A 114,087-nucleotide genomic window follows, 5' to 3' on the forward strand; every position below is an offset into this window, starting at 1 on the left:
GCCGGCGCGCGTATAGGTATTGTAAGGGGTGTCGGTTTCCAGGTCCTTCTTGCGGATCTTGCCCTCGTACTTCTCGCCCATGCCGTAGATGACGGTCGGATCGGTCTGCAGCAGCATGCCCATCTTGAGGCGGTTGACGAACACGCCGGCGATCATCGTGCGCTCGGACTTCTGGCCTGTTTCTTTCTCGACGATCGACGCCATCACCAGCGCCTGGTACGGCGACGCGTATGGCAAGCTCGGATCGCGCTTTTCCCACGCGGTGTTCAGGCGCGCCAGCATCGCCGAATGCGCCTGCTTATAGATATGCATGTCGGGCGAACCCTTGGCGAACAGATAGGTGTCCGGGAAGAACAGGCCTTCGGGCGCCTTGAATTCCGGGTCGATCTTCGCCATCAGCTCATGGTCCGACAGCTCGGCGGTCTCGTGCTTGAGGCCCTTGTTGGCGGCGATCGCCGCGCGCATCTGCTTGAAAGTCCAGCCCTCGATGATGGTCAGCGACTCCTGGGCGAACTCGCCGCGAACCAGTTGGTCGACCAGGCGCCGCGGCGTGGTGTTCGGCTTCAGCTCGTAACTGCCGGCCTTGATGCGCGAGGCCTTTTGCGTCACCCGCGCCAGCAGCGAGAACAGGAAGGGGTTGACCGGCACGCCGGCCGCCGCGATCTGCTGGGACGCCACGCCGACGCCGCTGCCTGGCAGCACCGTGAACGGAATCACCGACTCCCCTGTGGTGATCGGCTGCTTCGACCACCAGGTGAAGGCGCCGGCGGCCGCGACCGTAACGATGATGCCGGTGATGAAAGTTTTTTTAATGAAGCCCATGCTTGTTCTTTTGGTTTTTCGGGGAGTCCGGCGGGAATTTCTCGACATCTTTATAATGAACCCGTAATGATAATGCTTTAGACAGAAAGTATTTAAGGAATTTATGGATAACTGGAATGCCTATCTCGCGTCCCAAGGCGCGCGTTACAGCCCGGATGATACCCTGCAAGCGGCCGATTTTGGCCGCGCACTGAACGCGGCCGACCTGGCCGGCGGTTTCGTGGCCGTGATCAGCGACCTCGGCGTGATTTCGGTCAGCGGCGACGATGCGGCCAGTTTCCTGCACAACCAGCTGACCAACGACGTCGAGCATCTCGGCATCGGCGAAGCGCGGCTGGCCGGGTATTGCTCGCCGAAGGGGCGCCTGCAGGCCACCTTCCTCATGTGGCGCAACGCCGAATCCGTGTTCCTGCAGTTGCCGCGCGAAATCCAGCCGCCGCTGCAAAAGCGCCTGTCGATGTTCGTGCTGCGCGCCAAGGCCAAGCTGGCCGACGCCGGCGCCGGCCTGGTCACGCTCGGCCTGGGCGGCGCCGCGGCCGAAGCGGCGCTGCGCCAGCACGTCGACGTGCTGCCGGCCGCGCCGTACGGCAAGGTCGACCATGCGCTCGGCACCGTCATCCGCGTCGCCGACGCGTTCGAACTGCCGCGCTATGAATGGCTGATGACGCCGGACACCGCGACCGCGGTGCTGCCGGCGCTGCGCGCCTCGCTGGCGCTGGGCGGCAACCAGGCGTGGCAACTGTCGGCGATCCACGCCGGCATTCCGCAGATCACCGCCAAAACGCAGGAACAATTCGTCCCGCAAATGGTCAACTTCGAGCTGCTGGGTGGGGTCAACTTCAAGAAAGGCTGCTACCCGGGCCAGGAAATTGTCGCGCGCAGCCAGTATCTTGGCAAGCTGAAGCGGCGCACCGCGCTGGCATCGATCGACGTCGGCAGCGCCCAGGCGGGCGACGAAGTGTTCGCCGCGGCCGATCCCGGCCAGCCCTGCGGCATGCTGGTCAACGTCGCGCCGAACGGCGCCGGCGGCGTCGATGCGCTGGTCGAGATGAAGCTCGCGGCGCTCGGCGAAGGCGACATCCGCCTCGGCTCGGCCGGCGGCGAACCGCTGATCCTCAAGTCCATGCCCTACCTGCTCGACGCCCTCGACGTCTGATCCGGCATGAACGACCTGTACATCTACTACCAGGTGCGCGACAGCGATGCCGCGGCACTTGCGCCGCGCGTGCGCGCGATGCAGCAGCGCCTCGGCGCCGGTGCGGTCAAGCGCCGGCCGCAGGCCAGGGATGGCGTGCAAACCTGGATGGAAATCTACCCTGCCACCGGCGCCGGCTTCGAGCTCGCGCTGGCCGATGCGGTGCGCGACGCCGGCCTGGCCGAACTGATCGCCGGACCGCGCCATACCGAAATTTTCACGGATTTAGAACTATGTGCCTGATCGTTTTTGCATGGCAGGTGGTGCCGGGCGCGCCGCTGGTGGCCGCCGCCAACCGCGACGAATTCTATGACCGGCCCGCGGTGCCGGCCGGCCGCTGGCCCGAGCATCCGCAGGTGTACGCGGGCCGCGACTTGCGCGGCGGCGGCAGCTGGATGGGCATCACGGACGAATCGGCCGGCGGCAAGTTCGCCGCGCTGACCAACATCCGCAGCCCGCTGGACCGGCGCACGGATGCGCCCACGCGCGGCGCGCTGGTGGCCGATTACCTGCTTGGGAATCTGTCGGCGCCGGAGTACATCGCCAGCATCGCCCACACGGCGGGCGACTACAACGGCTTCAACCTGGTGCTGGGCGACCGCGAGTCGCTGTACTGGTTCTCGAACCGCGCAGACGGCGACGAACGCAATGGCAAGGCGCTGGCGCCTGGCATCTACGGCATCTCCAACGGCCTGCTCGATTCGCCGTGGCCGAAGGTGGTCAGGACCAAGGCGCAATTCGCCAGCCTGCTGTGCCAGGGCGCGCCGGAAGACGCCTACTTCGAGATGCTGGCCGACACCACGCGGGCGCCGGACATGCGGCTGCCCGATACCGGCATCGAGATTGGACTGGAGCGGGTGCTGTCGGCTGTCTGCATCGAGACCCCCGGGTATGGGACGCGCACGTCGACGGTGGTGAAGGTGTTTGCCGATGCGCCGGCCGAACTGCACGAGCGCGTGCTGCAGTAGAAAATACACGCGGCGTCGACAAAGGCGGGGTCAGGTCCGCCGGACCTGACCCCAGGTTTTAGGCCGCGGCCTTCGAATCACTTTGCCTGCATCTTCGCCTTTAGCGCATCACGCACATGCGGCGTCGCCGCGTACGGATCGCTCGGATTGCGCACCTTGACGATATCCTCCATTCGCGTCGCCACGCCTTCCAGCGCGCCCGGATGCGAGAAAATATAGAACTGCCCCGCCGCGATCGCATCGAACGTCATCTTCGCCACGTCGGCCGCCGACACCTTCCCCGACTCCACCGCCTTTTGCGTCATCGCCTGCGCCGCCTTCTGGCTGGCCGTCGGCGCGTCTTCCATCTTGACGTCCTCCGGCCGGTTGCGATGCGACTGGCTGATCCCGGTCGGCACGAAGTACGGGCACAGCACCGACACGCCGATCGGCGCGTCCACCAGCTGCAGGTCGTGATACAGCGTTTCCGTCAGCGACACCACCGCATGCTTGGACACGTTGTAGACGCCCATCGCCGGCGCATTCAACAGGCCCGCCATCGACGCCGTGTTGACGATATACCCTTCGTAAGCCGGATCGAGTTCAGCCTGTTTCAGCATCGGCGGAGTGAACATGCGTATGCCGTTGATCACGCCCCAGAGATTCACGCCGAGCACCCATTCCCAGTCCGCCTTCGAATTCTCCCAGATCAGCCCACCCGATCCGACTCCGGCGTTATTGAGTAGCAGATGGACCGCTTTGAAGTGAAGGATCGTTGCGACCACCAGCGCGCGCACCTCATCTTCGTCGCGCACGTCGCACGTCAGGGCGAGCACGTCGGCGCCCTGACTTTTCAGTTCGGCCGCGGCCTTGTCCAGCGCGTCCTTCTGAACGTCCGCCAGCACGATCCTCATGCCCAGCTCCGCGGCGCGATTGGCGAATTCGCGGCCAAGGCCGCTGGCGCCGCCGGTGATGACGGCCACTTTGCCTTTGAAGTCTTTCATGCCTGCCTCCTTAAACTGCGCTCACGCCGCCGTCGACCGCCAGCGTTTGCCCGGTGATGTGCTTGCCGGCGTCGGACGCGAACAGGATCGTCGCTCCCTTCAGGTCCTCGTCGTCGCCAATGCGGCCCAGCGGCGCGTCCTTGGCCAGCACCTCTTCGCCAAAAGTCGCCAGCACGCCCTTGGTCATTTTGGACGGGAAGAAGCCCGGCGCGATCGAATTGACCGTGATGCCGTAGCGGCCCCACTCGCCGGCCAGCGTGCGGGTGAAATTGACCACCGCGCCCTTGGACGTGTTGTAGGCGATCGTCTTCATCGTGCCCGGCGGGTTGCCGGCCAGGCCGGCGATCGACGAGATGTTGATGATGCGGCCGTATTGGCGCGGAATCATCGACGCCTTGCCGACCGCCTGCGTGACCAGGAAGATGCTGCGGATATTCAGGTTCATCACCTTGTCCCACGCCTCAACCGGATAGTCTTCGGCCGGCGCGCCCCAGCTTGCGCCGGCGTTATTGACCAGGATGTCGATGTGGCCGAGCCGCTTGATCGCTTCGTCGACGAAGGGCTGCACCTGCGCGTCCTCGGACAGGTCGGCTGCGATGGCGGAAGCATCGATGCCGCGCGCCGTCAGGTGCGCCACCGCCTCGTCGAGTTCATCCTGCTTGCGCGCCGACAGAACCACGCGCGCGCCCTGCTCGCCGAGCGCTTCGGCCATCTGCAGGCCGAGGCCGCGCGAGCCGCCGGTGACCAACGCCGTTTTGCCGGCGAGGGAAAACAGTTCCTGGGTTGTCCGCATATCAGGCCTCGTAGTCCATGCACTGGCGCTCGGAGCGCACCGCGCCGATGAACGGCTTGACCGCCTCGTGGGTCGGATGCGAGGCGTAGGCGTCGAGCGCCGCCTTGTTCTCGAACTCCGAGTACAGCACGATGTCGTAGGTCGCCTCCAGGCCCGGCTGCGCCAGCGCCACTTCGAATTTCAGGATGCCCGGCACGATGTTCGCGCAGGCGTCCAGCTTCTGCTTCATTGTCGCGGCGTTGGCGGCCTTGTCGGCGCCCTCGGCCGAGTCCTTCAGTTTCCACATGACGATGTGCTTGATCATTGCTGCTCCATTGTTGTTGTACTTAATCAGAACCACGCGTCCCGCATGTCCAGCGTGGTGGTGTCGATGCTGGCCAACAGGTCGAGCTGCGGCGCGACCTTCGGCAATTCCCACTTGAAGAAATAGCGGCAGGCTTGCAGCTTGCCGCTATAGAAATCCTGATCCAGGCCCGTTGCCCGCGCCGCGGCCATCGCCTGCTCGAGCCAGATCCACGCGACGATGGTATGGCCGACCGCTTCCAGGTACACGCTGGCATTGGCCAGTGTCTTGTTCATGTCGCCGGCAGCGTACAGCGCGGCCGTCACTTCCGCAATGCGCCGCCAGGTGCGGTCAAGCTGCGCTGCGTAGTCGGGGAATGGTTCCCGCGCCGCGGCGATGGTTGCTGCGACTTCGGCGCCGACCGCGCGGAACAGCGCGCCGTCCTGGATCGACACCTTGCGGCCCAGCAGGTCCAGGCCGTGAATGCCGTGCGTGCCTTCGTGGATGGCGTTGAGGCGGTTGTCGCGGTAGAACTGCTCGACGTTGTACTCGCGGGTGTAGCCGTAGCCTCCGTGCACCTGGATCGCCAGGCTGTTCGCCTCGACGCACCATTGCGATGGCCAGGACTTGGCGATCGGCGTCAGGAAATCGAGCAGCTGGCCGGCACGGCGGCGCTCCTCCCCGGCCTCGGCGCTGTGCTGCTCGTCGACCAGCCGCGCGCAATACAGCACCAGCGCGAGCGCGCCTTCGGTGTAGGCCTTCTGCGCCAGCAGCATGCGCCGCACGTCGGTGTGCTCGATGATCGGCAGCTGCGGTTTGGCGGGATCCTTCTCCGCCGGATGGCGCCCCTGCGGCCGGCTGCGCGCGTAGTCGAGCGAATGCAGGTAGCCCGTCACGCCGAGCGCCGCAGCCCCCAGGCCGACGCCGATGCGCGCCTCGTTCATCATGTGGAACATGCAGGCCAGGCCCTTGTGCGGCTCGCCGACCAGGTAGCCGATCGCGCCCGCCCTGCCCTGCGGCTTGAACTTGCCTTCGCCGAAATTGAGCAGGCAGTTGGTGGTGCCGCGGTTGCCCATCTTGTGATTCAGGCCGGCGAGCACCACGTCGTTGCGCTCGCCGTCGGGGAGGAATTTGGGCACGATGAACAGCGAAATGCCTTTGACGCCGGGGATCAGCTTTCCGTCCGGGCCGGGGATCTTGGCCAGCACCAGGTGGACGATGTTCCTGGCCAGGTCATGCTCGCCGGCGGAGATCCACATCTTGTTGCCGGTCAGCCGATACTGGCCCTCGCCATCCGACTCGGCGCGCGTGACGATGTCGGACAGGCTCGATCCCGCCTGCGGCTCGGACAGGCACATGGTGCCGAAGAATTCGCCGGCCATCATCGGCTTGACGAATTGCTCGACCTGTTCCGGCGTCGCGGTCTTGAGCAGCGTGTTGGCGTTGGCCATCGTCAGGAAGATATAGGCCGACGTGGACACGTTGGCGGCGGTGAACCATGCGATCGCGGCCTTTTCGACCACCGATGGCAGCTGCATGCCGCCCATGTCGTAGTCCTGGCCGGCGGCCAGCAGGCCCGCCGCGGCGAAGGCGTCGAGCGCCTTTTTCACTTCGGGGATGATGACGACGGCGTCGCCTTCGAGGTGCGGCTCGTTGGCGTCGCTTTTCTTGTTATGGGGCGCGAACAGGTCGGTGGCGATCTGTTCGGCGGTGTCGAGCACCGCGCCAAAGGTCTCGCGGCTGTGGTCGGCGAAGCGCGGGCGTGCCGTCAGCGACTCGGCATCGAGCCACTCGAACAGCAGAAAATCGAGATCGCGGCGGGATACTATTTTTGATTGCATGGTCGGGCGGCGGCGGCAAAGGCGGGGTCAGGTCCGGCGGACCTGACCCCATGTTTCAGATGACTTCGAACAGGCCGGCAGCGCCCTGCCCGCCGCCGATGCACATCGTGACGACCACGTACTTCACGCCGCGCCGCTTGCCTTCGATCAGCGCATGCCCCACCAGGCGCGCTCCCGACACGCCGTACGGGTGTCCCACCGCGATCGCGCCGCCGTTGACGTTCAGCCGGTCCATCGGGATGCCCAGCGTGTCGGCGCAATACAGCACCTGCACGGCGAACGCCTCATTCAGTTCCCACAGCCCGATGTCGGCAACCGTCAGCCCCGCCTTCTTCAGCAGCTTCGGCACCGCGAACACCGGTCCGATGCCCATTTCATCCGGCTCGCAGCCGGCCACCGCGAAGCCGCGGAAGATCCCCAGCGGCTGCAGCCCCTTGGCCTGCGCGACTTCCGCGCTCATCACGATGGCCACCGAGGCGCCGTCGGAGAACTGGCTGGCGTTGCCGGCGCTGATCACGCCGCCCGGCACCGCGCTGCGGATCTTGGATACCGCTTCGAGCGTGGTGTCGGCGCGGATGCCTTCGTCGGCCGATATGGTCACTTCGCGCGTCAGCAGCATGCCGCTGGGCTTGTCGGCCACGCCCATGGTGGTCGTCATCGGCACGATCTCCGCGTCGAACAGCCCGGCCGCCTGCGCCGCCGCGGCGCGCTGCTGGCTGCGCACGCCGTATTCGTCCTGCCGCTCGCGGCTGATGTTGTAGCGTTTGGCCACCGTTTCGGCGGTCTGCAGCATCGGCCAGTAGATCTCCGGCTTGTGCTCCTTCAGCCAGGTCTCGGCCAGCATGTGCCGGTTCATCTCCTGCTGCACGCAGGAGATCGATTCGACACCGCCGGCGGCATAGATCTCGCCTTCGCCGGCGATGATGCGCTGCGCCGCCAGCGCGATGGTCTGCAGGCCCGACGAGCAGAAACGGTTGACCGTCATGCCGGCCGTGGTGACCGGGCAGCCGCCGCGCAGCGCGATCTGGCGCGCGATGTTGGCGCCGGTCGCGCCTTCCGGATTGGCGCAGCCGATCAGCACGTCCTCGACCTCGCCGGATTCGATGCCGGCGCGCTGGATCGCCGCCTGCAGCACGTGCCCGCCCAAGGTCGCGCCGTGCGTCATGTTGAACGCGCCCTTCCACGATTTGGCCAAGGCGGTGCGGGCGGTCGATACGATGACGGCGTCTGACATACAGGTCTCCTGAGTTGGGGTGTGTTCGATACGAGAATAGCACAATATAGAACGGTCGTTCGCAAAAATATTGCGGCCGATTTTCTGTCAGTTTCGCGTAAGTTTGAAGCAAGCCTGTCGTAAGTTTAACGGTTCACACTGCGCCTAGCTGACGAAGTATCGGCTATTCCGATGAAACTAAAACTACACACGGAGACAAACATGGCAATCACACCCGGCATGACCGCGGGCGGACAAAACGCCGCACCGGCGTCCGCAGGCATCACCAAGGAGGAGCGCAAGGTCATTTTCGCGTCCTCCCTTGGAACCGTTTTCGAATGGTACGACTTCTACCTTTACGGTTCGCTCGCCGCGATCATCGGCAAGCAGTTCTTCCTGGGCGACCAGACCACTTCCTTCATCTTCGCGCTGATGACCTTCGCCGCCGGCTTCCTGGTGCGTCCGTTCGGCGCGCTGGTGTTCGGCCGCCTTGGCGACATGATCGGCCGGAAGTACACCTTCCTGATCACCATCCTGATCATGGGCGCGTCGACCTTCGTGGTCGGCCTGCTGCCTGGCTATGCCACCATCGGCATCGCCGCGCCGATCATCCTTGTGACCCTGCGCGTGCTGCAAGGCCTGGCGCTGGGCGGCGAGTACGGCGGCGCCGCAACCTATGTCGCGGAACACGCGCCCGAAGGCAAGCGCGGGTTCTTCACGTCCTGGATCCAGACCACCGCGACCCTGGGCCTGTTCCTGTCGCTGCTGGTCATCCTCGGCACCCGCACCGCGATCGGCGAGCCGGCGTTCCTCGAGTGGGGCTGGCGCGTGCCGTTCCTGGTTTCGGTGCTGCTGCTGGCCGTGTCGGTCTGGATTCGACTGTCGATGAACGAGTCGCCGGCATTCGCCAAAATGAAGGCCGAGGGCAAAACGTCGAAGTCGCCGTTGACCGAGTCCTTCCTGGTCGGCCGCAACGCCAAGATCGTGTTCCTGGCGCTGATTGGCCTGACCATGGGCCAGGCGGTGGTGTGGTACACCGGCCAGTTCTACGCGCTGTTCTTCCTGACCCAGACCCTGAAAGTGGACGGCCCCCTCGCCAACATCATGATCGCCGTTTCGCTGGCGCTGGCCACTCCGTTCTTCATCTTCTTCGGCAGCCTGTCGGACAGGATCGGCCGCAAGTACATCATCCTGGGCGGCTGCCTGATCGCGGCGCTGACCTACTTCCCGATCTTCGGCGCGATTACCCACTACGCCAATCCGGCGCTGGAAGCGGCGATCAAGAATTCGCCGGTGACGGTCGTCGCCGACCCGGCCACCTGCCACTTCCAGTTCAACGCAACCGGAACGAAGAAGTTCCCGTCGTCGTGCGATATCGCTACCGGCATGCTGACCGCCGCGTCGGTCAGCTACACCAAGGTTGACGCGGCTCCGGGCTCGGTGGCCGTGGTCAAGGTCGGCGACAAGGAGTTCAGCTCGTTCAATGCAAACATGGATGCCGCGGGCCTCGACTTCGATGCCGGCAGCAAGACCAAGGCGGCCGCGCTGAAGACGGAACTGGGCGGCGCGATCAAGGCGGCCGGTTACCCGGCCAAGGCCGATTCGGCGCAGATCAACAAGCCGATGGTTGTCGGCCTGCTGTTCATCCTGGTGCTGTACGTGACGATGGTGTATGGTCCGATCGCCGCGATGCTGGTCGAGATGTTCCCGACCCGGATCCGCTACACCTCGATGTCGCTGCCGTACCACATCGGTAACGGCTGGTTCGGCGGCTTCCTGCCGACCACCGCATTCGCGCTGGTCGCATGGAAAGGCGACATCTACTACGGCCTGTGGTACCCGATCGTCATCGCGCTGATCACCGTCGTCATCGGCACGCTGTTCGTCAAGGAGACCAAGGACAACGACATCTACGCGGAAGACTGATTGCAGCAGCCGCATCACCCCAAAAATGCCGCTAGCGATAGCGGCATTTTTCTTTGCGCTTCGTATATCATTGCCGCCACAATACCAACTACCCGGAGATCATCTTGCGCAAGTTCCCTTCCCTGCTGGTGGCCGGCGCCGTCTTCGCCACGCCAGTCGCCATGGCTGCCAGCAAGCCGACCGTGGCCGAGGCCGAGCGCTTCGTCGCCGACGCCGAAGCCAGGCTGGAAAAGATGAACATCAACGCCCAGCGCGCCGAATGGGTCGCGCAGAACTTCATCACCAGCGACACAGAAATCATCACCGCGCAGGCCAACGAGCAGTTCCTGACCGTGAACGGCGAAATGGCCCGCAAGGCGCGCCGCTTCAACGGCCTGAAACTGCCGGAAGCGACCGCGCGCAAGCTCAAGCTCTTGCAGCTGACGCTGTCCCTGTCCGACGCCGCCGACCGCGAGACCTACGCGCGCCTGGCCGCCGGCATGACCGGCTCCTACGGCAAGGCCAAGTACTGCCCCAAGCTGGCCGACGGCAGCACCGGCCCCTGCATGGCGCTGGGTGAAATGGAGAAGGTCCTGGCCGAGAGCCGCGATCCGGCGCGCCTGAAGGAGATGTGGCTGGGCTGGCACGCGCAGTCGCCGGCATATAAGCAGAACTACGCAGACTATGTCGCGATCTCCAACAAGGGCGCGCGCGAGATGGGCTTCGCGGACACCGGCGCGATGTGGCGCTCGCAGTACGACATGCCGCCGGAAGCGTTCGCCGCCGAGATGGAGCGGCTGTGGCAGCAGGTCAAGCCCCTGTACGACTCGCTGTACACCTACACCCGCTTCAAGCTGCGCCAGACCTACGGCTCGACGCTGGTGCCGGCCACCGGCCCGATTCCCGCCCACCTGTTCGGGAACATGTGGAGCCAGTCGTGGGACAACCTGTACCCGATTCTCAAGCCGCAGGTCGCCACCAGCAGCTATGACCTGGGCAAGGTGCTGGCCGAGCGCAAGACCGGCGCGCAGGACATGACGCGCTACGCCGAGCGCTTCTACACCTCGCTCGGCATGCAGCCGCTGCCGGCCACGTTCTGGGAGCGTTCGCTGCTGACCAAACCGAGGGACCGCGACGTGGTCTGCCACGCGTCGGCCTGGGACCTCGACAACCAGCTCGACGTACGCATCAAGATGTGCATCACGCCGACCGCCGAGGACTTCGCCACCATCCACCACGAGCTTGGCCACAATTACTACCAGATGGCCTACCGCAACCAGCCATACCTGTTCAAGAATGGCGCCAACGAAGGCTTCCACGAGGCGATCGGCGACACCGTGGCGCTGTCGATCACGCCGGATTACCTGATGAAGGTGTCGTTGATGACCGCGGCGCCGGATCCGGCGCAGGATCTCGGCCCGATGATGCATCGCGCGCTGGCGAAGGTCGCGTTCCTGCCGTTCGCCTTCCTGGTCGACCAGTGGCGCTGGAAGGTCTACGCCGGCGCGACCAAGCCGGCCGACTACGACAAATCGTGGTGGGAGCTGCGCGAGAAGTACCAGGGCGTGGCGCGCCCGGCGCCGATGGCCGACGGCGGCTTCGATGCCGGCGCCAAGTACCACGTCGCCAGCGACACCTCGTACTCGCGCTACTTCCTGGCCACGCTGCTGCAGTTCCAGTTCCACCGCGCGCTGTGCCGCGAGGCCGGCAATACCGAGCCGCTGAACCGCTGCTCGATCTACGGCAACAAGAAAGCCGGCGCGAGGTTCCAGGCGATGCTGGAAATGGGCGCGAGCAAGCCGTGGCCGGAGGCGCTGAAGGCCATCACCGGCGAAGACAAGATCGACGGCGGCGCGCTGATCGACTACTTCGCGCCGCTCAAGGCCTGGCTCGATGTCCAGAACAAGCAGCTGGCGCTGACAGACAAGGACGTCAAACCCTGAACGGTTCAGTGAACGAAAAATGCCGCTAGCGATAGCGGCATTTTTTATGCTTGTGTTAGACAATTAACGAGGGGTATCGAACCAGGCAGCCTCTGCGTAGAGGCATATGATTGAGCAAAGATTAACGCCTTGAACAAGGAGCTCATCATGATCGACAGTGAAAAACACAACCAGGAAAATTGCGCTGCGGCTTGCGAGGCCGCGATTGCGGCGTGCCAGACATGCGCGGCGGCGGACTTTCGAGCGGGCACAGAACTCTGCGCGCTGATTTGCCTCGATTGCGCGGACATCTGTACTGCGACAATGAACGCGCTGGCGCGCGGCTCGCCACACCATGGCGATTTCTGCGCCGTGTGCGCGCATATTTGCCGTGCCTGCGTCGCGGCTTGCGAGCCGCACGCCGCGATCCATGAACACTGCGCCATCTGCATGCGCGCATGCGAGCACTGCGCGTGGGAATGCACGAAGCACGCCAAGGAACGTCACTGCTAGCGTAAAGATGGGGTCAGGTCCGGCGGACCTGACCCCGCGGCACGATCAGTCGTTGAAGCGCTTGCCTTCCGCGGCCAGCTTGACCAGCAACGGCGCCGGCTTCCACGCATCGCCATGCCGCCCCTTGGCATACTTCTCGATCGCCATCATCACGTTGTACAGTCCCACCGAATCGGCATAGAACATCGGTCCGCCGCGGAACACCGGGAAGCCATACCCGGTCAGGTACACGATGTCGATGTCCGACGCACGCAATGCAATCCCCTCCTCCAGGATGCGCGCGCCTTCGTTCACCAGCGAATACACCAGCCGCTCGACGATTTCTTCGTCCGAGATCTTTCGGCGCGGGACGCCGATGTCGGCCGAATTCCTGACGATCATGTCGTTGACCTCCTGGCTCGGATACGCCTTGCGGTCGCCGGCCTTGTAGTCGTACCAGCCGGCGCCGGTCTTCTGGCCGAAGCGGCCCATCTCGCACAGCAGGTCGGCGGTCTTCGAGTACACGATGTCCGGCTGCTCCACGTAGCGGCGCTTGCGGATGTACCAGCCGATGTCGTTGCCGGCCAGGTCGCCCATGCGGAACGGTCCCATCGCGAAGCCGAACTTCTCGGCGGCCTTGTCGACCTGCTCCGGCAGGCAGCCTTCTTCCAGCAGGAAGCCGGCCTGGCGCACGTACTGCTCGACCATGCGGTTGCCGATGAAGCCGTCGCACACGCCCGACACCACGCCGGTCTTCTTCAGTTTCTTCGACAGCGCCAGCGTGGTCGCCAGCACGTCCTTGCCGGTCTCTTTGCCGCGCACGATCTCCAGCAGCTTCATCACGTTGGCCGGGCTGAAGAAGTGGGTGCCGACGACATCCTGCGGCCGGCTGGTGAAGGCGGCGATCTTGTCCACGTCCAGCGTCGAGGTGTTCGACGCCAGGATCGCGCCCGGCTTCATCACCGCGTCGAGCTGCTTGAACACCGACTCCTTCACGCCCATGTCCTCGAACACGGCCTCGATCACGATATCGGCCTGGGCGATGTCCTGGTAGGCCAGGGTGCCGGTGATCAGGCCGACCCGCTGGTCGAACTTCTCCTGCGTCAGCTTGCCCTTCTTCATGGTGTTCTCGTAGTTCTTGCGGATCGTCGCCAGGCCCTTGTCCAGCGCTTCCTGTTTGGTCTCGAGCAGGATCACCGGGATGCCGGCGTTCGCGAAGTTCATCGCGATGCCGCCGCCCATGGTGCCGGCGCCGACGATCGCCGCCTGGCGGATCTCGCGCACCGGCGTATCGGCCGGCACGTCCGGCACCTTGCTGGCGTTACGCTCGGCGAAGAAGGAGTGGCGCAGCGCCTTCGACTCCGGGGTCTGCGCCAGGTGCAGGAAGCGTTCGCGCTCGAACTTCAGGCCGTCCTCGAATTTGTGGGTGACCGACGCCGCCACCGTCTCGACGCATTCGATCGGCGCCGGGAACGGTCCCGACATGGCCTTTACCGTATTGCGGGTGAACTGCAGGAAGGCTTCGTGGTTCGGATAATCGACTTTGCGGTCGCGCACTTTCGGCAGCGGACGCACGTCGGCCACCTTGTTTGCGAAGGCGATGGCCGATTCGAGCAGGTTCGCATCCTTGGCGAACAGCTCGTCGAACAGCGCCGTGTCGGCCAGCTTTTCGGACGGGATGAAGGTGCCCGAGACGATCATGTTGACCGCCTTTTCCAGGCCGACCACGCGCGGCAGGCGCTGGGTGCCGCCGGCGCCAGGCAGCAGGCCAAGCTTCACTTCCGGCAGCGCGATCTGGGCGCCTGGCATCGCCACGCGGTAGTTGCAGCCGAGGGCCAGTTCCAGGCCGCCGCCCATGCAGATGGTGTGGATCGCCGCGACGGTCGGCTTCTCCGAATTTTCGACCACGCGGATCAGCGAGTGCAGCGTGGGTTCGGTCAGGGCCTTCGGCGAATTGAATTCCTTGATGTCGGCGCCGCCGGAAAAGGCCTTGCCGGCGCCGGTGATCACGATCGCCTTGACCGCGTCGTCGGCTTGCGCCTTGCGCAGGCCCTCGACGGCCGCGGTGCGAGTCGCGAGACCCAGCCCGTTCACCGGCGGATTGTTCAATGTGATGACGGCGACACTGCCATTGACCACGTAATCGGCGCTCATTTGTATTCCTTTTGTCAGTTGAACCAGCAATTCTTAACTATAACCGATAAAAGTACGGTCGTATTATTTTTGTAGGGTCGGCTGCAACTAAACCTGGGTCTGACCCTTACACCTCGAGCCATTCCTTGCGCACTGCGGCGTTTGCGCGCAGTTCGGCCGGGGTCCCCTCGAACACGATCGCGCCATGTCCCATCACGTACACGCGCTGCGAAATATCCAGCGCGATCGCCAGCTTCTGCTCCACCAGCAGCACGGCCACGCCCTTCTCTTTCAGCGCCAGCAGGTACTGCGCCACCAGCGCGACGATCATCGGCGCCAGCCCTTCGGTCGGCTCGTCGATCATGATCAGGTCGGGGTCGCCCATCAGCGTCCGGCACAATGTCAGCATCTGCTGCTCGCCGCCCGACAGCACGCCGGCGGCGACCGAACGCCGCTCCTCGAGCCGCGGGAACATGCGGTACATGTCCGCGATCGACCAGCGCCCGCCCGGCGTCGACTTCTTCTGGCCCAGCACCAGGTTCTGCTCCACCGTCAGCGTCGGGAAGATGTCGCGGTTTTCGGGCACGTAACCGACGCCCTTGTGCGCGATCTGGAACGCCTTCAAGCCCAATAGCTCGTCGCCACGAAAACGCACCGACCCGGTCGCGGACACCTGCCCCATCACCGCTTTCACCAGCGTCGAGCGCCCGACGCCATTGCGCCCCAACAGGCTGACGATCTCTCCTTCGCCGACCCGCAGGTCGACGCCGTGCAGGATGTGGCTCTTGCCGTAGAAGGCCTGCAAGCCATTGATGTCGAGGATGTCAGCCATGGCTCTCGCCCAGGTAAGCTGCCTGCACCGCGGCGTTGGCGCGAATGTTGGCCGGCGTGTCGCATGCGATCACCTCGCCGTACACCAGCACCGCGATCTTGTCGGCCAGCCCGAACACCACGCCCATGTCGTGCTCCACCATCACCAGGGTTTTTCCGGCCGTGACCTTGCGAATCAGTTCGACCGCAGCATCCGATTCGCCGCGGCTCATGCCGGCGGTCGGCTCGTCGAGCAGGATCACGTCGGCGCCGCCGGCGATGGTGATACCAATCTCCAGCGCGCGCTGCTCGGCGTACGACAGAACGGCAGCCGGCAGGTGCCGCTGGCGCTGCAGCCCGACCTCCTCGAGCACCTGCTCGGCGCGTTCGTGCGCATCGCGCAGGCTGTCGAGGCGCTGCCAGAACGAATACTTGTAGCCGAGCGACCAGAGCGCGGCGCAGCGCAGGTTCTCGTACACGCTCAGTTTGTCGAACAGGTTACTGATCTGGAAGCTGCGCGCCAGGCCGAGGCGATTGATCTCGTAAGGCTGCAGGCCGGCCACGCTGCGTCCGTTCAAACGAATGTCGCCGCTACTGATTCCGTAGCGCCCCGATACCAGGTTGAACAGCGTCGATTTGCCGGCGCCGTTCGGCCCGATGATCGCGCAGCGTTCGCCCTTGGCGACGGCGAGGCTGGCGCCGCGGATGATCTCGGATTTGCCGAAGCTCTTGCGCACGTCCTTCAGTTCGAGGGCGTTCACGCGGCGCCTCCTTTCAGCTTGTCGGCGATTTCCGAATTCACGTCGTTCCACGCCGCCATGTACCGGGGCTGGCTGCGCCGGTAGCCAAGCATAGACACCACCATCAGCGTCGCCGCGAAGACCCAGGGCCCTGGGGAGTGGGTGTCCGTTTGAAAGCCGAACAGCCGCATGCCGCTGCCGCCGGCCGACTCCAGCGTCAGGTGGTACAGCAGTTCGATGCCGATCACGAAGCCGATCACGCCGACCAGGGTGCTGTAAGAGACCGCCAGCAGCGGACGCCAGATGCGCCCAAACTTGCCGAATTTGGCCACGCGCAGCAGCAGCATCAGCAGGCTCGCGAGTCCGCCCGGCGCAAAGCGCACCACGGCGATGAAGAACAGCCCGAGGTACAACTGCCACGCGGAGGTGTACTCGGACAGCATCACGGTGAAGAAGACGCCGACCACCGCGCCGATCAGCGGCCCGAAGAAAAAGCCGATGCCGCCGATGAACACGAACAGCAGGATGCCGCCGGAGCGAATCGCGCTGACGTTTTCCGCGCTGACGATCTCGAAGTTGATGGCGCCCAGCGCGCCCGCGATCCCCGCGAAGAAGGCCGACAGGATCAAGGTCAGGTAGCGCACCCACTGCGCGTCGTAGCCGATGAAGCCCGCGCGCTCGGGATTGTCGCGCACGGCGTTGAGGATGCGTCCCAACGGGGTGCGGGTGAACGCGAACATTGCCGCGGCGCTGGCGAAAAGCCATGCCGCGATCAGGTAGTACACCTGGATCTGCGGCCCGTACGTGATGCCCAGGAAAGGCTGGCCGCTGGCGCGGTTGGTCGTCACGCCGCCTTCGCCGCCGAAGAACTCCGGGAACATCAGCGAGCCGGCGAACACCAGTTCGACCAGCCCGAGCGTGATCATCGCGAAGGTCGTGCCGGATTTGCGCGTGATGACGTAGCCGAACAGCATGCCGAAGAACATCCCGGCGACGCCGCCCACGAGGGGGATCAGCGTGGTCGGCACGTGCGTGCCGGTGGCGTTCATCGCGTGGATCGCGCAAAACGCGCCGAGGCCGGAATAGACCGCGTGGCCGAACGACAGCATGCCGCCCTGCCCCAGCAGCATGTTGTACGAGAGGCCGAAAATCATCACGGTGCCGATCTGGCACAGGATCGACAGCGCGGCGCCCTTGGTGAAGATCAGTGGAGCGACGAGCAGCAGCAGCGCGAAGCCGCTCCACAGCAGCCAGCGCCCGAGGTTGATCGGCTTGAACGTCATTCGCGCGTTCCCATCAAGCCCTTGGGGCGAAAGATCAGGATCAGCACCAGCAGCAGGAACGGCAGGATCGCCGCGCTCTGGGCGATGGTCACCTTGAACACGCTGTAGCCGGGTGTGGCGGCGTTGATGTTGGCGCCCGCCCAGTTCAACACGGACATCAGCGAGTAATCGAGCGCCACGGCGAAGGTTTGCAGCACGCCGATCAGGATCGATGCGACGAAGGCGCCGGCCAGCGATCCCATGCCGCCGACCACTACCACGACGAAGATGATGCTGCCGACGGTGGCCGCCATGCCCGGTTCGGTGACGAAAGCATTGCCGCCGATGACGCCAGCGAGGCCTGCCAGGGCGCAGCCGCCGCCGAACACCCACATGAACACGCGGGGCACGTTGTGACCGAGGGCCTCGACCGCGTCGGGATGCGTCAGCGCAGCCTGGATCACCAGGCCGACGCGGGTGCGCGTGAGCACCAGCCAGATCCCGGCCAGCATCGACAGCGCGACCAGCATCATGAAGCCGCGGTACATCGGGAAGCTGGTGGAAAACAGCGTGAACAGCGGGCGATCGAGTTCTTTCGGGATCGGATACGGCACGGCCGCGCGGCCCCACACCAGCTGCACCAGTTCGACCATCAGGTAGGAAAGGCCGAAGGTGAACAGCAGCTCGGGGATGTGGCCGAACTTGTGCAACGGGCGCAGGCCGTAGCGTTCGACCGCGGCGCCGGCCAGGCCGACGACCAGGGGCGCGATCATCAGCGCGGGCCAGAAACCGAGCCAGGCGCTGATGGTGTAGGCCATGTAGGCGCCCAGCATGTAGAAACTCGCGTGCGCAAAATTGAGCACGCCCATCATGCTGAAGATCAGCGTCAGGCCCGAGGACAGCATGAACAGCAGCAGGCCGTAGCTGACCCCGTTCAGCAGTGTGAACAGCGTAAATTCCATGATTTCTATTTCTCGCCGTCGTTCCTGCGCAGGCAGGAACCCATGCCGACGTAGCGTTCAGGCGCAGTATGGGTTCCAGCCTCCGCTGGAACGACAATCGATTAAACGCCCGGACGCTTCATCTGGCACGACGTCGGCTGCCCCGCCATGTACGCGTCGATCTTCTTCTCGACCTTCCAGCCGTAGCCGGTGTTCTCCTGGTCGAACTTGACGTCCTTGCCGTTTACTTTGGTCCAGGTGGCGATGTACAGCGGCTGCTGCAGCTGGTGGTCCGCCTTGTTCATCGTGACCTCGCCATTCAGGCTATTCAGCTTGGCGCCCTCCATCGCGAACGCCACCTTCACCGGATCGGTCGACCTGGCCGCTTTGATCGCCTGCGACAGCATGCCGATGCTGCTGTGCGTCTGCGCGGTGTAGAAGTCGTCGTTGTACTTCTTCTTGTAGCCGTCGACGATTTCCCTGCCCTTGAACGTTTCGTTGTTCGCCACCCAGTTGCCGACGATTTTCACGTGCTCGGCGCCGGCCGCGCCCATCGCCGTCGGCACTCCGGTCGTCGCGGCGTAGTAGGTGTAGAAGTTGGCCTTCAGGTCGGCGTCCTTTGCGGCGCGGATCAGCAGCGCCAGGTCGGCGCCCCAGTTGCCGGTAACGACCGTGTCGGCGCCCGATGCCTTGATCTTGGCGATGTACGGCGAAAAATCCTTCACCTGCGCGATTGGATGCAAATCGTCGCCGGCGATCTTGATGTCAGGCCGCTTGCGCTTCAAATACTCCTTGGCCGCGCGGCTGAGTGCCTGCCCGAACGCGTAATTCTGGCCAATGATATAGACGCTCTTGATGTCCTTGTTCGGCGCCATGTACGAGGTCAGGGCCTCCATCTTCATGTCCGAATTGGCGTCGAAGCGGAAATGCCAGAAGCTGCATTTGCTGTTGGTCATATCGGGATCGATCGCGGCGTAATTCAGGAACACCACCTCCTTGCCGGGATTGCGTTCGTTGTGCTTGTTGATCGCGTCCAGCAGCGCCAGGCCGACGCCCGAGCCGTTACCCTGGGTGATGTAGCGGTAGCCCTGGTCGATCACCGCCTTCAACTGGGTCAGCGACTCCTGCGGGCTGGCCTTGTTGTCGAAGCCGACCACCTCGATCTTGTGCTCGCCGGCCCACTTCTCCTTGTTGGCCAATTCGGCCATCGTCTGGAAGCTGTGCAGCTGGTTCTGCCCGACCGGCGCAAATGGCCCGGACAGCGGATCGATGAAGGCGATCTTCACGGTGTCCGCGTAGGCGAACGGCGCGACGAGCGCGAAGGTGATTGCGGCTGCGAGTTTATTCATGGTGTCTCCATCCCTCTTTGTTGTGGTTATAGATTCAGGTGTTCGGCAGCTTGTACTCGCGGAACTGCTCGCGCAGCTTGTTCTTCTGGATCTTGCCGGTCGCACCCATTGGCAGCGCCTCGATGAAGGCTACGTCGTCCGGCATCCAGAACCTGGCGATTTTCCCTTCGAAGAATTTCAGTATCTCCTCGCGCGTGACTTCCTCGCCCGGCCGCTTGACCACCAGCAGCAGCGGACGTTCGTCCCACTTCGGATGCGCGATCCCGATGCACGCCGCCTGCAGCACGGCCGGATGCGCCATCGCGATGTTCTCCAGGTCGATCGTGCCGATCCACTCGCCGCCGGACTTGATCACGTCCTTGCTGCGGTCGGTGATCTGCATGTAGCCGTCGGCGTCAATGGTCGCCACGTCGCCGGTCGGGAACCAGCCGTCCTGCAGCACGTCGCCGCCCTCGTTCTTGAAGTAGCTCGAGATGATCCACGGTCCCTTGACCAGCAGGTGGCCATAGGTGCTGCCGTCCCACGGCAGCTCGACGCCCTCGTCGTTGACGATCTTCATGTCGACGCCGTAGATCGCGTGTCCCTGCTTCTGCAGGATCTTGCGCTGCTCTTCTTTCGGCAGCGCCAGGTGCCTGGCCTGCAGGCCGCCCGCCGTGCCGAGCGGCGACATCTCGGTCATGCCCCAGGCGTGGATCACCTCCACGCCCAGCTTGTCGATCAACGTTTCCATCATCGCCGGCGGGCAGGCCGAGCCGCCGATCACCGTGCGGCGGAAGGTCGTGAACTTCAGATCGTTCTGCAGCACGTAATTGACGAGGCCGAGCCAGACCGTCGGCACGCCTGCGGAAAACGTCACGCGTTCGGATTCGAACAGCTCGTACAGCGACTTGCCGTCCAGCGCGGCGCCCGGGAACACCATCTTGGCGCCGGACAGCAGCACCGAATACGGCAGGCCCCACGCATTCACGTGGAACATCGGCACCACCGGCAGCACGGTGTCGGCGGCCGACACGTTCAGCGCGTTCGGCATCGCCGAACCGTACGAATGCAGCACGGTGGAACGATGCGAGTACAGCGCGCCTTTCGGATTGCCGGTCGTGCCGGAGGTGTAGCACAGCGACGCCGCCGAATTTTCATCGAACAGGGGCCACGCGTAATCGTCGGAACTGCTGGCGATCAGATCCTCGTAGCACAGCAGGTTCGGGATATTGGTTTCTAGCGGCATGCGGTCGCGGTCCGCCATCAGCACGAAGGCCTTGACCGTCTTGCAGTGCGCGGCGACCGCTTCGATCAGCGGCAGGAAGGTCAGGTCGAAAAACAGGTACTGGTCCTCGGCGTGGTTGGCGATGTAGGCGATCTGCTCCGGATGCAGGCGCGGATTCATCGTGTGCAGCACGGCGCCCATGCCCGACACCGCGTAATACAGCTCCATGTGGCGATAGCCGTTCCAGGCCAGCGTGGCGACCCGGTCGCCCATCTGAACGCCGAGCCCCGTCAGCGCGTGGGCGGCGCGGCGCGCGCGCTGGTGGCAGTCGCGATAGGTGTAGCGATGCAGGTCGCCCTCGACCCGGCGCGACACGATCTCGACGTGGCCGTAGTGGCGTGCGGCGAATTCGATGATGCTCGAGACGAGCAGCGGCTGGTCCATCATCTGGCCCATCACTGGGCTTTTTGGATATGACGTCATGCGACAGCTCCTGTGGATTTTTTTGCAACTGACCTTGAGTTTCGTTCCACCCTGCGAAGGCAGTCAATACTTTTCGATGCTGCAACGCAATAGCTAACGGCTCGATAGTTTTTACATATCGTTGAAATAAAAATAATGTCAATCGTGCGCGCCGCGCAGCCCTCTATACTTTTCAGACACTACGTGAAATCCCTGGAGATCCAAGACAATGCCCACCAAAAAATCGAACGGCGGCAAGAACGGCGCCAAGCCAGCCATCGCAAACACCCCTTCGGTAGCTTTCGGCAACGCCGGAGAACTACATCAGCAGGCGCAAGGCGCCATCCTCACCACCAACCAGGGCGTGCCGATTTCGGACAACCAGAACTCGCTGCGCGCCAACGCGCGCGGACCGACGCTGCTGGAAGACTTCATCCTGCGCGAGAAGATCACCCACTTCGACCATGAGCGCATCCCCGAGCGGATCGTTCACGCGCGCGGCACCGCCGTGCATGGCTTCTTCGAGCTGACCGAATCGCTGGCTGACTACACCACCGCCAAAATCCTCACCGAAGTGGGCGAGCAAACGGAAGTATTTACGCGCTTCTCGACCGTGGCCGGCGGCGCCGGTTCGATCGACACGCCGCGCGACGTGCGCGGTTTCGCCGTGAAGATGTACACCAAGGAAGGCAACTGGGACCTCGTGGGCAACAACATCCCCGTGTTCTTCATCCAGGATGCGATCAAGTTCCCGGACCTGGTCCATGCCGTCAAAATGGAGCCGGACCGCGGCTTTCCGCAGGCGGCGAGTGCCCACGACACCTTCTGGGACTTCATTTCGCTGACCCCGGAATCGCTGCACATGATCATGTGGGCGATGTCGGACCGCACCATCCCGCGCTCGCTGCGCATGATCGAAGGATTCGGCGTGCACACGTTCCGCCTCTTGAACGCCAAGGGCGATTCGACCTTCGTCAAGTTCCACTGGCGGCCGAAGCTGGGCCTGCAGTCGACGGTGTGGGACGAAGCGGTCAAGATCGCCGGCGCCGACCCCGACTACCACCGCCGCGACATGTTCGAGTCGGTCACCAGCGGCGCATTCCCCGAGTGGGACCTGGCCGTCCAGCTGTTTACCCAGGAACAGGCCGACGCGCTGCCGTTCGACCACCTCGACGCGACCAAGCTGATTCCGGAAGAACTGATTCCGCTCAAAGTCATCGGCCGCATGGTGCTGAACCGCTGGCCGAACAACTTCTTCGCCGAGACCGAGCAGGTCGCGTTCTGTCCGTCGCATATCCCGCCGGGCATCGACTTCTCCAACGATCCGCTGCTGCAGGGCCGGCTGTTCTCCTACCTGGACACCCAGCTCAAGCGCCTCGGTTCCCCGAACTTCCACCAGATTCCGGTGAACGCGCCGAAGTGCCCGTTCGTCAATAACCAGCGCGATGGCCATATGCAGATGGCGCAGCCGGTCGGCCGCGTCAACTACGAGCCGAACACGCTCGCGCCGGAAGGCCCGCGCGAAACGCCGACCGGTTTCCGCAGCTTCGTCAACGAGGAGACTGGCGCCAAGAGCCGCATCCGCGCCGAATCGTTCTCGGACCACTACAGCCAGGCGCGCCAGTTCTTCGTCAGCCAGACGGCGATCGAGCAGGCGCACATGGCGTCCGCGCTGGTGTTCGAGCTGTCGAAGGTCGAGCATCCGCATATCCGCGAAAACGTGGTCAGCCACCTGCGCCATGTCGACGAGGACCTGGCGCAGCGCGTCGCGACCGGGTTAGGCATGGACAAGGTGCCGGATGCGGCGCCAACCACCGTGGAGGCCAAGGACATGGAACCATCGCCCGCGTTGCAGATCATCGGCAAGATGAAGGACACGCTCGAAGGCCGCGCGGTCGGCGTGCTGGTCGACGACGGCTCCGACAAGGCCACGATCGACGGCATCACCGCCGCGGTCAAGAAGGCCGGCGCCTCTTTCAAGATCATCGCGCCGCACGTGGGCGAAGTGGTCCTGGCCGACAAGTCGCGCCTGAAGGTCGACGGGCAGCTGGCGGGCACGCCGTCGGTGCTGTTCGACGCGGTCGCGCTGGTGCTGAGCGCGGAGTCGGGCGCCAAGCTGGCCGCGGAAGCGTGCGCGGTCGATTTCGTGCGCGATGCGTTCGGTCACCTGAAAGCGATTGCGGCCGATGAAGGCGCGCGCGCCGTGCTGGACAAGGCCGGCATCGAAAAGGATGCCGGCGTGGTCGAGGCGTCGAACAGCAAAGCGTTCGTGGCTGCCGCCAAGACGCGCCAGTGGGACCGCGAGCCGAAGTTGCGCACGCTGGCGTAATGGGCCGACGCCGCGGACCAACACCTGGGGTCAGGTCCGGCGGACCTGACCCCGTGCTTGTCGCCGCCGCATGAACTGTGCGCCATTTCAGCCGGCACGGTAGAATTCCGGGGCCAGGTTCGACGAACCTGACCCCATTTTCATTTGATAGACTGGACCTGCCATTACTGCCGACGATCTCCCGCTGGGCAACTCCTTCGCCGCCTTGCCCCCTGCCTTCTACACCCGGCTGATGCCGACGCCCTTGCCGGCGCCGTATTTCGTCGCGGCCAGCGCCAGGGCGGCCGCCCTGGTCGGACTCGACCCGGCGCACTTGTCTCAAAGCGATTTCGTCGACCTGCTCACCGGCAACCGCGTCCCTGCCCGCTCGCAGCCGCTGTCGGCCGTCTACTCCGGCCACCAGTTCGGCGTATGGGCCGGCCAGCTGGGCGACGGCCGCGCGATCCTGCTTGGCGAGCTGAACGGCCCCGCCGGCCCGATGGAGCTGCAGCTCAAGGGCGCAGGCTTGACGCCGTACTCGCGCATGGGCGACGGCCGCGCCGTGCTGCGTTCGTCGATCCGCGAATTCCTGTGCTCCGAGGCGATGGCCGCGCTGCGCATCCCGACCACGCGCGCCCTCTGCATCACCGGCTCCGACAAGGGCGTGATGCGTGAAACGGTCGAGACCTCGGCGGTGGTCACGCGCATGGCGCCGAGCTTCGTGCGCTTCGGCTCCTTCGAGCACTGGTACTACCGCGACAAGCCGGAAGAACTGAAGGCGCTGGCCGACTACGTCCTCTACACCTTTTACCCCGAGCTGACGGCCGAGCCGAACCCGTACACCGCAATGCTGGCCGAAGTGACGCGCCGCACCGCGCGCATGATCGCGCAATGGCAGGCGGTCGGCTTCATGCACGGCGTGATGAACACCGATAACATGTCGATCCTCGGCCTGACGCTCGACTACGGCCCGTTCGGCTTCATGGAAGCGTTCGACCCGAACCACATCTGCAACCACACCGACCAGCAGGGCCGCTACTCATACGCCAACCAGCCACAGATCGGTCACTGGAACTGCTACGCGCTGGCGCAGGCGCTGATGCCATTGATCGGCGACGCCGACGACGCCCAGGAGGCGCTGGCCGTCTACCAGCCCGAGTTCAAGCGAACGCTCGAGCACCTGCTGCGCGCCAAGCTTGGCCTCAGCACCGAAAAGGAAGAAGACACCGCCCTGTTTGACGCCATGTTCAAGCTGATGGCGGCCGGCCGCGTCGACTTCACGCAGTTCTTTCGCAAGCTGGGCAACCTGCAACTGGACGACCCGTCCGCCGACGCCCCGCTGCGCGACATGTTCATCGAGCGCGAAAGCTTCGACGCCTGGGCCGCCCAATACCGCGCGCGCCTGCGCCAGGAATCGAGCGTCGACCGCGAACGCAAGAGCGCAATGGACGCGGCCAACCCGAAATACGTGCTGCGCAATTACCTGGCCCAAGTGGCGATCGAAAAGGCCCAGCAAAAGGATTACACCGAAATCGCCAGACTGCTGGCCATCCTCGAGCGGCCGTTCGACGAGCAGCCGGAAAACGAATCCTACGCCGCCTTGCCGCCCCACTGGGCCAGCCACCTCGAAGTCAGCTGTTCATCCTGAAAGGCTCATCATGACCGACAAAGTTAGCAAGAGCGACGCCGAATGGCGCGAGATGCTCGATCCGATGGAATACCAGGTGACGCGCCACGCGGCCACCGAGCGCGCCTTCACCGGCAAGTTCTGGGATCACCACGAGCACGGTATTTACACCTGCGTGTGCTGCAACACCCCACTGTTCGAATCGGACGCCAAGTTCGACTCCGGCTGCGGCTGGCCGAGCTACTTCAAGGCCATCGACCCGGCCAACGTGATCGAAAAGACCGACCGCACCCATGGTATGCTGCGCACCGAGATCATCTGTGCCGTCTGCGACGCCCACCTGGGACACGTGTTCCCTGACGGCCCGCCGCCGACAGGGTTGCGCTACTGCATCAATTCGGCGTCGCTGCGCTTCGAACCACTCTAATTACCGGACCACATGAAATTTCTGTTCGACCTGTTTCCCGTCATCCTGTTTTTTGCTGTATTCAAATGGGGTGAAGGCCACGAGCAAGCGGCCCACGGCATCGTCCTGCAATTCCTCGGCGGCCTGATGTCCGGCGGCGCCGTCGCATCCAAGGTCGCGCCCGTGATTCTGGCCACCGTCGTCGCCATCGTCGCGACCGCGGTGCAAATCGCCTACCTGAAGCTGCGCGGCAAGAAAGTCGACGGCATGCTGTGGGTCGCCGCGGCGGTCATCACGATCATGGGCGGCGCCACGATCTACCTGCACGACGAAACCTTCATCAAGTGGAAGCCGACCATCCTGTACTGGACCTTCGCGGCGATCCTGCTGTTCTATAAGGTCTTCATGGGCAAGAACCTGATGCGCAGTGTGCTGGGCGAGGCGTTCAAGCTGCCCGAGGAAGTCTGGCCGCGCGTCTGCTTCGCCTGGATCTGGTTCCTGTTCGCGCTCGGCCTGCTGAACCTGCTGATGGCTTTTGTCATCTTCAAGGGCAATACCAGTGCCTGGGTCAACTTCAAGGTATTTGGCGCCACCGGCATCTTCTTCGCTTTCACCGTCCTCCAGGCCTTCGTGCTGTCGAAGTACCTGATGGAGGAAGAAGCATGAGCGATCGCATGGAACGCATCCGCGCCGGGCTGGCCCGGCTCGAGCCCACCCTGGTCGAACTGACCGACGAGTCGCACCTGCATGCGGGCCACGCCGGCGCGGCGTCCGGCGGCGGCCATTACCGCCTCAAGATTGTGTCGCCCCGCTTCGAGGGCCAGAGGCTCGTCATGCGCCATCGTCTGGTGTATGATTCCGTGCACGATATGATGCACAAGGAGATCCATGCCCTTGCCATCACTGCGCTGGCCCCGTCCGAGCAGTGACCGGGCGCATGTTCAGGTCTTCTTAAGAAATCTGTTCGACAATCGCGACGTACAAAAAAATCGATTCATCTGTCCAAGAAACTTTTCCATCAGGAACAAATAATGACCTTTAAGCCTGCCCGTTTGCTGTTAGCCCTTCTTGCTGTAGCCGCCGCTCCGGCGTTCGCGCAAAACCTCGCCGTCGTCAACGGCAAACCGATTCCTTCCTCGCGCGCCGATGCCGTCGTCAAGCAAGTCATCGCCCAGGGCCAGCAGCCGGACTCGCCGCAGCTGCGCGAAGCGGTCAAGAAAGACCTGATCATCCGCGAAGTGATGATGCAGGAAGCCGTCAAGCAAGGCTTCGAGAAAGACGCAACCGTCAAGTCGCAGATGGAAACGGCGCGCCAGACCATCGTCATCAACGCCCTGGTGCGTGACTTCGTCACCAAGCACCCGGTCAAGGATGCCGACGTCAAGGCCGAATACGAGCGCTACAAGGCGCAGGCCGGCGACAAGGAATACCACGTGCGCCACATCCTGGTCGGCACCGAAGCCGAAGCGAACGCCATCATCGCCAAGCTGAAGGGCGGCGCCAAGTTCGAAGAGCTGGCCAAGCAGTCGAAAGACACCGGCACCGCCGGCAATGGCGGCGACCTCGACTGGGCTACCCCGTCGTCGTTCCCGAAAGTATTCAGCGACGCCTTCGTCGGCCTGCAGAAAGGCGCGATCGCCGACAAGCCGGTCCAGACCCCGAACGGCTTCCACATCGTCAAGCTGGACGACACCCGCGCCACCAAGCTGCCGGCGCTGGAAGAAGTCAAAGGCCAGATCGAAGAAGCGATCCAGCAGAAGCAACTGCAGGCATACCAGGAATCGATGCTTGCCAAAGCCAAGGTTCAGTAATTCATCACCACCCTGCCGGCGCCTTCGTGGCGCCGGCGCGCGTTGAAACTTGGCGCCTCCATCTCGGATTTTTATAGGAATCGAACATGATCTTCAAGCCAGCCACCCTGTTAGCCATGACCGCACTGGTCGCCGCCCCGGCATTCGCGCAGAACGTCGCGACCGTCAACGGCAAGGCGATCCCGTCGTCGAAAGTCGACCAGATCGTCAAGCAAGTTGTCGCCCAGGGCAAGCAAGCCGATTCTCCGCAACTGCGCGAGGCGATCAAGAAGGACCTGATCAACCGCGAAGTGCTGATCCAGGAAGCCGACAAGCAGGGCATCGCCACCCGTCCTGAAGTGAAGATGCAGCTGGAAAACGCGCGTCAGAGCATCATCATCAACGCGATGCTGGCCGAGTACATCAAGAAGAACCCGGTGAAGGACGCCGAAGCCAAGGCCGAGTACGACAAGTACAAGGCGCAGGTCGGCGACAAGGAATACCACGCCCGCCACATCCTGGTCGGCACCGAAGAAGAAGCCAAAGCCATCATCGCCAAGCTGAAAGCCGGCGGCAGGTTCGAAGAGCTGGCCAAGCAGTCGAAAGACGGCTCGGCGGCGAACGGCGGCGACCTGGACTGGGCGAGCTCCGCGGCCTACGTGCCGGAGTTCTCGCAGGCGATGGTCAAGCTGAACAAGGGCCAGGTCACCGAGACCCCGGTCAAGACCCAGTTCGGCTACCACGTGATCAAGCTGGAAGACACCCGCGCCGCCAAGATTCCTCCGTTCGAGGAAGTCAAGACGCAAGTGTCGGAATCGATCCAGCAGCGCAAGCTCGCCGCCTACCGCGACGAACTGGCCAAGAAAGCCAAGATCCAGTAATACCCTGCTCTCGCGAGAAAAAGGCGCTTCATTTTTGAGGCGCTTTTTTTTGCTTCTTTTTCCGGCATACAATAGCGACCAGATAATCATCTATCGACCGCCGGACGGCGGCCAGATCAGCTTCACTAGGGGAACTGCGTGAACCAACATTGGCCCGCCGGCTCAGCTTGGAAAATTGGTTTGTTATCGTTCGCGATGGCGCTGGCGATCGGCGCCGCATGCGGCCTGCTGAACTGGCAGCGTTCCAGCGCCGAGCATCTTGCGGGTACATTGGGAATCAGCAAGGGCGCACCCGATCATCATCTTCGGCGGCCGATCGTGGCCCTGGCCCCGGATTCGCCTTTGCGGACAATCGGGGCGCAGGTAGGAGACAGTTTCGAATTCGCGCACAGAAGCGATGCCTATCGGTCGCTCGGAACAGACGAGTCAGTGCCCTTGAACCTGTATCGCGGCGAACAGTCTCGCCAAGTGCTAGTCCGTGCGGTCGCTGTACCGCCATCGGCGGCGGCGACGCAAATCTGGATCAACTTCCTGATTAATGGACTCATGACGTTGATTTGCCTGGTGCTCGGCGTGATGGTCGGCATGCGCGGGGCCAATGACCGCGCCATGCGTATTTTGTCGCTGGTGCTGCTTATCCCGACGCTGGCGTTCTTGCGCACTAATCTGCCTGGCGGAGTGGTGAATGAAGTCGTAAGTTCCTTTTTGGTACCGTTAGGTGCATGGATCGGCTATTGCGCTTTTGTATTCTTTGCCCTGCAGTTTCCGGCGCACGCTCCTCTTCTGCGGTATCGGGGAGTACGGCGCGCCTGCTTCGTGCTGGTGATTGTGTTCGCGATCGAAACCGTGCTGCAAATCGTCCAGAGTTACAGCGGAACGACGTGGGTTCCGATTGCTCCGATGATGTTGTCGGCGTCGCGCAGCCTGCTGGTCCAGATCTGCGTGCTGGCGGCTATCCTCGCACTCGCTGTTGCGTGGCGCCGATCAGCCGGCGCCGAACGCCAGCGGCTTACCTGGGTAGGGGTCTGCATGGGAATGATCTTTGCCACCTTCGCCATTTACAGTAATCCCTCATTGCGGGCGCTCGTTCCGGGCCTTGCCGGCTCCAACGTCCTCGACGGAACGCAGTTGCTGGGATATTCGCTGCTCGGTTATGCGATGCTGCGTTACCGTCTGTTCGACATTGGATTCGCGATCAACCGTACCCTGGTGTTCAGCGCATCCAGCGCGATGCTGATTCTGGTGTTTTTCCTTACCGAACGGTTTGCCCATCAGTTTCTCCATTTCGACAGTGCGGAAAACAATGCACTGCTAAGTGGCGCGATCGCGTTCGGCCTGTTTTTCGCCTTCAACCGCCTGCACCATCGTGTCGACCATGTGGTGGAAAAGCTGCTGTTTCACAGCTGGCACGCGAACGCCGCGGCGCTCGACAGTTTCGTGCACAAGGCCAGCCATTACACCTCATCGGAGCACCTGCTCGCGGCGCTGGGCGATGAGCTCGACCGATTCACAGGCCATGCCGGCCATGCGCTGTACCGCGCGAACGCCGGCGCGCAAGCCGGATTTGACCTGGTCCGTGGCAATCTGCCAGGCGCGGCTGCTCGGATCGGCAACGACGACGACATGGCCGTCACCTTGCGCACCCGCCGCGGGCCCGCCGAGCTGCGCGCCACTTCGTCCGATTCGCCCGGCGAGCTGGCGCTGCCGATGATGCACGGCGCAAACCTGTACGGCATCGCAATCGTGGGAGCAAAACCCAACGGCAATCTGTACCGTCCCGACGAAGTCGACTCGCTGGCATTCGCCGTTTCCCAGGTCGGCCTCGACCTGTTCGCTCTGCGCGTGCAGCAGCTCGAAGCCGAACACAACGACATGGTCCGCCGCGCCGCCACCACGGAGGACCGGCTCGGCTCGGCGATGCGCGAAGTCGAATCGATCCGCCTTGCGCTGAGTGCTACGTCGATGCGCGTGCAGTAAAGACGCGGTTCTGCAACGAAAAGCGCTTCGGTCGGTTGCTTTCGTTTTCGCGCCGATTTTTCCGGCATACAATAGAAATTCAATCAATCGTATCAGTCGGTCAACATCGGGGAGACGCAATTGGATTCGAATCGTCGCAATGTACTGAGGGCCGGGGCCTCTGCCGCGGTAGGCGGAATGCTGCTGGGTGCGGGCGGGAGCGCCGCGGCGCAGGCCGGAAGCGCGCAATCGATCGCGGTGCCGCCGCTGTCGGGCAAGGTCGGCATGCGGCTGGCGAGCTGCATCGTCACGCACGGGGCCATGCCGACGCTGGTGCTGGTCCGCGACGATGGCAAGATGATCGACCTGCAGGCCGAGGCCAAGCGCCAGAAGGTGTCGCTGGGCTTCGACGCCAGCTCGATGCTGGCGCTGATCAAGGCCGGCAATGCCGGCTTCGAACAGGTACGGGTGCTGGCCGAGCGGGCCGTCGCGCGCAAGTCGCCGATGCTGCCGGTCGAAGGCGCCCAGTTCACCTCCCCTATTCCGCGCCCGGATCGCAACATCTATTGCGTCGGCTGGAACTACCAGGACCACTTCGAGGAAGGCAAGGCCGCCCGCGCCGACAAGGTGGTCGACAAGCTGCCGGATCATCCGGTGTTCTTCACCAAGGGCACGCACACGATGAACGGGCCGTTCGACACCATTCCGCAGGATCTGACGAACTCGAACAGCACCGACTGGGAGGCCGAGCTGGCGGTGATCATCGGCCAGCGCGGCCGAAATATATCGGAAGAGCGCGCGATGGATTACGTGTTCGGCTATTCGGCGTACAACGACACCACCGTGCGCGAAGTGCAGCAGAAGCGGCACGGCGGCCAGTGGTTCAAGGGGAAGAGCCTGGACGGGCACGGGCCGATGGGGCCGTGGATTGTGAGTGCGGCGGGCGTGAGCCTGGACGACGTGCGGGTGATCTGCCGCGTCAACGGCGTCGAAAAGCAGAACGCCAGCTACAAGCAGATGTACTTCAAGATCCCGCGCATCATCGCCGAGCTGTCGCGCGGGCTGACGCTGGAGCCGGGCGACATCATCGCCACCGGTACGCCCTCGGGCGTGGGCTTCGCGCGCAAGCCGCCGGAATTCCTGAAGGCGGGCGACGTGATGGAGACCGAGATCACCGGCGTGGGCATCATCCGCAATACCATCCGCGCCGAAGGCTAACGCCCTTCGTTCCTGCGAGGAACGACGGGCGATCATGGCGGGGGACTGGTCCTGCGGACCTGTTCCCACCCTCAGAATAGCCCTGGCGCTCTTCAATCTGCGCGTCGCGTAGAAAGTGCCCAACGGCTGTCGATCTGCCGCGCGAGGGCGTTTGCGGTAGCGTCCAGAAGTGTCAGGTCCGCGGGACCAGACACCATCACCGTCTGTTCAGTTTAGCCGACGAACTTGCGGGCGTTGCGGAACATGCGCATCCACGGCGAATCCTCGCCCCACGACGTCGGATGCCACGACTGCTGCGCCGACCGGAACACGCGCTCTGCGTGCGGCATCATGACGCTGAAGCGCCCATCGGCCGTCGTCACCGCGGTCAGCCCCTGCGGCGAGCCGTTCGGGTTGAACGGATACACTTCGGTCGCTTCGCCGCGGTTGTCGACATAGCGCAGCGCGCGGATCACCGCATCGGCGTCGCCGGTCTGCGAGAAGTCCGCGTAGCCTTCGCCGTGCGCGATGGCGATCGCGGTCCTGGTGCCGGCCATCCCGCTGAAGAAGATCGACGGGGACTCGAGCACTTCGACCATGCCGAAGCGCGCCTCGAACTGCTCCGACTTGTTGCGCGTGAACTTCGGCCACGCATGCGCGCCAGGGATGATCGATTTCAGGTTGCTCATCATCTGGCAGCCATTGCACACGCCCAGGCCAAACGTGTCGGTCCGGTTGAAGAAGCGCGCGAACTGGTCGGCCAGCAGATTGTTGAACAGGATCGTCTTGGCCCAGCCTTCGCCGGCGCCCAGCACGTCGCCGTACGAGAAGCCGCCCACCGCGATCACGCCCTGGAAGTCGTCCAGCTTGACGCGGCCCGCAATCAGGTCGCTCATGTGCACGTCGACCGCCGCGAAGCCCGCCTGGTGCATCACGTACGCCGTCTCGATGTGCGAGTTGACGCCCTGCTCGCGCAGGATCGCCACGCGCGGACGCGCTCCGCCGATGAATGGCGCCGCCACGTTCACGCTCGGGTCGAAGGTCAGCACAGGCGAGATGCCGGGATCCTTTTCGTCCAGCAGGCGGTCGTATTCCGAGTCCGCGCACGCCGGGTTGTCGCGCAGGCGCGCGATGCGCCAGCTGGTTTCGCTCCAAAGGCGGTGCAAGGCGCTGCGCTGTTCGCTGTAGACGGTCTTGGCGTCGCGCGTGAATTCGATAACCCCGCGGTCGTTCGGCTTGCCGATAATGTGGCTGCAGGCGCCCAGCTGATATTGGCGCAGCACGTTCATCACGGCCGACTTGTCGTCGGCGCGCACCTGGAGCACCGCGCCCAGTTCTTCCGCGAACAGCGCGCGCAGCGTCAATTCGTTGCGGCGTTCGGAGACCTGGCCCGCCCAGTTCTTGGCATCGCCCCAGTCCGCCGCGTGCTCGCCTTCCATCGCCAGGATGTCGAGGTTGATCGACAGGCCGCAGCGGCCGGCGAACGCCATCTCGCACAACGCCGCATACAGGCCGCCGTCCGAACGGTCGTGGTAGGCAAGCAGCTTGCCGTCGCTATTGAGCTGCTGCACAGCGTTGAAGAAGCCCTTCAGGTCGTCCGCGCTGTCGACGTCCGGCGTGTCGTTGCCAAGCTGCTGCGTCACCTGCGCCATCGCCGAGGCGCCCATGCGGTTCTTTCCGCGTCCCAGGTCGACCAGGATCAGCGCCGTCTCGCCGGCGTCCATGCGGATTTGCGGCGTCAGCGTGCGGCGGATATCGGTGACCGGCGCGAACGACGAGACGATCAGCGACACCGGCGACACCACGGCCTTGGCCGCGTCGCCATCGGTCCAGGTGGTACGCATCGACAGCGAATCCTTGCCAACCGGGATGCTGATCCCCAGCGCCGGACACAGCTCCATGCCGACCGCCTTGACGGTGTCGAACAGCGCCGCGTCCTGGCCAGGCTGGCCGCAAGCCGCCATCCAGTTGGCCGACAGCTTGATGTCGCCGATTTGCTTGATTGGCGCCGCGGCGATGTTGGTGATCGCCTCGCCCACGGCCATGCGGCCCGAAGCGGCGGCGTCGATCACGGCCAGCGGCGTGCGCTCGCCCATCGCCATCGCTTCGCCCAGGTAGCCGTCGAAGCTCATCGCGGTGACGGCGCAATCGGCCACCGGCACCTGCCACGGACCGACCATCTGGTCGCGCGCGGTCATGCCGCCCACGCTGCGGTCGCCGATCGTGATCAGGAAGGATTTGTCGCCGACGGTCGGCAGCAGCAGCACCTTGCGCGCCACGTCGGCCAGATCGAGGCCGGTCAGGTCGATTGGCGCGAAGTCGTTGGTCACGTGATGCACGTCGCGCTGCATCTTCGGCGGTTTGCCGAGCAGGACGTCCATCGGCATGTCGACCGGATTGTTGCCGTTCAGGCCGTCGACCACCTTGAGCTGGCGTTCTTCGGTCGCCACGCCGACGGCGGAGAACAGGCAGCGCTCGCGCTCGCACAGGGCGGCGAACAGCGGCAGGCTTTGCGGCGCGATCGCCAGCACGTAGCGTTCCTGCGACTCGTTGCACCAGATTTCTTTCGGCGCCATGCCGCTTTCTTCCAGAGGCACCTTGCGCAGGTCGAAGATCGCGCCGCGCTTGGCGTCGTTGGTGATTTCGGGGAAGGCGTTAGACAGGCCGCCGGCGCCCACGTCGTGGATCGAGATGATCGGATTGTCCGCGCCCATCTGCCAGCACGCATTGATCACTTCCTGCGCGCGCCGCTCCATTTCGGGATTGCCGCGCTGGACCGAGTCGAAGTCCAGGTCCGCGGTGTTGGCGCCGGTCGCCATCGACGACGCGGCGCTGCCGCCCATGCCGATGCGCATGCCCGGGCCGCCCAGCTGGATCAGCAGGCTGCCCACCGGGATGTCGTTCTTGAAGGTGTGCTGGTCGGCGATGGCGCCGATGCCGCCGGCGATCATGATCGGCTTGTGGTAGCCGTACACGGTGTCCGTCGCGCCGGCCGACAGGCGCCCGACGTTCTGTTCGTAGGTGCGGAAGTAGCCGCCCAGGACAGGGCGGCCGAATTCGTTCGAGAACGCGGCGCCGCCCAGCGGGCCGTCGATCATGATCTGCAGCGGCGAGGCGATGCGCTCAGGCTTGCCGTACACGGCGCCCGGCGCGCGCTGGGCAAACGGCGCGTTGACGCTGGCGGCGTTTTCCCATGGGCGCACGGCGCCGGGAATCATCAGGTTCGATACGGTGAAACCGGTCAGGCCGGCCTTCGGTTTGGCGCCGCGCCCGGTCGCGCCTTCGTCGCGGATTTCGCCGCCGGCGCCGGTCGAGGCGCCCTGGAACGGCGAAATCGCGGTCGGGTGGTTGTGCGTCTCGACCTTCATCAAGGTGTGCGTCAGTTCGGTCGCGGCCGAGTATTCATGGTTCTCGCCGCGCGGGTAGAAACGCGTGACGGCGGCGCCTTCGATGATCGACGAGTTGTCGCTGTACGCGACGATCGTGCCCTTCGGCGCGAGCTGGTGCGTATTCTTGATCATCTGGAACAGCGACTTGTCCTGCGCCTCGCCGTCGATGGTCCAGTCGGCGTTGAAGATCTTGTGGCGGCAATGCTCGCTGTTCGCCTGCGCGAACATCATCAGTTCGACGTCGGTCGGGTTGCGGCGCTCGCGCGTGAAGGCGTCCACCAGGTAGTCGATCTCGTCTTCCGACAGCGCCAGGCCAAGGTCGGTATTGGCCTGCTCCAGCGCGCCCCTGCCCTCGCCCAGCAGGTCGATCGATTCCAGCGGCTTCGCTTCGAGCTCGCGGAACAGGCCCGCCGCGTCGTCGGCGCTGCGCAGCACCGACTCGGTCATGCGGTCGTGCAGCAGGCCGGCCACGGCCGCCAGTTCGTCGTCGCTCAGCTTCTTCGGTGCGCCGATGCCGGTGCCCAGCAGGCCGCCCTTCAACTCCAGCGTGTAGGCCACGCCGCGCTCGATGCGGTGGATGTGCGCCATGCCGCAGTTGTGCGCGATGTCGGTGGCCTTCGACGCCCACGGCGAGATCGTGCCGAAACGCGGGATCACGAAGAACGCCTCGGTCGCGCCGCTCGCCTGGTTCGCGTGCGCCGGTTCGCCGTACGTCAGCATCGCTTCGAGGCGGCCGGTGTCCTCGCTCGAGAGCGGCGCGGGGGAGTCGATGAAGTGGACGAAGCGCGCCTGGACGGCGGCAATGTGGGGGGCGGCCGCTTGGAGCTGGCTCAGGAGGCGTTGGCTACGAAATGCGGAAAGGGCATTGGAACCCGGCAGAATCAACATGGTTGGACTTTGGTTGATGCAGCGTGGCTGCGGGTTAAGGGTCGAAGTGGCACTGATGACGAGTAGGCGTTTTTCCTTAGCCCGCTATTATACCGCTCCCTATGGCGAAGCATGCTTGCTCCCCTATTGCTTTCCATATCGACAATAGCGTATTGTCCAGTATCAAGACTTTCCGGTAGCCGCCGTTAATATAAGGAAAGCGACGAGACAACCCAACAAAGCCGAGCCGATGTCATCCAACAGCAATCTGTCCGTCCTCGTGGTCGATCCGAACCCCGGCATGCGCGGGAACCTGAAGAACATGCTGACCCAGTCCGGGATCAGCAAGATCGAGTTCGCGGTCAGTTCCGGCACGGCGATCAAACTGCTGTCCACGCGCAGTTTCGACATCATCCTGTGCGAATACGACTTGGGCAGCGGCGCCGGCGACGGCCAGGACGGCCAGCAGCTGCTCGAAGACCTGCGCCATCACAAGCTGATTGGCCTGCTCACCATTTTCATCATGATCACGTCGGAAGGCGTCTACAGCAAGGTGGTCAGCGCGGCCGAACTGACCCCGACCGATTACATTCTCAAGCCCTTCACGGTCGACGTGCTGGCCGGTCGCATCACCCGAGCGATCGAGCGCCGCGCCGCCTTCCTGCCCGCCTACCAGCAGATCGGCCAGGGCAACCTGCGCGAGGCGGTGCGCCTGTGCGCGTCCGGCGAAGCGGCCCATCCGCGCTACGCGGCCGACTTCACCCGCCTGCGCGCCGAGCTGCACGTGCGCCTGAATGAACTGCACGAGGCCGAAACCCTGTATTGCGGCGTGATGGAGGCGAAAGCCGTCGGCTGGGCCGCGCTGGGCCTGGCGCGCACGCTGTTCGCGCAGGAGCGTCATGCGGAAGCCGAATCGGTGCTGACCAAGCTGGTGGCTGCGAATCCGAAGCTGATGGCCGCCTACGACCTTCTGGCGCGCTGCCACGAAACCAGCGGCGCGCCGGACCGCGCCCAGAGCGTGCTGGAAGACGCGGTTGCAATTTCGCCGCACATCGTGCGGCGCCTGCGCAAGCTGGGCGAAGTGGCGCTCGACGCCGGCGACATGGCGGCGGCCGAGCGCTCGTTCCGCCAGGTCGTCGCCAAGGCGAAGTATTCGGAATTCCGCGATCCGGAGGACCACGTCAACCTGATCCGCGCGCTGATTCGCACAGGCGACCTGACGCAGGCTGGCGGCGTGATCCGCGACCTGGAGAAGTCCTTGCGCGGCAACCCGGCCACCGACATCTGCAAGGCGATTTCCAACGCGATGCTGCTCGAATCGTCGGGCAATGCCGCGGCGGCGGCCGGCGAACTGGCCACCGCGGTACAGGGTGTGCGCACCAGCACCGCGGTGTCGAGCAAACTGAAAATCGGCCTGGTGCGCAGCTGCCTGACCGCGCGCCTGGACCAGGAAGCGTCCGAAGTCATGCTGGCCGTGATGAACGATGTCCGCAGCGGCGTGTCGATGCAGCAGGCGATGGGAGTGTTCGTCAAGGCCGGGCGCCCCGACCTGGCCGAGGGCATCGGCTCGCAGCTCAAGGCCAAGGCTCGGGCGCTGCTCGATCTCGCGGCCCAGAAAGCGGACGCCGGCGATTACAAGGGCGCCGTGCAGTCGCTGCTGGAAGCGCGCCATATGTCGCCGGGGAACCTGCCGGTGATGATTTCGCTGGCGCGGGGCATCCTGCGACAGATCGACCAGATGGGCTGGGATCATCCGCTGGCCGAGCAGTACGCGGGCGTGATCGACACGATCCGCAAGCTCGATGCGGCGCACGCGGAGCTGGCGCCGCTGAACGAAGGCTATCTTGCGGCCAAGCGCAAGTACGGCATTTCTACCTGACCTTCACACCCCAGCCTCCACCGCCCGGCGTTTCGACAACGAACATATCTCCGGCGGCCATGTCGACTTTCCCGATGTGGCCAAGCTGCTCCACGCTGCCGTCGGCGCGCTGAACCCAGTTCTTCCCCACCGCGCCAGGCGCGCCGCCCGCCATCCCGAACGGCGGATAAATCCGGTTGTTCGACAATATCGCCGCCGTCATCGGCTCCAGGAAGCGCACCTTGCGCACGCCGCCATTCCCGCCGTGCCAGCGCCCCGCGCCGCCCGACCCGTGCCGGATCTCATAGCTCTCCAGCCGCACCGGAAAGCGAAACTCGAGAATCTCCGGATCGGTCAGCCGCGAATTGGTCATGTTGGTCTGCACCGCGTCGGTGCCGTCGAAGCCTTCGCCCGCGCCCGAGCCGCCCGAGATGGTCTCGTAGTACTGGTAGCGCGCATTCCCGAACGTGAAATTGTTCATCGTGCCCTGCGCCGCCGCCATGGCGCCCAGCGCGCCGTACAGGGCGTTGGTGATGCAGGTCGATGTCTCCACATTGCCCGACACGACCGACGCCGGATAACGCGGATTAAGCATCGAGCCTTCCGGAATGATGACGTGCAGCGGTTTGAGGCAGCCGGCGTTGAGCGGAATCTCGTCGTCCACCAGCGTGCGGAACACGTACAGCACCGCCGCCATGCACACCGCCGACGGCGCGTTGAAATTGTTGTCCACTTGAGCGGAGGTGCCGGTGAAATCGATCTGCGCGCTGCGCGCCTCGGCGTCGACCCGGATCGCCACCTGGATACGCGCGCCGTTGTCGAGTTCAAGGCAGTAGTGGCCGTCGTGCAGCGCCGCGATCACGCGCCGCACCGCTTCTTCGGCGTTGTCCTGCACGTGGCCCATGTAAGCGCGCACCACGTCGAGGCCGAAGTGGGCCACCATCTTGCGCAGTTCGTCGACGCCCTTCTGGTTCGCCGCCACCTGCGCGCGCAGGTCCGCCATGTTCTGGTCCGGATTGCGCGCCGGGTAGCGCGCGCCGGCCAGCAGCGCGCGCGTCTCGGCGTCGCGAATCAGGCCGGTGGCGCCGTCGACCAGCTTAAAATTGTCGATCAGGACGCCCTCTTCCTCGATCGTGCGCGAGTCAGGAGGCATCGAACCGGGCGTGGTGCCGCCGATGTCGGCGTGGTGGCCGCGCGAACCGACGTAGAACAGGATGCGCTCGCCGGCCTCGTCGAACACCGGGGATATCACCGTCACGTCGGGCAGGTGCGTGCCGCCATGGTACGGGTCGTTGAGCATGAAGACGTCGCCGTCGCGCATCGCGCCCGCATTGCGCTGCATGACCGTCTTGATGCTCTCGCCCATCGAGCCCAGATGAACCGGCATGTGCGGCGCATTGGCGATCAGGTTGCCGTCGCCGTCGAAAATCGCGCAGCTGAAATCGAGCCGCTCCTTGATATTGACCGAGTACGCGGTGTTCTGCAGCCGCAGCCCCATCTGCTCGGCGATCGACATGAACAGGTTGTTGAAGATTTCGAGCATGACCGGATCGGCGCTGGTGCCGATCGCGCGCCGCTCCGGCAGCGCCTCGACCCGCGTCATCACGATGTGGCCGTGGGGCGTCACGCGCGCCTGCCAGCCCCGCTCGACCACCGTGGTCGCGTTGTCCTCGGCGATGATCGCAGGTCCGTCGATGGCGTCGCCGGCGCGCAGGTCGGCGCGCACGTACAGGCCCGTTTCACGCCACGCGTCGTCGCCAAACGTGCGCACCATCTCGCGCGGCGCCAGCCGCTCCATGCGCGCCGTTTCGATCACCTCTTCTTCCGTCGGCGCGCCGGATGCGCCGATCGCCTCGACCGACACTGCCTCAACGACCAGCGCCTTTGCAGGCATCAGGAACGAGAATCTCTTCTTGTAAGCGGTTTCGAACTGGCGCTTCATGTCCGCCGCCTCCCCGAACAGCACGATGATGGCCGAGTCGGTGCCTTCGTAACGCAAGTGCACGCGCCTGACGATCGTGATGCGATCGGCCGCCACTCGCTGGGCCAACAGCTCCTTGCGCACGGCGTCGCCCAACGCGTCCAGCCGCTGCGCCAGGTCGCCCGCGGCGTCGAGCCGCAGCTCCACCGCCGATTCGCGCATCGCGGTCTGGTCGGCCAGTCCCATGCCGTAGGCGGACAGCACGCCGGCCAGCGAATGGACGAATACTGTCTTCATCCCCAGCGCGTCGGCCACCAGGCAGGCGTGCTGCCCGCCGGCGCCGCCGAAGCTGGTCAGCGCGTATTCAGTGACGTCGTGGCCGCGCTGCACGGAGATCTGCTTGATCGCGTTGGCCATGTTCCCGACCGCGATGCGGATGAAGCCTTCCGCAACCTGTTCAGGCGCCGGCGTGCTGCCGGTCGCCTCGCCGATCCGATACGCAATTTCGCTGAATTGCTCAAAAACCGTATCATAATCAAGGGCTTGCGCGCCGTCGTCGCCGAACAGGCGGGGGAAATACGCCGGCTGGATTTTGCCCAGCATGACGTTGCAGTCGGTGACCGCGAGCGGCCCGCCGCGCCGGTAGCTGGCCGGTCCCGGATTGGCGCCGGCGCTGTCCGGCCCGACCCGATAGCGGCTGCCGTCGAAATGCAGGATCGAGCCGCCGCCTGCCGCCACGGTGTGAATGCTCATCATCGGCGCGCGCATGCGAACGCCCGCGACCTGGGTTTCGAACACCCGTTCGAACTCGCCCGAAAAGTGCGACACGTCGGTAGAGGTGCCGCCCATGTCGAAGCCGATCACGCGGTCGAAGCCCGCCAGCTGGCTCGCGCGCACCATGCCGACGATGCCCCCCGCGGGACCGGACAGGATGCTGTCCTTGCCGTGGAAGGCGCGCGCGTCGGTCAGCCCGCCGTTCGATTGCATGAACTGCAGGTTCACGCCCGGCATCTGCGACGCCACCTGGTCGACGTAGCGACCGAGGATCGGCGACAGGTAGGCGTCGACGACGGTGGTGTCGCCGCGCGCCACCAGCTTCATCATCGGGCTGACCTGGTGCGATACCGACACCTGCGTGAAGCCGATTTCGCGCGCGATGCGCTCGGCCGCCGCTTCGTGCTGCGTGAAGCGATAGCCGTGCATGAACACGATCGCCAGCGAGCGCAGGCCCGTGTCGTAGACCGCCTGCAGCGCCGCGCGGGTTGCCGCTTCGTCGATCGGACGCAGCACGTCGCCGTGCGCGCCAATGCGCTCGTCGATCTCCACCACCTCGCGATACAGCAGTTCGGGCAGCACGATGTGGCGGTCGAACAGGCGCGGACGGTTCTGGTAGGCGATGCGCAGCGCATCCCGAAAGCCGCGCGTGATCGCCAGCGCGGCAGGCTCGCCTTTGCGCTCCAACAGCGCGTTGGTGGCGACCGTGGTGCCCATCTTGACGGCCTCGATGCGCGCGTGCGGTTCGGCGGCGAGCAGGTGGCGAATGCCGGCGACGGCGGCGTCGCGGTAGCGCGCCGGATCTTCGGACAGCAGCTTGTGCGTGACCAGTTTTCCATCGGGCCGGCGCCCGACGATGTCGGTAAACGTGCCGCCGCGGTCTATCCAGAACTGCCAGTCCATCCCTGCTCCTTTTGCGTTTCGCCTATTGTATTCGCCAAAAACCAAAAATTAGCGAAAATGCACTATACATAACGCTTATCCAGGACTCGAATGAAACCCTTGTACACCGTGGCGCAGCTTCGCGCGATCGAACAATCCGCAGCGGCGGCGCTCGAACCGGGCGCGTTGATGCAGCGGGCCGGCCACGCCGCGGCCAAGGTGGCGCTCGCGCTGCTGGCCGGCCAATACAACCGTTCGGTGCTGCTGCTGGCCGGTCCCGGCAACAATGGCGGCGACGCACTGGAAGCGGCGGCGAACCTGGCGCACACGAACGCCGGCGTCGAAGTATCGGTGCTCCACCTGCCTTCGGGGCAGCACGTGTCGGCCGAAACCGCGACGGCGCTGGAACGCGCCATGGCCAGCCAGGCGCGCTTCGTCGACGAACTCCCTGAGCGCGAACCGGGCCTGGTTGTGGACGGCCTGTTCGGCATCGGCCTCGGGCGAGCGCTGGACGGCCGCGCGCGCGACCTGGTCGAAGCGCTCAACGAAAAAGGTTGGCAGGTGCTGTCGCTGGACGTGCCGAGCGGGCTCGATGCCGACACTGGCGCCGTCGTCGGCGCTGACGGTGCGGCTATCCGCGCCAGCCGCACGCTGACCTTCATCGGCGACAAGCCCGGCCTGCACACCGGCGACGCGCGCGACTACACCGGCGAGGTCCAGGTCGAAGGCCTCGGCATCGAGGCGCAGCACATGATCGGTACGGATGCGGAGTTGAGCCAGCCGGCGCTGTTCGCCGCGCAGTTGAAGCCGCGCCGGCACAATTCGCACAAGGGCAGCTACGGCGACGTCGCCATTGTCGGCGGCGCGCATGGCATGGCCGGCGCCGCGATGCTGGCCGCGCGCGGCGCGCTGTTCGTCGGCGCCGGCCGCACCCTGGTCGCCGCGCTGCACGCCGGCCCGGCCTTCGACAGCGTCCAGCCCGAAATCATGTTCCGCGACGCCGCCTCGTATCCGCTGGACGCGGGCACCTTGGTGATCGGCCCCGGCATGGGCGACTCGGCGCAGGCGATCGCGCTGCTGGCCGCGGCGCTTGGCGGCGACGCCGCGCTGGTGCTCGACGCCGATGCGCTCAACCTGGTCTCCGAAAGCGTCGACCTGGAAGGCCGGCTGACGGCCCGCACGGCGCCAACCATCATGACCCCGCATCCGCTCGAAGCCGCGCGCCTGCTCGGCATCACCGCGGCCGAGGTTCAGCACGACCGTCCGGCTGCCGCGCGCAAGCTGGCCAGCCGTTTCAAGTCGGTTGTAGTGGTCAAAGGATCGGGCAGCGTGATTGCATCACCCGGCGGCTCGCTGGTCATCAACCCGACCGGCAATCCCGGCCTGGCGACGGCCGGTACCGGCGACATCCTGGCGGGAATCTGCGGCGGCTTGCTGGCGCAGGGCTGGCCGGCGCGCGAAGCGGCGGTGGGCGCGGTCTGGCTGCACGGTGCGGCCGCCGATCGATTGATGAAGCTGAACGTCGGCCCGATCGGCCTATGCGCCGGCGAATTGCCGGCGGCGGCCCGCGCCGAGCTGAACGAACTGGTGGCGCAGGCGGTCAGACCAGGCGGCCGGCCGCAATCGTGATGGTGCGCCCGCAGCGCGCCGCAATCGACGGATCGTGCGTGACCAGCACCAGGGTCGAGCCGCGCTCGCGATTGAGTTCGAACATCAGCTGGATCACCGCTTCCCCGGTGGCGGCATCGAGGCTGCCGGTCGGCTCGTCGGCGAACAGCAGCGGTGGTTCGGTGACGAAGGCGCGCGCCAGCGCCACGCGCTGCTGCTCGCCGCCGGACAAAAACTTCGGATAGTGCTTCAGGCGGCTCGACAGGCCGACGCGGCCCAGCATCGCGGTCGCCTTGGCGCGCGCATCGGCCTCGCCGCGCAGTTCCAGCGGCAGCATCACGTTTTCCAGCGCGTTCAGGTGCGCCAGCAGCTGGAACGACTGGAACACGAAGCCCAGCTTGTCCATGCGCAGCCTGGCGCGGCCGTCTTCGTCGAGCGCGAAGATATCGACGCCGTCCAGGATCACGGTGCCGCTCGACGGGCTGTCCAGCCCCGCCAGCAATCCCAGCAGGGTCGACTTGCCGGAGCCCGAGGCGCCGACGATGGCAAGCGTTTCGGCCGGTTGCACTGTAAAATCCACGCTGTGCAGGATGGTGAGCTCGCCGCTGGCGTCGGCCACCCGCTTGGACAGTTGGCGCACTTCGATCGCCGCCGGCGCCTTGGCCGGTTCGCCGGCCACTTTATTGGATGCTTCTGGGATGTCACGCATGCTTGCTTTTCTCACTCGATGGATGCTCGGCGCAGTACTGATGCTGGCCGCGGCGCTTGCCCATTCTGCACCAAAAACGGTGCTCGTGCTCGGCGACAGCCTGTCGGCCGAATACGGCCTGTCGCGCGGCAGCGGCTGGGTTGCGCTGCTCGAGCAGAAGCTCAAGGCCGAGAAGATCGACGCGGCCATCGTCAACGCCAGCATCAGCGGCGAGACCACCAGCGGCGGCCGCAGCCGGCTGCCGGCGCTGCTGGCGCAGCATCACCCCGCCATCGTCGTGATTGAGCTGGGCGCCAACGACGGCCTGCGCGGCCTGCCGGTGGCGGCCGCCGAAGCGAACATCCGGGCGATGATCGACCTGGCGCGCAAGAACAACGCCAAGGTGATGCTGGTCGGGATGCGCATGCCGCCCAACTACGGCCGCGATTACACCGAGCGTTTTTTCACCATGTACAAGACCGTCGCCAGGCAGCAGAAGGCGGCGCTGGTGCCGTTCATGCTTGAAGGCGTGGCCGAGAAGCCGGCGCTGTTCCAGTCCGACCGCCTGCATCCGACCGCCCAGGCGCATCCGACGATCCTGGCCAACATCTGGCCGACCTTCCTCCCCCTCCTGAAAGCACGATGAAATATCCGGCCCTCCTCAATTTCATGCACGTCCTGCCCATGCTCGACGAGTTCGACGCCATCATCGACGTGCGCAGCGAGTCGGAATACGCGCTGGACCACATCCCCGGCGCGATCAACTGCCCGGTGCTGGACGACGAGCAGCGCATCGAAGTCGGCACGAAGTACAAGCAGGTCAATTCGTTCGAGGCCAAAAAGATCGGCGCCGCCATGGTGTCGCACAACATCGCCCGCCACATCGAAACCCTGTGGCTCGACAAGCCGCGCGACTGGAAACCGTTGATCTACTGCTGGCGCGGCGGTAATCGCAGCGGCTCGATGGCGCACGTGCTTGCCAAGATCGGCTGGCCGGCGATCCAGCTCGATGGCGGCTACAAGGCGTATCGCGCCCACGTCAGCTCGGCCCTCGAACACCCGCCGCAGCTCAAGTTCCAGGTCATCTGCGGCACCACCGGCAGCGGCAAGAGCCGGCTGCTCGAAGTGCTCGACTCGATCGGCGCGCAGGTGCTCGACCTCGAACAGCTTGCGGCGCACCGCGGTTCGGTGCTCGGCCACCTGCCGACCCAGCCGCAGCCATCGCAAAAGAAGTTCGAAACCCTCATCTGGGACAAACTGCGCCGCCTCGATCCGTCGCGCCCCGTGTTCGTCGAATCCGAGAGCAAAAAGGTCGGCAACCTGCGCGTGCCGGACGCGGTGATGGAGCAGATGCGCCTGTCGCCATGCATCTCGCTGACCTTGTCGCGCCCTAACCGCGTGCGCCTGCTGATGGAGGACTATCAGCATTTCACCGCCGACCCGACGCTGCTCAACACCCAGCTCGACTGCCTGGTCAAGCTGCACGGACGCGAAAAGATCGACGCGTGGCACGCGCTCGCCAACACCGGCGCCATGCCGCGGCTGGTAGACGAACTGCTGGTCGACCACTACGATCCCGCATACCTGCGCTCGATCGATCGCAATTTCACTCTTTTCCCCCAGGCGGAAGTGCTGGAGCTGAGCGACATTGGCCCAGACGATTTTCTCGCTGCCGCAAAAGCGCTTCATGCACGTCACGATGCGGCGGGTGTGGAGCTACGATAGGAATGCATCGTGTCGCAAACCGATATTGCGGCGTTCCGATAGTTTCTATGCTCTCTCCTCAAGAGCCACATCGCATTAACCGACTCATTGAAGGGACCGAACAATGTTGAATTATCCAATTAACGTGGAACCCGACACCAATGGGAGTTTACTAATTCAATTTATTGATCTTCCGAATGTGAATTCGGATGCTGAAGACAGAGCGCAAATTCAAGCAGAAGCGCTCGATGCGCTTGAGACCGCACTTCAGGGCTACTTCGAACGACGCCTCGAGGTTCCCCTTCCCTCGCCGGCCGAACCAGAACAACTCGTTGTCACTTTGCCGGCACTTTCCGAAGCAAAGATCCTTCTTTGGAACGAGATGTTTGCGCAGCAGTTGAAGAAGGCTGATCTTGCCAGGCGACTTAACGTTCACAATCCGCAGATTGACAGACTCTTCGACCTTAGCCACGCCTCCAAGCTCGATTTTGTCGAACAGGCTGCGAAAGCCTTGGGAAAACGCCTTACCGTCTCAATTGGATGAGTCGAACTATGCAAGTATTAGAAACTGATACCCGCTAGCTCAATATTCCACAATCTTCCGTCAACGTTTGCATTCCGTCGCAAGTACCTTAAGATACGTTCGCTCAGGCAATATACCGACCGCAGCAACGATCCTAAGGCAACCACGATGAGACGGATAGAAATCGCCGGAACCGGCATGGCCCTGCCGGCGCAGGCAGTCAGCGGCGAACAGCTGGACGAGCGCCTCGGCCTGGCCCCCGGAACGAGCCTGCGGCAAACCGGGGTCCGCCGCCGTTTCCTGTGCACGACCGAAACCGCCGCCCAGCTCGCGGCACAAGCCTGCCGCGAGGCGACGGCGGACGCAGGCCTGGATTGGGGCGACATCGATTGTCTCGTCGCCGCTTCCGCCACGATGGACCAGGCCCTCCCCTACAACGCCGCGCTGATCCATGCGGAACTGGGCCTGTCGGACCTGCGCACGACCACACTCGACATCAACGCGAGCTGCCTGTCGTTCCTCGTCGCGCTCGACACCATGGCCTACCTCGTCGAAGCTGGCCGCTACAAGAACATCCTGCTGGTGTCCTGCGACATCGCGACCTTCGGCATCGACTGGACCAAGCTGCGCGAGTGCGGCATCTTTGGCGACGGCGCCGCGGCGGCCGTCATCCGGCGTACCGGCGACGGATCGCCTTCGGCCATCCTGTCGTCGAAGATCGACACCCTGTCGACCGGCGTCCACTATTGCCGCGTCCCGGCGGGCGGCACGCGCTACCACCCGCGCCGCGTGCCCGCCGAGTCCTTCGACGCGCTCGCGCTCTTCCACATGGAGGGCAAGGCCGTGTTCAAGCTAGCCGCTGAAGCGCTGCCGGGCTTCACCGACAAGCTGCTCGCCGACGCCGGCGTGCGGATGAAAGACCTGGCGGCCGTGGTTCCGCACCAGGCCAGCCAGCTCGCGCTGAGCCATCTTTCCGGTCGCCTGAACATCGCAAGCGAACAATTGGTCGACGTCTTCACCGACTACGGCAACCAGGTGGGCGCCTCGCTTCCCACCGCCCTGCACCTGGGACGTCAGAATGAACGCTTCCGGCGCGGCGACACGATCCTGATGCTCGGCACCGGCGCCGGCCTGACGATGGGCGGCATGGTGCTGACCGTATGAAGATCGTGGTCACGGGCGGTACCGGCTTTCTCGGCCGGCATACCGTGTGGCGCCTCGCCGGGCGCGGACACCGAGTCCTGTTCACCGGCAGGAACGCGCGTGAGGCGGCCGCAGTCAAGTCGCGCACCGGCGGCGAAGTCGACTTCGCGGCCCTCGATCACGGCGCCGGCGAATCGGGCGCAGCGCTTGCGGCCTGCTGCCGCGGCGCGGATGCAGTCGTGCACTGCGCGGCGCTCGCGTCCCCATGGGGACCGCGCCGATCCTTCGAGCGCAGCAACGTCGCCGCTGTCGAAGAGGTGCTCGCCGCCTGCGCCGAACAGGGCGTCGCACGGCTCGTGCACATATCGAGTCCCAGCATTTATTTCGAGTTTGCCGATCGACTGCAGGTTCGGGAAGACCGCCCATTGCCGCGGCCCGTGAACGACTACGCCCGCACCAAGCGGGCGGCGGAAGAACTGATCCTCGCAGCCGCGCTGCCGCATTCGATCATCCTGCGCCCGCGCGCCATATTCGGCCCCTGGGACAACGCCCTGCTGCCGCGCCTCCTCCGCCTGATCGAACTGAAACGCGTGCCCCTGCTGCGCGGCGGTCGCGCATTGATCGACATGACCTACGTCGACAACGTGGTGGATGCGATCGAAGCCGCGCTCGCGCTGGATGCCAATCCGCCCGGCATGTCACCGGCATTCAACATCTCGAATGGCGAACCGATCGAAGTGGGCGACCTGTTTGAGCGCATCTCGTCGGCATTCGGCATGCCGCTCGAGGCAAGGCCGCGGCCTTACGTCGTCGCCGACCTGGCCGCGCGGCTGCTCGAAGCGGGCGCGCGTTTGATGCCGGGTTGGGAGCCGCCGTTCACGCGCTACTCGCTCGGCGCCATCGCTTACTCGCAAACGCTCGACCTGTCGCGCGCCCAATCCGTGCTTGGATACCGGCCGGGCGTGAGCCTCGACGAAGGCATCCGCCGCACCGGCCGCTGGTGGCGTGAAACAAACCGGCAGGCGACATGACGCCGATCCGCTTCCACCTGCTGAAAGTCGGACACTGCTCGCACCCCGAATGCGTCGCAATGCGCGGCGGAAGCTGGTCCAGCCTGCGCTTTCCGGCGCTGTGCGGCGTGATCGAACACCCGCAGCGCGGGGTCATCCTGTTCGATACCGGCTACAGCCAGCACTTCTTCGATGCGACGCACCCCTTCCCCGAACGCGCATACCGCTGGATCACGCCGGTCACGCTCGCGCCGGAAGAGGCGCTCGTACGCCAGCTAGCGCGCCTGGGCATCGCCGCCGACGAAGTCCGGCACGTCATCATTTCGCACTACCACGGCGACCATATCGCGGGCCTGAAGGATTTTCCAATGGCGCGCTTCTGGTCGACCCGTGCCGACTTCGACGCAATGCGCAAACGCTCCCGCTTGAACAATTTGTTCCATGCCTGCCTGCCCGCCCTTTTGCCGGCAAACTTCCCGGCGCGCCTGGAATTCGTGGAGAACGCGAAGCGCATGGCGCTGCCGCGCGAATTCCACCCCTTCGAAAGCGGCTTCGACCTGTTCGGCGACGCCAGCGTGGCGGCCATCCCGCTGCCAGGCCACTCGGCGGGCCAGCTGGGTCTCGCGTTCTGCCGCGCCGACGGGCGGCCGGTGTTCCTGGTGGCGGACGCCTGCTGGACGCGCGACAGCATCGACGAGGATCGGCCTGCCACCTGGATCGCCAGCCGCATATTCGACAGCCGCGACCAGTACCATGCCACCTTCGGCAAGCTGCGCGCACTCGCCGCACGCGATACCGGCGTCGCCATCGTGCCATCGCATTGCGACCTTACCTGGAAGGCTTGGCCGAATGCGCTTACCTGATACGCTGCGCCTCGCCGCCAATCTCGCACGCACGCGCTGGCTTCTGCGCTTTCGCGACCGCGCCGCATTCGAGGCCTGGCAGAAGCGCGAGGTGCAGCGCTTCCTCGACATCCACCTGCCGCGCAGCCCGTTCTACCGGCGCTACGCCGGACAGCCGCTGTCGGCGCTACCCATCGTCGACAAGCCAGCCATGCTCGCCCATTTCGACGACATGAACACCGCCGGCATTTCCCTCGAAGACGCGACACGGGTGGGCCTGAGTGCGGAGGCGACGCGCGACTTCCTGCCGCTGCTGGGCGGCATGACGGTCGGCCTGTCGAGCGGAACGCAGGGTCCGCGCGGGGTGTTCCTGGTGTCGCCGGAGGAGCGATCGCGCTGGGCCGGCATCATGATGGCGCGCGCGCTGCCGAAGCGGCTGATGCGGCGCCTGCTGGCCGGTGTGCGGCCCGTGAAGGTCGCGTTTTTCCTGCGCGCCAACAGCAACCTGTACACGACGTTGAAGAGCCGCCGCGTGGACTTCCGCTTTCACGACCTGCTGGAGGGCGTGGACTGCCACTTGCCCGCGCTGATCGACCAGCAGCCTGACCTGCTGGTCGCCCCGGCCAGTATCCTTGGCCGGCTCGCGCAGCGTGCGCTGGAGGGCGCGCTGCCAATCCGTCCGCAGCGCGTAATCGCCGTTGCGGAAGTGCTGGAAGCCGACGACCGGGCCCGCATCGAACGAGCGTTCGGCATGCCGGTTCACCAGCTGTACCAATGCACGGAAGGGTTCCTCGGCTACACCTGCGACGCCGGCGTGATGCACCTGAACGAAGAATTCGTCCACGTCGAACCGGAATGGCTGGACGACGAGAAGACCCGTTTCGTCCCCGTCGTCACCGATTTTTCCCGCACCACGCAGCTGGTCGTGCGCTATCGGATGGGCGACGTGCTGCGCATGCGCGGTACGCCCTGCGGCTGCGGCGCCGCTGGCCGCGCAATCGAGGCGATCGAGGGCCGTTGCGACGACGTGCTGTGGCTTCCGGGCGCGCAAGGTGGCGATCCGGCGCCGCTCTACCCCGACATGGTGCGCCAGGCGGTAACCGCAACCCCCTTGGCCCTGCCGGACTATCGCATCGAGCAGCGCGGGATGGCGTGGCGCATCGCCGTCGCCGACGAGGCCGACGAATCCTTCGCCGCCCTCACGGCGTCGCTGCGGGTTCTGGCCGCCCGCCACGGCTTGATGGCGCCGCAGTTCGAGCGCATGGCGTTCGCCGGCACCGATGCCCACGTCAAGCGCCGGCGCATCCGCTGCGTCCAGCGGACTGTCCAATGATCCGGCCTGGCATGCGCGTGCGGCGGATCACGCCGACCGAGTGGTTCTACCTGTGCATGGAGCCCGAGCTGCCGCCCTTCGCGATCCAGCTGAAGATCGAGATGATGCGCTTGCCCTCTTCCGATGAACTGTCGCGCGCGCTGGCCGAGGCCGCGTCGGCCAATCCGGGCGCTCGTATGCAGGCGCGTGGCCGGTGGTGGTGGGACTACGGCGATGTGCCGCGCGTAATACCTGTCGGGACCGACCTGCCGTTTTCGCTGCACCATCCCGTGCTGCGACGCAGGCTGCCGATGGACCTGGGGCCCCCAATCGAGGTGCTGCGCTGGGAAGGAACCGGCCTGGTGCTGCGCTGCGCGCATGCCCTGATGGATGCGGCAGGCCTGATCTACTTCGCGCAAGAGCTGTTCCGGGCGCTGCGCGGCGAGGCTTTGCTCGGGTCGCGCGCCGACGTGAACGACTGGGGCGTCCTTGCGAAGTCGCCGCATCGACGTTCGATGCCAGCCTTCAAAGCTGACTGGCCGTCGCCCGTGGGGGCGCGGTTGGCCGGCACGGAGAGCGGGTTCGTGCACGAGGTGCGCCAGGTGCGCGGCCGGGTGGACTCGCCGACTGCGCGCATTGCCGCGGCGCTCGCCAACGCGAAAGACAGCGGTGGCGCGTGTCGCCTGATGATTCCAGTGGACCTGCGCCTGGCGGACGAGAACTTGCGTACGACGGCCAATATGAGCAACCCGCTGGTTCTCGCATTCGAGGGCGGCCTGGACTCGAATGCGTGTTGGCGCGAGGTGCTCGCTGCGCTCGGACGCCATGAGCAATTTGGCGTGGCGCAGGGCGCCGGTGCGCTGCGCTGGCTGCCGTCGCGCATGACGGGGCGGCTGCTGGGGGCGATGCACTCAAGGCAGTCGAAGCGTGGCCGCCACTTCTTCACGGCGCTCAGTTCCAACCTCGCGCGATTGCCGCTCGCATCATTCGCCCACGACGGATCGCTGCCCGAACGTGTGAGCTTCCTGCCTTTCGACACGCCCGGAGTCGGCCTGAATCTCTTGACGCTGCAGCACGACCACGCGCTGGAGCTGGCTGCGTCCTGCCCCGCGGCGAGCGGCGCGCAGGCTCGCCTGTCGCGACTGCTCGACGAAGTATGCGCGGAATTGGAACGCGGCGTGCCCGCGCGACGATCGGCGCCCTCTCCGGGCAGGGGCCGCATCGTCATCGCCGCCTCGTTCGTGGCCGAACCGATCGCCGGCGTCCTGAGCTACTGGATGCGCACGTTCGAGATGTCGCTGGAACCTGCGTTCTCCCCGTACGGCCAGGTATTCCAGGAGTTGATCGACCCGCGATCGGCGTTCGGCGCGAACCGGGATGGCGTCAACGTCGTGCTGCTGCGGCTCGAGGATGCGTGCCGATCCGCGCCGCGCGGCGACGATGACGCGCTTCGCCAACGGCTGACAAAATATGCGGACGATTTCCTGGCCGCGCTTGAACGGTGCGCCGCGCAATGTGAGGCGCCCATTATCGTCTGGCTCGCCCCGCTGTCGAAACGCGCATCCGAAGATGGCGTCCTTGAGTCACTGCAAGCCTTCGTTCAATCGGCGTTGACGGGCATGCAGGGTATCTGCATGCTCGACGACGAACGCGTGCGCCGATGGTATCCCGTCTCGAGCGAGGAAGCGCCGCTGGCCGACATGCTCGGGCATGTCCCCTTCAGCCGGGAACGTTACGCATCGGTGGCGAGTGCCCTGGCCCGCGCGATCGTCGATGCGGTTGCGCCGCCGTTGAAGGTCATCGTTGCCGATTGCGACAACACTTTGTGGCAAGGCATCTGCGCCGAGGTCGGGCCTGCGGGCGTCGAAGTGACCGAACACCATCGCGCGCTGCAGTCCTGGCTGATTCGCCAGGTTGATGCCGGGATGCTGGTTTGCCTGTGCAGCCGCAACGCGCCGGCCGACGTGGAGGCGGTCTTCGAACGGAACGACGCGATGGTGCTTGGCCTGGCACACATCGTTGCGCGCCGCATCAATTGGAAACCGAAGTCGGACAACCTTCGCTCGCTGGCCGCCGAACTGCGGCTCGGCCTGGATAGCTTCGTATTTTTGGACGACAGCCCCGTGGAATGCGCCGAAGTGCAGGCACATTGTCCGGGCGTCCAGGTTGTGCGCGTCCCGGCGAACGCGGCCGAGATCCCGGAGTTCCTCGATCATCTGTGGGGGCTGGATCGTCTCCCCAAACGCGGCGCGCCCCTGGCCCGTACCGAAATGTACCGGCAGGAAAGTCGCCGCGATGCCGTGCGCGCCGCCAGCGCGGATTTCCAGGATTTCCTCGAGTCGCTGCAACTGACCGTCAGTATCGTGCCGCTCATGCCCGATCAATACGAACGTGCGGCGGAGTTAAGTCGCCGCACCAGCCAGTTCAACCTTGCGCCGCGAGTTCTGGCCCCGGCGCACTTCCAGGGTTTGGCGCCCGATGCCCACTGCCTGGCCGTTGAGGTGACCGATCGTTTCGGCGCCTACGGCCTGACCGGCCTCGTGAGTTGGCACATTCAAGAAGGCGCGCTGTTCGTCACCGACTGGATGCTCAGCTGTCGCGTGCTCGGGCGCGGCGTCGAGCACCGCGTGCTCGCCATGCTTGGCGACATCGCGGCGCAGTCCGGCTGCGCGAGCATCGAGTTTCTCTTCGTGCACACCGCCAGGAACACCCCGGCGCGCCTGTTCCTGGAGTCGGTGTGCGAGCGCCTGCCGCCGCGAGACGGCGGGACTGGCGTGCGCTACCGCCTCCTCGCGCAGCGGGCGCGTGAAGCATCGCCGCTAGAGATCGTGTCCGGTGCGGCGGCAATGCAGGATTCAATCGACGACGCAGCGGGTGCAACCACGCGGCTGCCCGCAGGCGTACTCGACCTTGTCGCCAACACATGCCGCAATGTGGCGCAAATCCAGGCAGCCGCAGGTGACGTCGGCCTCGCCGCAGTCGCGGTGGCGCCTGACGACGTGCTGACCGGACTGATGGCGCTGGCTCGCTCGGTCACCACAAGCGGTCTGGCGGGGGCGACGCCGGATGAATCCCTGATCGAACTGGGCATGGATTCGCTTCAGATCGTCATGCTGCTCGGGGAGGCTGCACGCGTGTACTGCCCGAATAACAGTTCCTTCGACATCAGGCTGGACAACTTCCTTGCACGGCCTACCCTGCGCGAACTTGCGTCCACGTTGAGTCGATTAATCGCATGAGAATCACCACGGACAACGCTTCTCTGCGCTGGAGCGCCTACGGCCGCTGGGCCGGGATCAACCTCGTGGTCTTCGGAATCCTCTATCCGCTGGCCAACTGGCTGACCGGCCAACGAACGCTGAAGTTCAGCCTGTTTCTCGACAGTGAACGAGCCATCCCGTTTCTGCCTGGCTGGATCTGGCTATATCTTTCGATCAACCTGCTATTCATGGTGCCGCCGCTTTGCATTCGCGCATCCGAGATGCCGCTGCTCGGCAAGCGCATGCTGGCCGCAACCGTCTCGGGATGCGTGATCTTCCTGATGTTGCCCGCGCAGCTGGGTTTTCAGAGAGCGATTCCAGACGACACGCTCTATCGCACTGTCTTCAGTGTCCTGTTCAGGGCCGACGGCCCTCACAACCTGGTGCCGTCGCTGCATGTGACCTATGCGTCGTTGTGCATCCTCGGTTGCCAATCCGCCGCGCGTGGCTGGGCGCAGCGCGCGGTGTGGGGCCTGTGGCTCGCCGCGATCGTCGTGTCGACCATACTGGTGCACCAGCATCACCTGCTGGATATCGCGAGCGGCCTGCTCCTCGCAGTCGTCATCTGCCGGACCCTGCCGTCGGCGGACTGACATCGCGCAGCGCCGTCGGCGCCGCAGCGCTCAGCGCTTCGCCTTCTGCGCGGGTATCGACACCATCGATGGCTTGCTTGGGTCGGGCACATAACTCAGCTTCATGTCGTCGCCGCTACCCTGGTTGAATTCCATGATCACGTTGCCGTCCCCGGAGACGAACTTGTTCCTCGACACGGCTTTGAGCCGCATCGGCTTTTCGGCGTCGATGGTCGCATCGATATATTCAGGCTTGCCGCGCACCTCCAGTCGCCAGCCATTCGCCATGTCATAGGATCCCGCGATTTGCTTGACTTCGTCAGGCATGAGCCGGACTCGCTTGGCCGGGGCTGTCACCGTCACGCTCGAGACGGGGGCCGTATCGGGCAGTGGGTAAGGTTGCGTCTGTGCACCGGCGCCAATAGCAAGCATGAGCAGGGACGCGGGAATCAGGAGAGATAGTGGTCGCATGATCGTTCCTCCACAAAGCAGAAACCTTTGGACAGGCGTCACGCCGAAGCAGCCTCTTGGCGGGCGTCGGATGCCGCAAGGCCGGCATTACCCTTGCGGTACTTCAGTGTAGGTCAGCGTCCATCCAGAACAAGGGATGTGGGCGCGGCATCACGAAACTGTCTCGAAATGGGGGAAATCATATACTCGCGAAATGAGGCCGCCGCGCGCATCATCAAGATCACTCCGTGACGATCAACGCTTGACCCCATCACCGCCGACCTGTACAAGGTGGCCGAGTCCGGCGACGAAGGCGGCCCCGCGCGCCTGGTCGCGGTCCGGCGCCGTGTACGCGGCCAGCCGCGGCGTACGGAAAAGATCGAGACCTGGCCTGCGGAAATTGGGTCAAGTCCGCGGGACCGGGCCCCTGCATCCCGGCTCGTAGCGGCCGGGCGCAATGATCCCATCCGGGTCCAGCGCCCGCTTGATCCTGCCGACCGTCTTCCAGTACACGTCCCCATGCGGATCGAGCGCCGCCATCGACCCGATGCCGACCCGGTACGGAATGTACCCCGCCCTCATCACCGCATCGAACAGCGCGGCATGGCATTGCTGCGCGCGCTCCGCCTCGGCCTGGTCTTCCTTGTCGTACGCCACCGTCAGCACGCCGCCCAGCGCGCGTTCGTTGACCATGCTGAAAGTGGCAAACAGATCGAACCTGTGGTGCGCGAAGATCGGCGCGGCCAGCGCATGCAGCGCCAGCACGTCCGCGCCGCGCATTGGCAGCACCGGTGAAACCCACAGCAAGCCGCAGTTGTCCGCGGCGGGATCCGCCGCGGCCGGGAAGTCCATCGGCAGTCCCTCACGCCGGCGCCAGTAGGCCCCGGCCAGGAAGCGACCGTTTGGCACGCCGCGATTCATCGCGAACAAGGCATTGCCCAATGCGACCCGCGCGCGCAAACGCCCGCCACCGCCGAACGCGCCAAGCAGTCTGGCGATCCATGCGCCGTGCTTCAGCGTGCGCTCGGTCAAAAACGTCGAGGCCGCCGGCGTGCCGCGCAGCGCCTTCTTCAGGGCCGCGCGCGCCGCAGCTACCTGCAGATCGCTGCCATACAAGGCGCCGGACACCGTCCACGCGCCGGCGCCGGCGCGTGCGCGCATCGCGCTGCGCACGTCGGCCGGCAACATCGACAGGCCGGCGGCCTGCTCGCGCGGGAAGGTGCAGCCGCCCGACAGCACCCGCAGGTCGTTCCCGATATGGACGATGCTGCGCAGCGTCCCGTCCAGCCGCAGCGGCCGCAGCGCGTCGACCACTTCGGCGATGTCCTCGTGCGCCGGCACCGTGCAGATGAAATGGTTGATGCACTCGGCCTTCGGCATCAGCCAGATTCCGACCCGGGTGACCACGCCGAAGTTGGACTGAGTGAACAGTCCGTCGAGGAACGGGCCCACGCCGTACGGAAACAGGTGGGTCGCGCGCGCATTCGGATAGTGCCCGAATCCGGTGTCGAGCACCTCGCCGCTGGCCAGCACCACCTGCATGCCGGCGATGTGGGCGAGCCGGTTGCCGTAGGGCGAATGGCCGAAGCCGCGCTCGAGGATATTCCCGAGAAAGCTGGTGTCCGGGCCGGCGCCGGTGCAGTCGATCCACAGGCCGATGCCGCGCTCGCGCAGGAAATCCGCCAGCTGCCGCTGCGTCACGCCAGGCTCGATCACCGCGTAGGCGAGCTGCGGGTCGACCTGCACGATGCGGTTCATGCGCGCCAGTTCCAGCACCACCTGGCCGTCGGTCACCGCGCAGGCGTCGCCATAGCCCCAGTTCTTGCCGGTGCTGACCGGGTACAGCGGCGTGCGGTAGCGCCGCGCCAGGTCGACCAGCGCCACCACCTCCGCGCGCGAGCCTGGCCGCACCACCGCCAGCGGCACCGCGCCGCGTCCCGCGGTGCTGCGCGCGTAGCGGGCCAGCGTCGCGCCATCGTCAGCCACATGCGCCTCGCCGACCACCGCGCGCATCGCCCGCAGCAGCTGCGATGCCGCACTCTCCTTCCTCGGGTCCTGTTCAGCCATGCCACCCTCCCTAATTGAGGCCGGCGACCAGGCGGGCGGTGATGCCCTGCTCGTCGCACGGCGGGAAAAAATACGGGTAGAAGGAACGCTCGTCGCCGTGCTGCTCCATGCTGCCGCCCCAGCGCAGGATTTGCGCGCCCATCTCTTCGAGCGGCAGCCGCAGGAGCACGGCCGGCGCGCCGACACGGCTGCATTCGCGCGCCGCGCCGACCTCCCGGAAGCCGAGCATGCGCTGGTAGAACATCACGTGGCGTGGATTGACCTCGATGACGTAATCGGTGTAGCCATGGATGCCGCGCGCATAAATATAGGAGATGTGGATCAGCGAGGCGAACACGCGCTTGGTCACGCCCTTGTCGATGGCGAGGCGCGAAGGCTCGCACAGGCGCCGGCCTTGCGCGCGCAGCAGGTCGAGCCGGTCGCGGAAATTCTCGTCGGCCGGCAGCAGGATGGCGCTGTCGAGGCACAGGCTCATCGTCCCCACCACCACGCCGCCGGTCTCGGCGTACAAGGTGATCTTGTTGGTGTCGTGGAAGTGCGCCGCCTCGCATGCGTAGCCGCGCCAGCCGTACATTTTGCGAATCAGCAGGCTGGCCGCCGCGCGCCGGTGGGCCGAATCGGCCATCCGGATATGGAAGTGCTGCGCATCGCGCGCAGGCCCGCGCCGCACGTCGACGCCGCCGTCGCCGGCGCACAGCGCGTGCAAGCTGGCGGGAGCGGCGAAACTCGCGATCGCCATGTCGTCATGAATCATCTGGTCGTCCTCCTGTTGGTCCGCCGCGCACCCCGCGGCAATCGTTGTTGTCAGGTTCAGACAGAGTCATGCGTAGCCGAGTTCCGGACAGAAGCGGGGTCGTTTGCCTTGGAACAAATGCACATGTTCACTCTTGATGCGAATCAATGGCGTCCGATGTAAGCGTTTTCAGCGATTTTCCCGGGCCTATAATCGGCCGGTAGCGAAGCCAGCAGTGCGACGGCGGCGTAACATGACAGAGCGGAGCGGATCATGGCAGCGACAATCGAAGCACCCCGGCTGGTCGTGCACCTGGTGCACCAGCTCGATGTCGGCGGCCTGGAAACGGGCCTGATCAACCTGATCCGCCACATGCCGCCCGAGCGCTACCGCCACGCCATCGTCTGCCTCAAGGACTACAGCCAGTACCACGCCCACATCAGGGAGCGCGGGGTCGAGATCATCAGCCTGAACAAGCGCAGCGGCCGCGACCTGGCGCACTACATGCGCATGTATAAAACCTTGCGCGCGCTGCAGCCGGACCTGATCCACACCCGCAACCTGTCCGGCTTCCAGGGCCAGCTGGTGGCGGCGCTGGCCGGCGTCAAGCAGCGCGTGCACGGCGAGCACGGACGCGACATGGCCGACCTGTATGGCAGGCGCCTCAGGTACCAGCTGCTGCGGCGCATGCTGCGGCCCTTGATCGGCCACTTCATCGCCGTCAGCGCCGACCTCGAACACTGGCTGATCGACAGCGTTGGCGCCGAGCCGGAACGGGTGTCGCAGATCTCGAATGGCGTCGACAGCGTGCAGTTCCATCCGCGCCTCGGCCCGCCCGCGGCGGTCGGGCCGGCCGGCTTCATGCAGGACAACGTGTTCGTCATCGGCAGCGTCGGGCGCATGACGGAAGTGAAGAACTACCCGACCCTGGTCGACGCCTTCCTGCGCCTGATCGCGTCGCCGCACCCGGCGCACCAGCGCCTGCGCTTGATGATCGTCGGCGACGGCCCGGCGCGCGCCGAATGCCTCGACATGCTGACCCGCGCCGGCGCCTCGCACCGCGCCTGGCTGCCGGGCGCGCGCGCCGACATCCCGCAGCTGCTGCGCACCATGGACGTATTCGTGCTGCCCTCGCTGGCCGAAGGCAGTTCGAACACGATCCTCGAAGCGATGGCAAGCGGCTTGCCGGTGGTGGCGACCGCCGTCGGCGGCAACGCGGAACTGGTGCATCCGGGCTTCACCGGCATCCTGGTGCCGCCGCGCTCTCCCGACCTGATGGCCGCCGCGATCGCCGACTATTGCCGGATTCCCGAGATGGGCGCGCGCCACGGCATGCGCGCGCGCAGCCAGGTGATCGCGCGCCACAGCCTGCCGGCGATGGCGCGCGGCTATCTCGCCGTGTACGACTCCTTGCTCGGGCAAGGCCCCTGAAGCGCGCCGGCGCTGTTCAGCGCCTGGATCGTCGCGCGCACTTGCGCCTGCAGCCTGCCATCGTGCTGGAACAGCATCGGGTACAACCATATGCCAATTCCCATCGGGGTCTCCCAGCGCCGCGCTATTGGCGGCAGGTTTCCGGTTCGCGCAGCGACCTCCTGGCGTCCGGCATGCGCACCACCGCGCCGGGACGCTGGGCCAGCCACTGTTCCAGCATCGTCAGCAGCCAGACCATGCGCGCGTGGGGCTCGGGTTCGCCGGCGCCGCTGGTAGCCAACAGCGTGTCGATAAAGTCCGCGCGCACGATGTGGCGCCGTTTCAGGTCCGACAGGCTGTCGAATGCGAGCTGGCGGATGCGCGGCTCGGCCTGCAGCCATCGTGCAAGCGGGGGCGCGGCGGACGGCACGCGCGCCGCCGCGCGCCGGCGTGGCAGGATGTCGCGCAGGGCGTCGCGCAGCAACGGCGCGGTCCGGTTCCCCTCGAGCTTATGCCGCGGCGCCAGGCGCGCCGCGAAAGCGATCACGGCGTCGCCCAGGAAGGGAAACGCCGCCTCGACGCCCGCCAGCCGGCAGGCACGGATCGCGGCCGGCACCTGGCAGCCGGCCAGCGCATACTGCAGGTCGAGCGCTATCAGCTGGTTCAGCTGGCAGCAGCCGTCGGATTGCCACCAGCTTTCGCCCAGCGTGGCGGACGGTCCGGTCGGATCGACCGCGCCCAGGAAGCACGGCTCCAGCACTTGCGTGCTGCCGTAGCCATGCAAAAGATTGGACGCCTCCAGCCGCTGCGGCAGGCTCGCCAGCGCGTCTTCGATGTGGCTGCGGGCATGCCGCAGGGGAGCGGCGCGCACCCTGCCCGCGAGCCGGAACAGGAAGGGCTCGACCAGGGTGTGGCGCAACCCCGACGGGATCTTCTCGTACTGGCTCAGGCGCGCTTGCTGCGCATAATGCGTGCGCATGCCGAACAGGCTGGCGCCGCCATGCCCGCCAAGCAGCCGCCGCACGCCATCGGCATCCGCCATCCCGGCGCCGAGGAACATCGAGAGCAGCGCCGGATCGCCATGCGGCTGGTCGCAGCCGCCGGCGAGCCGGACCGCCGCATCGGCGGCGTCGCCGCCGCTCGCCACCATCTCGCGGTGGCGGGCGCCGAAATGGCGCGCCAGGGTCCGTGCCGGCGCGAGCGCCGCATCGCCATCGTACGCCACTGAATAGGTGCGAACTTGGCCCGCGCCCGACAGCAGCGCCGCGATCGCCGCGCTCGCGCGCCCGCCCGACAGCAGGACCGCGCCGCCGTCGGCGCCGTGCGCATCGACGCTGGCCGAGCGCACCGTATCGAGCAGCTCCTGCTGCAAGGCCGGTCCGCCGGCGCCGGCCGATTCGTCGAAGCCCAGCTTCCAGTAGCGGGTGCGGGTCATCCTCGCGCCGCACATGTGCAGCGATTCGCCCGGCATCAGCCGGCGCTGGCCCTTGTAAATCGAGGCCGGCGCCGGCACGCCGTGAAAGTACAGATAGTTATAGAGTGCCTGCGGATCGATCTCGCCGCCGGCGCCCGGATGGCGCGCCAGCGCATCGGCCGAAGTGGCAAACGCCAGCGTGCGTCCCAGCTGCTGGTAGTACAGCGGCCGCGCGCCGGTGCGGTCGACCGCCAGCAGCGCCTCGCCGCGCCGTTCGTCGACGATGGCGCAGGCGAAGCTGCCCGACAGCGCCGCGCACGCCTTGGCGCCGTGGCTGCGCCATAGCCGCGCGAGCGTGTCGGCGCGCTCGCCCCACATCGCCACCAGCAAACCGTCCTCGCGCAGCAGGCTGGCGCCGCCGGCGCCGCTCGCCACCGCCAGCGCGCCCGCACCATGCTCCGCCGTCACCAGTTCCTGCGCGCCGCCGCGGCACAGCAGCGCGCCCATCTCGCCAATCGGCAGCGCGCCGGGTTCAGGCGAAAACCATCCGCACAGCCCGCTCATGATGTTCTCCAATTCATTGCGTCAAGGAATCAATGATTCAGACAAACGGCCGTTCGCTCATTGACGCCACTCAGCTAACGGCTGAGTCCGCAGCTTGTGCGTCATCAACATCACGCAAATCCGGGGGTGTCTAATGGACTTGTCTGCTGGACAAAAACACCATGAACGTTTCCTTCCAATCACATCGCATGCGCTTGCACTGTCGGCAGCGTGGCCGAAATCGTGCAGGAGATGCTGAACCATGAATGCGCCGCTGATTGCCGTCCCCCATGTCGAACCGTTCTTCTTCGACGTCGACCCGGGCACCCGTTTCTGCCTGTACCACGCGCCCAATCCCCAGCTGGAGCCGCGCGGCACCATCCTGTACGTACATCCATTCGCCGAGGAGCTGAACAAGACGCGCCGCATGGCGTCGCTGCAGTCGCGCGCCTTCGCGGCGATGGGCTACGCGGTGCTGCAGGTCGACCTGTTCGGCTGTGGCGACAGCTGCGGCGACTTCCATTCCGGCCGCTGGGACCAGTGGAAGCGCGATCTCGCCGCAGCCGCCGACTGGCTGGACGCGCGCGCCAGCGGCCCGCTGCACCTGTGGGGCGTGCGCCTGGGCGGCCTGCTGGCGATTGACTTTGCCACCACCCGCAAGGTGGAAGCCATCCTCCTGTGGCAGCCCTTCCTCAATGGCCGCACCTGTATCAACCAGTTCCTGCGGCTGCGCCTTGCCGCCGGCATGGACGGCACCGGCCTGGGCGCGCCGCGCAGCACCGCCGCCTTGCGCGCCGCGCTCGCCGCGCACGGCCGCCTTGAAGTGGCGGGCTACGACCTGGAATGCGCGATGGTCGGCCCGATCGACGCCTGCGAGGCCATCCACCTGAAGCCCTTGCCGTGCACCGTGCACTGGTTCGCCAGCGGCACGCCGGGCGCGCGCCGCCTCGCCACCGGCGCCGCGCGCCTGGCCGAACGCTGGGCCCCGCTGGGCGTCGACCTGCATTTCCACCCGGTCGACGGCGTGCCGTTCTGGGCCACCAGCGACATTGCCGAATGCCCGGCGCTGCTGGCCGCGACGGCCAACGTGTTCGCCCGGGCCGCGCCATGAAATTCTCGCAGCGCGCCCTGCGCTTCGCCTGCAACGGCAACGGCCTGGTGGGCATCATCGACATCCCCGAGCGTCCCTTGCCGCGCGGCGTGCTGGTGGTGACCGGCGGCCCGCAATACCGGATCGGCAGCCATCGCCAGTCCACGATGCTTTCGCGCCAGCTGGCCGAACGCGGCATCCCGGCGATGCGCTTCGACCGGCGCGGCATGGGCGACAGCGAGGGCGAGCAGCGCGGCTTCGACCGCATCGACGACGACATCGGCGCCGCCATGCGCGAATTCTTCCTGCAAGTGCCCGACATGAACGAAGTCGTGATCTGGGGCCTGTGCGACGCCGCCAGCGCCGCTTCGTTCTACGCCGGCACCGACGCCAGGGTGCGCGGGCTCGTCCTGCTCAATCCCTGGGTGCGCACGCCGCAAGGCGCGGCGCGCGCGATGCTGCGCCACTACTACCTGGCGCGGCTTGGCGAAGTGGCGTTCTGGAAGAAGGTCGCCAGCGGCAAGCTCGATTTTGCCGCCAGCGCCGCCACGCTGGGCCAGAACATGAGAATGGCGGCCAGCGACCGCGGCCAGCCGCTGCCGCAGCGGGTGGTGGCCAGCCTGGCCGCCTTCGATGGCCAGGTGCTGGTGGTGCTCAGCGAGGACGACCTCGTCGCGCGCGAATTCGCCCGCCTGATGGCGCGCCATAACGTGCGCGCAAAGCGCATCGACGTCGGCGGCGCGAACCACACTTTCGCGTCCGGAAAATGGCGCACCCAAGTGGCCGAGGCGAGCGCGAACTGGATCATGTCCTGGTAGTCGCGGCGCGAACAGGACAAATCGTCTATAGTGATGCATCTGCATCTCTCATCGCGAACCCCATGAAATTTGACGTCGCAATCGTCGGCAGCGGCCTGGCCGGCCTGTCCGTCGCCCTCCACCTGGCGCAGACGCGCAAGGTCGCCATCGTATCGAAGCGCGAACTCCTCGACGGCGCCAGCAACTGGGCCCAGGGCGGCATCGCCGCGGTGCTCGATTCGGGCGACAGCTACGAAGAGCACATCAACGACACGCTGATCGCCGGCGCCGGCATGTGCGACGAAGCGGCCACCCGTTACATCGTCGAACACGGGCGCGAAGCGATCGAATGGCTGATCGAGCAAGGCGTGCCGTTCACGCGCGACCCGACCGCCGAACTGGGATTTCACCTGACGCGCGAAGGCGGCCATAGCCAGCGCCGCATCATCCACGCGGCCGATGCGACCGGCCACGCGGTGCAGCTCACGCTCGAACAGAAGGTGCGCGCGCATCCGAACATCTCGCTGTTCGAGCACCACTGCGCAATCGACGTGATCAGCACCGACAAACTTGGCGCCAAGGCGCCTGGCTCCACGCCGCGCTGCCTCGGCCTGTACGTACAGGACGAAAAATCCGGCGCCGTGCTCACCTTCGAGGCGGAGCACACCGTGCTGTGCACCGGCGGCGCCGGCAAGACCTACCTGTACACCACCAACCCCGACACCGCGACCGGCGACGGCATCGCGATGGCGTGGCGCGCCGGTTGCCGCGTGTCGAACATGGAGTTCATCCAGTTCCATCCGACCTGCCTGTACCACCCGTTCGCCAAGTCCTTCCTGATCACCGAGGCGATCCGCGGCGAAGGCGGCCGCCTGCTGCTGCCGCCGGAAGCCGGCGCCGCCGCCGGCACGCGCTTCATGCCGATGCACGACGAGCGCGGCGAACTGGCGCCGCGCGACGTGGTGGCGCGCGCGATCGACTTCGAAATGAAGAAGCGCGGTATCGACTACGTCAACCTCGACATCAGCCACCAGCCGCCGGAGTTCCTCAAGGAGCACTTCCCGACCATCTACGCGCGCTGCCTTGAGCTGGGCATCGACATCACGAAGCAGCCTATTCCGGTGGTGCCTGCAGTGCATTTCACCTGCGGCGGCGTGGTCACCGACCTGGCCGGGCGCACCGACCTCGAAGGCCTGTATGCGGTCGGCGAGACCGCCTGCACCGGACTGCACGGGGCCAACCGCCTGGCCAGCAACTCGCTGCTCGAATGCCTGGTGATTGGCCGCGCCTGCGCGCAGTTCGTCGCCGCGCAGCCGAAGCTGGACCAGCCGGCGCTGCCGCAGTGGGACGAAAGCCGCGTCACCGACGCCGACGAGGAAGTGGTCATCTCGCACAACTGGGACGAGCTGCGCCGCTTCATGTGGAACTACGTCGGCATCGTGCGCACCACCAAGCGGCTGGAACGGGCGCAGCACCGCATCGCGCTGCTCAAGGAAGAAATCGACGAGTACTACCGCAACTTCCGCATCACGCACGACCTGCTGGAACTGCGCAACCTGGTCGACGTGGCGGCGCTGATCGTCAACAGCGCGCTGTCGCGGCACGAAAGCCGAGGGCTGCACTTCAGCCGCGACTATCCGAACACGCTGCCGAAGGCGCTGCCAAGCGTCCTGACGCCGCCGCGTCGATAGCAAATGGGGTCAGGTCCGCCGGACCTGACCCCGATCTTGACGCCGCCGCATGAATCGCAAACTCACGCCTTCGACCGCCCTGCTCCTGACGGTGCCGCCCCTCCTTTGGGCCGGCAACGCCATCGTCGGCCGCCTGGTGCGCGACGCCGTGCCGCCGATGACCTTGAACCTGCTGCGCTGGTGCCTGGCGCTGCTGATCCTGCTCCCGCTCGGGCGCGCATTGCTGCGCCCCGGCAGTGGTCTTTGGCAGGACTGGCGCCGTTACAGCATGCTCGGCCTGTTCGGCGTGGGCCTCTACAACTCGCTCCAGTATCTCGCGCTACAAAGCTCGACGCCGATTAACGTCACGCTGGTGGCGGCCGGCATGCCGGTGTGGATGCTGCTGATTGGCGCGCTGTTCTTCAGGATGCCGGTCAAGCGCAAACAGGTGGCCGGCGCCGTGCTGTCGATCGCCGGCGTGGTGCTGGTGCTCTCGCGCGGCGAATGGCGCCAGCTGGTCGCGCTGCGGCTGGTGCCGGGCGACTTGTACATGATCCTCGCGACCATCGTGTGGTCGTTTTACAGCTGGATGCTGATGCAGCCGAAAGACCGGCCGGCGATCCGCGCCGACTGGGCCGCCTTCCTGCTCGCGCAAGTGATCTACGGCGCGCTGTGGTCGGGCGTGCTGGCCGGCGTGGAATGGTCGACGGGGCCGCGTCACATCGCATGGAGCTGGACCGTGATCGCGGTGCTGGCGTACGTGGCGGCCGGTCCCGCCGTGACGGCGTTTCGCTGCTGGGGCGCCGGCGTGCAGCGTGCCGGCCCCACGGTCGCCGCGTTTTTCAGCAACCTGACGCCGCTGTTCGCCGCGCTGATGTCGTCGGCCTTTCTCGGCGAGCCGCCGCACCTGTATCACCTGGCGGCGTTCGCGCTGATCGTCGGCGGCATCGCCTGGTCGTCGAAGGCCTGATTATTTCGGCGGCATGTGCATCGTCCACATCACGCTGACGATCTTCCATTTGTTATCGACCGCCTTGATCATCTGCCAGGTTTCGACGCCGTAGTTCTGCGTCTTGCCGGCCCGGACGAACTCGTAGTCGAACATCACCCAAGCGAGGTTGTCGTCCTGAGTGATCTTCACGTTGTAGAACTTCTCCTCGATCGACTCCTTTGCCGTGCCCAGGAAGCGCGCGAACTCGGTGTACCCGCCTGCGTGCAAGCCATCGAACGTCACGTCGTACTTGTCGCGGACATCGACGATGTCGTTCGGGTGATAGGGCGTATCGAACAGGATGTTCGCATTCAGCACCAGCGTCGAGAGCAGCTTGCGGTCCTTGGTTTTGACAGCCGTCTGGAAGTCTTCGATGACCTTGTTAATCGCCTGGGTGTCCGCGGCGGTGGTGATGCGCTGTCCGATATAGGCCGGCACGTCGGCCGCGGACGCCGTGCCGCAAAGCAGGATCGAAGCAACCGCGCAAGCGGAGAGGAAACGACGCATGGCAAACCTTTCTGATAGATTGGGAATTACCATTTAGTGATGATTTACTCGATTGCAACATATGCATGAAGAAAATAATTCCGCACGGTTAGCAGGTTTTCTCGATCGGCATCGCAGGGTGCTGGTGCTGACCGGCGCCGGTATCAGCACGGCGTCCGGCATTCCGGACTACCGCGGGCGGGACGGCGTCAGGCGCGGCAAGGCGCCCGTGCAGGGGCCGGAGTTTCGCAAGCTCGAAGCGGTACGCAAGCGCTACTGGGCACGAAGCATGATCGGCTACCCTACCCTCGCGCGCGCGACGCCGAACGCGGCGCACCACGCATTGGCCGACCTGCAGGCGGCCGGCCGGATCGCATCGGTGATGACCCAGAACGTCGACGGCCTGCACCAGCGCGCCGGCAGCAGCGACGTGCTCGAACTGCACGGGAATATTCATCAGGTGATCTGCCTCGATTGCGATGCCGATTTTGCGCGCGCCCATGTGCAGGAAATACTGACAGCGTTGAATCCCGGCGTCACTGGCGCGGTGGCCGCCGCGGCGCCCGATGGCGACGCCCACCTCGAACCGGAGTCACTCACGGATTTTCAGGTGCCGGAGTGCCTGCACTGCGGCGGCACGCTCAAGCCGGATGTGGTGTTCTTCGGAGATGGCGTTCACAGCGCGGTGACGCTGGAAGCGGTCGCGCGCGTTGAAGCGGCCGACGCATTGCTGGTGGTCGGGTCTTCGCTGATGGTGTTTTCGGGATTCCGGTTTGCGCGCATGGCGGCGGCGGCCGGCAAGCCGATTGCGGCGATCAATCTCGGGATAACGCGCGCGGACGATCTGCTGACGCTGAAAATCGATGCATCGGCCGAAGATGTTTTGCCGATGCTGAGGGTCTGACCCGCGGGGTCAGACCCTGGAGTGCGAGATACTTGACTAGTCAACTATCCGCAGGGAATAGTCGGTGGCCTTGACGTCCTTGGTCAGGCTGCCGACCGAGATGCGGTCGACGCCCGTTTCGGCGATCGCGCGCACGCTGTCGAGGCTCACGCCGCCCGACGCTTCGAGCAGCGCGCGGCCGGCGTTCAGCGCGACCGCTTCGCGCATCTTGCCGAGCTCGAAATTGTCCAGCAGGACCGAGACAGCGCCCGCTTCCAGCGCTTCCGTCAGCTGCGCCAGCGTCTCGACTTCGATCTGCACCGGCTTGCCGGAGTTGAGCGCCGCCGCAGCAGCCAGCGCCTTGCCCACGCCGCCTGCCGCCGCAATGTGGTTTTCCTTGATCAGGATGCCGTCGAACAGCGCCATGCGCTGATTCTGTCCACCGCCGACCCGCACCGCGTACTTCTGCGCCTGGCGCAGGCCCGGGACGGTCTTGCGCGTGTCGAGCACCGCGGCCTTGGTGCCGGCGACGACGTCGACAAACCGGCGCGTCGCGCTGGCCACGCCCGACATCAGCTGAAGGAAGTTCAGCGCGGCGCGTTCGGCCGTCAGCAGCGCGCGCGGCGCCGCTTCGATCGTGCACACCACGCTGCCCGCCTTCATCATGTCGCCTTCGGCGTAGTTCCAGGTGATCTCGGTGTCCTGGTCGAGCGCGAGCATCACGCCGTCGAACCAGGGCGCGCCGCACAGCACCGCGTCTTCGCGCACGATCACGCGCGCACGCACGCGGGTGTCGTTCGGCACCAGCAGGCCGGTCAGGTCGCCGCTGCCGACGTCTTCCAGCAGCGCGGCCAGGATGTTCGCTTCGAACGCCGACTGCAGCGCGGCGTCGAATTCGTTGAACGGATTCTTCAGATTACTCATGCAGGTCCAACTCCCGAAAACAGTGCGCCTTCTTTCGCCAGCTCGCCGGTCGGCAGGGCCTTGGCCTTTTTCGCCGCGGCGAAATCGAGCATGCGGTCGATCGCGCGCACCGCCTGCTTGCCGATCTCTGGATCGACGAACACCTCGTTGTTCATGTTTTCCAGCACCTCGGCCAGGTTGCGCAGGCCGTTCATCGCCATCCACGGGCAATGCGCGCAGCTCTTGCAGGTGGCGCTGTTGCCGGCGGTCGGCGCTTCGATGAAGTGCTTGCCCGGCGCCGCCATCCGCATCTTGTGCAGGATGCCGTTGTCGGTGGCGACGATGAAGGTCTTCGCGTCCATTTCGACCGCGGCGTTGATCAGCTGCGTGGTCGAGCCGACCACGTCGGCCAGTGCAACCACGTTGGCAGGCGACTCTGGATGCACCAGCACTTTCGCATCCGGGTGTTCGGCCTTCAGCAGATCGAGTTCGATGCCCTTGAATTCGTCGTGCACCAGGCAGGAGCCCTGCCACAGCAGCATGTCGGCGCCGGTCTTCTTCTGGATGTACGAACCCAGGTGGCGGTCGGGCGCCCACAGGATCTTCTTGCCCTGCGCGTGCAGGTGCGCGACGATGTCGAGTCCGATCGAGGACGTCACCATCCAGTCGGCGCGCGCCTTGACGGCCGCGCTGGTATTCGCGTACACCACCACCGTGCGATCCGGATGGGCGTCGCAGAAGGCGGCGAATTCGTCGGCCGGGCAGCCCAGGTCGAGCGAACAGGTCGCGTCCAGGTCCGGCATCAGGATGCGCTTCTCGGGGCTGAGGATCTTGGCCGTCTCGCCCATGAAGCGCACGCCCGCAACCACCAGCGTCTTGGCCGGATGGTCGCGGCCGAAGCGCGCCATCTCGAGCGAATCGGAGACGCAGCCGCCGGTTTCCTCGGCCAGGTCCTGCAAGTCGGCGTCGACATAATAGTGCGCGACCAGCACCGCTTCGCGCTCCTTGAGCAGGCGCCGGATCTTGTCCTTGAGCGCGGTGCGCTCGTCGGCCGTTGGCGTTTCCGGCGCGCGCGCCCAGGCCTGCGCGGTGCAGGACAGGCCGGCTTGCGGGTGGTCGTATTCGATGCGCGTGATAGGCATGACAGTCATGGCAGCTCCCGATTAATCGATACCCTGGCTCTTCAGGTAGTCTTCGTAATTGCCCTGGAAGTCGACGATGCCGTCTTCCTTGATTTCCAGGACGCGCGTGGCCAGCGACGAGACGAACTCGCGGTCGTGCGACACGAAAATCAGGGTGCCGGCGTATTTTTCAAGCGCGATGTTGAGCGACTCGATCGATTCCATGTCCATGTGGTTGGTCGGCTCGTCGAGCAGCATGACATTGTGACGGCCCAGCATCAGCTTACCGTACATCATGCGGCCCTTCTCGCCGCCGGACAGCACCTTGACCGACTTCTTGACGTCGTCGCCGCCGAACAGCAGGCGGCCCAGGATCGAGCGCACGGCCTGGTCGTCGTCGCCTTCCTTGGTCCACTGGCCCATCCAGTCGGCAAGCACTTCGCCGCCGGCGAATTCTTCGGTCGGATCCTGCGGCATGTAGCCGACGTTGGCGTTCTCGGCCCACTTGACGCGGCCGGTATCGGTCTGCATGCCGCACATCTCGCCGCAGATCGACCGCAGCAAGGTGGTCTTGCCGGCGCCGTTGGCGCCGATGATGGCGACGCGCTCGCCCGCCTCGATCATGATGCTGAAATTCTTGAACAGCTGCTTGTCGTACTTCTTCGAGATGCCTTCGACTTCCACCGCCAGGCGATGCAGCTTCTTCTCGCCTTCGAAGCGCACGAACGGATAGGCGCGCGAGGACGGCTTGATGTCGTCGACCTTGATCTTCTCGATCTGCTTGGCGCGCGAGGTGGCCTGGCGCGCCTTCGACTTGTTGGCGGCGAAGCGGCGCACGAATTCCTGCAGTTCCGCGACCTTGTCCTTGGCCTTGGCGTTGTTGGCCAGCTGCTGGTTGCGCGCCTGGGTCGAGGCGAACATGTACTCGTCGTAATTGCCCGGGTAGACCTTCAGCGTGCCGTAGTCCATGTCGGCGACGTGCGTGCAGACCTGGTTCAGGAAGTGGCGATCGTGCGAGATGATGATCATCGTCGAATTACGATCGTTCAGCACATCTTCCAGCCAGCGGATGGTGTTGATGTCCAGGTTGTTGGTCGGCTCGTCGAGCAGCAGGATGTCCGGATTCGAGAACAGCGCCTGCGCCAGCAGCACGCGCAGCTTCCAGCCGGGAGCGACGGCGCTCATCGGGCCCTGGTGCTGGTCGATCGACACGCCGGCGCCGAGCAGCAGTTCGCCCGCGCGCGCCTCGGCCGAGTAGCCGTCGTACTCGGCCACTTTGCTTTCCAGTTCAGCCGCGTGCATGTAGTCGTCGTCGGTCGCGTCCGGGTTCGCGTAGATCGCGTCGCGCTCGGAGATGGCGTTCCACAGTTCGGTGTGGCCCATCATCACCACGTCGAGCACGCGCATGTCTTCGAACGCGAACTGGTCCTGGCGCAGTTTGCCCAGGCGCTCGTTCGGGTCGAGCATGACGGTGCCGGCCGACGGCTCGAGGTCGCCGCCGAGGATTTTCATGAAGGTCGATTTGCCGCAGCCGTTGGCGCCGATCAGGCCGTAGCGGTTGCCGTCGCCGAACTTGACTGAAATATTCTCGAACAGCGGCTTGGCGCCGAATTGCATGGTGATGTTGGCAGTGGAGAGCACTTGGTAAAGCCTTTACTAGCGATTGATTTAACCGCGTATTTTACCATCGTGCAGGAAGGAATGGCGCCGCAGCCCATTTTTGCGGCCGCGGGGCCAGCCGCATCACCGCGCGGCTTGCGCGACCAACCCAGCGGGATATATAATTCATATACGTTTCATATAAAAGGTTACCAAATGGGCATCGTAAACATCGACGACGAACTGCACGGCCAGATCCGCAAAGCGAGTGCCGTTGGCTGCCGTTCGATTAATGGACAAGCCGCTTTCTGGATCAAGATCGGCATGCTGGCCGAAATGAATCCAACGCTGACGTTCAATGAGATCGTTGCGTGGGAGCTGCGCAGCGCGGGCGTCGAGGCTCCGCCCATGCGAGGAGCGTTCTCATGACGAAGAAACCCGAAGAAATCGCGCTGATGGCGGAATCGGGCAAACTGCTCGCCAGCGTCTTCGCCTATCTCGATCAATTGAACCTGGTCGGCATGTCGACCATGCAGGTCAACGACCTGGTCGACGCCTTCATCGTCAATGAGCTCGATGCGCGGCCGGCCAGCAAGGGCCAGTACGGATTTGCCTATTCGCTCAACTCCTCGCCGAACCACGTCGTTTGCCACGGCGTGCCGTCCCCGACCGATATCCTGAAGAGCGGCGATATCGTGAATTTCGACATCACGCTGGAAAAGAACGGCTTCATCGCCGATTCCAGCAAGACCTACCTGGTCGGCGACGTGTCGCCGGCCGCCAAACGGCTCGTGCAAGTGACCTACGAGGCCATGTGGAAAGGCATCAAGGCCGTCCGTCCAGGCGCCAGGCTCGGCGATATCGGCCATGCCATCGAGCGTCACGCCAGACAAAGCGGCTACTCGGTGGTCAGGGAGTACTGCGGGCACGGCATCGGTCGTGAAATGCACGAGCCTCCCCAGGTGCTGCATTGGGGCAAGCCCAACACCGGCATGATATTGCGCGAAGGCATGGTGTTCACCATCGAACCGATGATCAACCAGGGCCATCACGAGGTCGAGACCGAGGACGACGGCTGGACGGTCGTGACGACGGACGGCAAATTGTCCGCGCAGTTCGAGCACACGGTGGCCGTGACGCGCACTGGCGTACAAGTGCTGACTCTGCGCGCCGGGGAGCGAGCGTCGGCTTGAGCCACGGGGCCATGGAGCGCAGGACGGTTCGTGCCGGTGCGCCTCCTCCTGTCTTAATTCAGCCGGCCGCCGGACTTTTTCGACGGGTAGGCATGGCCACCGGACTCAGGTTCAGTCAAGCTTGATAAGCGTAAGGAGACGGCTACTTGACGCGATAAACCGCGCAGAGCTTGTTGCCGTCCGGATCACGGACATACGCGAGGTGCATTGCGCCCATCGCGCCTTCGCGCAGCCCTGGCGGGTCCTCGATCGACTGACCGCCAAACTCCACGGCCGTATCGTGAAATTTCTTCACTTGTTCTGGAGAGTCGCATTTGAAGCCGATCGTGCCGCCGTTCGCGAAGCTGGCCTCTTCGCCATTAATCGGTTCGCTGACGCCGAAACTGCCGCCGCCGTGCCGGTAGAACAGCCGATCCTGCCCGGTGGGAGCCTTGCCCCGGAACGGTGCGCCCGCCCCGAGAACACCCAGTACAGCGTCGTAAAACCGTTTGGACTTTTCGATGTCGTTCGTTCCAACCATTATGTGACTAAACATGCTCTCTCCTGTTTTTCGCTCAGTGTACGAGAAACTTTGCGGCCATGACAAGCTGGTTTTATTGGCGCAGGCGGTCGCGCAAGGCGTAGTACCAGTAACTCAGTTGCGCCGCCAGCAGGCCGGCCGAACCGCCGGTCGGCGGCAGCTTCCACGGCGCGAAGCGGGCCAGGCCGGCGCCGTCTCCGCACAGCGCCGCCGCCAGCACTTCGCCGCCCAGCGTGGTCGGTCCGACGCCATGGCCGCCGAAGCCCATGCCGTACCACAGGCCGTCCGGCAGGCGGCCCAGCTGGGGCATCTTGTGGCGGCCGTAGCTCATCAAACCGCTCCACGCGTGATCGACCTTGACGCCGGCCAGTTGCGGATACACGCGCAGCATGTCGCGGTACAGCAGCCGCGCCACGTCGCCGGCGGCGCGGTCGCGCACCGAAATGCGGCCGCCCCACAGCAGGCGCGTGTCGGCCAGCGGCCGGTAGTAGTCGAAGGCGAAGCGGGTGTCGTACACCGCGGCGCCGGTGCGCAGCGCGCCGGCCAGGCGCTCGCCGAGCGGCTCGGTGGCCATCACGTAGGTCGCGATCGGCAGCATGGCGCCGGCCAGCTTCGGCTGCAGGCGTTCGAGATAGCCGCCGCAGCACAGCACCACGTCGCGCGCCCTCACCTCGCCGTCGGCTGTCGTCACGCGCCAGTACGCGCCTTCGCGCGCGATGCCGAGGGCGCGGCTGCCTTCGTGCAGGCGCACGCCGCCGGCTTCGAGCGCGCGCGCCTGGCCTTGCGCATATTTGAGGGGATGAAAATGGAAGGCGCCCGATTCGAACAGCGCGCCGGAGTAGCGTTCGGTCAGCAGGCGGTCGGCCAGGTCGGCGCGGCCGACGCGCTGCCACTCGACGCCGAAATGATCGGCCATGAAGCGCTGCTGCCGGTCGAGGATGCGCTGGTCGGCGAACCAGTTGGCCAGGTACACGCCGTGTTCGGCAGCGTCGCAATCGATGCCGTACTGGCGGATGCGGCGCCGGATCGTGGCCAGCGCGTCGAGCGTGAGCCGGTACAGCTTGCGCGCTTCGGCCGCCCCAACTGAGGCGAGCAGGTCGCGCTCGCCCAGCGAAAAGCCGCCGAACACGAAGCCGCCGTTGCGCCCGGAGGCGCCGAAGCCGATCCGGTCCGCCTCGAGCAGCGCCACGCCTTGCTGGCCGCGCTCCATCAGCGACATCGCTGTCGCCAGGCCGGCGAAGCCGCCGCCGATAATGCAGATCGCATAATCTGCGCGGCCCTGGATGGATGGATAGTCGGCCGCGGCCGATGTCGCCCGGTAGTAGTGCTGACCGGGCGACGCGTCAGGCATGTCCGATCGTCGGGTAGTCGCTCATGGTCAGCTGGAAGCGCGAATGGTCGGACACCAGGCTGGCGGTGGCGCCGAACGGAATGGTCACGCGCCGCGGGATATGGCCGAACTGAAGGCCGGTGAGCACCGGCAGCGGCAGCGTCTCGCGCAGGTAGGCCAGCATGGCGTCGAAGTCGTAGCCGTTGTCGGCCGCGCTCAGGCGGTAGCCCGACACGTCGCCGATGATCAGCGCCTTCTGCTTTGCCAGCACGCCGGCCTGCATCAGCTGCAGCAGCATGCGCTCGATCCGGTACGGGTGTTCGTTCACGTCCTCGATGTACAGGATGCCGTCTTCGACGATCGGGAAGTACTCGGTGCCGAGCAGCGAGACCATCATCGCCAGGTTGCCGCCCCAGATGGTGCCGGTCAGGTTGACCGAGGGATTATTTTCAGCCAGCTCGGTGATGGTGTGGGTCGGCCCGGCCAGGCACTGCCAGAAGTTCTCCAGCGTGAAGTCGACCGTTTTGTCGATGCAGAAGTCGCCGGCCAGCATCGGCCCGGCGTAGCTCTTCGCGCCGGTCTTGGCCATCAGTCCCATGTGCAGCGCGGTCATGTCGGAGAAGCCGACGAATATCTTGCCGCTCCTGGCGATCGCGTCGAAATCGATTTTCGGCAGGATGCGCGTGATGCCGTACTGGCCGCGCAGCGCCATGACGACCTGCACGTCGGGATTGGCCACCGCTTGCTGGATCTGATGCAGCCGGCCGGCGTCGGTGCCGCCGAAGCGCTGGTGGACCAGCGAAGGTTCGTAGTAATTGTGGACGATGCAGCCGTGCTGTTCGAGGCGCTCGATGCCGCGCGGGAGCGCGGAGTCGTCGGGGGCGTTGCCGCCCGGAGCGATGATGGCAATACCGAGTTTTTTGGTCATTATTGTTTTTCGAAGAGGCGTGGTAGGGAGTCTGATGTCATCTTACCCCGCGCATGCACGTCGATCAAGGCGAGCACCCTTTCGATCAGCTGCGCCGGCAGGTCGTGGCCCATCCCTTCGATGATTTCGAGGCGCGCGCAGGGCACGATGCGCGCGGTGTCGATGCCGCAGGCCGGCGGCAGCATGGGATCGGCGGCGCCGTGAATGACCAGGGTCGGGCGCACGATCCGGCGCAGCAGCGCGGTGCGCGGCGGGCCGGCCATGATCGCCGTCATCTGGCGCGCGACGCCGGAACGGCACACGCTGCGCGCGATCGCCGCCTCGACCTGCTCGCGCAGGTGCTTGTCCGAGGTGGGATAGGCGGGGCTGCCGATCACGCGCCAGACGTTCATCATGTAGTCGACCAGTTCGCGGTGGTCGGACAGGTCGCGCACGCGCCGCAGCATCGCCTTGCGCACCGCGCGCGTGCTGCCGGGCAGGCCGCGCCGGCCGCTGCTGGACATGATGGAAGTCAGCGTCAGCACGCGCTCGGGATGGCGCGCCGCGAGGATCTGGCCGATCATGCCGCCCATCGACAGGCCGACCACGTGCGCCTTCTCAATGCCCAGCGCATCGAGCACGCCGAGCGCATCGCAGGCCATGTCGTCCAGGGTGTAGGCGGTGTGCACGCGCAGGCGGAACATCGCGCGCAGCCAGGCGATGGTCAGGTTGGGCGTGCCGGCTTTGGCGAATTTGGTGGACAGGCCGCAGTCGCGGTTGTCGAAGCGGATGACGTAGTAGCCAAGTTCCACCAGGCCGTCGATGAAGTCGCGCGGCCAGGAGGTGAGCTGCAGGCCCATGCCGGCGACCAGCAGGACCGGCATGCCGCCCGGGTCGCCGGCGGTTTCGCAGGCGATGGTGATTCCGTTGGCGGTCAGGTTCGGCATGGTGGCTCTCCAGAACCGAGCATACCATTATTGATTCGCGCCCCGCGCGCGCGTCAGTCCGTGGCGACTGCCCGCGCCGCGGCGCGCCGTTCGGCGAAAAAGCCGCGCAGCATGGCGCCGGCTTCGTCGGCCATCACGCCGCCCACCAGTTCGGTATGGTGGTTCAGCTTCTCCTGTTCGAACAGGTTCAGCACCGAGCCGCAGGCGCCGGTCTTCGGATCGCTGGCGCCGAACACCACCCGTGCCAGGCGCGCGTGCATCATCGCGCCCGAGCACATCACGCACGGTTCGAGCGTGACGAACAGTTCGCAGCCGGGCAGCCGGTAGTTGCCCAGCTTTTCGGCTGCCGCGCGCAAGGCCACGATCTCGGCGTGCGCGGTCGGATCGTGGCGCCCGATCGGCTGGTTGAAGCCGATCGACACCACTTCGCCGTCCTTGACCACGACGGCGCCGACCGGCACCTCGCCCAGGCTCCAGGCATGCTGCGCCTGGGCCAGCGCGAGCTGCATGAATTCGCTGTCAGGCATCGGTGATCTCGGCCCAGCAGTTCGGGGTTTCGTGCAGCATCAGCTTGTGCAGGTGCAGGCCGGTGCCGTAGCGGTCCTTGAACGCGGCCTTCAGGATGTCGAAAGCGACCCGCGCCAGGTTCTCGACGGTCGGGATGCGGTCGATCACCACCGTCTTGTGGCCCGGCAGGCTGGCGAGGAATTCGCGCACGGCGTCGTCCTTCTCGTACACCAGGAACGCGTGGTCCCAGACGTCGACCAGGTGCTCCTTGGCGATCGTCTTGATGTCGGAGAAGTCCATGATCATGCCGTTGTCGGAGCTGCCTTCGACGTCGATGACGGCGCCGGTCAGGGTGATTTCCAGCGTGTAGCGGTGGCCGTGCAGGTTGCGGCACTGGCTCTTGTGGTCGGGAATCCGGTGTCCGGCGTCGAATTCGAGCTTGCGGGTGATGGTGAGCATTGCTTAAGGGATCTGTAAAAGTTTATGGGTTTGCAAGCTCAGCTTCCACTTCGGGTGGCGCTTGCACGTCTCGATCGCCAGCCGCGTGTTGTGCTCGGCCAGCGGGCCGTCCATCGGCTGCACGAAGAAATTGTCGAAATCGAGCTGCTCGTAAGCGGCCAGGTTCTGGCCCGTCTGCGGAATCACCACCTTGATTTCATTGCCTTTTTCGACCACCAGCGTCGATCCCATCTTGGGGCTGACGCAGACCCAGTCGACCCCGGCCGGCACCGGCAGGGTGCCATTGGTTTCGATCGCGATCTCGAAGCCGGCGCGGTGCATCGCGTCGATCAGCGGGGCATCGAGCTGCAGCAGCGGTTCGCCGCCGGTGAAGACCACGTACTTGCTGGCCGGATAGCTTTCCGGCCACAGCGAGTCGATCTCGGCGGCCAGCGCTTCGGCCCGCGGGAACTTGCCGCCCCGTTCGCCGTCGGTGCCGACGAAGTCGGTGTCGCAAAAGGTGCAGGTGGCGGTGGCGCGGTCGCTCTCGCGGCCGGTCCACAGGTTGCAGCCGGCAAAGCGGCAGAACACCGCCGGGCGGCCGGCGTGCGCGCCTTCGCCCTGCAAGGTGTAGAAAATTTCTTTGATGCTGTAAGTCACGGTAAACCTCAATCGTCAACCGGTCATTATACCGCGCCGGCGGCCCTGCCGCTGGGGGCAGGCCTTCTGATAGATGCTGTGACGTAAGAGTTGACGTGAGATAAGACGCTCAGTTTGCCGCGGGGTAACCTCGGCCTCACGACTTGATCCATGTCGCAAAGGATGCCATGAATACCGCACCGCGCCGCCTTGCCGCAACCGCCCTCGCGCTATCCGCGCTGGGCGCGTCTGGCGCCGTGGCGTCCGGCGCATTGCCGCTGCAGCAGCCGGCGGTGCTGGTCGCGGGCCTCTGGCTGGCCGTGGTCGGCTGGGGTTTCCGCGCCCTGCTCTCACGCTATCTGCGCTTCAGGGATCGGCTTGCTTACTCGGAAGCCCAGCTCGGCATGGAGCGCCACGCGCGTGTGCAGGCCGAACGCTCGCTGGCCGACACCCATGCCGCGCTGTGCCGCCTGATCGGCCAGCAGGAACAGGTGCGCGAGAGCGAGCGCCGGCGCATCGCGCGCGACATCCACGACGACCTCGGCCAGCACCTGCTCGCACTGAAGATCGAGCTGTCGCTGATCCAGGCGCGCGCCTGCCGGACCGATCCGCGCATCCAGCAGAAGGTCGGCAGCCTGCTCGGCAACCTGGACCTGTCGATCGCGTCGCTGCGCACCATCATCAATAACCTGCGTCCGCCGGCGTTGGAACAAGGGTTGCAGGCGGCGATCGAAGCGCAGCTGGCCGACTTTTCGCGCGTGAGCGGCATCCGTCATCGCTTCGACGCCAGCGACGATGCGTTCGGCGCCGCGTCCGACCCTGCCATGGATGCGATGCTGTTCCGCATCCTGCAGGAGTCGCTCGCCAACGTGCTGCGGCATGCCCAGGCCACCGAAGTGACGGTCGCGCTGGACCAGCGAGCCGGCCGCCTGAGCCTGAAGGTGCAGGACAACGGCGTCGGCATGGCCGACGGTGAGGATCACCGCGGCTGCGGCCTGGCCGGCATCGCCGACCGCGTCACGGCCGCCGACGGCAAGTTCGCCATCGACAGCGCGCCCGGCAAGGGGACCCTGCTGTCGCTGTCGGTGCCGCTGCCGGTCGCGGCGAGTGTTGCAGGCAGTGAATCCTTGTTAAAGATCAATAGTTGCGTGAAGTCATCGTAGCAAAATTAGAACTTGTCGGCAGTCAATTATTTGCCCTCCAGACAATCAGAGGACCGCACATGCATACCACCACGCTACAGCGCAGCGCCGCTTCGGCGCTCCCCCTTCATCAGGACGCGTTCGCCGCCAGGCTGATGGAAATGCTGGCCATTCCCGCCTTCGTGCTCGATACCGGCTGCAAGGTGATGATCTGGAACCGCGCCTGCGAGCGGCTGACCGGGGTGCCCGGCTACGAAGTGATCGGCACCTCCGACCATTGGCGCAGCTTTCATGACGCGCCGCGCCCGAGCCTGGCCGACCTGGTGATTCAGAACCGCACCGACGAAATCCACCAGATTTATCCGCGCCAGGTCAAGCAGGCCGGCCCGGTCGGCAACCTGTGCGCCGAAAGCTGGTGCGAGATGCCGCGCGTGGGGACCCGCCGCTACCTGGCGTCCGACGCCAGCCCGATCCTCGACGACGACGGCGCGCTGGTGGCGGTGGTGCAGACGGTGCGCGACATGACCGACGAGAAGATCGCGCAGATTTCGCTCGAGCAGCTGGCTACCCGCGACGGCCTGACCGGGCTGGCGAACCGGCGCTGCTTCGACGAAACGCTGCATGCGGAATGGGCGCGCGCGCAGCGCCAGAAGCAGCCGCTCTCGCTGCTGATGGTCGACGTCGACAATTTCAAGGCGTACAACGACGCCAACGGCCACCTCGGCGGCGACGAATGCCTCAAGCGCATCGCCAGCGCGGTGGCGAGCGAGATGCGCGCCAACGACCTGGTGGCGCGCTACGGCGGCGAGGAGTTTGCGGTGATCCTGCCGAACCAGTCGCTCAAGGGTGCGGCCATCGTGGCCGAGCGGATCCGCTGCCGCGTCGAGCGGCTGATGGTGCCCAACACCGGCGCCGCGCCGGGCCACGTGACGGTCAGCATCGGCGCCGCGACGGCGCTGGCGTCGCCCGAAGCGAGCGCCAGCCAGCTGGTGGCCATCGCCGACGCGGCGCTGTACCGCGCCAAGCACATGGGGCGCAACCGCATCAGCCTGCCGTTGGGGATGTAGAGTTCTCGCCCCGAAGCCGCGTCAATGCAGGTGGGTGATGCGGTCCCAGCCGTGCCGCACCGCGGCCTTGAACTTGCCCCAGGCCGTCCCCGGATTGTCCGCTTCCCACTCGCTGCGCAGCGCCGGCTCGACATCCTTCCACAGCTGGCCCCGATAGGTCTCGTCCGACGCCATCTTCGAGCCGTAGCGGTAGGCCGGCGCATATTCGTCATACAGATTGCCGGCGCCGCTGCCGGCGTAATTCGCGTTGTAGTGGCTGCGATAGTACAGCTCGTCTTCCTCGGACAGATCCGACAGCGACGGCTCGGCCAGGTGCGAAAATACTTTCACGGGACTGCGCGCGGCCGGCGGCACCGCGCCCGGGCCTTCGGGGATGATGGCGCGCTGTTCCGAGCCGGAACCGCCGCCGCCCTGCATGCTGCCCTGCGCGCTCTGCTGCGACATTTGCGCCGACTGCTGCTGGCCGCCCATGCCCATGCGGATCGCCTCGCCGGTGACCGGCCCGCCGCTCCACTCGGCGACCTTCTCGTCGATGTCGACCGGCCCATATCGCTCGACGATGGCGGCGGCGCGCTCGACCTCGGGCTCATCGGCGGTGGTCATCGTGAGCACATGATGGCCGCGAGTGACGGCGTCGGAATACTTCTGCACATACACGCTGTTGTCGGTGCCGAAGATATTAGTGAGAAATGTACGGATGCTGTCGGTGATGCCGCTGCCGGTGCTGGCAGGCTCGGGCGTGGATGCGCCGGTGATCGGGCTGTCGCGCCCGGTCGGATCGCCTTCGCTCAGGCGGATGTCCTGGCGCGGAAAGCCGGACAGCACCAGCTCCTCGACGGCGTTCTGGGCGTCGCCGCGGTTGTCGAAAACGGCTATCAGTGTGCGTTTCATGATGGTTCCTCCGAGAGGTTTCGGGCCACCGGATCAGAGTACCGCAATCGGCCCGGAGGCCGCGCACCATTGCACAGGTTACGGCAGCAGCAGCGTGTGCTGGGTCGCCGTGTGAAAATCGCGCCAGACCCGGTTGATGTCGGTGTCGCCGCTGGCCGCGTACAGCCCGCAAAACGGATACAGCTCGTCGACCGCCTTGCGCGCCACCGCGACCCAGTCGAGCGAAGCGGCGTGCAGCGGCCCCGCATCTGGCGCGCGGCCGGCCAGCACCAGTTCCCATGCCGCGTCGAGCAGCCGGTAAAACGCCGCGCGCGCCGCCTGGAAACCGGCCTGCGCAGCGCCCACGCGCTCCGCCACGCCGGGCGCCTCCATCAGCGGAATGCCGGTAATCGGCTGCCTGCGCCGGGCGATGCAAGGCGCCGCCAGTTGCAGGAAATGGCCTGCCATGCCGGCCGCATTGGCCGCGAGCGTCACGTACGCCAGCGACAGGAAGGGAAAGCGGTACAGCGGCCCATCCGCCGTCGCGTGCGCGGCGTCGATCTGGAAGCCGTGATCGGCGTGGACCCAGCGCTGGTCGATGCGGTAGCTGTGCGACGCCGTCGCGCGCAGGCCGATGCTGCGCCAGGACGACACCACTTCGACCTCGCCGGCCGGCACGATGAAGGCGCGGATGCGCGGCGCGCCGGCGGCGTCGAGCAGCACCTGGCCATGCTCGCGCAGGATCGCGTTGAGCGTGAAGTGGGTGGCGAACGGCGCCCCGCTGGCGTAATCCCAGCGCCCGTCCAGCCGGAAACCGTCGCCGTCGACGTCGGCATAGCCGGTCGGCGCGCCGCTGCCGGCCACGCACACGCGTGGCGTGCCGACAATGTCGCGCGCCAGCGCCGGCGGCAGGAAGCCGGCGAACCAGCCGGCGCCGGCGCACAGCGTGACGGTCCAGCCAATGCTGCCGTCGGCCGCGGCCAGGCGCTCTTCCAGCCGCACCACCTGCGGCAGCGCCAGCTCGAGGCCACCGGCGGAACGCGGCGCCAGCATGCGCAGCCAGCCGCGCCGGTGCAACAGGGCCTGCTGCACCGGGCCCATGGCGCCGGCGCTGTCGGCATCGGCAGCGCGTGCAAGAATGCGGCGCAGGTCGCGTTCGCGAAGATCGAGTCGGTCCATCCGTGTCGCTTTCCAATTTTCAGTGGGGTGCAGCATATCAGGCGGGAGCGGCCATGCGCAGACCGGCGTGCTCGGCACGATCACCGCCGTGACCCAGGCCGCGGTGTACGGCCAGGCGTCGCGGCGCTCACCGCGGCACAGGCGTTTAGTTCCATCCGATAAATATTTTTTCCCGTTCGTTATTATTACCGCTACAATCTTTGCAGCTTTTTCGCTTGGCGGTTCGACAATCATGGAACGGGTATGAAAATAGCAGATGTGAAAATCGGGAATCGCCTGAACGTCAGTTTCGCGCTGACGATCGCGATGCTGGCCGTGGTCGTGGCGCTGGGGGCGAGCCGCCTCACCGCCATCAGCACTGGCGTCGACGCCGCGGTCAAAGAGCATTTCGCCGCCGTCGACGAAATCGGCCGCGCAAGATCCGCGCTGGACCAGCAGTCGCGCCATCTGCGCAATGCCTTGCTCACCAGCGACGGCGCGCGCGCGGCGACCGAACTGGACGCCGCCGACCGCGCCGGCGCGCAGGCCGAAGCGCTGCTGTCCCGGCGTGCCGATACGCCCGGCCGCACCGAGTTCACTCTTCAGCGCGAACGCGCCGCCCGCCTCGCCCGCTCCGGCCAGAAGGATCTGGCACTGACGCTGCTGCCGGCGCTGTCGGCGGCCGAGCAGGCGTATTTCGGTTCGCTCGACCAGCTTGGCGCCGCCCAGGCGGCCTTGCTGCGCGAGCGCACCGGTGCGGCGATCGACGGCGCCGCGTTCGCCAGCCTGGAGATGATCGTGCTTGGCGTAATCGGGGCCGCCCTGAGCATGTTTACCGCCTGGTACCTGACGCTGGGCATCGTGAAGCCGCTGCGCCACGCGGTGAAAGTGGCGCGCAGGGTGGCCTCCGGCAACCTGGCCAGCAGCATCGAGGTGCGCTCGCGCGACGAAGTCGGCCAGTTGTCCGCCGCGCTGAAAGAAATGAACGACAGCCTGGCGCGCATCGTCGGCCAGGTGCGCAGCGGCGCCGACAGCATCGCCAGCGCGTCCCAGGAAATTGCGAGCGGCAACCAGGAACTGTCGGCGCGCAGCGAGCAGCAAGCCTCCACGCTGGAGGAAACCGCGGCATCGATGGAGCAGCTGACCGGCACCGTGGGACACAATTCGGCCAACGCCAAGCAGGCGCGGGTGCTGGCGCAGTCGGCGTCGAGCCTGGCGGCGCAAGGCGGCGCCGTGGTCGACGAGGTGGCGAAGAAAATGGCGTCGATCCACGCCGGTTCGCGAAGGATGGCCGAAATTGTCGGCGTGATCGACTCCATCGCGTTCCAGACCAATATCCTGGCGTTGAACGCGGCGGTCGAGGCGGCGCGCGCAGGCGAACAGGGCCGCGGCTTCGCCGTCGTGGCCGGCGAAGTGCGCAACCTGGCGCAGCGCTCCGCCGCGGCGGCGCGCGACATCAAGCGCCTGATCGACGAATCCGGCGCCGAAATGGATGCTGGCGCGCGCCTGGCCGACGAGGCCGGCCGCAGCATGGAGCACATCGTCGCCGGCATTGGCCACGTCACCGCCTTCGTCAGCGACATCGCCGACGCCAGCGCCGAACAGCTGGCCGGCATCGTCCACGTGAATGCGGCGCTGGCCCAGATCGAGCAGGCAACCCAGCAGAATGCCGCGCTGGTCGAGGAAGCGGCGGCGGCGGCGGCATCGATGCGTTCGCAGGCGGCCGAGCTCGCGGCGGCCGTCGGCGTATTCGCGCTCGCCGCGCCTGAACGGCCCCGGCCCGGACTGGCGCCGGTCATTGCGCTGGCGCACGATTGCACACCGCAGCAATTGTCGGAATCGCATAAAATGCGCGCTTGATTCAATTCTGCCTGGAAATGCCGTGCCTGCGAGCGAGCAGCCTCTTATACCGGAAGACTTGCGCCGTTTCGTGCTGACCGGAATCCCGTCCGTGCCCTTCCTCGAAGCGCTGCTATTGCTGCGCGGCGATCCCGGCCGTACCTGGCAGGCGGCGGACGTCGCCCGGCGCCTGTACGTGCGCGAGCGCGATGCGCAGGCGCTGCTGGACCGCCTGTGCCTGTCCGGCATGGCGCGCCGCTGCGGCAGCGGCGACACCGCGATCTGCTACCACCCCGCTACCCCGGCACTCGCCGAACTGATCGACCGCCTGGCCGGGCTGTATGCGCGCCAGCTGGTGCAGGTGACCACCCTGATCCACTCGACGCTGGACCGCAAGGCGCAGCAGTTTGCCAACGCATTTACATGGCGCAAGGACTCCTGATATGGCAGAGACCATCTACACCCTTTGCATGCTCACTTCGCTGGCCTGCGCCTGGCTGCTGCTCGGCAGCTACCGGCGCACCGGCCACCGCCTGCTGTTCTGGAGCGGCCTGTGCTTCGTCGTCATGACGCTCAATAACGTCCTGCTACTGGTGGACAAGCTGTTCCTTCCCGATACCGACCTGCGCACCATGCGCCAGGCGACCGCGCTGGTGGCGCTGGTGCTGCTGCTGTACGGCCTGATCTACGAGAAGGAGTAATCGATGACCAACGAGATCCTCACCGGTGCGATCGCCATGGCCTCGGCCGCCCTGGCGCTGTTTTTCCTGCGCTTCTGGCGCGACTCGGGCGACCGTTTCTTCCTGTACTTCGCGCTGTCGTTCGCGATCGAGGGCGGGCACCGCCTGGTGTCGACCATCGTCCTCAGCACCCATGAGGATTCGCCGCTACACTATCTGATCCGCCTGCTGTCGTACGGCCTCATCCTGTGGGCGATCCTGGAAAAGAACCTGCCGCGCGCCAAGCCGCGCAAAGAAAGCGAATGATTCGATGACCAACGTGCGTCCCGCCTACTGCGTCCTGCTGGTCGGGCATGCGGCCGCGCCGACTGCGGGCATCGACGCCATCTGCGCGGAACTGGACGTGGTTCCGGTCCACGCGGTGTCGACAGCGGACGCGATCGAACGCGCGCGCGCGACCAACTTCCTGCTGGTGCTGGCCTCGGTGCCGGGGGAGGGCGCCGGCGCGCCGGAACTGGTCGCCGAACTGGCGCGGATCGGCGCTCCCGTCATCGTGCTTGCGCCGCAGGCCGGCACGGCCTTTCCGCTCGAGCGCTGCTACGAAGCCGGCGCCGCGGACGTGATTGCCGGCGAACTGACGCCGGTGATATTGAAAGCCAGGGCGCGCTTCCTCGGCCATGCCGCGCACGCGGCGCGCGAACGGCGCGACGCGGAGGCCGCGTTGCACGACACCCGGGTGCGGCTCCACACCACAGTGGCCCACGGCGACCTGGCGATGTGGAACTGGGACATGAAGAACGACCGCGTCACCGGCGACGCCGCCATGCAATTCCTGTTCAGCGTCACGCCTGAACAGGCCGCCGGCGGCCCGGTCAGCGCCTACTACGCGGCCATGCATCCCGACGATGCGGCCCAGGACGCAATCAATATCCAGCGCGCGATCGAGACCGGCGGCCCCTACGAGTCGCGCGCGCGGGTCAGGGCCATGGATGGCGAATACCACCTGGTGCTGTCGCGCGGCCAGGTGCTGTACGACGCCGAGGGAAGGCCGGAAACGCTGCGCGGCGTGGTGCGCGACATCACCAGCGAAACCAAGGCCCAGGCGGACCTGCGCGAAAGCGAAGAACGCTATCGCACGCTGTTCGAGGCGATCGACGAAGCGGTCTGCATCATCCAGATGATTTACGACGACGCCGGCGAGCCCGTGGACTACCTGTTCCTGGAAACGAACAAGGCGTTCGAGCAGCACACCGGCCTGGTCGACGCAGCCGGAAAACGGGTGCTCGAACTGGTGCCTGGCCACGACACCCACTGGATGAAGTTGTACGGCGACGTCGCCCGCACCGGCGTGCCGGTCCGGCACGAAAACGAGGTCGGCGTGATGAACCGCTGGTTCGACGTCTACGCAACGCGCATCGGCGTCGAGGGCAGCGACAAGGTGGCGGTGCTGTTCACCGACATCAGCGAACGCAAACGCGCCGAAATCGAGCTGCAGCGCCTGGCCGATGACTTGAAGGACGCCGACCGGCGCAAGACCGAATTCCTGGCCACGCTTGCTCACGAACTGCGCAACCCGCTGGCGCCGTTGCGCAGCGGCCTGCAGGTGCTGCGCCTGTCGCAGGGCGACCCGCAGGCGATCGCGCGCGTGTCCGAAGTGATGGAACGCCAGCTCGGGCACATGGTCGAACTGGTGGACGACTTGCTCGACGTGGCCCGCATCACACGCGGCCAGGTGGAGTTGAAGCAGGCTCACATCGACCTGAAGGACGTGCTGGACCTGGCGGTGGAAACCGCGCTGCCGGCCATCGAGGACCGTCGCCACCGGCTCGACCTGCGTCTCGCCGACGAGCCTTTGCCGCTGTTCGCCGACGCGACGCGCCTGACCCAGGTCGTCAACAACCTGCTCAACAACGCCGCCAAGTACACGCCCCACGGCGGCTTGGTGACGCTGGCGACCCGGCGCGAACAGGACGAGGCGGTGCTGACCGTGTCCGACAACGGCGTGGGCATCGCGGCGGAATCGCTGGAAGAAGTGTTCGGCATGTTCAACCAGGTGGGGCGCAGCCGCGATCGTACGCACGGCGGCCTCGGGATCGGGCTGTCGCTGGTGCGCAGCATGGTGGGCCTGCATGGCGGCAGCGTGTCGGCGGCGAGCGCCGGGCCGGGCCTGGGCAGCACCATTACCGTCCGCCTGCCGCTGGCGGCTGGCCGCGCCGATGCGGTGCCGTCCCAGCCGGCGCCGGTGGCGCCGGTGCACAAGGTGCGCGTACTTGTGGTGGACGACAACAGCGACGCGGCGGACACGCTGTCATCGCTGCTGGACCTGCTCGGACACAATGCGCAAGTGGCCAACGACGGCCGCGCCGCGCTCGAAGCGATGCAGGACTTCAGGCCGCAGGTGGTGTTCCTCGACATCGGCATGCCGGTGATGAACGGCTACGAAGTGGCCGAGTCGATCCGCAACGACCGGCGTTTCGACCAGCCCTTTCTGGTCGCGCTGACCGGCTGGGGCGGCGAGGACGACCGCCAGCGCACCAGCGCGGCCGGCTTCGACCTGCACCTGACCAAGCCGGTGGACCTCGACGCGATCGAGAAGATGCTGGCCGGGGTCTGACCCTACCACTCCAGCGCGAGCAGGCGCTGCGCCATTCGCGGCCAGCAAAGCTTGGCCAGCTGCGACCTTTCCGCCCACCGGTACGCATCCACCTCCGGCGTCTCGTCCCCGGTCTGGTGATGCGGGAAAAAGCTGGTGCACACCAAATGGTCCAGCGACGCCAGCTCGTCGCCGCTGCGCACCAGGTACAGGTGCAGGCGCTTGTCCGGCCGATAGTCGAACAGGCCCAGATCGCTGAACCGGTCGGCCGCAAACGCGATGCCCGCCTCCTCGCGCAATTCGCGCATCGCCGCTTCCAGCGTGGTCTCGCCTTCGTCCTGCATGCCTTTCGGAATATCCCACTTGGGCGTGTGCGTCACGTGGCACAGCAGCAGCTGGCCGGCCGGATTGACCACCAGCGTGCCGCACGAAATCGGCAAGTGCCCCTTCATCTCTTCCTCCCCGCGGCCGTGCGCAATGCGCGTTCCAGCGCATCGATGCTGACCGGCTTGGTCAGGTGCTGGTCGAAACCGGCGTCGCGCGAACGCTGCACGTCCTCGCTGGCGCCCCAGCCGGTCAACGCAACGAGCTCGATATTCTCCATGCCGGGCGTGGCGCGGATCGCGCGCGCCACTTCATGCCCGTTCATGCCCGGCATGCCGATGTCGAGGAAAATCAGGTCCGGCGCCAGGCGCTTGGCCAGTTCGAAGCCGCTGCGCCCGTCGAGCGCCACCTCGGCCTGGTGGCCCAGCATCGTCAGCAGCGCTGACAGGCTCTCGGCCGCGTCGGCATTGTCGTCCACGACCAGCACGCGCAAGCCGGCGCCCGGAGCCGCCGCATCCGCCACCGCGCCTGGGGCCGGACGGGCGCCTTCGCCGAGCGGCAGGCGCAACGTGAAGGTGCTGCCCTGGCCGCGCCCGGCGCTGGCGGCCGACACGCTGCCGCCATGCAGCTCGGCCAGCCGGCGCACCAGCGACAGGCCGATGCCCAGCCCGCCCTGGGCGCGGTCGATGCTGCCGCGCACCTGGGTGAACAGGTCGAACACCGTGGCCAGCGATTCGGCCGGGATGCCGATGCCGCTGTCACTGACCGCGACCACCGCCTGGCCGTCTTCGGTCCATGCGCGCACGTCGATGCGCCCGCCCGGCGGAGTGTACTTGGCGGCGTTATTCAACAGGTTGCTCAAGACCTGCACGATGCGTGTGGTGTCGGCATCGAGCATGATGGGGTCGGCCGGCAGGTCCACCGTCAGCGCATGGCCGCTGGCTTCGACCAGGGCGGCGCCAGTTTCGAGCGCCATCGCCACCAGCGACTTCAGCTCCGCCGGTTCCTTCTTCAGCGCGATCTTGCCGCGCGTGATGCGGGCGACGTCGAGCAGGTCGTTGACCAGGTGGATAAGGTGGCCGAGCTGGCGGTCCATCATGCCCAGCACGCGCGCCAGCGCGGCCGGTTCCGGCGGCGCCATGCGCAGCAGGTCCAGGCCGGTGCGGATCGGCGCAAGCGGATTGCGCAGCTCGTGCGCCAGGGTCGCCAGGAACTCGGACTTGCGGTGATCGGCCTCGGACAGGTCGGCGGCGACGCGGCGCAGCTCGTCCTCGGCGCGCTTTTGCTCGCTGATGTCGCGCGTGACGGTGGCCAGGCCGATGATCTCGCCGCGGTCGTCGCGCACCGCGAAGCCCTTGAAATACACCGGCGCCACCTCGCCCGTGGCCAGATGGGCGAAGCGCAGCTCGCCCTCCCAGCGCGCGGGCGCGCCGGTCAGGGCCGGCAGCACCTCGTCGATGACGAACTGGCGGCTCTCGGGCGCGAAGAAATCGGCCAGCGAATAATCCGAAATCGGCGCGTCCGCCGCGATGCCGGACAGGCGCCGCCCGGCCGGATTGAGGAACATGCCCATCGAGTCGGGCGTGGCGATGCCGATGAAGTCGGGCGACTGCTCGGCCACCGCGGCCAGCCGTCGGATCCCTTCCTCGGCCAGGCGCCGGTCCGTCTCGTCGCGGAAGTACAGCGCAATGCCGCCGCCGGGCGTCGGGCAGCTGTTGATCTCGAACCAGCGCCCGGACGGATCGTAATAAGCCTCGAACTTGACGTGGGTGCGCTCTTCCGCGCTGCGCCGCAGGCCCTGTTCGATCGCACCGCCGCGCAGTTCCGGAATCGCTTCCCAAAGCGCTGCGCCCACCAGGGCCTGGTTGCCTGCGCCGGTGATCTGTTCCGCCGCGTGGTTGGCATAGCGGATGCGCCAGTCGCTGTCGATCGACAGGAAGCCTTCGCTGATGCTCTCCAGGATGTTGAGCGAGCGCGCTTCGGCCGCCATCCGCTCCTGCGCCTCGTGGCGCTGGCCGATCACCAGCGAAGCGGTGTTGGCCAGCAGCGCCAGCGCTTCCTGCTGGTCTTCGCTGTGCTCGCGCAGGTCGCGGCAGTACCAGCAGAACACGCCCAGCACCGCGCCGGACGGCGCCAGGATCGGCAGCGAGCGGCAGGAGCGCAGGCCGTGCTTTCGCGCCAGCGCACGGAAGCCCGGCCAGCGCTGTTCGACATCGAGGTCGTCCACGGCCACCACCTCGCCGCTGGCCGCGCACAAGGCCTCCGGCCCGGCCTGCACGCCAGGCGGCAAATCGTCGAGCGCATCAAGGAATTCCTGCGGCAGCGTGGGGCCGGCCGCCTGGCGCAGGCGTCCGCGTTCGCCTTCGGCCAGGCGGATCGCCGCCATGCCGGAGCCGCCCGAGAAATCCTCGGCGGTGCTGGCCAGCACGTCGAGCACGTCGCCCAGCGGCGCATCGCTGACAGCCAGTTCGAGCGCGCTGCGCTGGCCCTCCGCCAGCAGCCCGGCCAGGGTGCGCTCGGTGACGTCGATGCCGTGCACCAGCACGCCCGAGATGGCGCCGTCGGCTTCGCGCAAGGCGATGCACACCGCGTCGACGAAGCGCGGTTCGAGCGCGTTGCCATCGCGCTGCAGCAGCATGCGCTGGTTGCGGTCCTCGATCGGCTGGCCGTCCCGGTAGACCGCGTCGTACTGCTCCAGCAGTCCCTGGCCTTCCAGCTCGGGCAGCGCCGCGCGCACTTCGAGGCCGAGCAGCGGGCGTTCGCCGACCAGCTGCATGAAGCGCTGGTTGGCGAATTCGAATTTATGCCGAGGGCCGCGCATCACGCACATGAAGGCCGGCGCGCGCTGGAAAATGTCGGCCAGGCGGTCGCCGGCCGCCTCCACCTGGCGGAACAGGCGTTCGCGCTCCGCCTCGATCGCGGCCAACTGTTCGGCCGCCAGCTTCTCGGTGGTGGCGTCGCGGAAGATGTGGGCGTAGCCGCGCAGCCTGCCGGCGTCGTCGCGCAGCGGCACCATCACGCCGTCGGCGAAGAAGCGCGAGCCGTCGCGCCGCACGTGCCAGCGCTGGTCCGACGCGCGCCCGGTTTCGAGCGCCAGCGCCATTTGGGCGCGCGGCACGCCGGCGGCGCGGTCCTCGTGCGTGAAGATCATCTCGGCGTTGCGCCCGCGCGCGCTCTCGACATCCCAGCCGAGGATGTCGGCGGCGCCGCCTTCCCATTCGGTGACCAGGCCCTCGGCGTCGGTGCCGATGAAGGCGTAATCGCGGGTGCTGTCGAGGATCAGGCGGATGCGCTCGTCGCGCGCGCGCAGCGCGGCCTGGTGGCGCTGCTCGTGCAGCAGCGCGATGGCGGCGGTCTTGCGGTAAAGGTCGATGAACACCGCCACCCGGGCGCGCAGCACCACCGGGTTGAACGGCTTGGTCAGGTAGTCCACCGCGCCCAGCGCGTAGGCGTCCTCGACCGGGAAGGCGTCCTGGCTGGCGGCGGTGAGGAAAATGATCGGCAGTTCCTGCGAGCGCGGATGGCGCCGCATCAGCGCCGCCGTCTCGAAGCCGTTCATGGTCGGCATCTGCACGTCGAGCAGCACCAGCGCGAACGAGTGGTCCAGCACCGCGCGCAGCGCCTGCTCGCCGGAGCCGACGCTGACCAGCTCTTCGTCGAGTTCTGCCAGCACCGATTCGAGCGCAGTCAGGTTGGCCGGCTGATCGTCCACCAGGAGGATCTTGACTCTCTTTTTATTCATTTGCTGGCGGCACGTTCGATTCCTTCGCATGCTGTGGACGTGCCAATGTAGGCTGCGCACAATTGGAAGTCAACGCCCTGCCAACCCCTGCGGTAATGTAATCCCACTCTTACAAAAGCGCGGGATGGCATCCTCTTTCATGAGTGCATCTTTTTTTGCATACTAATCAAGATTTTAGCCTGCCCGATAATGACGACGAGACCCGACATGCCCGAACCAGTAGCCGCCCTGCCCCGCGACCAATTCCGTGCGCCCGCGCGCGCCGCCGGAATGCGCCAGATGTACCTCGACCTGAGCGAACGCGAGATCGCGCCGGCGGCGCGCGATGCCGCGTCGCAGTGGCTGCGCGAACAGCTGGCCGCGGCGGCCCCGGCGCCGTCGCCGCTGCCGCGCGGCGCCGAGCAGTTCGCCGCCTGGACCGCCGCCAGCACCGCCGCCGTCGGCGAGCAGTACAAACAGTACCTGGCCGAGCGCAAGGCCGGCGCGCCGCGCCGCTACTTCGGCAGCAAGGCGCACGCGCTGTACTTCCTGAAGGGCGTGGCGCCGACCAAGCTGGTCGACGGCGCCTGGCTGTTCGGCCTGCTCAAGCACTGGGAAAATGGCGCGATGGCGCCGCTGATCACCACCTACCTCGAGGAGCTGGGCAACGGCGTGCCGGAGAAGAACCACGTCGTCATCTTCCAGCAGCTGATCGACGCCCACGGCAGCAACCAGTGGCAGGGCCTGCCGGAGGACCACTTCCTGCAAGGCCTGGTGCAACTGGCGCTGGCGCACAACGCCGACGAATTCCTGCCCGAGCTGATCGGCTACAACCTCGGCTACGAACAGCTGCCGCTGCACCTGCTGATCACCGCATACGAACTCAATGAACTGGGCATCGATCCCTATTACTTCACGCTGCACGTCACGGTCGACAACGCCGACACCGGCCACGCGCGCAAGGCCTGGGAAGCGCTGCAGAAGCTCACGCCGCAGGTGGGCGACGCCGAGGAATTCCTGCGCCGGGTCGATGCCGGCTACCGCCTCAACGAGCTGGGCGTGAGCACCGAAGCGGTGATCGGCGCGTTCGACCTGCACGCCGAGCTGGTGGGCATCATGCGCGCCAAGAGCGCAACGGGCAAGAACATGCACTCGGATTACTGCAAGGTCGGCGGGCGCACGCTCAACGACTGGCTGTCCGATCCCGACGACGTGCCCGAGCTGCTGGCGGCGCTCGAACAGCAAGGCTGGTTCACCCGCGGCGAGCCGCCCGAGGACAGCCGCTTCTGGGGCCTGATCCAGGGCGACCGCGCGCAGATGTTCGGCGTGTTCAGCCCCTACGAGCAGCAGGTGCTGCACGACTGGATCGCCACGCCGCCGCATCCGGTGGCCGCCGCGCCGGTGCCGCGCCTGGCCACGCACCGCGCCCTGCAGCGCGCCGCCTCCGCGCTCGACGGCCCGCCGCGCCGCATCCGCGAGAGCGCCGAGCGCGGCCTGATCCGCCACCGCTTCCCGGACGACGAGCATGCGTGGGAAGCGATCGCCTGCGAACTGCGCCTGCTCGAGGCCAAGCTTGCCGCATCGGAGAGCAAGGAAGAAGCGATCGCGATGCTGACCGCCCTGATGTCGCCGGCCAGCCATCACACGTCCGCCGGCCTGATGGCCACGCGCATCTTCTCCAAACTATTCGCCTGATGGACCGCGACGCCGCCCTGCTCGAACTCGGGCGGGCGCTCGCGCGTGCAAATTATCGACACGTCACCGTGACGCCGGCGACGCACCAGCGCGTGCTGCGGCGCGATCCGCGCCCGGCCGACAGCCTGGCCGATGTTTTCGGCTGGAGCCGCCGGTTCGGCGCCGGCGTCCTGCCGCCACGGATGCTGGAGCTGATGCTCGACGCCGGCGTGGCGCGCGCCGAGGGCGACGGCTGGCGCAGCAGCGTGCGCGTGTCGAGCCTTGGCGGCCAGCTGTATTTTCACTCGGCGTTTCCGACCAGCGCGGCCGACGCCGTGTTCTTCGGGCCCGACACCTACCGCTTCCTGCGCGCGCTGGAAGCGCAGCCGCAGCGGGCGGTCGCGCGCGCCGTCGACATCGGCTGCGGCAGCGGCGCGGCGGCGATCGCCATCGGGCTGCGCTGGCCCGAGGCCGAGGTGCTGGCGGTCGACATCAACGACGAGGCGCTGCGCCTGACGGCGGTGAACGCGGCGCTGGCTGGCGCCGCCAACGTGCGGACGCTGCACAGCGACCTCCTGTCCGGCGTCGACGGCAGCTTCGACCTCATCGTTGCCAATCCGCCCTACATGCTCGATCCCTGCGCGCGCGCCTATCGCCACGGCGGCGGCGAACTGGGCGCCGGCCTGTCGCTGGCGATCGTCGAGGCGGCGCTGGGGCGGCTGGCGCCGGGCGGACAGCTGCTGCTGTACACCGGCGCGGCCATCGTCGCCGGGCAGGACCCGTTTTTGGCGCGCGTCGCGCCGATGCTGGAGCGGGCCGGCGCCGCGTGGCGCTACGAAGAAATCGATCCGGACGTCTTCGGAGAAGAATTGGACGAAGCCGAGTACCGCCGCGTCGACCGGATCGCCGCGGTGTGGCTGCGGGTGGATTCAACCGTGCGCGCCAGCAAAGGCGAATCGGGCGCTTGAGGTATATTGGGGGACATTCCGGCGCATTGCATGCCGCCGGAATCGCCCCCCTGCCACAACAAGGTGCGAACATGTCAGACAGCCATCCCTCCCCGCCCGAAATTCCGTTTCGAACCCTGCTGTACCGCTTCATGTTCTTCGAATGGATGTTCGCGGACCTGAGCGCGGCGCGCGACCTGTACGAACGGCACGCGGCGCTGCAGCACAACCGCCACATGTGCCGCTACCTCCCGGTGTATTTGCGGCGCTGGTCGGTGCTGACGTTCTTCGACTTCGGCCTCGGCATGCTGTTCGAGCGCGCCTTGCAGGCCAGCCTGCTGTCGGCGTGGTTCTTCACCTGGTCGTGCGTCAGCCTGACCGCGATGGTGATCATTTCGATCGCCTGGATCTTCCTGTCGAACGCCAAGATGACCTAATCAGCCTGTGGTTCCTGCCTGCGCAGGAACGACAAACTTCAGGCGGCGCGCACGCCCACCGCCCGCCCATCGGCATCGAACTGGTCCGCCACCGACAGCGCCTGGATCCCCAGCGCGCGCAACGCATCGCACAACTCCGCCAGTTCCGCCTCGACGTCGCCCGCCAGGTCGAAGCGCTTTTCGGCCGACACCATCGGCCCGTCTTCACTGCCACGGTACAGGTTCACGCGCAGCATCAGCTCGTCCTCCGACGCCGCCGGCGCGACGATCGCGCTCAGCTCGGCCGGATCGACCGCGTGCGACGCGATCGCCTGGCCGACTTCGGAGATCACGCCCAGCATCGCCAGTTCGGCCATGCCCTGCTCCTTGGCGCCGTAAAACAGGTCCTGGTACAGGAAGTTGAGCGAGACCGCCGACGGATCGGCCGCCAGGCAGGCCTGCAGCAGCGGCGCCGCATCCAGCGACCACTGGCGATAGCGTTCCATGCGCGCGTCGAACCAGGCTTCGGCCGCCTCGCCGGACGGTTCGGCGTAGAACGGATCGTCGGCGCGCCGGCGCACGAAGCCGAGCAGGAAGCGCAGCTCCATCGCCTCGTCCTCCGGCGCGAAGCCGCCGCCCGTCCAGCCGGCGATGCTGGCCGACAGCGCCGGCGTCTCGACCATCTTCTTCTCGCCCATCGTCGCGGCGACTTCGCGCAGCATGTCGTTGAGCTGGCTGTAGCTGATACGGTCGATCTCGTCGACGTCGTAGGCGTGGCTGATCAAAACAACCGTGGCGTCGGCGCTTTCGAGTCCCGCCTGCTGGAAGCTGGCGCGCAGCAGTTCGAACGCGGCCACGTCCTGGAAGGTCTGCTCCTGCTTCAGGCCGCCCGTGCTGCTGACGAACACCGGCACCAGGAAGGCGTCGACCTCCTCGGCCGGCTTGCCTTCGCGCCGCAGCGTGATGGTCGCCGCGGCCTCCTCGACCTGGCTGCGCAGGTAGGCGAAGGCGGCGGGATCGGTGAAGCGCGTATGTTCGATCGCGCCGTACAGCACTTCGTCGTTCTTCTTGCGCAGCGCGTTGCGCACCAGGCGCGCCAGTTCGGCCTGCTTCTCGCGCAGGACGGCAATCGCGTCCTCCTCGGGATCGGCGATCTCCAGCGCGAGGTCGGCCAGGACCAGCGCCATCTGCTCGGTATCGTCGTCGGGCTTGGCGGCGGATTTGCGGGGAACGGGCGGCTTATTCTTGGGCATGGGAAATGGGGGCTGGATTTGTCAAAGCGTTATGGTAACAAACGTCGTCACATATGGTTACGCCTGACACAAAATGAAATCATGTGTGCGGCAGCTAACATTGAATCAATGACCCGCTTGCTACTGTGTTGTCCTGAACAACCACTTCAATCAACGAGACAGGACCTGGATCATGAAAAAAATGAAGAGCAAACATGTGGCGCTGACGACGCTGGTCTCGGCACTCATGCTGGCCGGCGCCTTCGGCCCGGCGCAGGCATCGAGCCACCGGGAAGCACCATTCCTCACGAACGCGCCCAAAGTCGACGGAACCGACTTCTACATGTTCCGCAGCTACGAACCTGGCCGCGATGCCTACGTGACCATGATCTCGGACTTCATTCCGTTCCAGGATCCGCAGGGCGGCCCGAATTTCTACCAGTTCGACGCCAACGCCCTGTATGAAATCCACATCGACAACAACGGCGACGGCAAGGAAGACATCACCTTCCAGTTCCGTTTCAAGAACACCTCCAAGCACACCCCGCTGACGGTCGGCGGCAAGCAGGTGATGATCCCGTTGATTAATTCGGGCACCATCTCCGGCGTGAATCCGGCATCGCTGAATGTGCGCGAGACCTACACCATCGACATGGTCAAGGGCGACCGCCGCAGCGGCACGCGCACCCGCCTGACCGCGGCCACCGGCGGCGCCACCGAGTTCGACAAACCGGTCGACAACATCGGCGACAAGACCTTCGGCGGCACGGGCGGCTACGAGACCTACGCCAACCAGCACATCTACAACGTGTCGTTCGGCACCTGCGGCACCGGCCGCGTATTCGTCGGCCAGCGCAAGGAGCCGTTCTACATCGCCGTCGGCAAGATCTTCGACCTGTTCAACCTGAATCCGCTCGGCGCGGAAAATGGCGGCAATCCGAACGACCTGGAGAAAAAGAACGTCAGCGCGATCTCCATCGAAGCGCCGATCGCCTGCCTGACCAGCGGCAGCGAACCGGTGATCGCCGCGTGGACCACGGCCAGCATGCGCCAGGGCCGCCTGCTCAATCCATCGCCCGCATCGGGCCTGAACAACGCCACCAAGGAAGGCGGCGCCTGGAGCCAGGTGTCGCGCCTCGGCATGCCGCTGGTGAACGAAGTCGTGATCGGCATGGACGACAAGGACCGCTTCAACACCTCCAAGCCGTCCGGCGACGCGCAGTTCGCGACCTACGTGACCAATCCGACCTTGCCGGCCCTGGTCGAGACCCTGTTCCCGACCGCCAAGGCGCCGACCAACTTCCCGCGTACCGACCTGGTGGCCGCGTTCCTGACCGGTATCGCCGGCGTGAACCAGTCGAAGGCGCAGGCCACGGTCGCCACGTATGAAGCGCTGCGCCTGAACACCTCGATCGCGCCGACTCCGATCGCTTCGCAGAACGTGCTGGGCGTGGCGGCGGGCGACAACGCCGGCTTCCCGAACGGCCGCCGTCCCGCCGACGATATCGTCGACGTGTCGCTGCGGGTCGCGATGGGCGCGCTGTGCGTGATCACCGGCGCGAACGACGCCCTCAAGGTCGGCTGCAAGCCGTCCGATGCACCTGCCGGCGCCGCGGCCCTGACCGACGGCGTGCGCAAGGCGCCGACCGACTTCAAGGCGGCCTTCCCTTACCTGAACACCCCGCTGCCGGGCAACCAATAAGGAGACACAATGGATAAATTCAAACTGCGCTCCATCGCCATTGTGGTGATTGCCGCGGCGGGCCTGGCGGCCTGCAGCAGCGGGTCGGAGACGAAAATCCTGCCGGCGCCCGATCCAACCGCGCCGTTGCTGATCGATACCTTCTTCGCAGCCGTTTCTGGTATCGTTTCTTCATCAACCGAGGACGCCGAGCCGAAGGACATCACGTCCATCGTCGCCACCGCGCCTGAAGACAAGGAGCCGGAGCCACTGAGTTAATCTCACGCACCGCTCGCACTGCCGCAGCTGGAACCGCAGTCCCGAAAGGGCCGGTTCCAGCTTTTTTGCAAGGGTCCCATGAACGTCTCATTCCTTTTTCGATGGATGTTTGCCGCGCTGCTGTCCGCGTCGTGCGGCGCCGCCGTTGCCACTCCCTACATTCCCAAAGACGGCAAGCAGGTGCTCGAACGTTTGCCCAGCCGCGCCGACCCGGTGCAGCGCGAGCTGATGCAGCTGCGCGCCGCCTTGTCGGCCACCCCGAACGACCTGCCGCGCGCAGCCGCGCTGGCGCAGCGCTACATCGAACAGGCGCGCACCGAAGGCGACCCGCGCTACCTGGGCTACGCGCAGGCGGCGCTGGCGCCGTGGTGGAAGCTGCCGCAGCCGCCGAACCAGGTGCTGGTGCTGCGCGCCACGCTGCGCCAGAGCACTCACCAGTTCCAGGCCGCGCTCGCCGATCTCGACACGGTGCTGAAACAGGACAGCGGTAACGTCCAGGCCTGGCTGACGCGCGCCACGGTGCAGCAGGTGATCGGCGACTACGCCGGCGCCAAGGCCAGCTGCGTGCGCCTGACCATGCGCGCGCCTTCGCTGGTCACGCAGACCTGCCTGGCCAACGTCGCCAGCGTCAACGGCGATGGCCGCGCCAGCTATGCGCGCCTGAAGGCCACGCTGGAACGCCAGCCGGACATCGATCCGAACCTGCGCAGCTGGGTCGAGACGCTGATGGCCGAAATGGCCGCGCGGCTAGGCGAGGACGCCGACGCCGAGGCGCTGTATCGCAAGGCGCTGGCCGCCGGCGAGCCAGACAGCTACCTGCTCGGCGCCTGGTCCGACTACCTGCTCGATCACGGCCGCGCCGCCGACGTGGTGAAACTCCTGAAGGACAAGGGGCGCGTCGACGCGCTGCTGCTGCGCTATGCGATCGCACTCAAGACGCTTGGCGCTCCCGAAGCGAAGGCGCAGTCCGATGCTTTGCGCGCCCGCTTCGACGCCGCCATGCTGCGCGGCGACACCGTGCATCAGCGCGAGCAGGCGCGCTTCGAACTGGCATTGCGCGGCGATCCGAAGGCCGCCGTCAAGCTGGCCATGCTCAACTGGGCGGTCCAGAAGGAGCCGGCCGACCTGCGCATCCTGGTTGATTCAGCCGTCGCCAGCGGCGACCCCGCTGCCTCCAAGGCCGCGCTGGACTGGATCGCGCAGACGCACATCGAAGACCGCGCCATCGCGGCCCGAGCGGCGAAGCTGAAGGCGGCGCCATGATGCGCCGCCTGGTCATCGCGCTGTTCGCGCTACTGGTCGCGGCGCCGGCCCTCGCCCATAAACCCAGCGACAGCTACCTCACTCTGAAGGTCGAAGGCAGGCAGGTCACCGGCCAATGGGACATTGCCTTGCGCGACCTCGACATGGCCGTCGGCCTGGATGCCGACGGCAACGGAGAACTGACATGGGACGAGGTGCGCGCAAAGCATGCCGACATCGCCGCCTACGCGATGTCGCGGCTGTCCATCGCCGTGCCGCAGGGAGGCGCCTGCCCGCTGGCCGTCACCGAGCACCTGATCGACGACCACAGCGACGGCGCCTACGCGGTGCTGCGGCTGCAGGCGGCGTGTCCGGCCGATGCGGCCGCGCTGGATGTCGATTACAAGCTGCTGTTCGACATCGACCCGCAGCACAAGGGCCTGCTGCGGCTCGAACACAAGGCGCTGACCTCGACCGCGATCTTCACGCCGGACAGCGCGCACCAGTCGCTGCAAGTGGAAGGCGCGGCGCGCTGGCGCCAGTTCGCCGACTACGTCAGGCACGGCGTTTGGCACATCTGGATCGGCTTCGACCACATCCTGTTCCTGCTGGCGCTGCTGCTGCCGGCGGTGCTGGTCTGGCGCGACGGCAAATGGGACGGAGGCGCCAGCTTCCGTGCGGCTTTCATCGACGTGCTGAAGATCGTCACCGCCTTCACGCTGGCGCACTCCATCACCCTCAGCCTGGCGGCGCTGGGCGTGCTGTCGATCCCGTCGCGGGCGGTCGAATCGGCGATTGCGCTGTCGGTGGCGCTGGCGGCGCTGAACAACATCTGGCCGCTGTTCCACGGGCGCCGGGCGACGGCGGCATTTTGCTTCGGCCTGATTCACGGCTTCGGCTTCGCCAGCGTGCTGCTCGACCTGGGCTTGCCGGCGTCGTCGCTGCTGCTGTCGCTGGTGGGATTCAACGTCGGCGTCGAACTGGGCCAGCTGACCATCGTCGCGATCTTCCTGCCGCTGGCGTTCATGGCGCGCCGCACTGGGTTCTACCGCAAGGCCGTGCTGGTGGGCGGATCGGCGCTGATCTTCGCGATCGCCGCCGTGTGGCTGGCCGAGCGCCTGCTGAACCTGAAGATCATCACGCCATGAGCGCCGGCCGTGCGCTGATGGCGGTGTTCTTCATCGTCGCCGGCGTGCTGCGCGTCGCGGTCAAAAATGGGGTCAGGTCCGGCGGACCTGACCCCGGGGTTGACGCCGCAGCTTGAGCTCCCTGTTGATCTATCGAGGCTTCGCGAGCAGGCGCAGGATCTGCGCCGGTTCGGCGGGCTTGGCCAGGTGCTCGTCGAACCCGGCCAGCCGCGCGTCTTCCTTGTCCTGCGCCTGGCCGTAGCCGGTCAGCGCGATCAGCGTCGCGTCCGCGAACTGCGGCATCGCGCGCAGGCTGCGCGCCAACTCATAGCCGGTCATGTCCGGCAAGCCGATATCGAGGATGAACGCGTCGGGCCGCTCGAACGCCGCCCATTCCAGGGCGCCCGCGCCGTCGTAATAGGTGCAAACGTGATGGCGTCCCGCCGCCTGCAGGAACAGCGACAGGCTGATCGCGCCATCGATGTTGTCGTCGACGATCATCACCCGCAGCGGTTCCTGCTGGCCGGCCGCGCGCTCCGGCGGCTGGCGCCGTTCGCCGGCTTGCAGTTCACCGCGCGGCAGCGTCACGCTGAAGATGCTGCCCTGCCCCGGCCCCGCGCTTGCCGCGTCCACCGTGCCGCCGTGCAGCAGCACCAGGCTCTTGACCAGCGCCAGGCCCAGTCCAAGGCCGCCCTGGGCGCGGTCCGGCGTGCGCTCGCCTTGCGTGAACAGGTCGAAGATGTGCGGCAGCAGTGCGGGCCCGATGCCTTCGCCGCTGTCCTGCACCGTCACTTGCAGCGCGTCGGGCCGCGCCAGCACCGCCAGCCGCATTTGGCCGTTCGGCGGCGTGTACTTGGCCGCGTTATTGAGCAGGTTGGCGAACACCTGGATCAGGCGCGTCGCATCGCCGCGCAGCGGCAATGGGCCGGGCGGCAGGTCGAGCGTCAGCTGGTGATGCTTGGCGTCGAACAGGCCCTGGGTCTGCTCCACCGCGCGGTCGAGCACCGCCTTCAGGTCGATCTGCTCCAGCGTCAGCGACACCAGCCCGCGCGTGACGCGCGAGACGTCGAGCATGTCGCCGAGCAGGCGGTTCATGTGCTCGACCTGGCGCGCGATCACTTCGCTGGCGTAGCGCACGCGGTTCTCGTCGACCGCGGGGAGCCTGAGCAGCTGCGCCGCGGTGCTGATCGGCGCCAGCGGATTGCGCAGCTCGTGGCCCAGCATCGCCAGGAACTGGTCCTTCGCGGTATTCTGCTGTTCGGCGGCGATGCGCGCCCGCTGCTCGCGCTCGAGCAGCGCCTGGCGTTCGCGCTCGCTGTTCTTGCGGTACATCTGCGCATGCGCCAGCTGCAGGCCGGCCGCGTGCAGCGCGGCGTGCAATTCGTTGACCTCGGCCACGCGCGAATGCTGCTGCGGCGGCGGGATGCCTTCGCCCAGTGCGGATGCCGCCCCCACCGCGCGCCGGATCGAACGCACGTGCAGGCGCCCGAAGAACCCGGCCAGGCCGCCGGCCAGCACCACCGCCGCCAGCAAACCCAGGGCCGCCAGCAGCGCCGCGTGGCGCGCCGAGCGTTCGACCAGGTCGACCGGCGCGGCCACCGCGACCAGCCAGCCCGACAGCGACGAGTGCGTGAACACGTCGTACGATTCGACGTTTTCCAGTGTCATGTGGCGGATGCGCCCCTGCGGCGCCGCGCGCGCGGCGGCCACCAGTTCGGGCCGCGCCGGCTTGCCCACCAGTTCGGCGGCCTTGCGGCTGCGCGCGATGAAATGGCCGGCATCGTCGACGATCGCGATCAGCCAGCCCTGCGGCGCGTTCGGCAGCGTGATCAGCTGGTTGAAATGCTCGGTGCTGAGCGCCGTCGCCAGCACGTAGCGCCGGCCGTCGGCCAGTTCGACCGGCACGTTGACGGTGGCGATCAGCCGCTTGCTGGCGGGCCCGTCGACCAGGTTCGACACCACGGTCTTGCGCGAGGCGAGCACGCGGCGCATCAGCTCCGGCTGGAATCGTTTCGGCAGCGCCGCGCCGAACGGCACGTAGGTGTTGATCAGCTCGTCGCCGTCGGGATCGGCCAGGAAGGTCCAGCTGGTGGCGCCGCGGCTGGCGGTTTTCGCCTCGCGGTAGAACGCCGCCATGTCGCCCCTGGCAAGCGACGGCGACGCCGCCAGCACGCGCAGCGCCGCCTCCGCGCTATACAGTTCACGGTCGACCAGCAGCGCGACGCCGCGCGCGGTCTCGTTCAGGCCGCGCAGAGCCGCATCCTTCTCGGCGCTTTGCAGCATGTTCAGCGCGAGACCGGAAAACACCACGACGGGAACGAGGATCCCGGCCGCCATCATGAAAAGGTATGCGCGAATTTGCATAATTTGGATCGCGCAGGGGACGCGGAATTCGGGATCTCAGTGGAAAAAGGTTGCCCATCATAACAGCGTTGGCCGGCGCGCCCCAAGCGCCGTTGCCAATATATACTGTCGAGCATCGCAGCCGTTCAGGAGAACACCGTGTCGCTGGAAACCTTCTTCAAACTCAGGGAAAACGGCACCGACGTGCGCACCGAACTGGTCGCGGGGCTGACCACCTTCCTGACTATGGCCTACATCATTTTCGTCAACCCGTCGATCCTGGGCGACGCCGGCATGCCCAAAGAAGCCGTGTTCGTCGCCACCTGCCTGGCCGCGGCGCTCGGCACGGCGATCATGGCGCTGTACGCCAACTACCCGATCGGGATGGCGCCCGGCATGGGCCTGAACGCCTACTTCGCCTACGCGGTGGTGCTCGGCATGGGCGTGCCGTGGCAGTCGGCGCTCGGCGCGGTGTTCATTTCCGGCTGCCTGTTCGTGCTGGTCAGCGTGCTGGGACTGCGCGAGATGATCGTCAACGGCATCCCGCGTTCGCTGCGCACCGCGATCACGGTCGGCATCGGCCTGTTCCTCGCGCTGATCGCGCTGAAAAGCGCGGGCCTGGTGGTGGCCAGCCCGGCCACCATGGTCACCGCCGGCGACCTGCATAAACCGACGGTGCTGATGGCGGTGTTCGGCTTCCTGCTGATCGTCACGCTCGACCGCCTGCGCGTGAAGGGTGCGATCCTGATCGGCATCATCGTCGTCACGGTCCTGAGCTTTTTCTTCGGCGGGAATACCTTCAAGGGCATCGTCTCGCTGCCGCCGTCGCTGGCGCCGACTTTCCTGCAGCTGAACGTCCAGGGCGGCCTGTCGATGGGCTTCCTCAACGTGGTGCTGGTGTTCTTCCTGGTCGAACTGTTCGACGCCACCGGCACGCTGATGGGCGTGGCCAACCGCGCCGGGCTTCTGGTCGAGGGCAAGATGCAGCGCCTGAACAAGGCCCTGCTGGCCGACAGCGTGGCGATCGTCGCCGGCTCGGCGCTGGGCACGTCCAGCACCACCGCCTACATCGAAAGCGCGGCCGGCGTGCAGGCCGGCGGACGAACCGGGCTGACCGCGCTGACCATCGCCGTGCTGTTCCTCGCCTGCCTGTTCATCGCGCCGCTGGCCGGCGTGGTGCCAGCCTACGCGACCGCGCCGGCGCTGCTGTTCGTCGCCTGCCTGATGCTCAAGGATCTGGGCGAGATCGAGTGGACCGACACCACCGAAAGCGTGCCGGCGGCGATCTGCGCGATGGTCATTCCGTTCACCTACTCGATCGCCGAGGGCATCGCGTTCGGCTTCATCACCTACGCGGTCCTGAAGTTGACCACCGGACAGGCGCGCATCGTCAAGCCGATTGTCTGGGTGATCGCGGCGGTGTTCGTGTTCCGCTTCGCCTGGCTGCGCTAAGACTTGCCGGAGGCGACCAGCACGCTGCAAGGAGCGCGCTCGAGCAGCGCCGCTTCTTCGGCTTCGCCCCACCATCGCTGCAGCCTGCTGCGATGGTGGTGGCCCACCACCACCAGGTCGCAGCCGAGCGCGCGCACGCAGGTGGCGATGTGGCCGACCGGGTCGCCGAACACCAGCTGGCCCTGGACGTCGAGATTGCGCGCCTGAAGCCACTCGACGCCTTCGCGCAGGATCCGCATCGCGGCCTGCTGGTGGTCGTCGGGAAGATGGGTGGCGCCGAGCGGTTCGGCCGCGACGTCGGCGCCGCGGCTGCGCAGGATGGCCAGCAGATGGGTGTGCGCCTTCATCGACAGCGCCACTTCGGCGCCCTCCTTCAGCGCGTTGCGGCCTTCTTCGCTACCGTCGTAGCACAGCAGGATGTTGCGGTACATTGTGAATCTCCCACCGGGAGATTGTAGCGCAAGCGCGCCAGGGTTTCAGCGCGGGCCGGTCTCTTGCAGGCGCAGCAGGGCTTCTTTGCTCCAGCGCTCCGAGCGGGAGCCCGATGAGTTCCTCCTGCACCAGGCGCGCAACTTCACCGACGCGGGCGGTCGATCGCGGGCGCCTCGGCGCCGTAGCGCACGAACACCAGCAGGCCGCCGGCCATGGCCAGGTTCTTCATGAAGTTAATCATCTGCATCTGGTCGCCGAAATTCATGTGGAAGATCAGCGCCGACAGCACCGAAAAGCCGGCCAGGGCGAGCGCCACCCAGCGCGTCTGGAAGCCGAACAGCAGGGCCAGGCCGCCGCCCAGTTCGGTCAGGATCACCAGCGGCAGCAAGGCGCCGGGCACGCCCATCTTGGCCATGTAGGCCTGGGTGCCCGCGTAGCCGGTGATCTTGCCGATGCCCGAGATGATGAAGATCTGCGACATCAGGATGCGCGCTACGAGATTGATCATGCTGTTCATCGTGTTCCCCCTGGTTGGATCGCAACTCAAGCATACGGGATGTTGAATTGGCATGCAATCAGGATAATGAACCATGCGCGCGCGCGCGGACGGGTCCTGCGGAACCGACCCCGGTCAGTCACGCGGCTGCGGCGAGCGCTTCGGCCACTTCGGCGCTGTCTGCCGGCCGCACCACGCGCGCCACTTCCTGGCCATCCTTGAGCACCACCACGGTGGGCCACAGTTTGACCTTGAACGAGCGTCCCAGCTTGCGTCCCGGGCCGTCTTCGACTTTGATGTGCTTCACGCCCGGCCGCGCGGCGAGCGCCTGCGCGATGTCGCCGGCGGCGCCTTTGCAAAAGCCGCACCAGTCGGTGCCGAATTCGAGCGCGACCGCGCCCGCCATCGCGTCGATCTCGGCGCGCTCGGGCTGCTTGGTGTCGTATGGTACAGGCATGAATATTCCCCGCTGTTGGCAAACCGCCAGCCTACCGCAAAACGGCGCGCCGCGTCATCCCCGTGCAACGGCGCCGGAGCCGGCGACCCGGTGCCCCTGCTGGCGCGACAGCACCCGCGCCGCCAGTTCGTCAGGAATCCCGCGGCTGGCGTAAAACTGCCGCGCAACGGTGTCGCCATGCGTCTTCTGGTAGGTCAGGCCGAGATCGATCAGCACTGTCAGGATATGGTTGGAGGCCAATCGGCGTTCGGTGGCTGGGCCCTGCGCTTGCATGAGACTGAGTCTGAAATCGTGTGTCATGTCGAGGACCGATCCGCACGTGCCGGCAGGCAGCAACTGCCTTGGTGCGCAAAGTTATGCAAGCTGCATATTTACTTCGATGGTGCGCCGAAACCCAAACGGTGTCAATTTTTTGTGACGACCGGCGGCACAGTGTGGTGGAGAGTTCAGCGCGCCGCGCGCTGCACCTTGTGGGCCACGGCGAGCAGGCGCGAACTGAGCTTCAGGTTGCTCTTCTCGGCCGCTTCCAGCGACACTTCGAAGCGCACCCGTTCGTCGATCACGCGGAAATTGATCACGCTGTCCTGGCGCAGGTTGCGCGCCGTTTCGGTGACTGTCAGGATCGGCAGATGACGCACCGGCGCCAGCGCCCGCTCAATGTCGGTGGCGTCGTCGTCGGCGATGAACAGCAGGTGCAGCTTGCCCGGCGCTTCGCCCTGGCGCAGCCTGCGCACGACGACGTGGCGCCCGTTCATGCCGCGTCCCGCGGTGATCCGGCCCAGCTCCTCGGCCACCGCGTCGTCGCCCATAACGCCGATTACCAGCGGCTCGCCGGCGGCCGGCGCGGCGTTCTCGGGGAAATCGACGTAGCCGAGGAACTTGACCAGGAACGCGGCCTTGACGCTGCGTTCGAGGTTGGCGATGTCGGCGCCGGACTGCGCGCCGACGGCGTTGAAGCAGACCAGGGCCAGCAGCATGGCGCCGGCGGCCAGCGCCGGCAGCCAGTGGCGCGGATGCGGCCAGCGCGGCGCGAACTGCGCGGCACGGGAGTTCAGGATGGCCATGGTCAGAACCGCTGGGTCAGTTTCAACAGGACGCTGCGCTCGAACACGCTGCGGTTCGCCGGGCCGCCGAATTCCACGTGCGAGCGGTGCAGCAGGTTCTGGCCGATCAGCGAAATCTCGGTGTCGCGGCGGAAGGCCCACGACCAGCGCGCGTCCATCTCGTAGTACGCCGGCACCGCGGGCTTGGGCAAGCTGCCGGAGTAGCGCAACGTGACGTCGAGCTGGCTGTTGTCGCTGATGTCCTTCGATGCGCGCAGCAGCCAATGGCGCCCCGGATCGTTGGTGGTCAGGCCGGTGGTGCCGGACGAATCCTGGCTGCCGGCGGAGAGCCCGGTGCGGATCGACTGCTGGACCACGCCGCCCGCCAGGTGCAGCGTCTCGGTCGGATGCCAGCGGCCCCACAGCTCGATGCCGCGCACGCGGCCTTCGCCGAAATTGCGGAACGCGACGCCGCCGCCGGCCAGCGGCTCGAGGGTGCGCAGGCGGTCGTAGTCGGCGTAGAACGCGGTGGCCGAATACGAGAACAGCGCGGACGGCTGCGAACGGAAGCCCAGTTCGAGCACGTTGGCGGTCTCGGAGATGAAGTCCGGGCCGCCGGCGATGGAGTAGCGCGGCACGCCATTGACGATGGCGGGCACCGCCGGCGAGTAGAAGTCGTGGTCGATGCGCGACGGCGCGCGCACCGTGCGCGAGAGGCTGCTCCACAGCAGCGACGACCCGGTGGGCGACCATCCGAGCCGCACATTGGGCAGGAATTCGGCGCCGGTGTAGTTATTGTGTTCGGCCTTCAGGCCGGCCGTCAGGCGCAGCGCGTCGGTCAGCGCGATCTCGTCCTGCGCAAACAGGTTCCCGGTATGCAGCGTCAGGCGATCGGGCAGGAAGGCGAAGCCGGCGCCGTTTTCGATCCGGTCCTTGGCGACCCGGTAACCGGCGCCGACCGACAGGCGATGCGCACCCGCCTGCAGGTTGTACTGGGCCTGGGCGTCGACGGTGTCGAGGTATTCGACGAAGGCGTTCGGCTGATTGCGCTCGGTGTGGTCGATCAGGACCTGGACGCGGTAATCCTGGCGCTCGCCGTGGTGGCCCGTCAGGCTGGCGTTCAGGTTGGCGCCGGCGATGCCGATGTCGCGCGTGCCGCTCTGGTGCAGCGAGCCCTGGTAGGCGTCGCCGGACAGGGTCGCGCCGCCGCCTTCGAGGTCCCAGTCGGCGCGGAAGCCCGCCTGGCGGCGCTGGTAGCCGGTATGCGTGCTGGCGCCGGCGGCGTTTTCGGTATCGTCGTTCTGGCGGTACTTCGCGTACAGCCGGTAGTTGGCATGGGCGCCCAGCGCGGCGCCGTAGCGCATGGTGCCGGCGCGTTCATCGGCGCCGGCGATGATCGCGGCGCGCCCGCCCGGCACGTCCTTGGCGGACTTGGTGATCACGTTGATGACGCCATTGACCGCGTTGGCGCCCCAGATCGTCGAACCGGGGCCGCTGATCACTTCGATGCGCTCGATATCGTCCATCACCAGGTCCTGGGCGTCCCAGAACACGCCGGAGAACAGCGGGCTGTAGACGCTGCGGCCGTCGACCAGCACCAGCAGCTTGTTCTCGAACGGGCTGTTGAAGCCGCGCGCGGTGATCGCGTAGTTGCGGGCGTCGACGCGCGCCACCTGCAGGTTCGGCGCCAGGCGCAGCGCTTCGGGAATCGACTGCGCGCCGCTGCGGCGAATGTCGCTGGCGCTGATGATGTAGATCGAGGCGGCGGCGCGCGCCAGCTTCTCCTCCTGGCGCGACACCGAGGTGACGACCACGTTGCTGAGCTGTTCGAGCGACAGGTCGGTCAGTTCGCTGGCGCCGGGCGCGGCCAGCGCGGTCGAGGCGATGAGCGCGGTGCAGGCGGCGGCGATCAGGACGCTCTTGTTATGTGGGCGCATTGGATAACTTTTAGTTAATCGTGATTGGACAGCGGTGATTAGTTTCCGCACGGAATGGGAATTATAGGGTATTTGCCGGCGCGGGTCGCGCACGATGCACGTGCGCAAATACCACAGGAGCCCGGTCAGGCTGCGTTGAAATCGTAGTCGCGTTCGACGCGGCAAATGCGGGTCTTGTAGGCGGCGTACCAGTTGTCGCGGCCAAGCTTCTGCGCGACCAGGTGGGCGACGTCCTGCTTCCAGGCGGAGATGGATTCGAGGCTGGCCCAGTAGGAGACCGTGATGCCGACTTCCTCGCGCGCCGATTCGACGCCGAGAAAGCCGGGCTGGCGCGCGGCGCTTTCCATCATGGCGTCGGCCATGGCGCCGTAACCGTCGTCGCTGTCGGTGCGAAGCGAGGTGAAGATGACGGCGTAATATGGCGCTGCGGGCGTGGCGGCAATCGGCATTGGGGGCTCCTTGGTGAGAACCCGCATAGTATAACGGGGCCTGGCACTGCGGACCTGGCCCCGGCTGCCGCTTGCGCTGCAAGCAGGCGCCGCGCGGGCGCGCGACGCTCTGGCGCATGGTCGAGGTCAATTCTTCGAGCGAGGACGCGGTCTCTTCCAGCGCGCCGGCCTGCTGGCATTACTGCGGTATGCACCAAAATGGTGCAATTTTGGTTTCAGCGCCGTTCGAGCATCAGCGTCCTGATGTCATTCAGCAGCATCGCCGGATGCAGGAAGGACGTGCTGTAAATCTCGCGCACACTGCCGCCTGCGTCGATGAGGTAGACCTTCAGCATGTGGCTCAGCACCGGCGCGCGCTGGTTCGGGGACTGGGCAAGCACGTCGACGTCCTGGCCGAAGCCATCGAGCAGGGGCGCGAGCTGGCGCGCCGAGCGGGTGGTCAGGAAGTACCAGCGCGGCCCCCGGACGTCGCCCGCATCGGCGCCGCCATAACTGCGCGTCGCTTCCGGCGTGTCGAAAGCGGGATCGATACTCATGCTGACCAGGCGCACCCGGTCGCGCAGCGCCGAATCGGCGGCTAGCGCACCCTTCAGCGTGCGCAGGGTCGCATAGGCCAGCGGGCAGCCGCGCGCGTCGGTGCAGTAGGCGCAGATGAACGAGAACAGCGTGATTTTACCGGTCGTGAAATCGCGCAGCCGGTGCGTGCTGCCGTCACTATCGAGCACGGTGCCGTCCGGTGCGCGCATGATGTGTTCGAGCCGATAGCTGCCGGGCGCTGGAGGCGCGAAACCCAGTTTCGCCGCTTCGAAATCATGTTGACCTGGGAGCCGGCGTGCTTCGCACAGGTCTCCTTCGGCGCCTCCGAATTGGACAAATCGAACGGACGCTTTCGCGACGACCGCGCAGATCGAGAGAAGCGCGAGCGCGAACGCCCGCTCGATTGAGCTCATACGCATTGCCGATCTTCGTAAAACATGGCAGATCAGGCAGGTTTGCATGGCGGACGCGCATACGCAAGCTGGCAGTTAAGCGAGGATGAAAATTGCCCGTTCATGTGCATTTGCCTTAGAATCGGTGACCATGAAAATCCTCGCCGACGACCTGACCCATCCCGCCATCCACGCCCTGCTCGAGGAGCACCTTCGCAGCATGCACGAGCAATCGCCGCGCGAAAGCGTGCACGCGCTCGACCTGGAGCGGCTGCGCGACCCGTCGATCACGTTCTGGTCGGCGTGGGACGGCGACGATTTGCTTGGCTGCGGCGCCCTGCGCGAACTCGATGTGGCACATGGCGAGATCAAGTCGATGCGCACCCCGAACGCGTTGCGCCGGCGCGGCGCGGGACGGGCGCTGCTGGACCACATCGTCAAGGTGGCGAAGGAACGCGGCTACCAGCGCCTTTACCTGGAGACCGGATCGCAGGATTCGTTCCGGCCGGCGCAGCGCCTGTACGAAAGCGCCGGCTTCACCGCTTGCGGACCGTTCGGCGATTACAAGGAAGACCGCCACAGCATGTTCATGACGCTGGCGTTAGGTGAAAGTGTCTGACGGGGACGCCTGGTCCTTGCGGGGTCAGGCCCGGGTGCCGCTATTTGCCGTGCCAGCTTAACTGGCGCTCCAGGTACAACCGCAACCAGTTCGCATTCTCGTCCAGCACTTCCTTGCCCAGCGCCGCCAGCAGTTCGGCGGCGTCGGCCCCGGCCTTCAGCTCCTGGTCCGCGCGCTGGTACACGCCGCGCAGGTGCGCCGCCTGGCGCAGCGTCTCGGCGTGCGCCATCTTGCCGTTGAAAGACAGCCACGCCGCGCCGGTATCGGTCAGCAGCTTCATGGCGACGATCAGCATCACCATCAGCAGCGAGGTCCGCATGCCGCCATGCGCCAGCACCGCCAGTCCGGCCAGCGCGCACACCAGCCCTCCCGCCAGCAGCCACTGTCCACGCGCCTCCGCGCGCCGCTGCGCCACGCGGCGCCGCTCGATGTTGGGCCCTTCCAGATAGGCCAGCTGGTCGTCGATCCATGCCCGCGCCACCGCCGCAGGCGCCGCGCTTTGCGCCGCCGGCCGCACCGTCAGCGCATCGAGCGCGCGCCTGACCCACCCCATGTCCTCGCGCTGTTTGAGCAGGTAATGGTCGCTGACCAGCGCGCTGCTGCCGGACGCCATCCAGTAGATCTGCACGCGCAGCCCTTCTGCCAGCGCGCGGCATGCCAGATAGGCGTTGCGTTGTCCCGAGCGCGCCACCCAGAAGTAGATCCCCACGGCGAGCACCGCGCCGGCGCCATAACTGGCCGTTTCAATCAGTTCGCCATGTTCGTCATCGAGAAGGCGCAGCAGCGACGACGAGGCGGCCAGCACCGCCGCCAGCGCGATCGCGATCCATCCGCGCCGCCAGGTGCGCTTGGCGTCCTCGGCCAGCACGTCGGCGATGCCGAAGGCGGCCGTCAGCGCGCCAGTGCCTGGGAACGCCTGGAACCCGGCGCGCGCGCGCTCGACCCGCGCCGCGTAATCGGCTACGCCGCCGGTCAGGGCCGCCCGATGGCGCCGGTTCAGCTTGTCGATGTCGGCGCCGGCCACGCGGAAGTCGCCGCCCAGCATCAGCAAAGGCGCGCCGGCCGGCGATTGGCCGGTCGTGTCGGAGCCGCGCCGCGACAGCACGTGCAGCACGCACCCTTTCTCCGGCTCGGCCAGGCGCGCCGCCGATGCGCCGTCGCTGCCGCGCCGGAAGCCGCGCGTGCGGGCGTTCACCAGGTCCAGCGTGCCGCCCGGCTTGACCGGCTCGTCGCGGCCATCCCATACCACCACCACCACGCCGGCATGGATGGCCAGGTAGCGCGCCAGCCGCGCATACGGCGCGTTGGCCGGCGTCAGCGCCGCTTCCGAGGCGGCGTCGAGCTCGATGTGGGGGATCACGAAGACATCGGCGGCCGCGTCGAGATACGGCGCGATGCGCGCCTCGAAGCCGGCGCGGTCCGCCCCGCCCTGCTCCGCGCAGTAGGCGTCGAGCGGCATCGGCAGCGGCACGAGCAGGCGAATGCGCTCCGGCGCCGGGCTGGCGGCGCGCAGGCGCAGCACCTGCGCAGCGAACAGCTGGTCGGCGCCGTCTGCCAGCGGCGTCAGGAATTCGAGCGCGCTATGCGGCAACGCTTCGGCGACCATCCGCAACGCGGCGAACACACGCTCGCCAACCTCCGGCACGTCGTCCGGGTGCAGGTCGCGGTGGCCGCTCACGGCAACCACGAACGGCACCGCGCAGGGAAAGTCGGGCATGCTCATGTCGCGGCGGTCTCCTAACCGAGGTGGTACATGCCTTTTTCGCCGAACAGGCGGTGCCAGTCCTGCACTTCGGCCATCATCAGGTCGACCAGTTCGCCCAGCCGTTCCTGCAGCTGCGCGACGTCGTCGAGGGCGCCGTCCTGGTCCAGCCAGCCCTGCAGCCGGTTGGCCATCGCGCTGTAGCTCGCGGCCAGGCGCTCGGATTCTTCCTGCGCCACGAAGCCATGCAGCGAGGCGGCAAAGGCCGGCACGCCGGTGCAGATGATGGTCAGCACCGCCGAATGCCACCAGAAATGCACGATCACGGCCAGGATGGTCATCACGAAGGCGCCGACCGACACCTGGTGCACGCGATGCACGATGGCCTGTTCCTGCTGCGCGCGCAGGCAATGGTAGCGCAGCTGCTGGCCGGCCAGCAAGCGGGCGTAAGCCATGGCCTGGGCCGCATATTCCGCCGGCTGGGCCACGAAGCGCGCATGCAGTTCCTCGTACAGGCGCGCGCGTTCGGCACGCTGTTCGGCGCCCTGCTCGACGATCGCCGGATCCTCCGCCTTGTCGTGGTGGCTGACCAGCGCGGCCAGGTGCGGTGCGGTGGGCGCCGGCGCGTCGACCAGGTCGTCGCGTCCTTCGCGCGCCTGGCGCGCGTGCAGCGAATCGGGGCGCATCGCGGCCAGCACCGGCAGGCAGCGCAGGAACTCGCCGTGGAAGCGCAAGGCCAGCCAGTGGCTGTGCCAGTTGACCCGGTGCGCATTGCGGAAGGTCACCACCAGGACGATCAGCATCGCCAGTTCGGCCAGCACCAGAAGGTTCAGCACCGTGTTGTTGTTGACGACGGCGACGCCGCCGACGGCAAACAGCACCGCCAGCCCGGCGCACAGGTACAGCACCGTGTAGGCGTCGCGCGCGCAGCCGCCGATGCGCGCGGCCAGCGTGTCGGCGCGGCGCAGCGCCTCGGTCACCGGCGCCAGCATCGCCGACCCGACCAGCTGCGCCAGCGCGCGGCCGGCTTGCGCTTCCGAGCATGCCGGCGGCAAGGCGCGCGGCGACCAGCGCGCCAGCAGGATGCGGTTGCGGATGAAACCGCGCAGCCGTCCCGCGCTGCGGCAGCGGATGACGGGAGCGGAACGGGCTGGTGCACTTGCTGACATCGGTATTCCTGTTGATGCGCCGCGCCCGCCCCTGGTGGAGCGGCGCCGCTGAACTAAATGAGTGGAGGCTTAGGCAAGCGCGGCGTTGCAGCGCGCGACGAACTGCTTGCGTTCGTTGCCATCGTCGATTTCCATCGACAGCGCCGCGATCAGGCTGTCGACGGTGGCGGCGCTCGCCGCGCGGCGCCGCACCAGATGCTTGGCAATCGGGCCGAGCACGAGGGCCAGCACGCTTTCGACCTGGTCGAGGATGTGCGGCGCGATCGACGGTTGTGGAGTCGCAGCGGCAGGCGGCGGTGGAGGCGCGACCAAGGGCGGCGGCGCCGGCTCGGCGATGCCGCTTTCAAGCAAAGTCGCGATGCATTCGTGCAGCTGGCTGAGGTGGAACTCGAGCCGCCCGTCGAGCGCATCGAGCCAGTGCTGGGTGCTGATGAAGTATTCGAGGCTCTTCGACAGCGGCACGTTCTCGATCCGGAACGGCAGCACGTGCAGGCCCTTGTTCACGGCGCGCTCGACTTCGCGCCGCACCTGCGGCGACGAATTCGAGTTCGACGAAAACACCAGCACCAGCACGCGGGCGTTGTCCATCGCGTTGATGATCGCCTCGGCCCAGTCTTCGCTGGGGCGGATGTCGCGCGGCGCTACCCAGCAGCGCACGCCGTTCGCTTCGAGCTTGTGGCAGATCGCGTCGGCGTACACCTTGTCGGCGTGAGAGTGGCTGAGGAAAACGTCGTGCGCCATCGTCGCTCCGGTCAGGCGAGCATCGCCATCGCCTTTTCGAGGCTGCGGCGCATGCGGTTGAAGGCGGTTCCGAGCATGGCGATTTCGTCGTTGCCGCGGATGTCGAACGGCGGCGCGTCGGCCTTGCCGGCGCTGAGCGCATCGGCGATGCGGGTAATGCGGCGCATCGGGCGCAGCACCATCGCGTACAGCACCAGGTTTACCAGCAGCAGGATGATGGCGAAGGTGACGATCATGCCGGTCATGATCACGCGCTGGGCGCGCGCGGCTTGCGCCAGCGGCACTTCCAGCGGCACCGAGACGATCTGGCTACCGATGATTTCATTGTGCTTCCAGCCGAAGCCGTTCGACTCGCCGTACAGCGCCTTCATGGTGGCCGGGGCCGCGGCCGGCGTGCTGTGGCAGGACAGGCACTGGGCGTCCTTGATCTGGATCGGGCGCGCCAGGAACAGCGACTGGCCCGACGGGGTCGCGCGCTCGCCGACCATCTCCTTCAGCTCCGGATGGTCGCGCAGGTTGCGCACCACGTCCGCCTCCCACTCCACCACGCGGTCGCGCGGATTGGTGGGATTGAGCGTGGCTTCCTTGTAGCTGTAGTCCTTGTAGATTTCGTGCAGCTTGGCGAAACTCTGGGTGGCCGCGTACGACGGCACCGACTGCGGCAGGAATTCCTTCTCCAGCTGCTTGGCCAGCAGCGGCTTGATTTCCTTGCTGGTGTAGCTGCGCGCGGCAAGGGCCGCTTCCATCATCAGGCTGGCGTGGCTGAGTACCTCGCGCTTGGCGTTTTCCTGCAATACTTGATTAGTCAAGTATCCGGTCGCACCGAGCCCCGCCGCAAAGGCCGTGACAAGCGCCAGGTTGACTCTGATCAGCAATTTCATCTGGTTGGGTTCTTCGCGCTGCTAAAACGACAATTTTAGCAGCAAGATTATTGCAAGGGAACTAATTTTTAGCCATGGAAATCATGTACAAAGGCAAACTTCAACTGTTCTTTATATTTAGTCAAAGTATATGCACTCCGCCTATGCGCGTCGCATAAAATTGCGATTTTGTTGCATCCACGCCAATAATCAGCGCGCCTGTTCGCCCAGGTCCAGTTCGATCCAGGTCGGCGCGTGGTCGCTCGGCTTTTCGCGGCCGCGCACGTGGCGGTCGACATTGGCCGCTTTCAGCAGCGGCGCCAGCGCGGGGCTGAGCAGCAGGTGGTCGATGCGCAGGCCGGCGTCGCGGCCGTAGGCGTTGCGGAAGTAATCCCAGAAGGTGTAGATGGTCTCGCCCGGATGCATGGTGCGCAGCGCGTCGGTCCAGCCCTGCGCGACGAGGCGGTGAAAGGCTTCGCGCGTCTCAGGGCGGAACAGCGCGTCGTCGACCCAGCGCTCGGGCTTGTAGACATCGAGCTCGGTCGGCATCACGTTGAAGTCGCCGCACAGCACCACCGGGGCGCCGCTGTCGAGCAGCTTCGCCGCGTGCACGATCAGGCGCTCGAACCATTTCAGCTTGTAGTCGAACTTGGGGCCGGGCGCCGGATTGCCGTTGGGGAGATACAGGCAGGCGATCAGGATCCCGTCGACGATCGCTTCTATATAGCGGCTTTGCTCGTCATCGGGGTCGCCCGGCAGCCCGCGCCCTACTTCCAGTGGCTCGCGCCCGCGCGCCAGGATCGCCACGCCGTTCCAGCTCTTCTGGCCGTGCCAGATCGGGCAGTAGCCGGCCTCGCGGATCGCGGCCTCGGGGAATTTCTCGTGCGGCGTCTTCAGCTCCTGCAGGCAGGCGACGTCGGGCTGGGTCTCGGCCAGCCATTCGAGCAGGGCCGGCAGGCGGGCGTTCATTCCGTTGATGTTGAAGGTGGCGA

At 66.2% G+C, this 114,087-nt stretch carries 100 protein-coding genes (2 of these 100 running past the window's edge); 50 read left to right on the forward strand and 50 right to left on the reverse strand.

Annotated elements, in window-relative coordinates; all coding sequences use genetic code 11:
* Positions 1-822: the 5' portion of an endolytic transglycosylase MltG gene (gene mltG / locus AC1D02_RS11600; protein ID WP_477316880.1), read on the reverse strand. The gene continues 165 nt to the left of window position 1, outside the view; the window shows 822 of its 987 coding nt (coding positions 1-822); it begins with the start codon at positions 820-822; its stop codon lies off the left edge, out of view.
* Positions 823-925: 103 nt separating this feature from the next.
* Here mltG and ygfZ point away from each other — a divergent pair, with 103 nt between their 5' ends.
* From ygfZ to AC1D02_RS11615, 3 genes are read left to right on the forward strand one after another with little or no spacing between them, the layout of a single operon-like run.
* Positions 926-1,978: a CAF17-like 4Fe-4S cluster assembly/insertion protein YgfZ gene (gene ygfZ, locus AC1D02_RS11605; protein ID WP_477316882.1), complete on the forward strand. Its 1,053-nt coding sequence runs from the start codon at positions 926-928 to the stop codon at positions 1,976-1,978.
* Between the two features lie 6 nt (positions 1,979-1,984).
* On the forward strand, positions 1,985-2,260 hold the full coding sequence (locus AC1D02_RS11610) for a DUF4936 family protein (RefSeq protein WP_477316883.1): 276 nt from the start codon (positions 1,985-1,987) through the stop codon (positions 2,258-2,260).
* Positions 2,251-2,985: an NRDE family protein gene (locus tag AC1D02_RS11615; RefSeq protein WP_477316885.1), complete on the forward strand. Its 735-nt coding sequence runs from the start codon at positions 2,251-2,253 to the stop codon at positions 2,983-2,985. Before AC1D02_RS11610 ends, AC1D02_RS11615 begins: the two co-directional genes overlap by 10 nt.
* Before the next feature lie 77 nt (positions 2,986-3,062).
* Here AC1D02_RS11615 and AC1D02_RS11620 read toward each other — a convergent pair whose 3' ends face one another.
* Genes AC1D02_RS11620 through AC1D02_RS11640 form a run of 5 tightly spaced genes read right to left on the reverse strand, consistent with a single transcriptional unit; the run spans position 3,063 to position 8,119 of the window.
* Entirely contained in the window at positions 3,063-3,968 is a 906-nt protein-coding gene (locus tag AC1D02_RS11620) for an SDR family oxidoreductase (RefSeq protein ID WP_477316887.1), read from the reverse strand.
* Positions 3,969-3,978: 10 nt separating this feature from the next.
* Positions 3,979-4,761: an SDR family oxidoreductase gene (locus AC1D02_RS11625; RefSeq protein ID WP_477316889.1), complete on the reverse strand. Its 783-nt coding sequence runs from the start codon at positions 4,759-4,761 to the stop codon at positions 3,979-3,981.
* Between the two features lies 1 nt (position 4,762).
* Positions 4,763-5,065: a Dabb family protein gene (locus tag AC1D02_RS11630; RefSeq protein WP_477316891.1), complete on the reverse strand. Its 303-nt coding sequence runs from the start codon at positions 5,063-5,065 to the stop codon at positions 4,763-4,765.
* A 26-nt stretch (positions 5,066-5,091) separates the two neighbouring features.
* A complete protein-coding gene (locus AC1D02_RS11635; RefSeq protein WP_477316893.1) occupies positions 5,092-6,885 on the reverse strand; it encodes an acyl-CoA dehydrogenase in 1,794 nt (597 codons plus the stop codon).
* Positions 6,886-6,940: 55 nt separating this feature from the next.
* Positions 6,941-8,119: an acetyl-CoA C-acyltransferase gene (locus AC1D02_RS11640; RefSeq protein WP_477316895.1), complete on the reverse strand. Its 1,179-nt coding sequence runs from the start codon at positions 8,117-8,119 to the stop codon at positions 6,941-6,943.
* A 201-nt stretch (positions 8,120-8,320) separates the two neighbouring features.
* On the opposite strand from AC1D02_RS11640, the gene AC1D02_RS11645 reads away from it, so the two are divergent.
* The 3 genes from AC1D02_RS11645 (at position 8,321) to AC1D02_RS11655 (ending at position 12,438) form a co-directional block, all read left to right on the forward strand.
* A complete protein-coding gene (locus tag AC1D02_RS11645; RefSeq protein ID WP_477316897.1) occupies positions 8,321-10,024 on the forward strand; it encodes an MFS transporter in 1,704 nt (567 codons plus the stop codon).
* A gap of 104 nt (positions 10,025-10,128) precedes the next feature.
* Positions 10,129-11,946 carry a M2 family metallopeptidase gene (locus tag AC1D02_RS11650; protein ID WP_477316899.1) on the forward strand — a complete coding sequence of 606 codons (1,818 nt, stop codon included), beginning with the start codon at positions 10,129-10,131 and terminating at the stop codon, positions 11,944-11,946.
* A gap of 147 nt (positions 11,947-12,093) precedes the next feature.
* The gene (locus AC1D02_RS11655) at positions 12,094-12,438 is read left to right on the forward strand and encodes a four-helix bundle copper-binding protein (protein WP_477316901.1); all 345 of its coding nucleotides are present in this window, start codon (positions 12,094-12,096) and stop codon (positions 12,436-12,438) included.
* Positions 12,439-12,483: 45 nt separating this feature from the next.
* Here AC1D02_RS11655 and AC1D02_RS11660 read toward each other — a convergent pair whose 3' ends face one another.
* The 7 genes from AC1D02_RS11660 to AC1D02_RS11690 all read right to left on the reverse strand — a co-directional run bounded on the left by AC1D02_RS11660 (position 12,484) and on the right by AC1D02_RS11690 (position 21,339).
* Entirely contained in the window at positions 12,484-14,571 is a 2,088-nt protein-coding gene (locus AC1D02_RS11660; RefSeq protein WP_477316903.1) for a 3-hydroxyacyl-CoA dehydrogenase NAD-binding domain-containing protein, read from the reverse strand.
* A 106-nt stretch (positions 14,572-14,677) separates the two neighbouring features.
* On the reverse strand, positions 14,678-15,382 hold the full coding sequence (locus tag AC1D02_RS11665) for an ABC transporter ATP-binding protein (RefSeq protein ID WP_477316905.1): 705 nt from the start codon (positions 15,380-15,382) through the stop codon (positions 14,678-14,680).
* On the reverse strand, positions 15,375-16,121 hold the full coding sequence (locus AC1D02_RS11670) for an ABC transporter ATP-binding protein (RefSeq protein ID WP_477316907.1): 747 nt from the start codon (positions 16,119-16,121) through the stop codon (positions 15,375-15,377). Before AC1D02_RS11670 ends, AC1D02_RS11665 begins: the two co-directional genes overlap by 8 nt.
* Entirely contained in the window at positions 16,118-17,383 is a 1,266-nt protein-coding gene (locus AC1D02_RS11675; RefSeq protein WP_477316909.1) for a branched-chain amino acid ABC transporter permease, read from the reverse strand. Before AC1D02_RS11675 ends, AC1D02_RS11670 begins: the two co-directional genes overlap by 4 nt.
* Positions 17,380-18,324 (reverse strand): branched-chain amino acid ABC transporter permease, encoded by a 945-nt coding sequence (locus tag AC1D02_RS11680; RefSeq protein WP_477316911.1) that lies wholly within the window; start codon positions 18,322-18,324, stop codon positions 17,380-17,382. The genes AC1D02_RS11675 and AC1D02_RS11680 overlap by 4 nt, the downstream gene beginning before the upstream one ends.
* A 101-nt stretch (positions 18,325-18,425) precedes the next feature.
* On the reverse strand, positions 18,426-19,652 hold the full coding sequence (locus AC1D02_RS11685; protein WP_477316913.1) for a branched-chain amino acid ABC transporter substrate-binding protein: 1,227 nt from the start codon (positions 19,650-19,652) through the stop codon (positions 18,426-18,428).
* Between the two features lie 34 nt (positions 19,653-19,686).
* Entirely contained in the window at positions 19,687-21,339 is a 1,653-nt protein-coding gene (locus AC1D02_RS11690) for a 3-(methylthio)propionyl-CoA ligase (RefSeq protein WP_477316915.1), read from the reverse strand.
* Between the two features lie 208 nt (positions 21,340-21,547).
* On the opposite strand from AC1D02_RS11690, the gene AC1D02_RS11695 reads away from it, so the two are divergent.
* From AC1D02_RS11695 to AC1D02_RS11735, 9 genes are all read left to right on the forward strand, one after another.
* Positions 21,548-23,647, forward strand: coding sequence for a catalase (locus AC1D02_RS11695; protein ID WP_477316917.1), 2,100 nt, complete (start codon positions 21,548-21,550; stop codon positions 23,645-23,647).
* Between the two features lie 163 nt (positions 23,648-23,810).
* Positions 23,811-25,274, forward strand: coding sequence for a protein adenylyltransferase SelO (locus tag AC1D02_RS11700; protein WP_477317161.1), 1,464 nt, complete (start codon positions 23,811-23,813; stop codon positions 25,272-25,274).
* A 10-nt stretch (positions 25,275-25,284) separates the two neighbouring features.
* Positions 25,285-25,680 (forward strand): peptide-methionine (R)-S-oxide reductase MsrB, encoded by a 396-nt coding sequence (msrB, locus tag AC1D02_RS11705; protein ID WP_477316919.1) that lies wholly within the window; start codon positions 25,285-25,287, stop codon positions 25,678-25,680.
* A gap of 12 nt (positions 25,681-25,692) precedes the next feature.
* The gene (locus AC1D02_RS11710) at positions 25,693-26,325 is read left to right on the forward strand and encodes a septation protein A (RefSeq protein ID WP_477316921.1); all 633 of its coding nucleotides are present in this window, start codon (positions 25,693-25,695) and stop codon (positions 26,323-26,325) included.
* Entirely contained in the window at positions 26,322-26,588 is a 267-nt protein-coding gene (locus tag AC1D02_RS11715) for a BolA family protein (RefSeq protein ID WP_477316923.1), read from the forward strand. Before AC1D02_RS11710 ends, AC1D02_RS11715 begins: the two co-directional genes overlap by 4 nt.
* 102 nt (positions 26,589-26,690) lie before the next feature.
* On the forward strand, positions 26,691-27,470 hold the full coding sequence (locus AC1D02_RS11720; protein ID WP_477316925.1) for a peptidylprolyl isomerase: 780 nt from the start codon (positions 26,691-26,693) through the stop codon (positions 27,468-27,470).
* An 86-nt stretch (positions 27,471-27,556) separates the two neighbouring features.
* Positions 27,557-28,330 (forward strand): peptidylprolyl isomerase, encoded by a 774-nt coding sequence (locus AC1D02_RS11725; protein WP_477316927.1) that lies wholly within the window; start codon positions 27,557-27,559, stop codon positions 28,328-28,330.
* 138 nt (positions 28,331-28,468) lie between these two features.
* Positions 28,469-30,307, forward strand: a complete 1,839-nt coding sequence (locus AC1D02_RS11730; RefSeq protein WP_477316929.1) for a hypothetical protein — start codon at positions 28,469-28,471, stop codon at positions 30,305-30,307.
* A 177-nt stretch (positions 30,308-30,484) separates the two neighbouring features.
* A complete protein-coding gene (locus AC1D02_RS11735) occupies positions 30,485-31,504 on the forward strand; it encodes a fumarylacetoacetate hydrolase family protein (protein WP_477316931.1) in 1,020 nt (339 codons plus the stop codon).
* Positions 31,505-31,716: 212 nt separating this feature from the next.
* On the opposite strand, the gene purL is transcribed toward AC1D02_RS11735, so the two are convergent.
* The gene (purL, locus tag AC1D02_RS11740) at positions 31,717-35,760 is read right to left on the reverse strand and encodes a phosphoribosylformylglycinamidine synthase (protein WP_477316933.1); all 4,044 of its coding nucleotides are present in this window, start codon (positions 35,758-35,760) and stop codon (positions 31,717-31,719) included.
* 229 nt (positions 35,761-35,989) lie between these two features.
* Between purL and AC1D02_RS11745 the strand changes: the two genes are divergently transcribed.
* The gene (locus AC1D02_RS11745; RefSeq protein ID WP_477316935.1) at positions 35,990-37,618 is read left to right on the forward strand and encodes a response regulator; all 1,629 of its coding nucleotides are present in this window, start codon (positions 35,990-35,992) and stop codon (positions 37,616-37,618) included.
* On the opposite strand, the gene AC1D02_RS11750 is transcribed toward AC1D02_RS11745, so the two are convergent.
* Entirely contained in the window at positions 37,611-41,195 is a 3,585-nt protein-coding gene (locus AC1D02_RS11750) for a hydantoinase B/oxoprolinase family protein (RefSeq protein WP_477316937.1), read from the reverse strand. The two genes, AC1D02_RS11745 and AC1D02_RS11750, sit on opposite strands and share 8 nt — an antisense overlap.
* Before the next feature lie 90 nt (positions 41,196-41,285).
* Between AC1D02_RS11750 and AC1D02_RS11755 the strand changes: the two genes are divergently transcribed.
* Complete coding sequence (locus AC1D02_RS11755; protein ID WP_477316939.1) at positions 41,286-42,803, forward strand: NAD(P)H-hydrate dehydratase; 1,518 nt, start codon at positions 41,286-41,288, stop codon at positions 42,801-42,803.
* Here the strand turns inward: AC1D02_RS11755 and AC1D02_RS11760 are convergent.
* On the reverse strand, positions 42,775-43,491 hold the full coding sequence (locus tag AC1D02_RS11760; protein WP_477316941.1) for an ABC transporter ATP-binding protein: 717 nt from the start codon (positions 43,489-43,491) through the stop codon (positions 42,775-42,777). The genes AC1D02_RS11755 and AC1D02_RS11760 overlap by 29 nt on opposite strands.
* Here AC1D02_RS11760 and AC1D02_RS11765 point away from each other — a divergent pair.
* The 9 genes from AC1D02_RS11765 to AC1D02_RS11805 all read left to right on the forward strand — a co-directional run bounded on the left by AC1D02_RS11765 (position 43,490) and on the right by AC1D02_RS11805 (position 53,857).
* Positions 43,490-44,116 (forward strand): arylesterase, encoded by a 627-nt coding sequence (locus tag AC1D02_RS11765; protein WP_477316943.1) that lies wholly within the window; start codon positions 43,490-43,492, stop codon positions 44,114-44,116. The two genes, AC1D02_RS11760 and AC1D02_RS11765, sit on opposite strands and share 2 nt — an antisense overlap.
* Positions 44,113-45,195, forward strand: coding sequence for a tRNA 2-selenouridine(34) synthase MnmH (gene mnmH, locus AC1D02_RS11770; protein ID WP_477316945.1), 1,083 nt, complete (start codon positions 44,113-44,115; stop codon positions 45,193-45,195). The genes AC1D02_RS11765 and mnmH overlap by 4 nt, the downstream gene beginning before the upstream one ends.
* A gap of 103 nt (positions 45,196-45,298) precedes the next feature.
* Positions 45,299-45,718, forward strand: a complete 420-nt coding sequence (locus tag AC1D02_RS11775; RefSeq protein WP_477316947.1) for a type II toxin-antitoxin system HicB family antitoxin — start codon at positions 45,299-45,301, stop codon at positions 45,716-45,718.
* 147 nt (positions 45,719-45,865) lie between these two features.
* Positions 45,866-46,861 carry a 3-oxoacyl-[acyl-carrier-protein] synthase III C-terminal domain-containing protein gene (locus tag AC1D02_RS11780; protein WP_477316949.1) on the forward strand — a complete coding sequence of 332 codons (996 nt, stop codon included), beginning with the start codon at positions 45,866-45,868 and terminating at the stop codon, positions 46,859-46,861.
* Entirely contained in the window at positions 46,858-47,871 is a 1,014-nt protein-coding gene (locus AC1D02_RS11785; RefSeq protein ID WP_477316951.1) for an NAD-dependent epimerase/dehydratase family protein, read from the forward strand. Before AC1D02_RS11780 ends, AC1D02_RS11785 begins: the two co-directional genes overlap by 4 nt.
* A complete protein-coding gene (locus AC1D02_RS11790; protein ID WP_477316953.1) occupies positions 47,868-48,713 on the forward strand; it encodes an MBL fold metallo-hydrolase in 846 nt (281 codons plus the stop codon). Before AC1D02_RS11785 ends, AC1D02_RS11790 begins: the two co-directional genes overlap by 4 nt.
* Positions 48,700-50,025 (forward strand): F390 synthetase-related protein, encoded by a 1,326-nt coding sequence (locus AC1D02_RS11795; protein WP_477316955.1) that lies wholly within the window; start codon positions 48,700-48,702, stop codon positions 50,023-50,025. The genes AC1D02_RS11790 and AC1D02_RS11795 overlap by 14 nt, the downstream gene beginning before the upstream one ends.
* Entirely contained in the window at positions 50,022-53,243 is a 3,222-nt protein-coding gene (locus AC1D02_RS11800; protein ID WP_477316957.1) for an HAD-IIIC family phosphatase, read from the forward strand. Before AC1D02_RS11795 ends, AC1D02_RS11800 begins: the two co-directional genes overlap by 4 nt.
* Complete coding sequence (locus tag AC1D02_RS11805; RefSeq protein WP_477316959.1) at positions 53,240-53,857, forward strand: phosphatase PAP2 family protein; 618 nt, start codon at positions 53,240-53,242, stop codon at positions 53,855-53,857. Before AC1D02_RS11800 ends, AC1D02_RS11805 begins: the two co-directional genes overlap by 4 nt.
* Positions 53,858-53,887: 30 nt before the next feature.
* Here AC1D02_RS11805 and AC1D02_RS11810 read toward each other — a convergent pair whose 3' ends face one another.
* The 3 genes from AC1D02_RS11810 to AC1D02_RS11820 form a co-directional block, all read right to left on the reverse strand.
* Positions 53,888-54,307 carry a hypothetical protein gene (locus AC1D02_RS11810; RefSeq protein WP_477316961.1) on the reverse strand — a complete coding sequence of 140 codons (420 nt, stop codon included), beginning with the start codon at positions 54,305-54,307 and terminating at the stop codon, positions 53,888-53,890.
* Between the two features lie 384 nt (positions 54,308-54,691).
* Positions 54,692-56,353 carry an FAD-binding oxidoreductase gene (locus AC1D02_RS11815; RefSeq protein ID WP_477316963.1) on the reverse strand — a complete coding sequence of 554 codons (1,662 nt, stop codon included), beginning with the start codon at positions 56,351-56,353 and terminating at the stop codon, positions 54,692-54,694.
* Between the two features lie 10 nt (positions 56,354-56,363).
* Positions 56,364-57,107, reverse strand: coding sequence for an N-acyl amino acid synthase FeeM domain-containing protein (locus AC1D02_RS11820; protein ID WP_477316965.1), 744 nt, complete (start codon positions 57,105-57,107; stop codon positions 56,364-56,366).
* A 252-nt stretch (positions 57,108-57,359) separates the two neighbouring features.
* Here AC1D02_RS11820 and AC1D02_RS11825 point away from each other — a divergent pair, with 252 nt between their 5' ends.
* Positions 57,360-58,517, forward strand: coding sequence for a TIGR03088 family PEP-CTERM/XrtA system glycosyltransferase (locus AC1D02_RS11825; protein WP_477316967.1), 1,158 nt, complete (start codon positions 57,360-57,362; stop codon positions 58,515-58,517).
* A 124-nt stretch (positions 58,518-58,641) separates the two neighbouring features.
* Here AC1D02_RS11825 and AC1D02_RS11830 read toward each other — a convergent pair whose 3' ends face one another.
* Positions 58,642-60,474 carry an asparagine synthase-related protein gene (locus AC1D02_RS11830; protein WP_477316969.1) on the reverse strand — a complete coding sequence of 611 codons (1,833 nt, stop codon included), beginning with the start codon at positions 60,472-60,474 and terminating at the stop codon, positions 58,642-58,644.
* Between the two features lie 241 nt (positions 60,475-60,715).
* Between AC1D02_RS11830 and AC1D02_RS11835 the strand changes: the two genes are divergently transcribed.
* The 4 genes from AC1D02_RS11835 to AC1D02_RS11850 all read left to right on the forward strand — a co-directional run bounded on the left by AC1D02_RS11835 (position 60,716) and on the right by AC1D02_RS11850 (position 64,980).
* Positions 60,716-61,564 (forward strand): hydrolase 2, exosortase A system-associated, encoded by an 849-nt coding sequence (locus AC1D02_RS11835; RefSeq protein ID WP_477316971.1) that lies wholly within the window; start codon positions 60,716-60,718, stop codon positions 61,562-61,564.
* Complete coding sequence (locus AC1D02_RS11840; protein WP_477316973.1) at positions 61,561-62,361, forward strand: hydrolase 1, exosortase A system-associated; 801 nt, start codon at positions 61,561-61,563, stop codon at positions 62,359-62,361. Before AC1D02_RS11835 ends, AC1D02_RS11840 begins: the two co-directional genes overlap by 4 nt.
* Before the next feature lie 62 nt (positions 62,362-62,423).
* Positions 62,424-64,031 (forward strand): L-aspartate oxidase, encoded by a 1,608-nt coding sequence (gene nadB / locus AC1D02_RS11845; RefSeq protein ID WP_477316975.1) that lies wholly within the window; start codon positions 62,424-62,426, stop codon positions 64,029-64,031.
* Between the two features lie 49 nt (positions 64,032-64,080).
* The gene (locus tag AC1D02_RS11850; protein WP_477316977.1) at positions 64,081-64,980 is read left to right on the forward strand and encodes a DMT family transporter; all 900 of its coding nucleotides are present in this window, start codon (positions 64,081-64,083) and stop codon (positions 64,978-64,980) included.
* On the opposite strand, the gene AC1D02_RS11855 is transcribed toward AC1D02_RS11850, so the two are convergent.
* Positions 64,981-65,508, reverse strand: coding sequence for a Cif family virulence factor (locus AC1D02_RS11855; RefSeq protein ID WP_477316979.1), 528 nt, complete (start codon positions 65,506-65,508; stop codon positions 64,981-64,983).
* A gap of 61 nt (positions 65,509-65,569) precedes the next feature.
* Between AC1D02_RS11855 and AC1D02_RS11860 the strand changes: the two genes are divergently transcribed.
* Positions 65,570-66,391, forward strand: coding sequence for an NAD-dependent protein deacetylase (locus AC1D02_RS11860; RefSeq protein WP_477316981.1), 822 nt, complete (start codon positions 65,570-65,572; stop codon positions 66,389-66,391).
* Positions 66,392-66,427: 36 nt separating this feature from the next.
* On the opposite strand, the gene nadC is transcribed toward AC1D02_RS11860, so the two are convergent.
* The 3 genes from nadC to AC1D02_RS11875 are packed head-to-tail and all read right to left on the reverse strand — an operon-like array spanning position 66,428 to position 70,035.
* Positions 66,428-67,294, reverse strand: a complete 867-nt coding sequence (gene nadC / locus AC1D02_RS11865) for a carboxylating nicotinate-nucleotide diphosphorylase (RefSeq protein WP_477316983.1) — start codon at positions 67,292-67,294, stop codon at positions 66,428-66,430.
* Positions 67,291-68,424 carry a quinolinate synthase NadA gene (gene nadA, locus AC1D02_RS11870; protein WP_477316985.1) on the reverse strand — a complete coding sequence of 378 codons (1,134 nt, stop codon included), beginning with the start codon at positions 68,422-68,424 and terminating at the stop codon, positions 67,291-67,293. Before nadA ends, nadC begins: the two co-directional genes overlap by 4 nt.
* Positions 68,425-68,436: 12 nt before the next feature.
* Positions 68,437-70,035 carry an ABC-F family ATPase gene (locus tag AC1D02_RS11875; protein ID WP_477316987.1) on the reverse strand — a complete coding sequence of 533 codons (1,599 nt, stop codon included), beginning with the start codon at positions 70,033-70,035 and terminating at the stop codon, positions 68,437-68,439.
* Between the two features lie 174 nt (positions 70,036-70,209).
* Between AC1D02_RS11875 and AC1D02_RS11880 the strand changes: the two genes are divergently transcribed.
* Together AC1D02_RS11880 and map are read left to right on the forward strand one after the other, a co-directional pair.
* Positions 70,210-70,422 (forward strand): ParD-like family protein, encoded by a 213-nt coding sequence (locus AC1D02_RS11880; RefSeq protein ID WP_477317163.1) that lies wholly within the window; start codon positions 70,210-70,212, stop codon positions 70,420-70,422.
* Positions 70,419-71,186 carry a type I methionyl aminopeptidase gene (gene map, locus AC1D02_RS11885; protein WP_477316989.1) on the forward strand — a complete coding sequence of 256 codons (768 nt, stop codon included), beginning with the start codon at positions 70,419-70,421 and terminating at the stop codon, positions 71,184-71,186. Before AC1D02_RS11880 ends, map begins: the two co-directional genes overlap by 4 nt.
* A gap of 142 nt (positions 71,187-71,328) precedes the next feature.
* On the opposite strand, the gene AC1D02_RS11890 is transcribed toward map, so the two are convergent.
* From AC1D02_RS11890 to queE, 7 genes are read right to left on the reverse strand one after another with little or no spacing between them, the layout of a single operon-like run.
* Entirely contained in the window at positions 71,329-71,721 is a 393-nt protein-coding gene (locus tag AC1D02_RS11890) for a VOC family protein (RefSeq protein WP_477316991.1), read from the reverse strand.
* Between the two features lie 58 nt (positions 71,722-71,779).
* Positions 71,780-73,057: an NAD(P)/FAD-dependent oxidoreductase gene (locus AC1D02_RS11895; RefSeq protein WP_477316993.1), complete on the reverse strand. Its 1,278-nt coding sequence runs from the start codon at positions 73,055-73,057 to the stop codon at positions 71,780-71,782.
* Positions 73,050-73,964 carry a muramoyltetrapeptide carboxypeptidase gene (gene ldcA / locus AC1D02_RS11900; RefSeq protein WP_477316995.1) on the reverse strand — a complete coding sequence of 305 codons (915 nt, stop codon included), beginning with the start codon at positions 73,962-73,964 and terminating at the stop codon, positions 73,050-73,052. Before ldcA ends, AC1D02_RS11895 begins: the two co-directional genes overlap by 8 nt.
* Positions 73,964-74,890 (reverse strand): alpha/beta fold hydrolase, encoded by a 927-nt coding sequence (locus AC1D02_RS11905; RefSeq protein WP_477316997.1) that lies wholly within the window; start codon positions 74,888-74,890, stop codon positions 73,964-73,966. The genes ldcA and AC1D02_RS11905 overlap by 1 nt, the downstream gene beginning before the upstream one ends.
* Positions 74,891-74,943: 53 nt before the next feature.
* Positions 74,944-75,417 carry a tRNA adenosine(34) deaminase TadA gene (gene tadA / locus AC1D02_RS11910; protein ID WP_477316999.1) on the reverse strand — a complete coding sequence of 158 codons (474 nt, stop codon included), beginning with the start codon at positions 75,415-75,417 and terminating at the stop codon, positions 74,944-74,946.
* On the reverse strand, positions 75,410-75,856 hold the full coding sequence (gene queD, locus AC1D02_RS11915) for a 6-carboxytetrahydropterin synthase QueD (RefSeq protein WP_305511255.1): 447 nt from the start codon (positions 75,854-75,856) through the stop codon (positions 75,410-75,412). The genes tadA and queD overlap by 8 nt, the downstream gene beginning before the upstream one ends.
* A 3-nt stretch (positions 75,857-75,859) precedes the next feature.
* A complete protein-coding gene (queE, locus tag AC1D02_RS11920) occupies positions 75,860-76,495 on the reverse strand; it encodes a 7-carboxy-7-deazaguanine synthase (RefSeq protein ID WP_477317001.1) in 636 nt (211 codons plus the stop codon).
* 167 nt (positions 76,496-76,662) lie between these two features.
* On the opposite strand from queE, the gene AC1D02_RS11925 reads away from it, so the two are divergent.
* Both AC1D02_RS11925 and AC1D02_RS11930 read left to right on the forward strand, forming a co-directional pair.
* Entirely contained in the window at positions 76,663-77,637 is a 975-nt protein-coding gene (locus tag AC1D02_RS11925; RefSeq protein WP_477317003.1) for a sensor histidine kinase, read from the forward strand.
* 59 nt (positions 77,638-77,696) lie between these two features.
* Positions 77,697-78,683, forward strand: coding sequence for a sensor domain-containing diguanylate cyclase (locus tag AC1D02_RS11930; RefSeq protein WP_477317005.1), 987 nt, complete (start codon positions 77,697-77,699; stop codon positions 78,681-78,683).
* A 21-nt stretch (positions 78,684-78,704) separates the two neighbouring features.
* Here AC1D02_RS11930 and AC1D02_RS11935 read toward each other — a convergent pair whose 3' ends face one another.
* Entirely contained in the window at positions 78,705-79,574 is an 870-nt protein-coding gene (locus AC1D02_RS11935; RefSeq protein ID WP_477317007.1) for a hypothetical protein, read from the reverse strand.
* A 78-nt stretch (positions 79,575-79,652) separates the two neighbouring features.
* A complete protein-coding gene (locus AC1D02_RS11940) occupies positions 79,653-80,732 on the reverse strand; it encodes an acyl-CoA dehydrogenase family protein (RefSeq protein WP_477317009.1) in 1,080 nt (359 codons plus the stop codon).
* 243 nt (positions 80,733-80,975) lie between these two features.
* Between AC1D02_RS11940 and AC1D02_RS11945 the strand changes: the two genes are divergently transcribed.
* Genes AC1D02_RS11945 through AC1D02_RS11965 form a run of 5 tightly spaced genes read left to right on the forward strand, consistent with a single transcriptional unit; the run spans position 80,976 to position 85,844 of the window.
* Positions 80,976-82,571 carry a methyl-accepting chemotaxis protein gene (locus AC1D02_RS11945; protein ID WP_477317011.1) on the forward strand — a complete coding sequence of 532 codons (1,596 nt, stop codon included), beginning with the start codon at positions 80,976-80,978 and terminating at the stop codon, positions 82,569-82,571.
* A gap of 58 nt (positions 82,572-82,629) precedes the next feature.
* The gene (locus AC1D02_RS11950) at positions 82,630-82,992 is read left to right on the forward strand and encodes a hypothetical protein (protein WP_477317013.1); all 363 of its coding nucleotides are present in this window, start codon (positions 82,630-82,632) and stop codon (positions 82,990-82,992) included.
* A gap of 1 nt (position 82,993) precedes the next feature.
* Positions 82,994-83,251 carry a DUF5985 family protein gene (locus tag AC1D02_RS11955; protein ID WP_477317015.1) on the forward strand — a complete coding sequence of 86 codons (258 nt, stop codon included), beginning with the start codon at positions 82,994-82,996 and terminating at the stop codon, positions 83,249-83,251.
* A gap of 3 nt (positions 83,252-83,254) precedes the next feature.
* Positions 83,255-83,536 carry a DUF5985 family protein gene (locus tag AC1D02_RS11960; protein WP_477317017.1) on the forward strand — a complete coding sequence of 94 codons (282 nt, stop codon included), beginning with the start codon at positions 83,255-83,257 and terminating at the stop codon, positions 83,534-83,536.
* A gap of 4 nt (positions 83,537-83,540) precedes the next feature.
* Complete coding sequence (locus tag AC1D02_RS11965; RefSeq protein ID WP_477317019.1) at positions 83,541-85,844, forward strand: hybrid sensor histidine kinase/response regulator; 2,304 nt, start codon at positions 83,541-83,543, stop codon at positions 85,842-85,844.
* Between the two features lie 2 nt (positions 85,845-85,846).
* Here AC1D02_RS11965 and AC1D02_RS11970 read toward each other — a convergent pair whose 3' ends face one another.
* Positions 85,847-86,275: an NUDIX hydrolase gene (locus AC1D02_RS11970; RefSeq protein ID WP_477317021.1), complete on the reverse strand. Its 429-nt coding sequence runs from the start codon at positions 86,273-86,275 to the stop codon at positions 85,847-85,849.
* Positions 86,272-89,889, reverse strand: a complete 3,618-nt coding sequence (locus AC1D02_RS11975; RefSeq protein ID WP_477317023.1) for a response regulator — start codon at positions 89,887-89,889, stop codon at positions 86,272-86,274. Before AC1D02_RS11975 ends, AC1D02_RS11970 begins: the two co-directional genes overlap by 4 nt.
* Before the next feature lie 207 nt (positions 89,890-90,096).
* Here AC1D02_RS11975 and AC1D02_RS11980 point away from each other — a divergent pair, with 207 nt between their 5' ends.
* From AC1D02_RS11980 to AC1D02_RS11990, 3 genes are all read left to right on the forward strand, one after another.
* Positions 90,097-91,563, forward strand: a complete 1,467-nt coding sequence (locus AC1D02_RS11980; protein ID WP_477317025.1) for an iron-containing redox enzyme family protein — start codon at positions 90,097-90,099, stop codon at positions 91,561-91,563.
* A complete protein-coding gene (locus AC1D02_RS11985) occupies positions 91,563-92,510 on the forward strand; it encodes a methyltransferase (protein WP_477317027.1) in 948 nt (315 codons plus the stop codon). The genes AC1D02_RS11980 and AC1D02_RS11985 overlap by 1 nt, the downstream gene beginning before the upstream one ends.
* Positions 92,511-92,581: 71 nt before the next feature.
* Entirely contained in the window at positions 92,582-92,926 is a 345-nt protein-coding gene (locus AC1D02_RS11990) for a hypothetical protein (RefSeq protein WP_477317029.1), read from the forward strand.
* A gap of 38 nt (positions 92,927-92,964) precedes the next feature.
* Here AC1D02_RS11990 and AC1D02_RS11995 read toward each other — a convergent pair whose 3' ends face one another.
* A complete protein-coding gene (locus tag AC1D02_RS11995) occupies positions 92,965-94,158 on the reverse strand; it encodes a DUF2863 family protein (RefSeq protein WP_477317031.1) in 1,194 nt (397 codons plus the stop codon).
* A gap of 172 nt (positions 94,159-94,330) precedes the next feature.
* On the opposite strand from AC1D02_RS11995, the gene AC1D02_RS12000 reads away from it, so the two are divergent.
* The 4 genes from AC1D02_RS12000 to AC1D02_RS12015 all read left to right on the forward strand — a co-directional run bounded on the left by AC1D02_RS12000 (position 94,331) and on the right by AC1D02_RS12015 (position 98,487).
* A complete protein-coding gene (locus AC1D02_RS12000; protein ID WP_477317033.1) occupies positions 94,331-95,839 on the forward strand; it encodes a DUF4331 domain-containing protein in 1,509 nt (502 codons plus the stop codon).
* Positions 95,840-95,848: 9 nt separating this feature from the next.
* Positions 95,849-96,097, forward strand: coding sequence for a hypothetical protein (locus AC1D02_RS12005; protein ID WP_477317035.1), 249 nt, complete (start codon positions 95,849-95,851; stop codon positions 96,095-96,097).
* 78 nt (positions 96,098-96,175) lie between these two features.
* On the forward strand, positions 96,176-97,360 hold the full coding sequence (locus AC1D02_RS12010; protein WP_477317037.1) for a tetratricopeptide repeat protein: 1,185 nt from the start codon (positions 96,176-96,178) through the stop codon (positions 97,358-97,360).
* Positions 97,357-98,487 carry a HupE/UreJ family protein gene (locus AC1D02_RS12015; RefSeq protein ID WP_477317039.1) on the forward strand — a complete coding sequence of 377 codons (1,131 nt, stop codon included), beginning with the start codon at positions 97,357-97,359 and terminating at the stop codon, positions 98,485-98,487. Before AC1D02_RS12010 ends, AC1D02_RS12015 begins: the two co-directional genes overlap by 4 nt.
* Positions 98,488-98,616: 129 nt before the next feature.
* Here the strand turns inward: AC1D02_RS12015 and AC1D02_RS12020 are convergent, their stop codons facing one another.
* Entirely contained in the window at positions 98,617-100,830 is a 2,214-nt protein-coding gene (locus AC1D02_RS12020; protein ID WP_477317041.1) for a hybrid sensor histidine kinase/response regulator, read from the reverse strand.
* A gap of 138 nt (positions 100,831-100,968) precedes the next feature.
* On the opposite strand from AC1D02_RS12020, the gene AC1D02_RS12025 reads away from it, so the two are divergent.
* Complete coding sequence (locus tag AC1D02_RS12025; RefSeq protein WP_477317043.1) at positions 100,969-102,261, forward strand: NCS2 family permease; 1,293 nt, start codon at positions 100,969-100,971, stop codon at positions 102,259-102,261.
* Here the strand turns inward: AC1D02_RS12025 and AC1D02_RS12030 are convergent.
* From AC1D02_RS12030 to AC1D02_RS12065, 8 genes are all read right to left on the reverse strand, one after another.
* Entirely contained in the window at positions 102,258-102,692 is a 435-nt protein-coding gene (locus AC1D02_RS12030; RefSeq protein WP_477317045.1) for a universal stress protein, read from the reverse strand. The two genes, AC1D02_RS12025 and AC1D02_RS12030, sit on opposite strands and share 4 nt — an antisense overlap.
* 143 nt (positions 102,693-102,835) lie before the next feature.
* The gene (locus AC1D02_RS12035; protein WP_477317047.1) at positions 102,836-103,201 is read right to left on the reverse strand and encodes a DoxX family protein; all 366 of its coding nucleotides are present in this window, start codon (positions 103,199-103,201) and stop codon (positions 102,836-102,838) included.
* A gap of 127 nt (positions 103,202-103,328) precedes the next feature.
* A complete protein-coding gene (locus AC1D02_RS12040) occupies positions 103,329-103,646 on the reverse strand; it encodes a thioredoxin family protein (protein ID WP_477317049.1) in 318 nt (105 codons plus the stop codon).
* A gap of 54 nt (positions 103,647-103,700) precedes the next feature.
* Positions 103,701-103,886, reverse strand: coding sequence for a hypothetical protein (locus tag AC1D02_RS12045; RefSeq protein ID WP_477317051.1), 186 nt, complete (start codon positions 103,884-103,886; stop codon positions 103,701-103,703).
* Between the two features lie 206 nt (positions 103,887-104,092).
* Entirely contained in the window at positions 104,093-104,710 is a 618-nt protein-coding gene (locus AC1D02_RS12050) for a TOL_0243 family YfiR-like periplasmic protein (RefSeq protein ID WP_477317053.1), read from the reverse strand.
* 2 nt (positions 104,711-104,712) lie between these two features.
* Positions 104,713-106,626: a TOL_0244 family TonB-dependent receptor gene (locus AC1D02_RS12055; RefSeq protein WP_477317055.1), complete on the reverse strand. Its 1,914-nt coding sequence runs from the start codon at positions 106,624-106,626 to the stop codon at positions 104,713-104,715.
* 125 nt (positions 106,627-106,751) lie between these two features.
* Positions 106,752-107,075, reverse strand: a complete 324-nt coding sequence (locus AC1D02_RS12060; RefSeq protein ID WP_477317057.1) for an antibiotic biosynthesis monooxygenase family protein — start codon at positions 107,073-107,075, stop codon at positions 106,752-106,754.
* A 215-nt stretch (positions 107,076-107,290) separates the two neighbouring features.
* Positions 107,291-107,821: an SCO family protein gene (locus AC1D02_RS12065; RefSeq protein ID WP_477317059.1), complete on the reverse strand. Its 531-nt coding sequence runs from the start codon at positions 107,819-107,821 to the stop codon at positions 107,291-107,293.
* Between the two features lie 334 nt (positions 107,822-108,155).
* Between AC1D02_RS12065 and AC1D02_RS12070 the strand changes: the two genes are divergently transcribed.
* On the forward strand, positions 108,156-108,623 hold the full coding sequence (locus AC1D02_RS12070) for a GNAT family N-acetyltransferase (protein WP_477317061.1): 468 nt from the start codon (positions 108,156-108,158) through the stop codon (positions 108,621-108,623).
* A gap of 40 nt (positions 108,624-108,663) precedes the next feature.
* Here AC1D02_RS12070 and AC1D02_RS12075 read toward each other — a convergent pair whose 3' ends face one another.
* The 5 genes from AC1D02_RS12075 to xth form a co-directional block, all read right to left on the reverse strand.
* Positions 108,664-110,346 (reverse strand): hypothetical protein, encoded by a 1,683-nt coding sequence (locus AC1D02_RS12075; RefSeq protein ID WP_477317063.1) that lies wholly within the window; start codon positions 110,344-110,346, stop codon positions 108,664-108,666.
* Positions 110,347-110,360: 14 nt separating this feature from the next.
* Positions 110,361-111,494 carry a hypothetical protein gene (locus tag AC1D02_RS12080; protein ID WP_477317065.1) on the reverse strand — a complete coding sequence of 378 codons (1,134 nt, stop codon included), beginning with the start codon at positions 111,492-111,494 and terminating at the stop codon, positions 110,361-110,363.
* Between the two features lie 69 nt (positions 111,495-111,563).
* The gene (locus AC1D02_RS12085; protein WP_477317067.1) at positions 111,564-112,235 is read right to left on the reverse strand and encodes a toll/interleukin-1 receptor domain-containing protein; all 672 of its coding nucleotides are present in this window, start codon (positions 112,233-112,235) and stop codon (positions 111,564-111,566) included.
* Between the two features lie 11 nt (positions 112,236-112,246).
* Positions 112,247-113,044 (reverse strand): c-type heme family protein, encoded by a 798-nt coding sequence (locus tag AC1D02_RS12090; RefSeq protein ID WP_477317069.1) that lies wholly within the window; start codon positions 113,042-113,044, stop codon positions 112,247-112,249.
* A gap of 261 nt (positions 113,045-113,305) precedes the next feature.
* On the reverse strand, positions 113,306-114,087 hold the 3' portion of the coding sequence (gene xth / locus AC1D02_RS12095) for an exodeoxyribonuclease III (protein WP_477317071.1). It continues 7 nt past the right edge of the window; 782 of the gene's 789 nt are visible here — the last part of the coding sequence; its start codon lies beyond the right edge, outside the window; it ends in the stop codon at positions 113,306-113,308.

It is taken from the genome of Massilia sp. P1_C10 (genome assembly GCF_056406475.1).

Coding starts and splice junctions, on each gene's coding strand:
- ygfZ (WP_477316882.1), top strand. CDS start 926: ATGGATAACTGGAATGCCTATCTCGCGTCCCAAGGCGCGCGTTACAGC.
- AC1D02_RS11610 (WP_477316883.1), top strand. CDS start 1,985: ATGAACGACCTGTACATCTACTACCAGGTGCGCGACAGCGATGCCGCG.
- AC1D02_RS11615 (WP_477316885.1), top strand. CDS start 2,251: ATGTGCCTGATCGTTTTTGCATGGCAGGTGGTGCCGGGCGCGCCGCTG.
- AC1D02_RS11620 (WP_477316887.1), bottom strand. CDS start 3,968: ATGAAAGACTTCAAAGGCAAAGTGGCCGTCATCACCGGCGGCGCCAGC.
- AC1D02_RS11625 (WP_477316889.1), bottom strand. CDS start 4,761: ATGCGGACAACCCAGGAACTGTTTTCCCTCGCCGGCAAAACGGCGTTG.
- AC1D02_RS11630 (WP_477316891.1), bottom strand. CDS start 5,065: ATGATCAAGCACATCGTCATGTGGAAACTGAAGGACTCGGCCGAGGGC.
- AC1D02_RS11635 (WP_477316893.1), bottom strand. CDS start 6,885: ATGCAATCAAAAATAGTATCCCGCCGCGATCTCGATTTTCTGCTGTTC.
- AC1D02_RS11640 (WP_477316895.1), bottom strand. CDS start 8,119: ATGTCAGACGCCGTCATCGTATCGACCGCCCGCACCGCCTTGGCCAAA.
- AC1D02_RS11645 (WP_477316897.1), top strand. CDS start 8,321: ATGGCAATCACACCCGGCATGACCGCGGGCGGACAAAACGCCGCACCG.
- AC1D02_RS11655 (WP_477316901.1), top strand. CDS start 12,094: ATGATCGACAGTGAAAAACACAACCAGGAAAATTGCGCTGCGGCTTGC.
- AC1D02_RS11660 (WP_477316903.1), bottom strand. CDS start 14,571: ATGAGCGCCGATTACGTGGTCAATGGCAGTGTCGCCGTCATCACATTG.
- AC1D02_RS11665 (WP_477316905.1), bottom strand. CDS start 15,382: ATGGCTGACATCCTCGACATCAATGGCTTGCAGGCCTTCTACGGCAAG.
- AC1D02_RS11675 (WP_477316909.1), bottom strand. CDS start 17,383: ATGACGTTCAAGCCGATCAACCTCGGGCGCTGGCTGCTGTGGAGCGGC.
- AC1D02_RS11680 (WP_477316911.1), bottom strand. CDS start 18,324: ATGGAATTTACGCTGTTCACACTGCTGAACGGGGTCAGCTACGGCCTG.
- AC1D02_RS11685 (WP_477316913.1), bottom strand. CDS start 19,652: ATGAATAAACTCGCAGCCGCAATCACCTTCGCGCTCGTCGCGCCGTTC.
- AC1D02_RS11690 (WP_477316915.1), bottom strand. CDS start 21,339: ATGACGTCATATCCAAAAAGCCCAGTGATGGGCCAGATGATGGACCAG.
- AC1D02_RS11695 (WP_477316917.1), top strand. CDS start 21,548: ATGCCCACCAAAAAATCGAACGGCGGCAAGAACGGCGCCAAGCCAGCC.
- msrB (WP_477316919.1), top strand. CDS start 25,285: ATGACCGACAAAGTTAGCAAGAGCGACGCCGAATGGCGCGAGATGCTC.
- AC1D02_RS11710 (WP_477316921.1), top strand. CDS start 25,693: ATGAAATTTCTGTTCGACCTGTTTCCCGTCATCCTGTTTTTTGCTGTA.
- AC1D02_RS11715 (WP_477316923.1), top strand. CDS start 26,322: ATGAGCGATCGCATGGAACGCATCCGCGCCGGGCTGGCCCGGCTCGAG.
- AC1D02_RS11720 (WP_477316925.1), top strand. CDS start 26,691: ATGACCTTTAAGCCTGCCCGTTTGCTGTTAGCCCTTCTTGCTGTAGCC.
- AC1D02_RS11725 (WP_477316927.1), top strand. CDS start 27,557: ATGATCTTCAAGCCAGCCACCCTGTTAGCCATGACCGCACTGGTCGCC.
- AC1D02_RS11735 (WP_477316931.1), top strand. CDS start 30,485: ATGCTGCTGGGTGCGGGCGGGAGCGCCGCGGCGCAGGCCGGAAGCGCG.
- purL (WP_477316933.1), bottom strand. CDS start 35,760: ATGTTGATTCTGCCGGGTTCCAATGCCCTTTCCGCATTTCGTAGCCAA.
- AC1D02_RS11745 (WP_477316935.1), top strand. CDS start 35,990: ATGTCATCCAACAGCAATCTGTCCGTCCTCGTGGTCGATCCGAACCCC.
- AC1D02_RS11750 (WP_477316937.1), bottom strand. CDS start 41,195: ATGGACTGGCAGTTCTGGATAGACCGCGGCGGCACGTTTACCGACATC.
- AC1D02_RS11755 (WP_477316939.1), top strand. CDS start 41,286: ATGAAACCCTTGTACACCGTGGCGCAGCTTCGCGCGATCGAACAATCC.
- AC1D02_RS11765 (WP_477316943.1), top strand. CDS start 43,490: ATGCTTGCTTTTCTCACTCGATGGATGCTCGGCGCAGTACTGATGCTG.
- AC1D02_RS11760 (WP_477316941.1), bottom strand. CDS start 43,491: ATGCGTGACATCCCAGAAGCATCCAATAAAGTGGCCGGCGAACCGGCC.
- mnmH (WP_477316945.1), top strand. CDS start 44,113: ATGAAATATCCGGCCCTCCTCAATTTCATGCACGTCCTGCCCATGCTC.
- AC1D02_RS11775 (WP_477316947.1), top strand. CDS start 45,299: ATGTTGAATTATCCAATTAACGTGGAACCCGACACCAATGGGAGTTTA.
- AC1D02_RS11780 (WP_477316949.1), top strand. CDS start 45,866: ATGAGACGGATAGAAATCGCCGGAACCGGCATGGCCCTGCCGGCGCAG.
- AC1D02_RS11785 (WP_477316951.1), top strand. CDS start 46,858: ATGAAGATCGTGGTCACGGGCGGTACCGGCTTTCTCGGCCGGCATACC.
- AC1D02_RS11790 (WP_477316953.1), top strand. CDS start 47,868: ATGACGCCGATCCGCTTCCACCTGCTGAAAGTCGGACACTGCTCGCAC.
- AC1D02_RS11795 (WP_477316955.1), top strand. CDS start 48,700: ATGCGCTTACCTGATACGCTGCGCCTCGCCGCCAATCTCGCACGCACG.
- AC1D02_RS11800 (WP_477316957.1), top strand. CDS start 50,022: ATGATCCGGCCTGGCATGCGCGTGCGGCGGATCACGCCGACCGAGTGG.
- AC1D02_RS11805 (WP_477316959.1), top strand. CDS start 53,240: ATGAGAATCACCACGGACAACGCTTCTCTGCGCTGGAGCGCCTACGGC.
- AC1D02_RS11810 (WP_477316961.1), bottom strand. CDS start 54,307: ATGCGACCACTATCTCTCCTGATTCCCGCGTCCCTGCTCATGCTTGCT.
- AC1D02_RS11815 (WP_477316963.1), bottom strand. CDS start 56,353: ATGGCTGAACAGGACCCGAGGAAGGAGAGTGCGGCATCGCAGCTGCTG.
- AC1D02_RS11820 (WP_477316965.1), bottom strand. CDS start 57,107: ATGATTCATGACGACATGGCGATCGCGAGTTTCGCCGCTCCCGCCAGC.
- AC1D02_RS11825 (WP_477316967.1), top strand. CDS start 57,360: ATGGCAGCGACAATCGAAGCACCCCGGCTGGTCGTGCACCTGGTGCAC.
- AC1D02_RS11830 (WP_477316969.1), bottom strand. CDS start 60,474: ATGAGCGGGCTGTGCGGATGGTTTTCGCCTGAACCCGGCGCGCTGCCG.
- AC1D02_RS11835 (WP_477316971.1), top strand. CDS start 60,716: ATGAATGCGCCGCTGATTGCCGTCCCCCATGTCGAACCGTTCTTCTTC.
- AC1D02_RS11840 (WP_477316973.1), top strand. CDS start 61,561: ATGAAATTCTCGCAGCGCGCCCTGCGCTTCGCCTGCAACGGCAACGGC.
- nadB (WP_477316975.1), top strand. CDS start 62,424: ATGAAATTTGACGTCGCAATCGTCGGCAGCGGCCTGGCCGGCCTGTCC.
- AC1D02_RS11850 (WP_477316977.1), top strand. CDS start 64,081: ATGAATCGCAAACTCACGCCTTCGACCGCCCTGCTCCTGACGGTGCCG.
- AC1D02_RS11855 (WP_477316979.1), bottom strand. CDS start 65,508: ATGCGTCGTTTCCTCTCCGCTTGCGCGGTTGCTTCGATCCTGCTTTGC.
- AC1D02_RS11860 (WP_477316981.1), top strand. CDS start 65,570: ATGCATGAAGAAAATAATTCCGCACGGTTAGCAGGTTTTCTCGATCGG.
- nadC (WP_477316983.1), bottom strand. CDS start 67,294: ATGAGTAATCTGAAGAATCCGTTCAACGAATTCGACGCCGCGCTGCAG.
- nadA (WP_477316985.1), bottom strand. CDS start 68,424: ATGACTGTCATGCCTATCACGCGCATCGAATACGACCACCCGCAAGCC.
- AC1D02_RS11880 (WP_477317163.1), top strand. CDS start 70,210: ATGGGCATCGTAAACATCGACGACGAACTGCACGGCCAGATCCGCAAA.
- map (WP_477316989.1), top strand. CDS start 70,419: ATGACGAAGAAACCCGAAGAAATCGCGCTGATGGCGGAATCGGGCAAA.
- AC1D02_RS11890 (WP_477316991.1), bottom strand. CDS start 71,721: ATGTTTAGTCACATAATGGTTGGAACGAACGACATCGAAAAGTCCAAA.
- AC1D02_RS11895 (WP_477316993.1), bottom strand. CDS start 73,057: ATGCCTGACGCGTCGCCCGGTCAGCACTACTACCGGGCGACATCGGCC.
- ldcA (WP_477316995.1), bottom strand. CDS start 73,964: ATGACCAAAAAACTCGGTATTGCCATCATCGCTCCGGGCGGCAACGCC.
- AC1D02_RS11905 (WP_477316997.1), bottom strand. CDS start 74,890: ATGCCGAACCTGACCGCCAACGGAATCACCATCGCCTGCGAAACCGCC.
- tadA (WP_477316999.1), bottom strand. CDS start 75,417: ATGCCTGACAGCGAATTCATGCAGCTCGCGCTGGCCCAGGCGCAGCAT.
- queD (WP_305511255.1), bottom strand. CDS start 75,856: ATGCTCACCATCACCCGCAAGCTCGAATTCGACGCCGGACACCGGATT.
- AC1D02_RS11925 (WP_477317003.1), top strand. CDS start 76,663: ATGAATACCGCACCGCGCCGCCTTGCCGCAACCGCCCTCGCGCTATCC.
- AC1D02_RS11930 (WP_477317005.1), top strand. CDS start 77,697: ATGCATACCACCACGCTACAGCGCAGCGCCGCTTCGGCGCTCCCCCTT.
- AC1D02_RS11935 (WP_477317007.1), bottom strand. CDS start 79,574: ATGAAACGCACACTGATAGCCGTTTTCGACAACCGCGGCGACGCCCAG.
- AC1D02_RS11940 (WP_477317009.1), bottom strand. CDS start 80,732: ATGGACCGACTCGATCTTCGCGAACGCGACCTGCGCCGCATTCTTGCA.
- AC1D02_RS11945 (WP_477317011.1), top strand. CDS start 80,976: ATGAAAATAGCAGATGTGAAAATCGGGAATCGCCTGAACGTCAGTTTC.
- AC1D02_RS11955 (WP_477317015.1), top strand. CDS start 82,994: ATGGCAGAGACCATCTACACCCTTTGCATGCTCACTTCGCTGGCCTGC.
- AC1D02_RS11960 (WP_477317017.1), top strand. CDS start 83,255: ATGACCAACGAGATCCTCACCGGTGCGATCGCCATGGCCTCGGCCGCC.
- AC1D02_RS11965 (WP_477317019.1), top strand. CDS start 83,541: ATGACCAACGTGCGTCCCGCCTACTGCGTCCTGCTGGTCGGGCATGCG.
- AC1D02_RS11970 (WP_477317021.1), bottom strand. CDS start 86,275: ATGAAGGGGCACTTGCCGATTTCGTGCGGCACGCTGGTGGTCAATCCG.
- AC1D02_RS11975 (WP_477317023.1), bottom strand. CDS start 89,889: ATGAATAAAAAGAGAGTCAAGATCCTCCTGGTGGACGATCAGCCGGCC.
- AC1D02_RS11980 (WP_477317025.1), top strand. CDS start 90,097: ATGCCCGAACCAGTAGCCGCCCTGCCCCGCGACCAATTCCGTGCGCCC.
- AC1D02_RS11985 (WP_477317027.1), top strand. CDS start 91,563: ATGGACCGCGACGCCGCCCTGCTCGAACTCGGGCGGGCGCTCGCGCGT.
- AC1D02_RS11990 (WP_477317029.1), top strand. CDS start 92,582: ATGTCAGACAGCCATCCCTCCCCGCCCGAAATTCCGTTTCGAACCCTG.
- AC1D02_RS11995 (WP_477317031.1), bottom strand. CDS start 94,158: ATGCCCAAGAATAAGCCGCCCGTTCCCCGCAAATCCGCCGCCAAGCCC.
- AC1D02_RS12000 (WP_477317033.1), top strand. CDS start 94,331: ATGAAAAAAATGAAGAGCAAACATGTGGCGCTGACGACGCTGGTCTCG.
- AC1D02_RS12005 (WP_477317035.1), top strand. CDS start 95,849: ATGGATAAATTCAAACTGCGCTCCATCGCCATTGTGGTGATTGCCGCG.
- AC1D02_RS12010 (WP_477317037.1), top strand. CDS start 96,176: ATGAACGTCTCATTCCTTTTTCGATGGATGTTTGCCGCGCTGCTGTCC.
- AC1D02_RS12015 (WP_477317039.1), top strand. CDS start 97,357: ATGATGCGCCGCCTGGTCATCGCGCTGTTCGCGCTACTGGTCGCGGCG.
- AC1D02_RS12020 (WP_477317041.1), bottom strand. CDS start 100,830: ATGCAAATTCGCGCATACCTTTTCATGATGGCGGCCGGGATCCTCGTT.
- AC1D02_RS12030 (WP_477317045.1), bottom strand. CDS start 102,692: ATGTACCGCAACATCCTGCTGTGCTACGACGGTAGCGAAGAAGGCCGC.
- AC1D02_RS12035 (WP_477317047.1), bottom strand. CDS start 103,201: ATGATCAATCTCGTAGCGCGCATCCTGATGTCGCAGATCTTCATCATC.
- AC1D02_RS12040 (WP_477317049.1), bottom strand. CDS start 103,646: ATGCCTGTACCATACGACACCAAGCAGCCCGAGCGCGCCGAGATCGAC.
- AC1D02_RS12050 (WP_477317053.1), bottom strand. CDS start 104,710: ATGGCCATCCTGAACTCCCGTGCCGCGCAGTTCGCGCCGCGCTGGCCG.
- AC1D02_RS12055 (WP_477317055.1), bottom strand. CDS start 106,626: ATGCGCCCACATAACAAGAGCGTCCTGATCGCCGCCGCCTGCACCGCG.
- AC1D02_RS12060 (WP_477317057.1), bottom strand. CDS start 107,075: ATGCCGATTGCCGCCACGCCCGCAGCGCCATATTACGCCGTCATCTTC.
- AC1D02_RS12065 (WP_477317059.1), bottom strand. CDS start 107,821: ATGCGCGCACCGGACGGCACCGTGCTCGATAGTGACGGCAGCACGCAC.
- AC1D02_RS12070 (WP_477317061.1), top strand. CDS start 108,156: ATGAAAATCCTCGCCGACGACCTGACCCATCCCGCCATCCACGCCCTG.
- AC1D02_RS12075 (WP_477317063.1), bottom strand. CDS start 110,346: ATGAGCATGCCCGACTTTCCCTGCGCGGTGCCGTTCGTGGTTGCCGTG.
- AC1D02_RS12080 (WP_477317065.1), bottom strand. CDS start 111,494: ATGTCAGCAAGTGCACCAGCCCGTTCCGCTCCCGTCATCCGCTGCCGC.
- AC1D02_RS12085 (WP_477317067.1), bottom strand. CDS start 112,235: ATGGCGCACGACGTTTTCCTCAGCCACTCTCACGCCGACAAGGTGTAC.